Origin of the sequence: Desulfosarcina widdelii (genome assembly GCF_009688965.1) — a bacterium.
GTDB classification, from domain to species: domain Bacteria; phylum Desulfobacterota; class Desulfobacteria; order Desulfobacterales; family Desulfosarcinaceae; genus Desulfosarcina; species Desulfosarcina widdelii.
Window position 1 is genome coordinate 1 of the sequence record NZ_AP021875.1, and the last position, 115,343, is coordinate 115,343.

The following is a 115,343-nucleotide window of genomic DNA, read 5'->3' on the forward strand; positions in this document are numbered from 1 at the left end:
CAGATAATTACTCAAAATTACATATTTCGTGCCAATCGACGTGGTTTTTTTTAAAGGCGTACCAAATAACGTAATGCGCTGAAGGTAATTTATTTTTTAAATGGAACAGATCTGGACGACAGTCAAATCCCTGCTCAAGGAAAAAATTCCCGGTCACAGTTACCGCATGTGGATTGAGCCCATTACACCATGCCAATACGAAGAGGGTGAAATCGTTTTATCCTGTCCGAATTTGTTTTCGAAAAAGCGCGTTGTCGATCATTATGGCAGATTGATCGAGAACGCCGTTTCCCATGCGGCCGGCAAAACCCTTAAGGTTCGCCTGGTGGTTCGTTCCGACCCCAAAGAAGATCGCCGGCCAACCTTTGCCGACCGACAGATGAAACTGCCGGAGATGGATACGGCCTACACCGGCGGACGGTTTTTGAGAAAAGATTTTACCTTCGATCAGTTTGTCGTCGGCAAAAACAGCGATTTTGCATATTCGGCGGCCCTGTCCCTTGCGGCCCGCAATCGGGGCACCCAGAACGCTCTTTACCTGCTTTCGAAAACCGGCCTGGGCAAAAGCCACCTGTCACAAGCCGTTGGGCATCATATTCTCCAGACGTTCCCAGATGAGCGGGTCTGCTATATCACGGCCGAAGACTTTATGAACGAGATGACCGATTCCTATCGAAACAGCAGTCTTCACCGTTTCAAAGAGAAATATCGCAGGAACTGCGACGTACTTTTGCTGGAGGACGTACAATTTTTAAGCGGCAAAAACGGCACCCAGCAGGAGTTGTCCAACACCCTGGAGTCGTTGATGAACGCCAACAAAAAAATCATCTACTCCAGTTCCTACCTGCCGTCGGACATTCCCAAACTCGATGAAAAACTCAGATCGCGGCTTTGCTGCGGATTGATTTCCAAAATTGAATCGCCGGATTACAAGACGCGGGTTCGAATTCTCGAACGCACGGTCCGGTCCGGTGGGTACAGTGTTCCCGATCAGGTTGTCCAATACTTGGCGTCCGAGCTGACCGACGATGTGCGGCAACTGAAAAGCGGGCTGATCGGTGTCACCGCCCAGGCCTCACTGTTGGGGTCTGAAGTGGACCTTGACCTGGCGCGCAGGGTTGTCAAGAACATTGTGGCCTCGCGGGAGGGAATTACCCTTGACTCCATTAAGCGACTGGTATGCAAGTACTACAATGTCACCTTGACGGACTTGGTGTCCCGGTCACGGCGTCAGGCCATTGTCCGACCGCGCCAGGTGGCCATGTATCTCTCCCGGGAATACACTGAGCATTCCCTGCAAACCATCGGAAAAAGCTTCAACCGCTATCACGCAACCACCTTGCACGCCCTGAAAATGGTTGAGAAGGGGATCAAAGAGAACGGTCCCGTTCAAAAACACGTTGCTTTCCTGTCCGAACGACTGGAGAAGGGAAAACATTGACGGATTATATAAATAGCCGTTACGGCAGGTATTCGTAAATCCGAGAAGTTTGAAAAAGGCGGTTGGGCAGGGCGGGCCTCTCGATGGGCAGTGGGCGCGATTTCTCTCTTTATTTTCCTAATTCATTTTTACGACCATTCCGCTGGCCGAAACCAGTTCTTCCAAAATTTCGTAGCGTTCGTTCTGATCCTTTTCAATAGCGCAACGCAGGTTCAGCGCGCATCTTTTTAAGCATATGGGATCGTTGCTCCGGTATCTTCCGAAACAACCCAAGTAGTTGTCCAGCGAGAATTCCATTTCCCGATCCATCGTCATCAGGTCCTATAACTCAAGTAGTTTTAGAAGATCGTCATGAATACGATCATTGGTGCATGCTATTTCATCATCGTCGATGCAATAAGGGGCGCCCGAGAAAACCGTGGTGCGGGCTCCGGCTTCCGAGGCGATGATAAATCCGGCGGCTGTATCCCAGGGCTTCAGGTGTTGCTCCCAGAATCCCTCAAAACGCCCGCAGGCCACATAGCAAAGGTCCAGTGCCGCGGAGCCCAACCGCCTGACTCCCTGAGAGGCGGCCAGGCAGCGGCCAAAACGGGCCATCAAAGTCTCGAACAGGGTCTGATGGTCATAAGGAAAGCCGGTAACAAGCAGACTGTCGGTCAATACAGCCTTATCCGAAACCGTGATCGGTGTCCCGTTCAGTTGTGCGCCTTCGCCTTTCAGACCAACGAACAACTCTCCTGTCAGGGGCGCCAGCACGAATCCGGCCAAAACCTCATCGGCCACCGCAAAAGCGATGGAGACGCAAAACAAGGGCAGATTGTGAACAAAATTGGTGGTGCCGTCCAGCGGGTCGATAATCCAGCGTCTGTCGCTGCCTTCCCGGATTCCGCTTTCTTCGGCAAGAATGGCATGCTCTGGAAATGCTCGGGCGATGGTTTCGATGATGGCCGCCTCGGATCGAAGATCCGCATCGGTAACCAGATCGATGGCCTCTTTTTTGCGGACGGAGCGCAGTTTTCCGAAATGCTCCCTCAGCTCTTTGGCGCCGTTGACGGCGGAGGCGACCCCCACCCGTTTGATCCGTTGCATGTCCATAAGAGATTACATCTATAAGCTTATTGGCGGACATGTCAACCGAATTGTATCCGTACGCGTCCATCGAAATCGATCATCGATGTTTGCCCAATCCCCTAATCCGATACTGTCTCCTTCCAACCGAACCCTTCCACCGTGGCCTGCATGGTTTCCGTTAACGGTTTCAACGTCGAGCGGTCCAAAGCGCTGACCGCAATGCCGCCCAAACGTCGGGTCAACTCCCGACACTGTTCACGATCAACCCGGTCGATTTTGTTGAGCACCCGAATAACGGCTATGCGATTCAGGTCCAACTCAGCGAGGATAGTTTCCACGGAGCGGATCTGATCCGGGTGGCGCGGATTGCTGATGTCGATGACGTGCAGCAGCAGGTCGGCATTTTCAAGTTCTTCCAGGGTGGCTTTAAAGGCGGCCATCAACTCCTTGGGCAGATCACGGATAAACCCCACGGTGTCGGTGACGATCACTTCAATATCCCTGGGAAACCGCAACCGCCGGCTGGAAGGATCCAAGGTGGCGAACAATTTATCTTCCGCCAGAACCCGGCTCTGGGTCAACTGGTTGAGCAGGGTCGATTTGCCCGCATTTGTGTAGCCGATGATGGAGATGATGGGAAGGCCTTTTTTGCTGCGCCGCCTTCTCTGCTGGCTGCGATTTTTCTGGACGGTGGCCACTGCCCGTTCCAGATGCCGTATGCGGTCCCTGGCCCTTCTGCGGTTGATTTCAAGCCGGGTTTCACCCGGACCGCGACCGCCGATGCCGCCGGTGAGTCGAGACATGGCGGTGTCCTTGGTCACCAGTCGGGGCAGAAGGTATTTCAACTGCGCCAGTTCCACCTGCAGTTTGCCTTCACGGCTCCGGGCGCGCTGGGCGAAGATGTCCAGGATCAGCTGGGTCCGGTCGATCACTTTGATTTCCGTCCGGTCGGCAATGGATCGGATCTGGGAAGGATTGAGTTCCTGATCGAAGACGAGCATGGTTGCCCCCCGGTGAAGGGCCATGATGGCAAGCTCTTCCAGTTTCCCGCTACCCATGAGAAAACGGGGATCGGGCTTTTTACGCTGTTGCAAGATGGTGTCCAGGACGGTGATGTTGGCCGTGCGGGTCAGTTCCTTGAGTTCGTCCAGCGAGTGGACAGCAATTTTCCGCGGGCCGGTAAAAACGCTGACCAAAAGGGCACGCTCGGTTCCCGGAAGGTGGGCGGCCTGTTCCTTTTTGCGGGCCAGTTCGTCTTCCAGCGCCTGGATCAGGCCGACGCAGTCCATTTCGGGTTCGAAGGGCAAAACCGGCGGCATGATCCGGTAAGGGGCGGTTTCGCTGGCCCCAGGAAGAATGTGCGCCCAATGGATTCGATCCGGTGTACCGGTGGCTGTCATGGTAATGACGGCCATGAGATCCAGCCGCAAAAGCGCCAGATCCGTCAGGTCGTCTTTGGTGAGTTGCGTGTCGGTCAGGGTGGTGTGAACGCATCGAATACCGCGCAGCCGGTCGGGAGCCAGTCGATATTCTCTCAAATCGGGAATCAGAATACGGTCCACCTCGCCCAAAAGTACGAGAACAACCTTTCCCTGACGGTCGATGAGAAGGCCGATCTGACGGCCGATTTCCATGGAGAGGGTACATATATCCCGGCAGACTTCGTAAGAGAGGATTGACTGAGGGGGGACCCTTCGGCGCCCCAGATTTTCCAGCCGTTTGATTTGACTGGCTTTGAGTCCTAGCCTGCTGCCGTAAACGGATCTCATTCAGTGGCCAGATTTTCGAAGCGGGTATAGGATTTTAAAAACGCCAGGGGGGCCATGCCCGTTGGGCCGTTGCGCTGCTTGGCCAGAATGATTTCCGCCGTGCCGCGGTTGGGGTTGTTCTCATCCCGATTATAGACCTCGTCGCGGTAGATGAAGGCCACCAGGTCGGCGTCCTGTTCCAGGGCGCCGGACTCTCGCAAATCGGAAAGCTGCGGGCGCTTGTCGCTGCGTTCTTCAAGCTTGCGGTTGAGCTGGGACAGGGCGACAACCGGTATGTTCAACTCCTTGGCCAGAATTTTCAGCGAACGGGAAATGTCCGAGATTTCGAGGTCCCGGCGTTCGATATTGGCATTGCCCCGCATCAACTGAAGGTAATCGACGATAATCAACCCCAGGCCCCGGTCCATTTTCATGCGCATGGATTTGGTGCGGATGGAGGTGGTGGAGATGTCCGGCGAATCGTCGATGAAGATGGGAGCCTCGGTGAGCCGGCCGGCGGCGTCGGTAATCCGGTTCCAGTCCTCCTTGTTCAAAAAGCCGCTGCGGATCCGCGACGAGTCGACCCGGGCTTCAGCGCACAGCATACGCATGGAGAGCTGTTCTTTGGACATTTCAAGGGAGAAGATGGCCACCGGTACATTGCCTTCGATGGCGGCATTGCGGGCCATGTTGAGGGCGAAAGCGGTTTTACCCATGGCCGGACGGGCCGCCAGGATGATCAGATCGGAGTTCTGAAATCCGGAGGTCAACGCGTCCAGTTTGGAAAATCCGGTCGTGACCCCGGTGACCAAGGCACGGTTGCCCTGTCTCTCTTCGAGCGCATCGATGTTGGATTCGATGATTTTGCTGATGGGAAAAAAGGCCTGTTTGGTTTTTCCCTCGGAGAGTTCGAAAACGGCACTCTGGGCGAATTCGAGAACGTTGTCCACTTCGCCGCGGTCCTCGAAGCAGCGTTGGGTAATGGTGTTGGACCGTTCGATGAGCAACCGCAGGATCGCTTTGTCGTGAATGATCCGGGCGTAATGGTGCGCATTGACCGCCATGGGCACCGTATCTACCAGCCGGGCCAGGTACGCGGACCCGCCGATTTTTTCCAACTCGTTTTTTTCCTTGAGCCGGTTGCTCAGGGTGACCAGATCGACGGGTTCGCTTTTGGCGTAAAGAGTCTCGATGGCGGAAAAGATGATTTTGTGGGCGGTTTTGTAAAAATCGTCCGCGGATAGAATTTCAAGGATGTCGATAAGGGTGCTGTTGTCGATCAGAATGGCGCTGAGAATCGATTCCTCCGCCTCGATGCTTTGGGGTGGAAGCTTGTTGAGTGCAAGATCCTGCAATGGGGGATGCTGGGGGTCGGGCATGAATCGTTTTTCCGGTACAAGCCGGGAGCCTCAGGCTAAAAAGGCTCCCGGCGATCCGTTTGGAATCAGGCTTCTTCGGGAACCACTTCGACGGTAATTTCAGGTTCGACACCTTGGTAAACACGGACGGGAACCTTGAATGTGCCGATGGTCTTGATGGGTTCGGTGAGCAGCACCATTCGCTTCTCGACCTCGACTTCCTCTTTTTTCAGGGCGTCGATGATGTCCCGAACGGTCACGGAGCCGTACAGTTTGTCCGCTTCATGGACCTTGGAAGCGATGGTCACCGAAACGGCCTCAAGGCGGGCGGCCATCTCTTTTGCAAACTCTTTTTCCTTGGCGATCTGCAGTTCAAACTTGGCCTTCTCCTGCTCGAGAATTTTACGCTGCTGAGGGGTGGCCGGGACCGCTTTTCCCTGGGGAAGCAGGTAGTTGCGGGCATATCCGTCTGCCACGTTGACTTCGCTGCCGATGATGCCCAAAGAACTGATGGTTTCCTTTAAAATGACTTTCATGCGTTCCTCCAAAAAAGGCCCGTCTCGACGATTACGCCGGCGGGTCCGGTTCGTGCTTATGGGTGTCAAGCTTTCTAAAATTGATCCACATGTCAAAAAGGCCGATGCAGATGACGACCAGCAAAAAGAGCTGCTGGAAAGCGATCATGGTATACAAAACGACACGAATCGTTCGTGGCAGCTTCTTTTTCTCAAAGTAGAACGAGACAATGCCAATGCCCTGGATGAAATAGACCGTCAGGAGCACCAGCAAACCGTTGATTCCGATCAACCGGATGTCCATATTCGGGACGAGGGTCATCAGCCCGCAGCCGATAACGCCCCAGACCAGAGGGTCGGGAGCGCGCCAGTGATTGAGCCGGCCGAAATCCGGGTAAAACAGGCCCCGCCGGGTCATGATCGCCCGGGCGGCAATCAGGTTGGTCCAGGCCACGAAAAGGGTCGACGCCGCTGCCAACGACGGCAATATGCGTATCAGCACATATTGAATCCGGTCCAAAGACGCGGTAATGGCGTCGATGGTTTCCTGGGGAATGCCGATCCCTTTATACAACTCCAGGGACAATTTCAGGTTGGTGGCCACATATGTGGAAACCAGCGTGTACAATCCCGTTTGGTTGACCATGCCGAACAGCACGATCCCGACCAGACCGGCGCCCAGAACGATGCCGCACACGGACAGAATGGTCATCTCGACGGAGACTTCTTTTTCAAACATCTCACTCATGACAAATCCAAGGAGCATCAATCCGAAAAAAAAGAAGATGTCCATGGTCAGGCCGCCGAAAACCAGGCTCATTACCGCAATGGACACCAGTGGAACGATCATACCATGGCGTCGGCCCAGTTTTGCCCGGTAGAACAGAACGGGCAGCGGAATGAAAAGGGAGAAGAGGAATCCGACAACCGGCATGAGGACCGCAAGGCTGAAAATAGTCAGGGTCGCCGTGACGCCGGTAGCAATATCTTTCGATAATCCGCTATGAATGGGCCACGGCGTCATCCGTTTCTCCTGGTGTTGCACGTTTGCTTCCGATCATCGTGCCGCCCGGTTATAAATACTAAGGGCTACAGATCGTATGTCCCCACGTAGGGCAGCAGGGCAATGGTCCGTGCCCGTTTGATTGCATGGGTCAGGGCGCGCTGATGTTTGGCACAGGCACCCGAGATCCTTCGCGGTATGATTTTGCCCCGTTCGGTGATGAAGTATTTCAACGTCTTGGGGTCTTTGTAGTCGATGACGAGGCTCTGGTCGGCACAAAAACGGCAGACTTTGCGCCGATGAAAAATTCTTCTCTTCTTTCTTCTGGGACGGGGTTTGGAGATGGCCATGGGTTACTCCTCTTTGTTTTCTTCAGTGGGTTCATCACTCTCGGCGGGTGCTGCATCCTCGGCAGGCGCCTGTGTTTCCGCGGGCGGCTCGGATTGCTCGGCCGATTCAGCGGCGGACTGCTTCTCGGCAGCCTCTTTTTCCGCCAGTTCCGCCTTGATGGCATCCAGATCCGCCTCGTTGTCCAGCAGAACCGTCATGAATTTCATGACCTTGTCGTCGATTCTGAAGAATCGCTCCATCTCCTGGATCAAGGCGCCGTCGCCACAGAAATCGAACCTGACGTAATGTCCCCGGCTTTTCTTTTTGATCTCATAGGCCAGCTTCTTGGTTCCCCAGTCCTCCGTTTCGATCAAGAACCCCTCGTACTGAGGGATCAGATCGTTGACCCGTTCGAAGATCGGCGCTTCGGTCTCCTTCGACAGGTCGGGATCGATAATCACGATCGTTTCGTACCGCCTCATAAAACCTCCTTTTGGCTGTATAGCCCCGGTGCGGTCCGGAGCAAGGATTAAGATGATTCCAATGGAATCGTTAAAAAACTAATTTTAATACCATTAAGATGAAAAAACTGTCAATGGTCAATTACAAGCCGCTTTTTATCGGAGAACCATAAAAAAAGGGGCGGCGCTGCCGTCCCTTGGCAAATTCGTTGGTGGGCCGTGAAGGAATCGAACCTTCAACCTACTGATTAAGAGTCAGGTGCTCTGCCTAGTTGAGCTAACGGCCCCTGTGTGCTGATGAAACAAAAGCGTCTCTTAACAGTCGGTTTGCTGGTTGTCAATGCCTTTTTTAGAGCCCAAAAATACGCGGGACGGTTTCCCCCTGGCATTGTGGGGGTCAGGGTCTGCTTCTTCGTTTGCGTTCCCGCTTCCATTCATTCTTGCGTTTCCGGTCTTTCTTCACGGGCTTGTTTTTCCGTCCCGGCTCGCTGGAAAGATCCATCAGGTAGCTCCCCGGAGTTTTCGGCGCTGCTGGCGGCCTGGAATTTTCCGCAACTTTGGTTTCCGGGGATTTTTTCGGCAGCGGCGGTCCGCTGAAGCTGCCCACCGGCAGTCCGTCCACCAAAAACAAAACGCTGCCGAAAACATTCAGTGTGGCACCCAGACGGGCCAGTTGGTCCGTGTTTACCGTCAGAATGACCGGCGAAGCATCCATTCGGCGGCCCAGTCGCTCGGCCATGGCTCGCTCCCGGGCTAGTAGGATTTTGGGACTTGAACTTGTCGGTTTTACGCCCTTTTCGAGAACGACCGGATAGGCCCGCTCCCGAATGGAATGGTACAACAGTTTGGGGACGCTGTCTGGGAAGCTCGGAACGATTAAGTTGGAGCGGTCCACGGCCCGGATCCGTTTCCCGGACAGTTCGACAGAAGGGTAGGGCAGGGCTGCCGTAACCTCGCAAAGATGGCTCTGGCGGACATACCCCCAGCCCTCCTCCTCGCCGAGCGCCTTGATCAGATCCTTGACTTTTACGTAGCCGTCTTCGTCCGGGCAAAGGCCGAACTCGTCCGGACGCCGCCCGAGCAGGTAGTCGAGAAATTTGGCCAGCTTTTTTACTTTTTGGAGGTGCTTCATGAATATCGGCTATCGAATCCCTGTCGGCTTTGATGTCCGTAAACCGCTGGAGTCTTCTTTCTCGCTGTCTTGACCCGATGGTTGGTGTCTGGTAGTTTTCGCCTCGATTCATTCGGGCCGAAACGGTCATGGAAACGAACCATAACCAAATTTAAAATGAATTCCAAACAGAATGCGTAAATTTCCAACCGCACCGAAAATCGAAGACGAATACGCTTTCCGACAGGAAGAAAGGATGGTTGACGATGAAGAGAGACAGATCCACGGCGCTGTTTAAACGGTCCCAGGAATTGATCCCCGGCGGGGTGAACAGTCCGGTCCGCGCCTGCCGGTCCGTAGGCACCCAGCCGCTGTTTATTGAAAGCGGTGAGGGTTGCCGTCTGTTCGACGCCGACGGCAATGCCTTTATCGACTACATCGGTTCGTGGGGACCGATGATCGTTGGTCACCGCCATCCTTCGGTAACGGCGGCCATTTCCGCTGCCATGGAAAAAGGCACCAGCTTCGGTGCGCCCACTGAACTGGAGATCGAACTGGCGCAGTGCGTCGTGGATGCGATCGACTCCCTGGAGATGGTGCGCATGGTCAACTCAGGAACCGAAGCCACCATGAGCGCCATCCGATTGGCAAGGGGTTTTACCGGCAGGGATACGATCATCAAGTTCGACGGCTGCTATCACGGTCACGCGGACACCCTGCTGGTGGAAGCCGGCTCCGGGGTCGCGACGCTCAATATCCCCGGCAGTCCCGGGGTCCCGGAAGCGTTCGTGTCCCATACCCTTTCTTTGCCCTATAACGATATCGATACGGTCAATAAAGTGATGGCTCAACAGGGGGATCGGATCGCCTGTATCATCGTGGAACCGGTGGCCGGAAACATGGGGCTGGTCCCGCCTCGCGACGGGTTTCTCGAAGCCCTTCGCGAAGCCACCGCAAAAAGTGGCGCCCTTCTCATTTTCGATGAGGTGATGACCGGCTTCCGGGTGGCCTTCGGAGGGGCGCAGCAACGCTACGGGATTACCCCCGACCTTTCCTGTTTCGGCAAGATTATCGGGGGGGGGCTTCCTGTGGGGGCGTACGGCGGGCGCAAAGACATCATGGCTCACATTGCTCCCCAGGGGCCGGTCTACCAGGCCGGCACTCTTTCCGGCAATCCGCTGGCCATGGCCGCCGGAATTGCGACCCTGAAACTGCTGCAGGCTCCCGGTTTTTATGAAAATCTGGAGGCAAAGGCCGAACGTTTGATCGTCGGGCTGCGGGATTTGGCGAAAAAGTACGATATTCCCGTGTGCTGCAATCGCGTAGGCGCCATGATGGGCATGTTCTTCACCGACGGTCCGGTCAACAACTTTGCGGATGCCAAGACATCGAACCTGGAACGGTTTTCCCTTTATTATAAGGGGATGCTGGAAAACGGCATTTTTCTGGCGCCGTCGCAGTTTGAAGCGTTCTTTATTTCCGCGGCCCACGATGACGCCGCTATCGATTCGACCCTTTCGGCAGCCGACCGGGTTTTCGGCCAATTGTAATCCGGTTGCCCAAACAAAAATCCCCTGTCCGTCTTTTATGCGGTCAGGGGAAGGTTTGAGATCTTAAGGGCTGGTCAATAGGAAAAGTCCAGGCGGATCCACGGGGAAAGGGGCATCATGCTATCACAGGTTCTCTCTTCCGGGCTGAACGGGGAGTCGCCCTGTACATAGTCGAGAATGCATTCCACGTCGATGTTGAGGGCCGAGCGTGGAGAAATGAACAGGCGCAGACCAGGTGCGTCTTCGCCACTATGCGGTATGGGGGGGGTGCCGCTGATTAATGAATAACTGCCGCCCCCTGCTCTAAAAAGGCTTCCGGTTGAACCGATGCATCCGGACAGCAGGATCGCCAGTACCGGAACCATCAAGAAAACCGTTTTTTTCATTTTTTTTGCGCCTTCTCTTTTACCACAGCTTGGTGCGGGCCTTCCTGCGTCTTTTTTTGTATCCGTCGATCAACACGCTTGTCTGTTTTTGTGCAACCGGTACCCCGCTATCAATTCAGGAAATAATTCATGGGATTGACGGCGACACCGTTCAAGCGGACCTCGTAGTGCAAATGCGGGCCGGTGCTTCGACCGGTGTTGCCCATGAGTGCGATGGTTTCTCCCCGTTTAACGCGTTCTCCTTTTTTCTTGAGGAATTTCTTGAGATGTCCATATCGGGTCACCATGCCGAACCCGTGATCGATGGCTACCATATTGCCCATCAGTCCTTTTCTGGCGGCATAGGTAACGATGCCGTCGGCCGGAGCGATGATCGGCGTGCCGGCTCGGTTGGCGATGTCAAGACCGCGGTGGAACTCCCGGCGGCCGGTGAACGGCGATTCCCGGCGACCGAAACGCGACGATACCCAACCCGTTACGGGGCGGATGGACGGAGTGGCGGCCAACAGGTTCCGTTTTCCCTCTAACTGGCTGAAAAGAGAAGAGAAAGAGGACTCCTGGGTATGGGAGGCCTGGTCGATCTCATTGATCTCCACGTGCATATCCCTGACCAGTTCCTGATAGTCCTGAGCCATCATTTCCGTTGGGTCCATGTCTTCCGGTTCGGAACCGCCAACGCCGAACAGGCCTGTAGCCCCGTTGTCGGTTTCCAGGTTGGCGATGATCCGAATTTTCTGTTCGAAATTGTGCAGATTGGCCAACTGGGTTTTCATTGAATCGATTTTGTTCGAAAAGGAAACGATCTGATCCTGCTGGTGAGCGATGCGTTCTTCCTGCGCCTGCAGGGCCAATCGGAGGCTCGCGAGATTTTTGGATTCGTTTCTCAAACGAAGGTAGTCCGAAACGCCCAGATAAAAGGCTACAGCCACGGCCAGAAAGGCGAAGGCAGCCATTGGGATCAGCATTCGGGGAACACGGGTCTGTCGGACGGGGGTGCCGGCAGCATCGAATATCAATAGGGTTAGTTTCTTTTTCATCTTCACAATCGTTTGTCTGTCCGAAAAAGGTTTCTTGTTAATGGGTTGCAGTGTCGACCGGAAGCAGATCCACGGTGCAGTGCCCTTCGAAGCGTCCACGATGGGCGTTGTTGATGCTTCCGATTCGTGTTTCAATCTGTGTTTTCGGGCACTGGGTGTCGCTGCTGTAGTAGGTCATGTTCAATACGCTGCCTGCCTTGAGTTTGGGCAAAACGGCGGAATTTTCCTTGACGACGAAGAACATGGAGCGAGATTCGTTGCGCCAGATTTTGAATTGGTACAGCGGATGTGGGTCGTCTATCGCAAATTCGACGCTGTAAAAGCCTCCGGATTGCATGGATTGATTAATTTTCTTGACGGTAGTGGCGTTCATTTCAATGGCAGTCATGTCAATTCCTCCGGCGTTCAATGGTCTGCTCAAAGGCAAATCGTTTTTTTAAATTTATGCAGCAAATATGGTGCCACTTTTTTTCTGCGAATTGTTGGATTAACGGTCCGTCGCCTGCGCCGGTTGGATGGAAAAAATCCAACCGCAATTCTTAGCCGTTTTGCGACAAAACAGATGACTTAAAATTGCACGCCGGCAAAGTGGTCTGCTATCTTATCGGCAATTTTTTGGAAAGTCTTGAATTAATGTGCAAAAAAAGAGTCAGGAACCGTACAGAAAAAGAATCAGGCAAGATCGCGGATTTCGTAGCGGGTGATCAACCGGGAGAGGTAGGTTCTTTGAATATCCATTATTTTAGCGGCCTTGCTGCGATTGCCGCCGGTATGCTTCAAGTTGATCAGGATGAATTCTTTTTTGAACTCGTTGAGGGCTTCGTCGAGGGTGAGCCCCACTTTCAAGCCGGCGAACTTGGGCAGGGACGCTGCGATGGGCAAGTCTTCCGGCATGATCGTTTTCCCGTTGCCCATGACCACGGCGCGTTCGATAGCGTTGCGCAGTTCCCGAATGTTGCCGGGCCAATTATACATGGCCATTTTTTCCATGGCTGCTTCGGATATGGTCAGCCCGGACAGGCCGGTTTCCCTTTTAAATACGTCAAGAAAATGCTCGGCCAAAAAAGAGACGTCTTCCAAGCGTTCGCGCAGCGGCGGGATGCTGAGTTGGACCACGTTTAACCGGTAGTACAGGTCTTCGCGGAACTTTCCCTCTTCGACCTCTTTCTTAAGGTTCTTGTTGGTTGCCGAGAGCACCCGTACATCCACGGTGATGGGGGTGTTGCCTCCGACACGGTAAAAAACCCCTTCCTGCAGCACGCGCAGCAGTTTTGCCTGGATGCCCGGGGCCATTTCGCCAATTTCATCGAGAAAGAGGGTACCCTCGTGGGCGGCTTCGAATTTTCCCATTTTGCGGCCAGTTGCCCCGGTAAAAGCACCCTTTTCATACCCGAAAAGTTCAGATTCAAGCAGGGTCTCGGGCAGGGCGGCGCAGTTGAGCACCACCAGCGGCTTTTCTTTTCGAGGACTTTCCCGATGGATCAACCGGGCCACCAGCTCTTTTCCGGTGCCGCTTTCCCCTTGGATCAGGGCGGTGGTTTTGGAGCGGGAAAGCTTCTGGGCATCTTCGAGCACTTTCTGGAGGGTCATACTTTTGCCGATGATCTGGTGTTTTTCCCCCAATTCTTTTTTCAGGTCCTGATTCTCCTGGCGAACCTGTTCGAGACTTCGGGCGCTGCCAATGGCCAGAGCGGCAAGCCCGGAGAATTCCTCGAGGACATCCATGTCCGCCGGGGTGAATTGGGTGTTGTCTTTTTTGTTGATGACCTGGATGACACCGATGACTTTTTGGTTGATCAAGAGGGGCACGCACGCCATGGAGCGGGTTTCGTAGTCGATGCGATCACTTATTTCCCGCATCCAGCGGCTGTCCTTCTTGGCATCGGCAATCAACAGCGGCTGGCCGGTCTGGGCAACATGGCCGGCGATTCCTTGCCCCACTTTTACGGTGAAGTCCTTAACCTCGTCTCCCTTGGCGCCGGTTGCCACTTTAAAATACAGCGCGTTGATCTTGGGGTCCAGCAAGAGCAGGGACGCGGCTTCCGCCTGGACGACACCCGTGGCCGATTCGATGATCAATTGGAGCAATTTGTCCAAATCCTGCACGCTGGAAACCCAGGAAGAAATGGCTTTCAACTGACCGATAGGGACGTTTTCTTCACAAGTATCCGTTTTCATAGCTTAATATTGGTTTTTAGGTAAAAGTCGGCCTTTGGAGGGGCATGCAGGTCGCTGCCCGGCGGCAAGTTATATTAATTTTAACTATATTAGCTCATGCCGCCATCTGGTGTCAAATCAAATAATCGATATCATTAAAGATTGGACTTTTAATCATCAATGGCGCCAGCCAGTTGGGCCAGGGCTTCGCCGCCGGCACGCTGGATAAAGATGCCGCGCTCCGATTGTTTGGCCACCCGTGCAAAAGGGTTATCGGCCACATTGATGTCGATCATTAGACCGCCGTTGCGGTAAACCAGGTTCACAATGTGGTTGGGCAGCGTTGTAGCACCCGTCGTGCCCACGGTAATCAGCAGCCGGGTGCGCTGGGCGGTTTCCAGGGCGCTGTTGAAGCGGTAATGGGGTTCGTCGTAGGTTTCGTCGAACCAGAGAACATGTGGGCGAAGCCAACCGCCACAGGCCGGGCACACGAGCAGTTCTCTTTCTTTATCGGTGAGCGATCCGCCTTTATTTTTGGAGGACAGGGCGTCCGGAAGCGGGAGGATGGTGTCCCTACAGGACGAAGCGCATCGGGTATAAAAAATGTTGCCGTGGATCTGATAGGTCCGATCGAGGCTGCTGCCCGCCCGGATGTGAAGGTTGTCCACGTTCTGGGTGATCAGGGTAAACCGGTCTCCAAGGCAGCTTTCCATAGAAGCCAAAGCCAGGTGGCCTGCGTTGGGCTGCGCCTGCCGGCACAAGCCCATGCGGTACAGGTACCACACCCAAACGCTTTCCGGATCTTTGCTGAACATGTTGAAGGTTGCCATTTCCTGGGGGTGATACTCCCGGGATCCCACGGTCCAGAATCCCTCTGGTCCCCTGAATGTGGGGATTCCGCTTTCCGCCGATATGCCCGCACCGGTGAGAACGGTTATCCCGCCCTTACCGCGGACCGTTTCGGCCAGTAGTGTTGTCGCTTCTGACATGCTCATGGTTATGCTCCCTTGGGTAACGGCTTGTGATTCGAAGGCAAATCGTCTACAAGCAGTCAGGTCTTAACAGCCGGCCGATTTAACCTTGAAAGTTTCGTAAAAAGTCACCAGACATGTCCTTCCCGCTTCCGCGGGGATAACATCAATGGGCAAAATTCGACTTCTTGCGAAACTATCAATCTTTAACGATTTTTAAAAAGGTAGGTGCCATGATTCATCCGGAACACAACCGTATCCCGCAAACGGTGAAAACGATTCATCTCATCGCGGTTTGTGGAACGGCCATGGGTGCGCTGGCCTGTATGCTCAAGGACCAGGGGTTTGCGATCACCGGTTCGGACGCCAAAGTCTACCCGCCCATGAGTCGGTTTCTGGCGGAAAAGGGCATTTCTGTCATGTCCGGCTTCGATGCCGCGCACCTGTCGCACCGACCGGATTTGGTGGTGATCGGCAACGCCGTTTCGCGGAATAATGCCGAAGTGCAGGCGACCGGTCAGATGGGACTGGCCTACTGCTCCATGCCCCAGGCCGTCAATCGCTTTGCCGCCGCCGGCAAGCGGCAGCTTTTGGTGGCCGGCACCCATGGCAAGACCACGACGTCGTCCCTGCTGGCCTGGCTTCTCTTTTACGCCAAGCGAGATCCATCCTTCATTATCGGCGGCATCGTGTCCAATTTCAGCAGCAACTACCGCACCGGAGACGGAGATTGCATCGTTTTAGAGGCGGACGAGTACGATACCGCCTTTTTCGACAAGGGTCCCAAGTTCTTGCATTATAGCCCGGATGCAGCTGTTTTGACCAGTGTGGAGTTCGATCATGCCGATATTTACCGGGACCTGGACCATGTTCGAAGCGCTTTCGGAAAATTCGTAACCGCTATAGAACCCCGATCGCTTCTGGTCCATATCGACGACGATCCCAATGTCGCAGATATGATCGGATCGGCACGGTGCGCCTGCCGGTCCTACGGGACGCTGCCGGACTCCAACTGGCGGCTGGAAGACATTGTTGTCGATCCACCCGACACCCGGTTTCGGGTCATCCGGGACGGCTGCGATTTCGGTATATTTCGGACCCGCATGATCGGTCGTCACAATCTTAAGAATATCCTTGCAGCCATCGCAATGGCCGATCGTCTGGAAGTGCCGCCGCACGTTATCGCCGAAGCCCTGGAACGCTTTGCCGGTGTGAAGCGCCGCCAGGAGATTCTGGGAGAAAAGAGCGGCATCATTGTTATCGACGATTTCGCCCATCATCCCACCGCTGTCCGGGAGACCCTCGGTGCGATCCGAGAGCATTTCTCAAAAAATCGGCTGATCGCAGTTTTCGAACCGCGAACCCATTCCAGCATGCGCAAGGTCTTTCAGCAGGAATACGCTTTTGTTTTCGATCCGGCGGATCGTATCTGCATCCGCAAGCCGTCGATGCTCGGTAAAGTTCCCGAAGGTGAGCGTCTTTCCAGCCGGCAACTTGTCGAAGACCTGAAGAAAAGGGGAAAGGATGCCGTCCATTTCGAGGATACCGAGGGTATTATATACGACTTGGCGGCTTCATCGACCCGCGGCGATGTGATCCTGATCATGTCCAACGGGGGATTCGACAATATCCATGAAAGGCTGCTGGAAGCGTTGTAACGAAAAAAGGGGCGAAACGGTCGCATCGGATCGTACAACAATGGGGCGGGTTATTTTTTTTAATTATTAGACCAATTTTTAAATTTTATGATTGATTTTTGTATCGTCCAATATTATTAAAATGTTGACTCGGGTCGGCCCCGGGCAGCATTTCGTTGATTTGAAGACCGCCGGTCAAAAAATAAGACAAGGTAAATCGATAAATGAAGGACGATATCAAACCGGTTCAATTTCCCATGAGTGCGGCGGCGTATACGAAGCTGAAGCAAAGGGCCAAGCACATGGGGCTGTCTACTGGAAAATTGGTGGAGAATTTGCTGGCATCACTGGAACTGCGGCTTGAAAGGGCCTACGCGGCTGCCAAGATCGATCCCGACCAGGTTTCCGAGAAGTCCGACAAGCTGATGATCGAGGCCATTTTAATCGGTGATGGCAAAGGGTGGTCCGATAACTGGGAAAATAAGAATATGGCGCAGTACCTTTCGTTTGTGCGCAGGGATATTCTCGACGATGTCACCCATACCCCGACATGGAAACCCGTGATCCGCATCGCTGACGACGATATGGAAAAAGAAGAGTAATTACGCCCACCAACAACAGTCTTGCCCGATGCAATTTGCCTCGGACTTCCTCTGAATAACTAGTTTTTCTGTCGTTAATGTCAGTAATATAGATTAACAGCGTTCACGCATCTTTTGAAGATCCCTTTCTGCCCTTTCTGTCGATGGTGGCCATGGCCATCTTAATCTATTAAAAATATAATTAAAACGAAAGGATTTTTCTGTATAAGACATCCTTTTCCAAATACAAAAGCTATAACGTGACCATCGCTCTCCCATAAAAACCGTTGACAAGACCACGCTGTTCAATTACTTGTCTTGTTTTTTTGAAGCTATAAAAAAATAAGAAAAAACAAGCAATTGAGAAAGAATTAGTAGTATATCCGGGCATTCAGGAAGTCAATTGCCCCTGAATCCTGGCCAACCACGACCCAACGGATCGGATTCGGATCATGCCTTACGCCGCAACAATTACCGGAACCGGTTGCTCTTTTCCTCGCAACCGGGTGACCAATAAAGACATTGTCCAGCGGTTGGAAAAGGACAACATCACCACCAACGATCAGTGGATCCGTGAACGCACCGGGATCCGCGAGCGCCGGTTTTCCGACCTGGAAAACGGCGAGGAGCACAATTCTTCCCTCGGCGTGGCGGCCGCCAGAAAGGCCCTTGACATGGCCGGACGAACCCCTGAACAGATCGATCAGATCCTCTATGCCACCTGTACGCCGGATACGCTGATTCCTTCGACCGCCTGCTGGCTACAGCATAAAATCGGTGCCCCCCAGGCTTGGGCCATGGACGTCAATGCTGCCTGCTCAGGGTTTGTGTACGGCCTTGCAACGGCAGAGAAATTCATCCAAACCGGCCATACAAAAACGGCACTGGTGGTGGGTGCCGAGGTACTCAACCCCTTCATCAACTGGAAGGATCGTGGATCTTGCATCCTTTTCGGTGACGGCGCCGGTGCGGCTGTAGTCGAGCGTACCGAACCCGATGCACCGGCCCGCATCCTTTCCAGCCATCTGCTTTCGGACGGCAACTTGTGGGAACTGCTCTACATCCCCGCCGGAGGATCGCGCATGGAGGTGACTCCGGGACGCTTTTCCAAGAACCTTCACAAGATGCGCATGTACGGCAAAGAGATCTTCAAGGTGGCCGTTCGGACCCTGGCCGAATTCGCCAACCGGGCGCTGGAGAGCAATGGGTTCTGCATCGACGATGTGGATTGGTTCATTCCCCACCAGGCCAACTACCGGATTATCGAGGCGGTCGCCAAGCGTCTTCGGTGCCCCATGGAAAAGGTGGTGGTCAACGTGGATCTGTACGGCAATACCTCGGCGGCCACCATTCCCACTGCCCTGGACCAGGCGGTGCGCGACGGCAGGATCGAAAAAGGCCAATTGATTCTGCTGGACTCTTTCGGGGCTGGGCTTACCTATGGAGCCATACTCATGCGCTGGTAATCGTGTCCGCACCCAAACGGCATCTTTCGGCCCAGGCCGGCGTTCTCACTCGGCCGAAATCCTCAACGTAGCGCTGCTACGCCTGCGGATTCGACCTCGCTGCGGCCTTGCCCTGAGCCGAAATCTACCATTTGGATGCAGACACGATTGGCGCGATGAATGAACAAAAAAAGTGATGGAGAAAAACCATGCTCCTGGATCGATTTTTTGAAAAAGGAAGGCAGTTTCTGGGGTGCGAAACGCCCATTATGTGCGGTGCCATGACCTGGGTGAGCGACCCCAAACTGGTGAGCCACATGGCCCGCTGCGGCGGATTCGGTCTTCTGGCCGGCGGCAATGCGCCCGTCGAAATACTGCGGGAACAGATCGAAGAAACCCGGTCGCTTACCGACAAACCTTTCGGCGTCAATCTGATCACCATTGCGCCGGCTTATCAGGAGCAACTGGATATGGTCTGCGAAATGGGCTGCCGGGTCATTGTTTTTGCAGGGTCCATTCCCCGTGAAAATGAAATCCAGCGCGCCAAGGACAGTGGAGCGAGTGTGATCTGCTTCGCCCCCACCGAACAGTTGGCCCTGAAATTGATCAAAATGGGCACCGATGCCCTGATTTTGGAAGGTTCCGAGGCCGGCGGCCATATCGGTCCGGTCTCCCTGACGGTTCTGATTCAGCAGATTCTGTTTAACGTGGACACGGTGCCCATTTTTGTGGCCGGCGGCATCGCCACCGGTCGGATGATGGCCCACCTGCTGATGATGGGGGCTGCCGGCATCCAGATGGGCACCCGTTTTGTCATGTCCGAAGAGTGCGCCGTGCATCCCAAATTCAAGGAAACCTTCAGAAAGGCCAAGGCCCGCGACGCCGTGGCCACGCCGCAGTTCGACAGCCGTCTTCCCGTGATCCCCGTACGGGCATTGAAAAATGTGGGCACCAGCGAATTCGGCCGGCTGCAGTTGGATCTGCTGCGGAAACTGGACGACAGCGCCATTGATCGCACCGAGGCCCAGTACGAAGTGGAGCGCTTCTGGATGGGCGCCCTGAAAAATGCCGTTGTCGATGGAGACATGAAAAACGGATCCCTCATGGCCGGCCAGAGCGTGGGCTTGGCGGACAAGATTCTGCCGCTGCAGGGGATTTTCGAGGAATTGATCGACGATGCCGAAAAAGAGATGCAGCGGCTGGCTAAACGCTTTACCGATACATGTAATTAATCTGAGTCGTGTCCTGCGCCCAATTTGGCGTTGACATACCGCCCGGAATCTGGTTAACCAAGATCTGTTTAAAAGGTTAACCAGATGAGCCCCAAACAGAAAATTATCCGAATTCTTGATCATGACGGCGGTGTGGTTTCCGGAGAAACCCTGAGCGCCGAACTGGGCGTCAGCCGGGTTTCCATCTGGAAGCACATCAAGGGGCTCGTCCAACAAGGTATTCCCATCCAATCCTCTGCCAGGGGCTATCGCCTGGCCAGTGATCCCGACAGCCTGCACCCTTACCATTTCGCTTCCCGACAGGATCGGATTCATTTTTTCCCGGAAACCGGGTCCACCATGGACGAGGCCATGCGTCTGGCGCGGGACGGCTGCCCAGATTTTACGGTGGCCGTGGCCCTGCGCCAAACCCGGGGTCGGGGCCGCATGCAGCGGGTATGGTCTTCGGACGCAGGCGGCCTCTATTTTACTGTCGTAGTCCGTCCGGGTATCCCGCTGATGTTTTCCGGTCTGGTGAACCTGGCCGCCGCCATCGACGTGGCCGATATCCTGAGTTCCGGATACGCGGTGGCAGCCGGCCTGAAGTGGCCCAACGATATCCTGGTCAACGAAAAGAAGATTTGCGGCATTTTATCCCAGATGGAGGCCGAGGGAGATCAGGTGGATTACCTGAACCTCGGGATGGGGCTCAATGTCAACAACCAGCCGGAATCGGTGGAAGCCGGCGCCGTTTCTTTAAAATCCCTGTTGGGCCGACCCGTTCCCCGCCGGGAAATTCTGGTCGCTTTCCTGGACGCTTTTGAAAAACGGATGAAGAACTTCGATCCTGCTGCCGTGATCCAGCAGTGGAAATCGCACAATGTGACCCTGGGAAAACGGGTTCGCGTTGCCACCGTTAAAGAAACCGTCGAAGGTCTGGCCGTTGATCTGGACGCACATGGGGGCCTGATCCTGCAGTTGGCGGATGGAACGCGGCAAACCGCTGTCCACGGAGATTGTTTTCATGGACCGTGATCGGAGATCGGTGATCCGTGAACAGTGAACGGTGAAAGGCGAATGAACGGGCGACCGGCCGATCGCCCCTGCCTCCGGATAACTCAATAAACTCAACGAACCCAAAGAACCCAACAAACCCGATAAACCCAATGAACCCAACCAACCCCCAACAACTCAAACACATGGTCTACGCGGCGCTGATGGCCGCACTGACCGCTGCCGGCGCCTATATTGCCATTCCCGTGGGGCCGGTGCCCATTGTCCTTCAGAACCTGTTCGTCATGCTGGCCGGCCTGCTTCTGGGCGGCCGCTGGGCCTTGATCAGCATGGGCGTCTACCTGCTGGCCGGCGCCGTGGGACTGCCCGTTTTTGCAGGCGGGGCAGGCGGCATCGGCAAATTCGTGGGGCCCACGGGCGGCTACCTGTTTGGCTTCGCCGCCGCGGCCTTCCTCATCGGGATTATCTCCGAACGCGGACGGGGAAGGGCGGTCGTCGATGTGATGGCGATGATCGCCGGCACACTGGTCGTCTATGCATTCGGTGTCACCTGGCTCAAGGCGATTACGGGAATGAGCTTTACCAAGTCCTTTGCCGTGGGGATGCTGCCGTTTCTGATCGGCGACGCCATAAAGATTGCGGCGGCCGTTCCCATTGCCCGCGCCCTGCGGCCCATGATTGACGGTTCGCTTCGCCCCGCCGGAACTGTCGGCTGATCCCATGGCGATCATTGAAACGAAAAAATTGTGCCATCGGTTTGCCGACGGCACCCTGGCACTGGACGACGTCACCCTTTGTTTCGAAGATGGAGAATTCACGGTGATCGCCGGTGCCAACGGTTCCGGGAAAACCACCCTGCTGCGACATTTCAACGGCTTGCTGCTGCCCGGTTCCGGATCGGTTACCGTAGACGGCCTAGCTGTGCAAAAAGATCTTTCGAAAGCCCGCCAGAAGGTCGGGATGGTGTTTCAGGATGCCGACAGCCAGATCGTGGGCGAGACGGTTTACGACGATGTCGCTTTCGGTCCTGAAAACCTGGGACTGACCAGGCCGCAGATCGACCGCCGAGTGGGGCGCGCCCTTGCCGTTGTGGGTCTTGCCGGGCAGGAGGACAAAAGACCCCACTATCTTTCCGGTGGAGAAAAGCGCCGTCTGGCCATTGCCGGTGTCCTGGCCATGGAACCCGGCGTGCTGCTCATGGACGAGCCGTTTTCCAACCTCGATTATCCGGCAACCTGCCGGGTGCTCGACCAGATTCTCGAGTTGCATCGAAACGGCCATACCGTGATTATCACGACCCACGATCTTGAAAAGGTGGTGGCCCACGCCCAGCGCCTGGTGGTCATGGCCGCCGGTCGGGTGGTCGAAGACGGTGTTCCGCAAAAAGTGATCGCCGGGATCGAGCGCTTCGGCATACGGCCGCCCTGTTCCGTGCAACTGGGCCGCGGAATTCTGCCATGGGCGAGATAGCCGCCATCGGCTTTACGCCCGGCCGATCCCTTCTCCACCGGCTGGACCCGCGTACCAAACAGACCCTGCTGATTGTCTTTGGCGCGATCAGTCCATGGGGTGATTTTTTCTTTCTATCGATACTTAGCACCACGTTGCTTTTTTGCTTTGCCACCGCCCGCATTCCTTTCGGTCGGTTGGTTCGGGAAATTCGCTATTTCCTTTTTTTTCTGGCACTCCTTTTCTGCCTGCGGACCGTATCCTTCGACGGTTGGACGCCTGTCTTCGCCATGGATCCGGCCGCAGAGGCCCTGAAGATCTGCTGGCGCCTGTTGCTGGTGGTGATGATGGGCCTGCTTGTCATGGCCACCACACGTACGGCCCATATTCGCGCCGCCCTGGTATGGTTCTTAAAGCCGGTGCCCCTGATCGACGAAAAGATGGCCGCCACCATGGTGGGACTGGTTGTGCGGTTTCTGCCCCAAATTTTGTTTCAGGCTGCAGAGATATCCGACGCGCAGCGGGCCCGGTGTGCCGATCGGTGCAAGAACCCGATGCTTCGTTTAAAGCGCTTTGGCATCCCGCTGTTCCGGCGGGTATTTACCTGTGCCGACGAGCTTGTCGCCGCCATGCAGGCCCGCTGCTATAGCGAGAACCGGACCCTTCCCGAACTATATTTTACATTAATGGATCTGCTGGCCGTGGTTGCCGCGGTCATCGTCGCTTTGACCGCATTGATTTCCTGACCGGCCCGCCTATTCGTTGAAACCTCCCCACACCCTCACAACCGATGTTCGGCGGCGATGTTTCCGCATTTGACACCCGTTGACGTCAATGGTAGGCATAGCTGCAAAATAGGGTGGGGCAATGGCCGGTTTACTGCTTTACATTTATCCACAAATAACTAATCTGTCTGATTTAAAGACAAATACCACCTTTGATCGTGGAGGAGAACTGCGGTGAAAATCGTTATCATCGGTGCCGGCGAGGTAGGATTTCACATCGCCAGCCGACTGGCGCTGGAGAGCAAGGACGTGGTGGTGGTCGATTGCAGTGCCGAAGCGCTGCAGCGGCTTACGGACAGTGTCGATGTTCAGACGGTCGTCGGTTCGGGAAGCAGCCCCTCCATCCTCGATTCTGCGGGCATTCGTGAGGCGGAGATAATGCTGGCCGTCACCGATTCCGATGAGGTAAACCTTGTTGCCTGCCTGGTGGCAGACACCCTGGCGCCCGCAACCAAGAAACTGGCCCGTCTGCGGGGAGCCGATTTCGAACATTACCATGAGTCGTTCAAAACCAATGCACCGCATATCGACACCGTCATCAACCCAGACATCGAGGTGGTTCGGACCATCGAACGATTGATGAATGTTCCGGGTGCGGTGGACGTGGGAGACTTTGCCGACGGGCGCATCAAATTCGTCGGCATCCATCTGGAAGCCGGCTCGCGACTGGACGGTGTGCGTTTGGCCGACCTGGGAAATGTCCTTCAGGAAGACCGGCCGTTGATCGCCGCCGTGGTGCGCGACGACCAACTGATCGTTCCCACGGGCAGGAACCATTTGCGTGCCGGCGATCTGATTTACTTTATCTGTGAGGAAAGAAACCTGGTCTCTCAGCTTGCGATTTTCGATAAGCAGGTCACACCGGTCAAAAGGGTGTTGATCGTCGGCGGCGGGCGCATCGGCTACCGGCTGGCCCGACGGCTGGAAGAAAAGTCGCTGGCCTGTAAGCTGATCGAAAAACGACCCGAACGATGCGATTTGCTGGCCGAGAGGCTGGACCGAACCGTCGTGCTGCGGGGGGACGGTTCCGACCAGAGCCTGTTGATCGAGGAGAACATTCCGGATATGGATCTGGTCGTGACCTTGACCGGTGACGAGGAAACCAATATTCTCGCATCCCTGCTGGCCAAACGGCTGGGCGCGGCCAAGACCATCACCCAGATCGACAAGTTCAGTTATTTCCCGCTGATGTCCACCATCGGCATCGAACAGGTGGTCAGCCCGCGTCTGTCAGCCATCAATTCCATTCTGCAGCATATCCGCAGGGGCAAAGTGCTTTCAGCCATCTCCATCAAGGGAGAAGCCGGAGAGGTGATGGAGGCCCTGGCCCTGCCCACTTCGGATATCGTTTCCAAGCCGTTGAAAAAGATTTCTTTTCCCAAAGGTGCCATGGTGGCGGGCATTATCCGTGGGGAGACGATTATCATCCCCGATGGCGACAGCGTCATCGAGCCAGACGACCGGATCATCATTTTTGCCACCCGCACGGCTGTTCGCGGCGTGGAGAAGATGCTGGCCGTAAAGCTGGAGTACGTATAGATGCGCTGGCGCTATATTCTCAACACCGTAGGGGTGTTGACTCTTTTTTTTGGCGGCACCATGCTGGTTCCCTTGCTTTTCGATTTTTTTGCCGGGGACGTCAGCCTGCTGCCGATGGTCGAGGCCATGGGCGTTACCCTGTTTTGCGGGGCCGCCTTGGTGCTGCTGTTCCGCTGCGAGAAGACCGAAACCATCAGCCAGCGGGAGGGCATGGCCATCGTCGCGCTGGGATGGACGGCCATCGGTTTGTTCGGTTCTCTCCCGTTTTATTTCTCCGGACCGAACTTTTTGTTTGTGGATGCCTGCTTTGAGTCGATATCCGGGTTTACCACTACCGGTTCGTCGATCCTGACCGACATCGAAGGCCTGAGCCGCGGTCTGCTCGTCTGGCGCAGCTTTATCCAGTGGCTGGGGGGCATGGGGATCATCGTACTGTCCATCGCGATCCTGCCTTTTCTGGGCGTCGGCGGCATGCAGCTTTACAAGGCCGAGGTGCCCAGCCCGGTGCCGGACAAGCTCAAACCCCGCATCCGCGACACGGCCATGATTCTCTGGAAGGTCTACGCTCTGTTCACCGTCATCGAGACACTGCTGCTCGTGGCCGGCGGCATGAGTTTTTTCGATGCCATCAATCATGCCTTCACCACCTTGCCCACCGGCGGGTTTTCGACCAAGAACGCTTCGGTGGCCCATTTCGACAGTGCCTACATCGACGGAGTCATTATTGTTTTCATGCTTCTGGCCGGCATCAACTTCTCCCTTCATTACCAACTGTTGAGAGGAAAGCCGCTGGCCCTGTGGAAAGACTCCGAGTGCCGTTTTTTCCTGGCCATGTGCCTGATCCTGACACTTGTGGTGGGATTCGACATCTACCGCACGGTGACACCGGATGTGGGCCAATCCCTGCGTTTTGCAGCGTTTCAGGTGGTCAGCATCGTGACCACCACCGGCTATGCCACTGCCGACTATGAATTATGGCCGGCCATGTCCCAGATTATACTGCTTTTGTGCATGTTCATGGGGGCCTCGGCCGGTTCCACCGGCGGAGGCATGAAGTGCCTGCGCATTATGCTTTGCTTCAAGTATAGCTATAAAGAACTTTTTTCGATGATCCATCCCCGCGCCGTCACACGCATCAAGATCGGCGGCAAGCCCGTCCCCGAGGAGGTAGTGAGAAGCGTTCTCGGCTTTCTGGCCCTTTATATGGCGCTTTTTTCGATTGCAACGGTGCTGCTGGCCGGCATCGGGGTCGATTTTGTCACCGCGATTGGGGCCGTAGCGGCGACTATCGGCAATATCGGACCAGGCTTCGGGATGGTGGGGCCGGTGGAAAATTTTGCCCAGATCCCCTATTGGGGCAAGTGGCTTTTGTCCTGGTGCATGCTGCTGGGCCGGCTGGAAATTTATACGTTGATCATCCTAGTGGTGCCGGAATTCTGGCGGAAATAAGGGCCGTTTGTTCCTTTCGTTGGCGGTAGGGGCGACCGGCCGGTCGCCCCTACCATTTACCGTTCACCGTTCACGGATCACTGTCACCATTTCAAAGAAATTTTATTCATTTTCCTGTTGACAAAGGCCGAACTGGCGTATACATACGTTGTTTCTTTTCGGGCCGTTAACTCAGTCGGTAGAGTATCTGCCTTTTAAGCAGAGAGTCGTTGGTTCGAGCCCAACACGGCCCACCAAAAATTTGAAAAGTATGCGTCCCCATCGTCTAGCCTGGCCCAGGACACCGGCCTTTCACGCCGGCGACAGGGGTTCGAATCCCCTTGGGGACGCCACTTCACTATATATCTAATTTCCCTGTTTTCGGCCACTTACACAGTCTCCAGCTGTTAAGTGGCTTTTTTGTTTCTGGTCAAATGAGGCGTTGACGGCTTTTCAGACGGCTTTTCGTTTTTTGCCTCCATCCATGCCCACTTTTATGGGAAGGACCTTGCCTCTGTCCTGGGACAGATTCTCAAGAGCGTCTCTAACTCGCTCCAACCCTATGCTTCGCAGATAACGTTCCGTTGTATTCGGGCTCTTATGACGAAGAATCATCTGAATCACTCCGACTTCATAGCCAAGGTTGAACAGGATAGATGCGCTGAGATGCCTGATCGCGTGGAAACCAAAACGTTTTATTTCGCACTTGTCGCAAAGACGGCGCATGAATTGAACCCGGACCTTAAACGGCTGGCCAAAGTATTCCTTGGTGAAGGGACTGTCTTCAAGGCAAAGAAACACATGGGCCTGGTCCTTAATCGGGCGCTCTTCCCACCACCACCGTAGCGATTTCCGCAGTTCCTGGGTCATGGGCAGCCAATCGTATTCGTACGTGCCACCATGACGTTTCCGGGTCCATAACCTGATCCGGCTGTTCCCGAAGTCTACATCGGCCCAGGTCAGGCGGAAAATTTCTCCGCGCCGGGCTGCCAGATGCAAAAACGCCAGCAGCATGACCTTGTCCTGTCCCTCGGCGGCTTCATAAATTTTCCAGAAGTCTTCCTCGGGAGGGACGTAGCGGGGCTGCCTTATCTCTGGCATTCGCTCCACCAAGCAAGGGTTTGGGCCGGGCAGGGGAGGGTCCATGTACTTCATGCCCCAGTTCCAGCCGGCAACCAGGTTCTTGCGGTCCTTGTTTGCGGCATATCCCGACCTTTCCGCCTTCTGCGCCATTATGTAAGCAATTACGGCCGCCGGCTTCAGGTTTTCCACCGGCATGGTCGGATCGACATGTTCCAGGAATCGTTTGAACATCCCATTTTTTTCCTGGTAGGTCTTCGCCGCGAAGCTGGTTTTTGCAAAGTCCAGGTATGACTGCACCCAGTCGTCAATACAGGTTGTGTCGGTCTTCTCGAACCACTCGCTCACGGGTTTTCTTCGCATGTCGGCTTCCCATTGCACCGCTTCCTTCTTGGACAGGAATACGCTTTCGCGTTTCTGGCCCTCTTTGCGCACCTGTGCGTACCACTTGTGATTGCGCTTGTATGGCATTGATCATCTCCTTTTCAAAGAACAAGATACGTGCTCCCACACGTATTCCGCCCAGCTGTTGATAATATTTTCTAACGGTTTTTACGTCAAGACCCGTGTATTCAGCGACCTGTTTGGCGCTCAGGGCTTGACCGAGATGGGATCGAATTTGATCCATGATGTTCTGTTACCCTTCCGGGTCCAGAGTAAAATCTTCAATTTTATCGGTCGGATAAGACCTGTAACTAAGTCAGATGGGGTGGTAACCCATTTGGGTCACACGTAATTGGGTGGGCCGTAACTTAATCCGTAGGTTGGACCGCTTTTCTTTGGTTTGTTGGTCCGGGGGCCGATCACGATATGGATAAGCCCCCGAACCGCATTTCGATTTACAGTTTTACTGAATGGTTGGCGAATAGTCGCGAATGGCTTCGGTTAGATCCCTTCCCAATTCGGATGAGACAATCACTTCAATGTTCATGAATTCCAGAGTCTTACTGAACCTCATGGATAATTCAGCTGCATGATGAGGTTCTATTTCTTCTTCGAAACCAATAGCGACAACGGAAGGATTGACATCTGGAAGAAAGACTACCCAATCGTCGCCAACAAAGATCATGGTTTCGTCATCCTCCATAGTGTCGGGAATAAACCCCATTGTTCTGATGATTTGTTGAACCAGCCGAAAACGTTGGTGCGCTTCGATAAACATGACAAATTCTCCTTTACATTGAAAAATGAAAACGGTTTGGTGAGAAAAAACGAGAACATTCAATCTCCCTCGATATGGGGGTGTTCCTCCTGCTTACCCACCAAACCGCCCAAAAAATGGGTTGCGCGAGGATTGCCCGACACAGCGGAACTCATGCCGCATCAGTGCTTCGATAACAGTCTTTCACTGTGAATGGTCGGCTGGATAAATGCCGTCTTGTTGATAGCGGCGATTATATGGCCGCCGCCGATGAGGTAGGTGCCCACAATTGATATTGATCCAGTGGACGTTTTGATACCAGCGATTCATTGAGTCGCTGTTGATACTTTTTTGATAATCACTGGGCGGGGGGATTGTCAAGGCATAGCAACTAAAATTAAGTCAGTGTGATTCTCGGCGTGTATGCCATTCACTCTGAATAATCGTCGTGAACCAGGATAACGATCCATTTATGAATCATCCTGACGCCTCCTTTCCTCGCGAAATTTTTCCTGGCGTGTGGCGCCTCCACACCTGGTTGAACAATAGACCCGCTCTTTTGCGGTCGGGCTGTAAAAAAAGCCATCACAACGAGGGCATTGCCCGAAGCGCCGTGGACTGAAATCCAGATCACGTATAATCTCGACCAGCCATAAATCCATAACTTTTTTCAACGCATTGATTTCATTGCCGCGCTTGACCTTGCGCAGCTGAAATCTTTCTTGAAACCGGCGGTCGAGCGGGTCCAGCGTAAACGTCAAAGAGCCGCTAATCTGCCAAAGCGGCATTTCCCATAACATTTGTTTATTTTCAATGATGACGTCGAGCCGCAATCGAAGATGTTCTTGTAATGCACCTATTATTATGAGGGCCGACTGGTCATCAACCTTCAAATCCCGACTGACAGGATTCAAGGCTGGGTGCCAACGTAATTGTTCCAGGACACGAGTTTGAAGGTGCCGGCTGGCCTCCATGGCTATGTCAACGTTTGCGAAGTCAATCAGCAGGTCAAGCTCAGCCCGCCTTTTCTCTACCACCACCTCCAATTTTTTGGATTTCCAATAACGTACCATTTTGTGTTGACTTTACTTTTTTTATGCCTATTATGGTAACGCAACCTTAAAAAGGATGCGTTATTTTTTTTGCATGGTAGCCACTCTCGGCTTCAATGTCAACCAGGTTCCTTCGAGAACCGTAAACAACAGGAGGGATTGGTCAGACCGACATACTTACCCAGTTACACTACCCCACCATGTTACTATAGGCAAACGGCCTAAATTAATTACCTTTTTCTGATCGATTTCTCTCCAAAAGGAGAGACACATGGAAAAGGGAAAATCAGTATCTTACCCACCAGGCTTAATCTGGGACAAAATCGAAGAGATCGGATCGGAACTCATACGGGAATTCGATAACGGCGTCCTAACCACATCGGAGCTTGCAGAGGTCGTTCATCGTCAAACCCGGGAGCTGGCACAAGTCTATCATCAGCTGAGCCGCCTTCAATCAGAGAAGGAGGGTGATCGCTAATGGGGAAACTCGTGAACTTTGTTGCCGGGGCCGAGCTGAACAAGCGGCCCGATAAAGCCAACGCGTATCTGATAAACGTACCAGAGCACGGCTCCACCCCTCGCAGAATTGAAAAGGCCGTGTCACTTCACCAAGATGTTCAGCCAGAATATCTGATGGTTGACTCAGGCGGTTACCAGCTCCTAACGGCCGAGAAAAAAGGGTGGAAGATTACCCATGATCCAGACCAGAAGCTGATTTACAAGATCGGCAAAGAGATCAACCTTGCCCCAAAGCACGTTATGGAAGTTGCCTCGAAACTGGGAGCGGACATCGTAATCGGTCTCGACTTCCCCGTAGGCAAGTTCAAAACGACCGCCGAACGAGACAAAGAGTTCTTCAAGAAGCTTCCGTTTAACGTTTGCCGGGCGCATGAATCGGCCACATGGAAAAGGATGCTGTGTCCGGACGCTCTGCTTTTCCTACCATTCCAAGGGTATATCACAAAGCACATTGATGTTTTCTTCTCCCAAATCGCCGGACTTCAGTATGACGGTATGGCCATACCTGTCAGGGAAATAAAGCTTCATGAGCTTGCCCTGTTTTTTACTCGCTTTTATCAGCGCGAGATTAATCGAGTCCATTTGCTTGGCACAATCAGTCTTTTGAAGATCGCCATGGCCGCCTTCATGGCGCGCGGTATGTTCGATTGGGTGTCACTGGACGCTGCAACATGGAATAAGGCGGCTTTTTATTGCGGTTTCATGAGCCCCAAAAACCTTACGCGAGTGGATCTGCGCCGGTCTGTGAAGCTTGATCCCGGCATATTTAATGATTGCCCGTGCCGCTATTGCCAGGGCAGGAGTTTCAGCGAAATTCAAAGCCTGCCAAACAAAGAAAAATTTGAGCTGCTCCGACAGCACAACTGGTGGTCCATCGATAAAATCGTTTCCGATCTTTGGGCAAATAGCACCGATCTGATCCAGCTTGAACGTTTTCTAAAGGATCGGGATGTCAAACCAGCGGATATCGACGACCTAATAAATACCCTCGCCTTGGTCGACTGCCTGAAGAACGACGACATTGAGGTGCTTCAGACCATCCTGACACCCATCCCCAAAATACGGATTCAATCCCGTTGGCCCCGGATGAAATCCAACCCTGGTTCATGGCCCAGGAAACCAACCAGGTCATCCCGGCAGCCAACCGAGCAGTACAGACGGCTGACGCAAGATGCCGATCTGCAACAAAAAAAGGAACAAATTCCTAAATTCAAAAAGGAGAAAAGTAACTATGAGTATTGAAGAAAAAGTATCTTTGACCATCAGCGTACCAAAGAGCTACAGGGATCGCCTGCGCACAATGGCAGCCCAGCAGAATCTGCATGACCCAGATAAACTCACATCGGCCTCGACCATCGCCCGCGAGATCATCTGCGACTACATTGATGAGATCGATAGCCTCGAAGCTGACTTCAGGGCGGCCGGTTCCGTAATTGAGGCGGAGGAAGCAAGTTCGGAGCGGAAGAGGAATGAACCATGTCGTACTACACTGAGCTAAAGGAGAAGAACGATATCATCAATATTGCCAAGACGCTTGGCTATAACGGCACCAAATCCGGTCGTGTCTATCAAGGCGACTGTCCTCTTCATCCCAGCACAGGCGGAAAGTGCCTGGTTATCTGGCGGGGCATTCAGGGTTTCAGGTGTTATCACTGCATGAAAAGCGGAGATGTCATCAAACTGGTCGAGCTATATAAAAGGTGCGACCATACCACTGCCGTAAATTATTTAGCTGATCGATGCGGGATGCCGCACCTATCCGGCAAATCGGATCTGTCACCAGAAGAGCAGGCCCAGTTGGAAGCAGACGCACAGGAAGAAACCCTCGTTTACGAAATGCTGACCGTAGGCGCTGAATGGTTCCACCAACAGTTGGATAATTTTCCGGGCATCGTTGACCATCTGCACAAGCATTATGGGTTTTCCCCGGAGATCGTAACGGAGTTGAAAATCGGTTTTGCACCACCAGGCACCAGCCACCCGAAAATATCATCGGATCTGGCCGAATACCTTGGCGCCATGCCCGAATTCAAGGACAGCCTGGCAAAATCGGGGTTGTTCGGTTTTGCATCCCCGGCCGGGCCAATGTGGGACTGCTTCAAGGGCAGGATCATTTTTCCCTTCTGGAAGAACGGCAAGGTAGTCAACTTGATCGCCAGGGCCACGTCAATTACCCCGGTCGATCAATACGAGTGCTATACCGACAAGGAAGGCAATGTCCAAACCGATGAGGCCGGCCAGGCCATGTATGTCAAATATAAGAAACTCCGCCGGCACATTCCCGATGATGAAAAACGAAAGCATATCTCCAAGTTCATCGGCATGGAAACGTTCATGGGATCGGACTCCATCCGCGGGGCCAAGGAGATCATCATCACAGAAGGTGCCCCCGATTGGGTCAGTGCAGTAGATTATGATTTTGCGGCCATATCGCCTGTGACAACCAACTTCCGTGACAGAGATTTAGATAAGTTGGCCCACGAGACGGCAGGTACCGATGCCGTATACATCATCAATGATGCCGATGCTAACGAGGCGGGACAAAAGGGTGCCCTGAAAACGGGGAAATACCTGACTGGTCGGGGCCGAAAAGTCTTTCTGGTGGAATTGCCCAGGCCCGAAGGTGCATCCAAAATCGATCTGAACGAATACCTGGTAAATCACACGGCCGACGACCTGCGCAAGTTGATGGAATCGGCCAGATCTGTCCTCGACATTTTGATCGATGGTCTACCGGCGGATTTCGTGAAGGCCCAGCCGATCCTTAAGACGGAGATTCTTCCCCTTCTGCTTGGCGTCGATGAGGGGCTTCGCGTTCATTACTTTGAACTTATCCGCAAGGCTGTAAAAACAACGAAGGCGGTGATCACGGCCGAGTTCGATGAGGTCAAAAAGGCACTGGCAAAGCGGGAAAAAGAGGCTGATGTTCCCACCGTTGATCCAGCAATCCAGACGGCTGCCGAGACCCTGGCCAAAAATCCTGCTCTCATTCGCATGCGTATCGATGTTGTTAATCGTTCAGGAGTCGTCGGCGAACGTAATGTCATTGCCATGTATTTTGCAGCGCTCGATTCACGATTGCTTCCGGAGGATGGGGCCAGCCCCAATGCCCTGGCAATTAAAAATGCCGGCCATCACGGATCGGGCAAGTCATTTTCATTGAAAAAATGCCTGGAGCTATATCCGAAAGAGGCCTACCTGCTTATCACTAATGGTTCGGCGAAGAGTTTGTATTATCTTCCCAACGGCCTCAAGCATTGTGCATTGATTGTGGCCGAGGCCTTTCAATTCCAGGCCAACAACGCTGGGGATAGCGAACTCGTATACGTAACTCGCAGTTTGCTAAGCGAAGGTTGTGTCGCCTACCAAGTTCCCCAAAAGGATGAAGACGGAAACTTCGTCACAGTTGAAAAACGATTGGACGGGCCGACCAGCTTCATCACCACGACCACTATCGATAAATTGGAAGCCCAGCTTGAAGATCGTTTGTTCACCATCCACCCGGACGAGTCCATGGATCAGACCCGGTCGATCATGAACATGACGGCAAAAATCAAATCCGGTGAATTCGAGGGAGTCGATAAGGCAACCCAGGCAACGTGGAAGCTTTTCCATTCAATGCTGAGGCCTGTCGATGTCATTATCCCGTATGCCGGCCAGATCGCCAGTCATCTTCAACAAGGGGATAAACTACCCATTGCCACACGGCGGGCCTTTAATCGTGTCTTGGCCATCATCCAGACGGTTGTTTGCGCCTATCAATTCCAACGTTCCAAGGACGACAAGGGACGCCTGATGGCGGAGATGAGTGACTATTGGATGGCCCTGCAAATCGTTCGGGAAGCCTTTCGGGAGACCCTTGGGCATCAGAGCAAGGAGGCCGAACACCGGATCGATTTCATTCGTCAAAATGGCCCTGTGCAATATGGTGCCCTGGCATCCGAGTGGGGCGTATCGAAGAGCGCGTTAACCGGTTGGGTCCGCGGAAAATTGATCGATGGAATTTTGACCTGGTGTGATGAAGACGGCGTTGAGTTCCCAGACGAGCCCGCTTTGAAGAAGGCAAAGCATTCTGGGAAGGCGTATCTCAAGATCAACGACGCCTTCCACATCGACAACATCACCGGCCTACCAACGCCATTCGAGTTGACGGGTGACACGCGATGGGATGAAGGCGGTGAGTTATCCCGCCTGTATGACCTGGCACTTGATCCGAGGCCGATCGTCGAACACAGCGCCTCTGAGAAGGTTTTGGAGGCGGATTTACCCGAGGATGAACCGGATGCCGAGGATCATGAGGAAACGGAAGAGGAATTCAGCTTTGACGATTGGATTCCTGAGGGGTTAGGGAATAATCCAATTTGAAACAGCAAACACAAAGGGGGAGCTGATTTATTCGGCTTCCCCAAGTTCATTTTTTGGAGGAATAGAAACATGGAATGGAGCATAATAGATTTTGGGAAGTACCGTGGCAAATCACTGCCACAGATCATTTTTAAAGACGCGGATTGGTTTTTCCACGCCTATGAAAATGGATATTTTAATGAGGTGGTCACTCAGGAGGCTTCGGAATTGTGCCGACGGGCGCGATCAATCAAGATTCCGGCGAGAAATGGCCAGAAAATGCTGGTGGAGTATCATATTCATCGTGACGGAAAATCTGGCAAAGGAAAATTTGGGATGATGCAACTGCTCCCCGACGGCTCGGCCCTTGGGCGCATGAATGTTGCGTCATCCATCGATTTTTACGTGCCACGTTCCTTGGCCATTTACGACAAGAGCGGGTACAAGAATTTTGTTTCGATGCTCAAGGCGATCTTGTTTGGGGACCCATCACGCAGGATGAACCGGCGGGCCTGTGAAGCATTTTTCAACGATGATGCTAATTTTGATCTGAATTGATTGCGCGTGCGCACAGCGCCGGCAAGATAAAGCGGCCAGCAGGGATGTTGACGGATAGGTGTTTAGGGTGTTCACAGGTGTTGATGTGGCGGCTAAACACCTATCTACCATTGAAAAATAGTGAATTATCTTAATGTTATCGATGATGCCAATAGAGGTGTTAAGGTGTTTACCGATATTCTGAAAATTGGATCAACCTGAATTTTTTAGGGCTTGCCTTGGGTGGCATCGTTTCTTTGATGAAGAAAACCGTCAAGCTTAATTGCCCAACAGGGTAAACACCTTAACACCACAACATCAGCAAACTCTAAATCAATTATTAACAATGGGTTAGGGCTGTAAGAGGTGTTTGCACAGGGAATGAACACCTCTGAACACCCTGATCAGAGAACTGCAACACCGCGAATAATATCAGCATAGATCCCGGATTTTTGCTCAGGAACCCCGCTCTCGCTACAACTGAAATTTTGAATTTGAGAATCGGTTTTGCTTTATTTACCTGGGACTATGATTGCCGTCTGAGTCGAGTAGACCAAAGGAACTTCCCCTTCAGCCCCTCACAGAACCGTACGTGACAGTCTCCCGTCATACGGCTCCTACTGTCCAGCCGACGGCCGGAAGCCAAATCCCCAAAATGATTCGTGAAATGTGCTATAGAATTTCGCATGGAAAAGATAGACGCGAGAAAACTTAGCACACAGGCCCAGCAGCAGCTCCGGAATCAGGCGATCCAGCTTAGAAAAGTCGGAAGAAAATACGGAGAAATCGCCGAGATTACCGGGGTACATGAAACCACCGTTTGCAAATGGTACAAAGCGTATCTTCGAGACGGCAGATCGGCAGTAACCATAAAGAAACGAGGCCGTCCGGAGGGAACCTGCCGCACATTGACGTCAGAGCAGGAAAAAGAACTGTAAAAAGCCATACAGACAGTGCCCGGATCAAATGAAGCTGCCCTTTGCCTTGTGGACACGCATCGCGGTTCAACAACTGATCAAGCAACTGTGGTCCGTAACCATGCCGGTCCGCACAGTTGGCGACTACTTGAAACGATGGGGTTTTACGCCTCAAAAGCCATTGAAAAAAGCTTACAAACAAAATCCAAAAGCAGTGAAAACCTGGCTGGACAACGAGTGTCCGGAAATAGCCAAGCGTGCCAAAAAAGAAATCCGCATCTCTATGAAGATTAAGTTACGATAAAGGACTCTGATATCGGGTCCATATCCCATTGTATTGTGCGCCAGGTGATTTGTCTCGACCTGATCACCTGCTGTACGATCCGCATGAACTTTTTACCTATGTTGGCTGATTTACGACGGTTGAATCGAAAGACATACTCATCCAGATAATTTTGAAGATACTTCGGTTCAAATCGCCCGTGGAAGGTTCCTCGGATGAGACGTTTAATCAAGGTCGTTACCAGATGAACACCATATAACGAATCTCTATTGCCGCTCTGGCTCTGGTTTGTTGCATCGCGTCCATATCGCTCTTTATCAATAATGTTGTAGGCTTGCCATGCATCGGTGGCGATGGTCGCACCAGGCTCGATATTATCCAGGATGAAAGTCTCCAGCGAATACGCAGAACAATCCAGGGCAACGTGCAATCGAATGCGACCCATTCGTTTCTTGATGGGTCACCGTTCCACCGCCACAGCGACAATGGTTTTGCCTGCTGCTCCCCGGCCACGTTGGCCGGGACGCGAAGCGCCGATGAAGAATTCATCCACCTCGACACGTCCGGACAGTTTCTCGCGCTGGTCGCGAATGGTGCAACGTCTGAGCTTCTGGAGCCAGGTCCATGCAGTGCCGTAGCTGCCGAAGCCTAAAAGCTCTTTCAGGTTCACTGCATTGACGCCGGATTTGCGTGTAGTGAACCACCACATGGCTTTGAACCAATATGTGATAGGCTTTTTGGAACTGTCCATGATTGTCCCGGCGATCAATGAATGGTGGCACTCACATTTTGTGCAAATATACAAGTTTCGTGCACTGACCCAGTATCTATCATGGCCGCATCGTTTACAGACGAAGCCAGTGGGCCACTTTTGGTTAAACAAATAATCGTAACAAGCTTTTGGATCTGAAAACCTTTGATCGAACTCAATTTCGCTTTTTGGAAAATCATCCGTGATCATGAAATCTGCCATATCAGCCTCCGTTGTTAAGGGTTCGAGGCTGATAATAACGGCAGCATGTGACAGATCCGGTCACACCGCTACTACTTAATCTTCATAGAGATGCGAAAAAAGAAAAAGCGGAAATCCATTGGGGCGATGAGACCGGGTTGTGCAACGACAGCTACCATGGAAGGAGCTATGCTCCTTGTGGGCAAACACCCGCGATAAAAATTCATCCAAGATGCGAACGTGTCAATTTGATTTCTTCGGTCACAAATCAGGGGAAAGTTCGCTTCATGGTTTATAAAAACAAGATGAACTCTCAGACGATGATCACGTTTATGGAACGGCTGATTAAAGGGGCTGACAAGAAAATCTTTCTGATTGTTGATAATTTGAAAGTTCATCATAGCTACATCGTTAAAGACTGGCTGAAGAAACATCAAAATGAAATCGAGCTCTTCTTTCTTCCTTCCTATTCGCCGGAGTTGAATCCAGACGAATATCTCAACTGCGATCTAAAAGTTGGCGTCCATTCCGGCGTTCCCGCCAGAACAAAAAAAGAACTGAAACGTAAAGCCATTTCACATTTGAGGAAACTGCAAAAGCTGCCCGGACGGGTTATGAAATACTTCAAACATCCAAAGATCGCCTATGCTGCCTAAAGCTTGTCTATTTAATTGCCGGGTTAATAACTGGCGATTAGGACACCCATTGGGTTGTCTGGTATGGACAGCTCAAGTCCAGTTTCTATGATTCTTTGATATCGCTGTACAAATCCATCCAGGAGGGAATCAAATTTATCGTCATTAGATCTTTTTTGGTGACAGCAACTCGACAAGATATGGATAATTAAACATAAAAATTCTCCTTCTCTTTGATAGTTATCTCACTATCTATTTGTATTCTGAATTACTAAAAAACAACATTCGATTAAAAATGGTGGAGTTTCAAAAGATATCCATCTATAGTAAAGATGACGGGGAGACAACCGTGTTCGCCGAATAACGAATGGCGGAACTACGATCACCCGGTGGTAAAGTGGGGCGCAAAGTATTCGAAACCTTCAGAGAGATTACGCATATCGAAGCCGAACAGGGCATGACCGCTATGGATTTGGGAATTCGCGAAAGCAGTATTGACCTCAATATTGAAATCAACAAGGTGGACAATGGCAGGAAAACCATTATCGATTTCCCGTAAGGGTAGACGAATCGGGATTGGCACAAAACTGAATTTATCCCACAGAACCGCTAATACCGGTGATTTCGTCGGCAAAGGTGTTGATCCTGCTGATTATATCCTGAACATCCTGTTCATCAATTTCAAGTCCCTGCAGTGTGTCAAGCAAATGCCCGACATACAAGGCGAAATGGTGCTTGATAATGCCTCTTCCATGATAGATATAATTTAGCGGTTTGCCGGTGTAAGTAATGGGTCCATCTATAGCTGCGCTAAAAAACTCACGCTGCATGCGACGCAATTTGTCCATGGACGTATCCTTGAAGAAGGGTTTTAATTCCGGATCAGCAATCACGTGGTCGTAGAATTGATGGATCAATTTGGCAATGACCTGTTCCCCACCGATGCGTTCAAAGAGTATTGTTTTTTTGTAGACACTTTCTCCCTCCCGAGTTCTTGTAGCTTATTGAAATATCCGGGATATCAGTACGTAACGATGGAGAGTCACTCAAAGGAGCTTGTTTTTTAAACAAAGCAACAGATCTCTATCAAATCTAAAGCAGAGCTTTAGCCGTTTACCCCACACTCAATCGCGGCAACCTACATTTGAAGCACAATCTAATAAATCCTTTTTATGAAGGTATGGCTTTCATGCTGTAAGTCAACACGACCATCATCACACTTGCCGGTCTCCAAGTATACATTTTGATGCACCAGACCAATGGTTTTCGCCCCAAATGCATGCCACAACAACTTACCGTGGCCACTTGGCGGTTTGACCGATTCATAAATCTGAGTTAGCCATTTGTAGTCCTTTTCGTATGGTCCAAGGCAAGAATCGGGTGAAAGCGCTTCCCACAACCTGCAAAGGACTGAGAATTCAGCTGCGAATTTATCACGCGTCTAGTTATTTGGCAGACAATCCTGAGCAGCAATCAATCCCTCGTAGCCACCGACTGTGCGATCAATACCAGGGAAAATGGCAAGACATTTCGCCACCATTTGAGGTAGTTCCTTTTTGAGTTCATCCAAATTGGTGATGACCTTCAGCATTGCCTTTTCATCGAAATCAAGTGCTTTGGCTACGTCGTCGAAAATGCCCAGGTAATCAACAATTAGTCCATGCGTTTTACCCGGATAAACACGGTTGGTACGGCAGATCGCTTGAAGCAAGTTGTGGTCCTTCACGGGTTTGTCCAGATACATGGTTTGCAATATGGGAGCATCGAAACCGGTTAACAGCTTGGCGGTTACGATCAACAGTTTCAGTGGATCAACGGGATCACGAAACCGATCTAAAAGCTTTTCCTCCTCGTCTTTATCAATTTTCCATTCGGAGAACTCATCGTTTTTTCCGCCAGGCGTGGACATTACAATGGCACTTGCTTCCGGCCCAACCAGATCGTCCAAGACCTTTTTATACAGGACGCAGCACTCGCGGTCGAAGGTGACCACCTGGGCCTTGAAGCCGTTAGGCTCGACCTTTTCCTGGAAATGTTTGACGATGTGCTGGCATATGGCGCTCACCCGTGCCGGAGCCTTAATTAACACAGCCATCTTGGCCGCCCGCTTGGCCAGATCGTCACGATCTTCCTCGCTTAGCTCATCGGTCATCTGGGCATAAGCTTCATCTATGGCTCCTTGTTGATATGAAACTTTACATCCACTGCCTCGAAATGAAGTGGCAACGTCGCCTTGTCCCGAATGGAATCCTGAAACGAGTAACGACTCATATAACCCTGCTCATCCTCATCCGCTCCAAAAGCCCAGAAGGTATTGCGATCCCGTTTATTGATCGGTGTGCCTGTATGACCGAAAAGAAAGGCATTGGGCAGTGCATTGCGCATCTTGCGTCCCAGATCACCTTCCTGGGTGCGGTGCGCTTCGTCAACCATAACGATGATGTTCGGACGCTTGTTCAGACAACCGTCCGCCTCGCCGAATTTGTGGATGGTGGTGATGATGATCTTGCGGGTATCGGATGCCAGGAGTTTTGGAGTTCTTGCCGGGTGGAAGCACTGATCATGTTCGGGATATCGGCAGCATTGAAGGTGGCGGTGATCTGGGTATCCAAGCCTACGCACGATTATAAGGATAATATGACTTAAACTGATACATAATCCGGTACGTTTACAGATAATTGAAAACTTTTTTACAAAAAACAAAAATTTTCTTGACAAAATTATTGTTAGTCAATATTGTATAACAATAAATCGTACCCAATGCATTTCCTGATTTGATTTTGAAGATTTTAGGGTATTGATTTGAACAGGACGACTATTTTGTTGATAGCCTTTTGAATTTAAAATGAAATAATACGATTTCGAAAATGAAAGAGGTAGCAGATGAGAATGCTTGAATATGAGACCTATGAGGAAGCGCATAAAAACTTCACGTGGGATCAGACCTGGGAAATCTTTGACGGAAGCCCAGAAAATTTCAACATGGCTCATGAATGCATTGACCGTCACGTCGGAAAGGGGATTGCCCTGAGAATTAAATTCGACGACGGTCACAGAGAAGAATATTCATTCGACCAAGTTTCAAAGATGAGTTCCCAGTTTGCTCATGCGCTTGAGGTCATGGGAGTCAAATATCAAGACAAGGTTGCAATTATGCTTGACCCCTGCCTCGAATATTATGTGAGCCTTTTTGGGACCATGAAAAGAGGATCAATTGCTGTCCCCTGTTACAGCCAGTTTGGTCCGGATGCACTTGAATACCGCCTGAAAGACTCCGGGGCAAAGGTTTTAGTGACAACGGAAGAGGTTAAAAAGATGCCGATAGACTGGTCTAAGACCTCAGTCATAACCGTTGGGCAGTCTTTTCAGAGATTTACAGACGGTAATCCTGACCGATACGAGACAAAAACCAATGCAAAGGATATCGCGGTTTACCAGTACACGAGCGGAACGACCAAAAAATACCCTGACGCTGTAAAGCATTACCATCGAAGCATTGTAACGCTCATGCCTGCGGCCATCTTCGGTCGCGGTTTCCGTTTGGGTGATCGGTACTTTTGCCCGTCAAATCCAGCATGGGGCCACGGGCTTTGGCATGGTACCTTGTCACCTCTTGCGCTTGGCGTTGCGGCAGGAGCCTATTCTGGGAAGTTTGATATAGATGTTCTTTTAAAAGGACTGGAAGAATTTGAGATAGATAACATGGGAGCCGCACCGACGGTCTATCGTCTGATTAAAAATTCTGGTCTCATTGGTAGACATAGACTCCTAATAAAGAAGATGCACTATACCGGCGAACCTATGGACACGGATACGTTCCAGTTTTTTAAAGACGTATTTGGCGTGCCGCCACATAGCGGCTACGGGTCGACGGAAGCAGGGGCTCTCATTTATCAATACGCCGGATTCAAAGATTGGAATGTTAAATCCGGATCTCTGGGAAAACCCATGCCGGGCATGGAGGTCACCCTCCTTGACGAAGAAGGAAACGAGGTGCCCAGAGGAACCATCGGTGAAATCGCTTTGAAACGAAGAGGAGAGTGGTTTCGAGTCAAGGACGCTGCTGTTGTGGATGAAGACGGCTATTATTGGCATAAGGGGCGTGTCGATGACGTGATCATCTCTGCTGGGTGGACCATAAGCCCAACTGAAGTGGAGGATGCCCTGCTGAAACACCCTGCTGTCTTGGAGTCTGTGGTCGTCGGTGTTCCCCATGCAGATAGAGGGCTTATCGTCAAGGCCTTTATTGTGGCGAGTCAAGAACCCTGCGAGGAGCTAAAAAAAGAGATTCAGAATTTTGTCAAAGAGAAGCTGAGTAAGCATGAATATCCAAGGGAGATTCAGTTCATGCATAGCTTTCCAAAGACAGAGAGTGGAAAGATTAAAAAAGCAGAACTAAAGAAGATTCTGTCGAATAACTGAAATATTAAATGAGAAAACGAGGATGGAATGCTGCTCTACGAATTTGAGGGGAAAAAGATATTTTCAAGGGCCGGAATGCATACGCCTGATTCCATCTTGATATCGTCTAAAGACGAGATTGAGAAAGGAGTGGAAAGAATCGGCGGCTTTCCTGTCATGATAAAAGCCCAGGTCTTAACCGGGGGTAGAGGAAAGGCTGGGCTCGTGCAGGCAGCCTCGGACCCTTCGGAGGCCAGAAAAAAGGCGGCGGACATCTTTCAGTTATTGAGCTCGATACAAACGGATAATCCTATAAAGTCCGTTATGATCGAGCGGAAAATGAAGGTAACCCAAGAAATCTATTTGGGAATTACCATTGACCGTATCGCCAAGAAGCCTTTGATCATTGGCTGCACCGAAGGCGGCATAGAAATTGAACAGGTCGCAAAAGATTCGCCGGAAAAAATTTCATCCATTCATGTCGCGCCATTGCGTGGTCTGAGGTTCTATGAAGCCATCAGGCTTGCTCAACAAATGGGGCTAAAAGGGAAAGCCCTTTCTAACGTCAGTAACGTCATTTTCAAGCTTTACAAGGTTTTTGAAGATAATGATGCGGAACTGGCAGAGATCAATCCCTTAATACTCACCCCAGATAATCAAGCATATGCCCTCGATTCTAAAATAATTTTGAACGACGATGCGCTCTTCAGACATCCCGATATATCCGAGATACATAGAGATTTGGCACCAATTGAAAAGGAAGCGAAAAAACTGGGATTAACCTATGTTGATCTTCAACCGGGGAATGTGGCTGTTATTAGTTCCGGAGCAGGGTATACCCTAATGGTTCTTGACCTGATTCGGTCATTCGGGGGCGAACCCGCAAATTTTATGGATTCAATAGTTGATTCACGGGAAAAGATGCAGAGTGCGATAGAATTTATAGTGAACAGAGCAAAAGAAGACTCCAATATTCAGTCCATTTTGATGCTAAAAACGATGTCTTTTACGCCTTTAGACAGGATCATGGGGGCCATTGAAGACGCTTTGAAAGATATAAAAGTCCCTGTACCAATTATATCCTGCCTGAGAGCCACTGGCAATGCTGTTCGAAACATGACGATGAAAGAGGCTGAGCGCAAGTTGGCAGACTTGGGGGTTGATCAGTATTCATCTCTTCGTGAAGCGGTTAAGGCTGCAGTTGATGTTGCTAAAGGGAAGGTGAGGTGATGAGCATTCTTGTCGGGAAAGATACGAGGCTTGTCGTGCAGGGAATCACCGGAAATTGGGGACGGAGGCAGGCACTAAATATGCTTGAGAATGGCACAAGCATTGTTGCTGGAGTATCTCCGGGCCGAGGAGGAACTGAGGTGCAAGGCATACCGGTTTATGACAGCATGTCAGAGGCGGTGATGAAGCATCAGCCCAACACTTCTGTTCTGTACATTCCGGCTGCTATGGTGAAGGAGGCGGCCTTTGAGGCTATCGAAAATGGAATAAAGACCATTGTTATTATCACCGAGACGGTCCCTGTGAATGACACGATGAAAATTATAGATCTTGCTGAACAATATGAAGCGTGGGTGATAGGACCCAATACACCAGGGATTGTGAGTCCTGAGAAGGCGTTGGTCGGATTTTTGCCTGCCGCTACAGTTCAGGCTGGAGAGGTAGGGATTATTTCAAGAAGTGGCACACTAGCAATAGAGTCTCTTCGTTTTCTTTCTGAGAGTGGGATCGGCATTTCAACCTGTTGCGGAATTGGTGGAGACTTGGTCAGTGGGAAAAGTCAAGTGGATTATCTAAGGCTTTTGGAAAAAGACGATCAAACACGATTCATTGTCCTCCTCGGCGAGATCGGAGGAAGCATGGAAGAGATTGCAGCAGAAACAATTTCAACTATGACCAAACCTGTCGTGACGATGATCGCTGGCAGGACGGCGCCACCAGGAAAGCGGATGGGGCATGCGGGAGCGATCATATCCCAGGGACAAGGGTCGGCAGTTTATAAAATCGAAGCCCTTAAGAAAGCAGGAGCAATGGTTGCTGATGACTTTTGGAGTTTGGTGGAACTTATAAAAAAAATACAATAAATGGAGAGAATGATGCCAGAGGTGAGTATTGCTGAAAAAAAAGCACAGTTGACTGAAGGAAAAATCACAGAAGAAGGTCTGGATGAGTTACGAAGTCGTGTTGGTAAAAAATTAAGGATAAGGCCCTTCAATACCGTCGCATCGATCGACGCCATCCGAAAATTTGTTGATGGAGTCGGGGATGTCAACCCGTTGTACGGAGATGAAGCATACGCCAAAAAGACAAGCTATGGGCGGTTGATCGCTCCTCCCTCTTGGCCATACAGTGTATTCCCCACTTGGATTCCACAAGGCCTCAAAGGCGTCCATGCCTTTCATTCAGGAAATGATTGGACTTTTTACAGACCTATCTATGAGGGAGACATTATTACACCGGAGATGACTTTCACTCATTTTGATGAAAAAAAGAGTAAATTTGCCGAAAAAATTATTATCGTTCATTATGACGACAATTATTTTAACCAGCGAGGGGAACTGGTAGCCAATGCTAAGGCATGGAGCGTAAGAGCGGAGAGAAAAGCGGCTAGGGATAAGCAGAAATACTTTGAGTTAAAACTTCCCCATCCCTGGACCGAGGAGGAACTTGAGAAGATTGAAAACCAAGTTTTGGCGGAAGAAATTCGGGGAAAAGAGATTCGCTATTGGGAGGATGTGGAAGAGGGGGAGGAGCTGCAACCCTTGGTTAAAGGTCCTCTTGGAATAACCGACATGATCGCTTATTGCATTGGGTCATGTCCGATTCGTCTGAAGGCTCTCGGAGCAGCTCTCAGGGATTACATGAGGCACCCAGGTTGGGCTTTCCGGGACCCAAATACAGGTGCATATGAACCTACATACGCCGTCCATTATCACTTGGATGCAGCCAAAAGTGCCGGGGTTCCCTATATGTATGATGTCGGGACGCAGCGGCAGGAGTGGCTCATTCAACATTTGACCAACTGGATGGGGGATGAAGGGTGGTTGAAAACTAACTTTGCAGAATATCGGAGGTTTGTCTATTTGTCCGATGTAATTTGGCTAAAGGGAAAGGTTACTAAAAAATATTTGGATGAGCAAGAGGAGTTCTGCGTGGATGTTGAGACATGGGCTGAAAACCAGCGGGGTGAAAATGTGATGCCAGGGCACTCCACGGTCATCCTTCCTTCGAAGGAAAAGGGAACTTGGCCCGTAAAAAAAAGATTAAGATGATCTTTGATCAAGGCGATCCAATCCGTAAGAGATAATTTCGGAAAAATTCCAGATGGAAAAACTATGCGAAAAATTGAGGGAAGATATTACCTTCGGGAAATATAAGCCGGGGGAACATCTTTCCGAAAAACAGCTGACGGAAACCTACGGCGTCAGCAGGGTTACCATACGTAAGGCAATCGAACAGATTGCTACTCAGGGATATTTAACGGTCGAAAAAAACCGTGGAGCAACGGTTACCAAGCTATCGTTAAAAGATGTTGAAGTAATCTACAATATTCTGATGCGTTGCGAATCCTATGCGGCAAAATTGTTCGCTGCCCGGAAGCTTACTAATGTCAATCAAAAACTAAAACTTCTGCATGAAAAAATGCACACAAAAGAGAATAATTTCAGTTCTCATGATTGGCTCAAGCTAAACGACGAATTCCATATGCTAATTTTTTCAAATTGCGGCAGTAACATTCTTTCAGAACTTGTCTATCACACACGGCAGCGAATTTATCGTTATCGAATGTTCCAAACAGAAGCCTATGCTAGAAACCATTATAGCAAAGACCATAAAAAAATTCTGGCGGCTATTTTCAAAGGCGATGAAAAGCTCACGGAGAAGTTGATGGTGGCCCACTTAGATGTAGCAAGAAAACATCGACTTCAGCTACTCAAAGGATTTGAAAATCTACTCTAAATCTTGGAGGCTCAAAAAGGACTTATCGAAAAATGGGTAAAAGAATGGAGATAAAGAAAATTTTTGTTGTAGGCGCTGGCACAATGGGAAGTGGAATCGCTCAGGTGTGTGCCCAAGCCGGTTTAGAGGTAGTTTTGAACGACGTCTCGCAGGATGTGCTTGATCAAGGCTTTAGGGGTATTGCATGGTCGGTGGGGAAACTTGCAGAAAAAGGTAAACTGGCCGACACCAAAGAAACGGTTTTGAGGCGCATCGAGATTTCTACGGATTTTCATGCAACTGATGTAGATTTAGCCATCGAGGCGGTGTTCGAGGACCTTGATCTTAAAAGGGAGGTATTTAAGCGACTGGATACGATTTGCCCCACCTCCGCCTACATTGCAACCAATACCTCAACCATACCGATCACGAAACTTGCACAGGTTACAGGCAGGCCTGAAAAGGTAATTGGAATCCATTTCTTTAATCCAGTGCCCATGATGGATGCCGTTGAAGTGATCAGTGGACTAAACACATCCGAAGAGACTATGCGTGTAGGGCTGGATTTCGTTGCACAGATTGGTAAGGAGGCTATTCGGGTAGAAACGGACATCCCCGGTTTTCTGCTCAACAGGATCAATTTGATAGGCTATGTCGAGGCGATCCGACTGCTCGAGCAGGGTATCGGCACCGTTGAGGACATAGACAAAGGGTTTAGGCTGGCCTTCGGCAGAAGAATGGGACCTTTTGAGACGGGTGACTTGGTGGGTTTGGACGTCAGCTACAAGGGACTCATGGCGATCTACCAAGAAAGCAAAGACATCAGATACTTCCCTCCTATGCTGCTGCGGCGCAAAGTCGATGCAGGTCAACTCGGACGAAAGACCAGCAGGGGATGGTATCAATACGAACCGAAAGGCTAACTTCGAGGGGTGTTGAACAAACAGTGAAGTCGAACCATTAGCGTAATAACTCGAGATAGGAGAGCGATATTGAAAGAAGCAGTAATTGTTAGTGCTGTCCGAACTCCCATCGGAAGATATTTAGGAGGCCTCAAAGAGGTTGCGGCCTGCGATCTGGCAGGCTTGGTTTTGAAAGAGGCGGTAAAGAGGGCCGGGACAGAGCCCTCGCAAGTTGACGAGATAATCCTAGGGCAATCCTATCAGAACGGTGAGTCGGTCAACGTGGCTCGCATGGCGGCTCTGGTGGCCGGCTGGCCGGTGGAGGTTACCGGGATCACGTTGGATCGCCGCTGCTGCTCGGGCCTGGATGCCGTTTGCTTCGCACAGATGATGATCGCTAGTGGCAACGCCGAGATCGTGGTGGCTGGAGGCGTGGACTCCATGAGCCGGGCCGAGTTTTACATACCCGGTGACCGGATCAAGTGGGGCCTGGAGGGGGGAAAAGACGAAAAGTGGGGTTTCATGCCAAAGGGGCACGGTGCCTTATCTATGTGGGGGATGCCGTTTTACGATCGCATCCAACGTGCTCGGGTGATGAGCCAGCCCATAGAGCGATTTGGAGAGCTCAACTCGATGATGTCTTGGGCCGAGGCAGCGGCCCGTGATGAAAGCATCACCCGCGAGGCTGCCGACTCCTGGGCCGCAGGTAGCCATCTCAAGGCGTGTGCAGCCATCTCGGGGGGCAAGTTTGCCGATGAGATCGTTCCGGTTCCGGTGCCGGGGCGCAAGGGAGAGACGACGATGTTCGACCGCGACGAGCCGCCGAGGCCGGACACTAACGTAGAGAAACTGTCGAGGCTGAAAGCCGTTTATGCGGATGGAATCTGCACCGCGGGCAATTCATCCACGGAAAACGACGGAGCAGCAGCCTTGGTGCTTATGAACGCTGCCAAGGCCCATAAAATGGGGCTAAAGCCCCTGGCCCGGGTAGTTTCCCACGCAGTGGCGGCTGCCGATCCCACCTTGACCTATCCGGCGGTGCCGGCTGCGGTTTTTAAATGCCTCGAAAAGGCCGGGCTGACCATTGGCGATATGGATTTGATTGAAATCCAGGAAGCCTTTGCGGCTCAGACTTTGGCCGACGCCAAATTGATAGGCTTGTCGGAAGAGGATTGCCGGCAGCGAGTCAACGTCAACGGATCGGGAATTTCCTTGGGACATCCAATCGGAGCCACGGGAGCTATGCGCCTGGTGACTCTTATCCACGAGATGGCCCGCCGCAAGGCTCGATATGGCCTGGAGACTATATGCGGCGGCGGAGGGCAGGGAATTGCGGCTGTCTTTGAGCAGGAAAATTGGAGTTAGAACTCAGAGAGTGGTTTACATGGCTCGAATACTGAAATAATTCATTACTTAAAAAGGAGGGCACAGGTTATGGATTTCAAATATCTATTTACTCCCTTACAGATTGGTAATGTGACGGTGCGGAATCGAATCTTTATATCAGCGCATTCAAAACAGTATGCGGTGAACAACATGATGGGCCGCCGCCATGCACATTACTATGCTGAACGGGCGAAAGGCGGTACCGGCTTGATTGTGTGCGATATGCTCCATGTTCATCCTACAAGCAGCAGCAATTTCACAAAAGCATGTTTTGTTTATGATCCAGAGGCGATACCGGGCTTAAAGATTGTGACTGATGCAGTTCATGAGCATGGAGCAAAAATTTTTGCACAATTAGTCCATTCTGGATGCCACGGAGACGGTGGGGTTTATGACGATAAATGGCGACCTGTTTGGGGCGTTTCGGGTATACCTGACTTCGGTATCAGGGAACCCTGCAAAGAAATGGAGATTGAAGATATACAGGAACTAATTGAATCGTTTGCCAAAGCGGCATACCATTCGAAGGAGGGCGGGTTTGATGGTGTAGAACTTCATGGAGCCCACGGTTATCTGATTAACCAATTCTTTTCTCCTCTGTTTAATATGCGGACGGACAAATACGGCGGAAGCCCTGAGAAGAGGATGACGTTCGCAATAGAAGTGTTAGATGCCGTCCGCAAGGCAGTGGGACCAGACTTTGTCGTGGGCATTCGGATAAGCGCTGACGAACTCGTATCCGGAGGCAACACGATTAATGACTATAAAGTCATTGCAAAAAAATTAGTAGAAACCGGTAATGTCGACTATATCAATGTGAGCAGCGGGACTTACTATACTTCCTATATATTTACCCCACCCATGCTTTTACCTCACGGTTTCAGAACTTATTTGGCAGCGGAAATTAAGAGGGTGGTAGACATTCCTGTATTTACAGTGGGACGAATTAAAGATCCATTGTTGGCTGAAAAAGTTCTCACGGATGGCCAGGCCGACATGATTGGTATGACGAGAGCACAAATCGCTGATCCTGAGCTTGCCAACAAGGCAAGAGAAGGCCGCCTTGAGGATATCAGACCATGCATAGGCTGCAATCAAGGATGCATTTCTCGTCTATATTTGCAAAGAGGCGTTACTTGTCTTGGAAACCCTGCAGCAGGTAGAGAAGAGCGGTTGGGGGTTGGCACCATAAAACCTGCCGATGAGAGTAAAAATGTGGTTGTCATAGGAGGCGGACCTGCCGGAATGGAGGCTGCCAGGGTCGCAGCAATCCGCAAACACAATGTCTCCCTTATTGAACAGAAAGACCATCTTGGCGGGCAGGTTAATCTTCTGACAAAAGTTCCCATTCGGGCGGAGTTTGGTGACTTGACGCGTTGGCAAGAGAACCAAATTAGAAAGTTAGGCGTAAAAATTCAACTGAATACCAAGATGGATGCTGAAAGCCTGAAGGAGATGAAGCCTGATGTTGTGATTGTGGCTACCGGTTCTACTCCCCAACGGACGGGATTTACAGAGGCTTTACCTCTGAGAAATGAGATGCCCGGTGTAAATCAGGACAATGTGTTTACAGTGTGGGATGTATTAGAGAGCAAAGTGGATTTTCAAGGGAAAAATGTTCTTCTTATCGACAATGATGCGTTTCACGAAGCATATGCTACCGCCGATTATATCGCAGAAGGGGGAGGTAAAGTACAGATCGTTAGCTGGCTCTATCACGCTGGGGTGGATTTGAGTCCTACACACGATATCGACCTGCTATACCGAAGGCTCATTGAAAAAGGAGTTACTTTCACCCCGATTCACATCGTTAAGGAGATCAGAGGCAATCAGGCTGTTGTTTACAACGAATACACTCCGAAAAAGGAAGAAATCATTGACAACATAGATATATTTGTTTTGGCCATGAACAAAAGCCCCAATGATAGTCTTTACAAGGAATTAAAGGGAAATATCCCAGAGCTGCATCGAATCGGAGATGCTGTGGCTCCCCGGCGGGTTCAATATGCGATATGGGACGGTCATGAAATCGGAAGAAAAGTCTAAAGACGTGGAACCGAACGAATCGGTAGGATCGATATGGGTTCTTGTGGACCAGAGCAAGGGTTACCTCACGTTTGCGAGCAAGGAGATGCTTCAGGATGCGAGTGAGGCTGGTCGGCATCAAGGAATAAAGGTCCATGCGGTCTTAATCGGTGGAGAAGTAGAGAACGAGACTTGGGCTGAGCAGGTGGGCTCTTACGGAGCGGACTTACTGATTCGAGTCGATTTGGCTGGAATTAACCACCTGACAGCCGAAGCCTCTGCCTACGTACTTGACAAACTGAGCATAAAATACCCGAAGCCTTATCTTATGCTCATTGGCGGGACCATCGAGGGGCAGGAGATTGCCGCTCGTCTTGCGATAAGATGGAAGACTGCCTATGCGCATGATTGCGTAAGCTTTTCCATCAAAAGTAATGGCATCGTTGAGGCGATAAGGAGTACACACGGCGAGAAGCTCGAAACAATTGTCTCTCTAACCCAAAGGCCCGCGATTGTTTCTTTTAAGCCGAACTCTGCTGGCGTCGGACCGAAAAACGAAGATTGTAAAGCCGGGGAAACAACCTTCACTATAGATCTTACCGGAAGCCGTTTCGATCAGAATGTTTTGAGAACCATTCCAGCCGATCCAGCCTTAGTAGATATCGGTGAGACAGACTTCATCTTGGCTTGTGGTCATGGAGTAGTAGATAAAGAAGGTTTCGAAATACTTCAGGAACTTGCCGTGAGACTAGGAGCCTCTGTAGCGGGTACACGCAGGGCCAACGATGAAGGGTGGATCGGGATAGAGCGCCGGGTAGGTCTGACCGGAAAGACAGTTGCGCCCCAGATATATATGGCCGTTGGAATCTCCGGAGCTAGGGAACATGTGGTTGGCATGGATGACTCTAAGATTATCATTGCAATCAACAAGGAACCGAAAGCAGAGATTTTTCGCCTCGCCCACAAGGGATTTATCGGGGATTCAAAGGAAATCATGTCCTCTCTTTTAAAGAAACTTAAGGTCGCTGATGCATCGTGATCATCACCCGCAAATAGGGAGGCCGAAAGTGGAAAGGCTTGGACTGTTTTTATGAGAGTTTTTGTGTGCATGAAGCAGGTCGGCGATGGAGAAGGCCCGCCAACACTCGCTGAGACTTCAGCAAGAGCGTATCTGCCTTGTGTTTCTCTTTATGACCTCTATGCACTGGAGGAGGCCCTTGACCTAAGGGAGAAACAGCCGGGGATTGAGATCACGGCTCTGACGATCGGTCCTGAGGATTGCGATCAGGTCGTTCGGTACGCCATGGCTCGAGGGGCTGATCATGCCGTCAGAATTTGGCACGATTCCATAAACCCCGACGATCCGTTTGCTATAGGGATGATAGTAGCCTTGTTTGCAAGGTTCTTGGGGTGCTCACTGATATTTTGCGGAATAATGAGCGAGGATTTGCGTTCAGCTATAATGCCATCCTTTGCTGCAGAAAGGCTCGGTTGGAATTGGTTGAACATGGTGATTGATATAGAGCCTGCAGAAAACGGTAGCGGAGTAAGAGTGATCCAAAAGCGAGAAAAGGGTAAGCGGGTGGAGACTTTTTGCGGTTTCCCTGCAGTTTTGGCCTGTTGTCACAAGAGTGATGGATTTGATTACGTTTCTTTGCATCGGCGCCTTCGAATGCAGAACAAGCCTGTGCGCCTTTACGGCATAGATGATCTTGAGATGGAAACTCTGGATTTAACGGATCCTCCCATGAAAATTCTAAAATCTCGCAATCCGAAACCCCGGACAAAGCGAACCCCCATTGCCTTGGAGGCATTATCAGGAGAGGACTTGATGTGGGGTATGATTACGGGGAGCGGCGGAACAAAGGATGACGACCAGATCAGCAGGGGCAGCCCGAACGAACTCGCCGGCAAGATACTGGATCTTCTCATAGAAGAAGGCGCGGTTGACAAATCGCAGCTTGCCTTCGACAACACGGGCGGCAGAGAGGATCTGTAATGAATGGAAATGGAACGACAAAGGGAATTCGGCTTTTTATGAAAGCATCAAGGTTAAGGAGTCGTAAATGAGACTAGAAAAGCTGTTGGAGCCTTTTTCCATTGGTACCATGAAGCTAAGAAATCGAATTGTCATGTGTCCTATGGCGACCGGCTACTGCTCGGAATTGGGCGAGGTTACTGATAAATTAAGAGACTTTATCGAAGAACGAGCGCGGGGAGGAGTTGGTCTTATTATCACCGAAATGGCTCCCGTTCATGGTTTCGGGAGTACGAAATACACCTCGCTGATGGTCGAGCATGACGACAGGATTCCCGGCCTGAGATCTCTTGCGGAAGTCGCCCACAGGCACGGAGCTAAAATCGCCGTCCAGATTTGCCATGGAGGAAGATTTGCCTCGCCACGTGCAAGTCATGGGATGGCTCAGTCCGCATCAGGTTTTTCTGGTAAAACCCAATGGGATTCATCATCCGGTGGAGAGGGCCTTGTTCGGGAGATCAGCACGGAGGAAATCGAACAAATCGTAGAAACGTTTGGTGAGGCAGCAAGGCGGGTAAAAGAAGCGGGCTTCGATTCAGTCGAGATTCATGGAGCCCATGGATTGCTTGTCCACGAATTTTTGTCTCCATTGGTTAATAACCGCAAGGATCGCTATGGGGGGGACTTTGCTGGCCGAACGAGGTTTGCTGTAGATATTCTCAGGGCGATGCGGAAAAGAGTTGGAAAAGAATTTCCTATCATATTTAGGATAAGCGCCGAAGAAGGCGTCGAAAAAGGTCAAGGCATAAAGGATTCAGTGGAGATCTGCCGCCTTCTGGAGAAAGAAGGTCTTGACGCAATAGACGTCTCTTCCGGTACGGCGGTGACGGATCCGCTGCCTGACTTCCCGCCTTTTCCACCCATGTGCTTTCCGAGAGGGGTATTTCTTAACTCTGCCCAGGCGATCAAGGAAGCAGTGAAAATACCCGTGATAGCTGTTGGTAGAATAAACGATCCTGTTTTTGCAAATGAAATTCTGCTGCAGGGAAAAGCCGATCTTATAGGAATGGCAAGAGGGCTAGTCGCAGATCCCGAACTTCCGAACAAAATCGCTTCCGAAAAGCTGAAGGAGATTCGGCCCTGTGTCGGATGTATGATCTGTCTACACACCTTATTCACTCGGCGTCCCATCGAATGCCTGGGGAATGCGGCGGTGGGAAGGGAGAGGCAATTCGCTTTAAAGAAGGCTTCCCACGCAAAGAAGGTCGTTGTCGTCGGGGGCGGTCCTGCAGGCATGGAGGTTGCAAGAATCGCAGCGCAAAGGGGGCACAGAGTGCTCCTATATGAGAAAGATGATCGGCTGGGAGGCCAGCTGAATCTTGCTAGTATGCCGCCTTACAAGTTGGAAATAAGAGGGCTTACGGAATTTTTGATTTCAGAGGTACAACGACTCGGTATCGAAATTCATTGCGGTGTTGAGGTTACAGGCGATTTGATCGAGACTGAGAGACCTGACGAACTGATCCTTGCGACCGGAGCGACCCCTCGCATTCTGGAGATTCCCGGAATCGACTCCGATATGGTGTGCACGGCGTGGGACGTCCTCAACGGAAGCGTTGAAGTAAGAAACAAGGTGATCGTCGCAGGAGGTGGAACCGTAGGGTGCGAGGTTGCGGAGCATTTGGCGGAGAAAGGGCATGTTGTCACAATCGCCTCTCAGTCCGCTGCCATCGGAAAGGATATCGAACAAAACACCAGGAGATATCTCCTCAAACGACTCGGGGATTTGGGGGTGACGGTTCTGACAAATACGAAGACCATGAAAATCGAAAACGGTAACGTTATTCTGGGAACATACGGAAGCCAGTGGTCCGCGCAATGCGATCAGCTGGTGATGGCCAAGGGAGCTTTACCCGATAGGAAATTGGTTGGAAGCCTTAAGCGATCCTTTCCTGGCTTTTTCATCATAGGAGATGCCCTGGAGCCCCGGAGCGCACATGAAGCCATTTATGAGGGAGCTCGTATTGGCAGGGTAATTTAAAACAGATAGCTCTAATATTAGGAGAGACTAAAAATGGCTAAAGATATTGCCAGGGCGCTCGCTGAATTTGCAGTAGCTATGAAATTGCCCGATATTCCCCCAGAGACGATCGAATTCACAAAAGGCCTTGCGCTAAAAACGGTTGCCGGGATGCTTGTAGGCTCATCCATGCCGGTTGGCCGCCGTGTAATTCGCGGCACCATCGAAAGAGGACATGCATCGGAGGTAGGGGCAATTGGTTGCGGGATCACGACTTCTCTTTGGAATGCTGTCTTAAACAATGGGATTTTCGCCCATGCAGCGGAGCTTGAAGACGACAGCTTCCTCAGGGGAACGGCATGGGATATCACGAGCTTCCCTGTTTATTTCCCTCTTGCAGAGAAACTGAAACTCTCGGGCAGGGAATTGCTTGAGATTTGTATCATAGGCCTGGAGGTTCACAGCCGGACAACGCTCTTCTATCCACAGGGGCATCTCGGGCTCACTGTGATTCCCGGCGCGCTGGGTCCCTCGGTAGGGGTAGCCAGGGCATTCAAGCTTAGCATGGATGAAACGATGGCCGCCATGGGGCTCGCTCTCTCCGGGGTTCCGGTAGCGTATGTGAGTTTTGGCACCGACGCCCATTACTTCGAGACCGCACTTCACAGCCTTCAGGCTCTTATCGCTGCTGAGCTCGCAAAGTGCGGTCTGGCCGGAAACCCCGATATTGTCACCTACATGTCCAATTTGGTCGGGAAAGAGAGGGTTATACCTGAAAAGATTATTCAGGATCTGGGAACGCAGTGGCGCGTCCATGATATCTGGGTGAAAAAATATCCCTGCTGCTTCCACATGCACCGCCACCTCGATGGACTGAAGGATATCATTACCGCCGAGAACATCTCCCTATCTCAGGTGGATCGTGTACGGGTGCACATTTCGCACTTAGAGGAAATCTGCAACCGGCCGGAGCCAGCTTCTATCGGAGATTTACAGTTCAGTTTCCAGAACTCGATTGCATCCATGCTCCTCGATAGAGACGTGAACTATGACCACATAAATGAGAAAAAGCTCACAGATCCTGTGTTTAAGGAGGCACGTTCAAAGGTACAGATCGTCAATCACGAAGAGTGGCACCCCGAATACGCAATGGAGACTCCGGCTCGCATCGAGTTGATACTAAAGGACGGGAGGGAGTTTTCCAGAGAGAGACAGTTCGCTGTCGGTGCCCCTCAAGAGCCCATTTCGATCGAGCAGTTCAGGTCCCTCTTTATCAAATTCGTGAATGGCATACTGCAGGAGTCCAGAAGATCCTGGACGGCCGATGCAATAATGAATCTCGAGAATCTGGATGTTCGAGACCTGAAAGAATTGAACCGGATACTGGTATACGAAACGGTAGAAGGTCCCGGGCAGTAAAACACAGGGGATTTTCTATCGTAAGGCGCTCTCTCTATTTAAATTTGTTCACTAATCAGTTTCAGCAGCAGCGTTTGAGAGTATATAGGGTAAAAAGGGTGGAATCGATGTAATAAATTCTAACACGCTGCGGGAAAGGAGGTGGTTATAAATACCGCTAAAGCAGTTATCGAAGAAACTGAAAATTGCAACGTTAAGATTTAAATTCTGCGACCATAGGGAGGGGGAGAGAATGAAAAGAACAGCTCCGGATGACAAACTGAGTCGAAGGAATTTTATCAAAGGTACAACCGCAGTGATCGGTGCCGCGGCGCTGACAGGTGTTACGACAGGTAACGCAAAAGCCGAATCGAAACCAATCCGGTGGCGAATGCAGGGCATGTATGCGGAAACGAACATGGCCGGTAAGTTCGCTTTCAGATGGGCAAAGAGTGTTACCGATGTAACCAATGGACGGCTGAAAGTTCAGTGCGGGGAACCTGGTTCAATTGTTCCTGCTAAAGAGCTTTTTCAGGCCGTATCAAGCGGGATGTTGGATGCCGCAGGCTCTTTCGGCCCGTTTTACAGGGGAATCATGCCCGAGGTTGATGTGGAAGCTGGGCTGCCGTTTGCCTGGGAAACACCGCAGGAGTGCCATGATGGCTTCTATAACTACGGATTGCTGGAAGAGTTCAGAAAGATATACGCCGAGCACGGGATTTTTTACGCCGCTCCTGCTTATTGCAATATTATCTATGGATATCCAACGACGAAGCCGGTTCGTAAGCCTTCTGATTTCAAAGGCATGAAGATGAGGGATCTAGGGCTTTCGGCAGATTGGTTGGCCCACTTCGGGGCAGCGCCTACCGCCCTTCCTGCCGGAGAAATGTATATGGCCCTCAAGATGGGTACGATTGATGGCGTCCATTATGGGACGGCCTGTCTGGAGGATTTCAAGCTCGGCGAAGTTTGCAAGTATTACCTCCTAGAGCCGAATACCGGGACCACGGTACTGAACATTCTTATTAACATGGAATCATATGAAAAGCTTCCTGCTGATCTTAAGGAGCTTTTGAAAAATTACAGCCAGACCTTTACCTTGGCTGTAACCGCGGAATGGGATGAGAACAGAAGCTGGATCGAGTCCTCCAAAAAATACAACATCGAAGGCATTCGATGGTCGGCTGAAGACTCCAAGATGGCCAAGGAATATATGATCAAAACGCTTTGGAAAAAGGTAAGCGGCAAGAGCCCCCGATGCAAGAAGCTAGTGGATATCGTCTATGAGCAAGCGGCTCATCTGGGAAAGATATAGCGCGTCAGGACTTCGTGTCTATATGGATTATTGTGTGCCCACGACATATATAGCTCTTTTCTTAAGTTGAAAGGAAGTAGCATAGAGAGGGTTCTGCGCCCTCTCTATCTACCTCCGAAGGAGATGAAGAAGTGAACATCCTCAACCTCTTTGCCGATAAAGTAGACGCACTGAACGATTGGATCGGGAGGATGGTCGCCTACCTGATCATTCCACTAACTTTAGTGGTCGTTCTGGAGGTCATTCTGCGTTATTTTTTTTCTTCTCCGACAATATGGGCGTGGGATGTCAATATGTACCTTGGAGGACTAATGGTCATATTTGGTGGAGGGTATGCGCTCCATTACGATATGCATGTGTCAGTTGAGATTCTTCTTGATAGCTGGAATCCTAAAAACAGAGCGCTTCTCAATATGATTCTTTCTCCTTTCATCATCGTGCCTCTTGGCATTTTGGTCTGGTTTGGGGCGGAGGCCGCCTGGCATTCTGTAAAAATAGGTGAAAGATACACCTCCCTTTGGGAGCCTATTATTTACCCATTAAGGATCTGTATTCCGCTTGGCGCTGCCTTGTTCTTTTTCCAGGCGATATCTAAATTGATCAAGAATGTGAACGCATATCTTGTTTGCAGGAAGGATTAGAGGTGCGCACGGCCGAGTAGGCCGTAGCTTGTGTTCCTCTATCGCAGAAGGGACGAATTCACAAGTGATCGTCTATCCACCCGTTTTCTCAGAATGAAATCTTTTGCAGACTTTTCGATTATGGAGGTAAGCACGAGTTTGAGACTGTTTTCAACAGAATGCTCAATTCATTGTTTCAAGAGCCTTAATCCGGATTTAACTGGTTTGCACCACCTCTGAAAAAGGCAAAAAAGGAGAATTGAAAGAATGGACCTCGGACTAATTTCACTTTTGATGATTTTGTTTGTCCTGTTTTTGCTTTTTTTAGGCTTGCCGATTGCATTTGGCCTTATATCGGTCTCTTTGGTGTTTACAGCTGTTTTCTGGGGGCCTTCGAAACTATCGATACTCGTGAGCTCTACTTACGGAACGATGATCAATCCAACATACCTTGCCGTTCCGCTTTTTATTTTTATGGCACAAATCTTGCAATTTTCGGGCATAACGGAAAGCCTTTTTGATGCTATCTGGAAGTGGTTATGCGGAATTCGAGGGGGGCTATCCATCGCAAGCATTTTTGCCATCACTATCCTGAGCGCCATGACAGGTGTAGGAGCGACGGGAATATTTACCGTCGGGGCTACCGCTTACCCGGAGATGATGAAACGGGGATATAGCTCTTCGCTTTCCATCGGACCTATACCTCCCGCTAGCGCATTGGGTCCCCTGATCCCTCCCAGTAATATCATGATCATTCTGGGCGGCCTTGCTTCCATTTCCATCGGTGGACTCTTTATGGGGGGAGTCATCCCTGGATTAATGATGAGTTTTCTTTTCGTTACTTGGATTCTTGTTCAAACTTATATCATCAATCCTGATATGGCTCCCGTGGTGCCGGTGGATGAACGTCCGAAGCTCAAAGAAAAGCTAACTGCAACCATGGGTGTGGGGCTTCCGATCCTGCTCATTTCATTTGTACTTGGAGGAATATGGACAGGGATAACAACCCCTATTGAAGGTGCCGGAGTGGGAGCTTTTGGCTCCATCGTATGTGCGATACTCAAACGCAGGCTAACTCTGAAAAGTCTCAAAAATGCAGTGGCCGGGACTCTCAAAGCCAACGCTATGATAATGTGGCTTCTGATCGGAGGAAGCTGTTATTCGGCATTCATGACCGCCTCCGGTATGGCAAGCTATTTAAGCGAGTTAGTGCTTGGTCTTGATTTGCCACCGATGGCTATCGTGGGGGTCCTACTTTTTATCCTGTTCGTATTGGGAATGGTTATGGATTCGGTTGCAATCATGATGATTACGGTCCCGATTTTCTTCCCAATTGTGCGAGCATTAAATTTTGACCTAATTTGGTTTGGTGTTATTTATACGATTGCGATCATTATTGGATATATCACACCGCCCTTCGGATACAACCTTTTCTATATGAGAGGGGTGCTTCCTTCCAATGTGAGCACTAGGGTCATATTCCGATCGGTGCTGCCGTATATACCATTTATGGTTCTCGTCCTTATCCTCTGCATGTTCATACCGGAGATTATTTCTTTTATCCCCGACTTGCTGATCAAATAGAATAGAAGGCGAACCTTTCAATGTGATCCACTAGAGATTCATTCGCCTTAACCAAGGAGAAATAGACTATGGCCGAGGATGTCTTGCTCAAGGAAGTCGATGGAAAAATTGCGGTGCTGACCCTCAATCGTCCCGCAGTGATGAACTGTTTCAATTTCGCGCTGCTTCATGCCATATCAAAAGAAATTGAAGCTATTAACGTCGATCCGGCGATTCGGGCGGTGATCATCACCGGTGCCGGCGAAAAGGCGTTCGCTGCAGGGGCCGACCTTAAGGAGCGCCGGAGCTACACGCCCGAGCGGGTTAAAGAGTTCATCACGATGATTCGGAACCTGTTTACGCAGATCGAATTTCTGAAAAAACCGGTCATCGCAGCAGTCAACGGAGTCGCCCTAGGTGGGGGAACCGAATTGGCTCTGGCCTGCGACATACGGATTGCATCACAGAAGGCCACCATGGGCCAGACCGAAACACGGCTAGCGATTATCCCGGGAGCTGGGGGCACACAGCGGCTTCCGAGGCTTGTAGGAAAGGGACTGGCCAAAGAGCTCATCTTCACCGGCCGGCGGATCGATGCTGACGAGGCCCTGCGCATCGGTTTGGTCAACAAGGTCGTTTTGCCGGAGCTTCTTCTTTCCGAAGCGAAAAGCATGGCGGCTATGATCTGCGAAGCCGGCCCGATCGCCCTGGAGCAAGCCAAGTACGCCATCAACTACGGGATGGAAACTGATCTGCATACCGGCCTGGCCATCGAGTCCAACGCTTACTTGGTTTGCATTCCCACCGAAGACCGCCTCGAAGGGTTGGCTGCGTTTCAGGAGAAGCGAAAGCCGGTCTACAAGGGAAGATAGTTGGCTGCATCGTTGAAAGGTCAGAACAGAAAGTCAGTTTCGAACGGCAGAATAAAACCCTCAGATCAGATAGAAACAAAAGAAAGAAGAAATTATGGATACGAACCGTGCCCGGAAGCTGTTCGACCCAATTCGAATTGGAACGCTTAAACTGAAAAATCGGGTCATTATGGGGGCTATGGTTACAAATTTCGCCACAAAAGACGGATTCGTAACCGACCGGTTGATCGATTACCATGTCAATATCGCAAAGGGCGGTTGCGCCCTTAACGTTACAGAAAACGCGTATGTCTCCCTTGATGGGAAACGAATAATGAACGGACTTGGTGCCTACGATGACAAGCTCGTTGCTGGTCTAAAGCGTCTTGCTCAGGGGGTGCATGCCGTTGACGGGAAGATTTCCTTGCAAATCATGCATGGAGGACGGGAGTGTTCCTCCAATATCACAGGATTACAGCCGATAGGGCCTACCGATCTGGTCTCGCGATACAGCGCCATCAGCAAGGAAAGCGACCTCCCCCGACAGATGACAATCGAGGATATCGGGGAGTTGGTGGAAAGGTTCGGAAAGGCCGGAAGGCGAGCACGTGAAGCGGGGTTCGATTCTGTCGAGATTCATGCCGCGCATGGGTACCTCATATCACAGTTCTTATCTCCCTATTCCAATAAAAGAACGGATCGTTATGGAGGTGATGAGGGTGCAAGAGCCACCTTCCTGCTTGAGATCATAGGGAATATCAAAAAGAAGGCCGGCGCTGATTTCCCCGTCTTCGTTAAGCTTAATATGAACGACTACGTAAAGGGGGGAACCATTCCGGACCAGGCTGAGGTTACCATACGACTTGCTGTCGAGGAGGGGGCAGATGCTATTATTACATCGGTAGGCCTCCATGAATCGCGGCCTTACATGATTATTCCTCCTATGTCGGTAAAGAACTTCGTCAATGTCCCCTATTCAGAGCGCGCAAAAAAAATTGCTAAAGTACCCGTAGGTGTTGTGGGCCGAATCACCGATCCGATCAGGGCGGCGAGGGTGATTGAGGAGGAAAAGGCGGACTTTGTGGTGCTGGCAAGGAGCTTGTTATGCGACCCGGAATGGCCCAATAAGGCGCGGGAGGGCAAGTTCAAGGATATACGACAGTGCGTTGGGTGCAATCAAGGGTGTATCGATATGATCCACAAGATGAAACCATTCTGCTGTCTTCAGAACCCTGCTATTGGGCGGGAGAAGGAGTTCGAGGTCAAGAAGGCGAAAAACCCAAAAAGGATCGCCGTCATCGGGGGCGGTCCTGGAGGGTTGGAGGCGGCCAGGGTTGCGGCTCTGCGCGGCCATAAGGTCACCCTGTATGAAAAGGAAAATAAGCTCGGCGGGCAGATCAATATCGGCAGTATACCACCCCACCGGAAAGAGCTGCAAAAAGTGACGGACCACCTCGTGCGTCAGGTGGAGAAGCTCGGGGTAGAAATCAAGTTGGGCCAGGAGATGACCCTTGGTTCGATAGAAGCTTTGGATATGGACCTGGCAATATTAGCGACAGGAGCCGTAACCCATAAACCCAATATCAAGGGGTGCGATCTTGAGCACGTCGTATTCGCCTTCGATGTTCTGGATGGAAAGGTCAAAGTCAGCGATAAAGCAGTGATAATAGGAGGTGGACTCGTGGGTGTAGAGACCGCCGATTTTCTATGTGAAAAGGGCAACGACGTTATCATCATTGAGATGTTGGATACTCTAGCGCCGGATTCGGGGAGTGCAAATCGTGTCTATTTCGAGGACAGATTTGTTCAGAAAAAAGTAGAGCTTTTGCTTGAGGCGAAGGTGCTCGAAATTGATCAGGATGGCATAACCTATCTACAGAAGGGATGGACTCGAAAGATACTAGGCGTTGACACGGTCATCATAGCCGTCGGTGCGTTGCCGAACACTGAAATTTGGGACTGTTTTGCGGGCAAGAGGGAGGGCAGGATATTCCGTATAGGAGACTGCATAAAACCCAGAAATGCGATGGAGGCCATCTACGAGGGGGCTAAGCTCGCCAGAGAGATATAGCAGGCAGTTGAAAAGCAAATATCAGGTTACTGGACAAGGGTGTGGGATTATTTAAATACTCAGATTTTGGGGATATATGAGTATTTTCGGAGAGCATACAATCCAGGCAGGGCAGAATATGAGGAACTGGGACGCCGCATTTCAGCAGATTGTCAGCTCTTGAGCAGAACTGAAACGCGCTAACCTGAAAGCTTGATAATAACTAAGGTACATCTTTTGCTTGAAACAGGGAGTTTTTCCAATATGGCTCCGATAGATTCCGTGACAGGGATTCACTTCGGCATGACGGGATATGTACTTAACTGGCTAATCGTGATTTCCGGGAGCGCCGCCTTCTGTTATATCGTCTATAAAAGATATATTCTGCTTCGCTCGAGCATGCCGGATAACCGATTTAATTCCATAATAGAAAGAATCAAGGGAGTTTTTGTTTTAGGGATTTTGCAAAAAAGACAGTTTCGATACCCTATGAGCGGTGTGATTCACTTGATGATTTTCTGGGGATTTATCGTCCTGGGACTACGGTCTGTCGAACTCATTATGTTGGGGATAGGCTTTTCAATTCCGGCATTTCTTTCACCAGGCGGATTCCGCCAATTCTACGATTTTACAAAAGATTTTTTTGAGCTTATTGTCCTTGGTGCCTGCGCCTGGGCTGCATTCAGGCGGGCGATCGTGAAACCTGCGAGGTATCAGGGGAGACGACAACTCGAAGCCTATCTGATATTGACGCTCATCGCACTGCTCATGGTCACAGACATGATCTTCGAGGGGAGCTTTATCCTTTACTCGGGTTTTGGAGAAAATCAGCTTCCGGCTGCCCGCCTTGTGTCCTATTTATTACCATTGGACCCGGGCGGTGCTAGAGTCCTCCATCAGATGAGCTACTTGCTGCATCTTGTTATTTTTTTTCTGTTTCTGAACCTTCTTCCTTTATCGAAGCATTTCCACGTTATTACTGCCTTGCCAATTCTGTTTTTCAGAAAACTACAAAAGGGGGTCATCAAGCCTGCACGATGGGATATTTCGCGTATCGAAGAAATAGAGAAGCTGGGGGTGGGGAAAATTGAGGATTTGACATGGAAGCAAATCCTTGACCTTGCGACATGCACGGAATGCGGCCGCTGTACCGAAAATTGTCCCGCCAATGCCGTGGGAAGACCCCTGTCACCAATGATGATAGGACTAAAGTTGAGGAAGGTCGCTTACGGGAGCGTTCCACTTTGGGCAGCGCCGGATTATAAGGCACGGTCGACGACCCTACCGGGAGGTGCAATCGGTACGGAGGAGCTATGGTCGTGCACCACCTGTGGGGCGTGTGAAGAAGAATGTCCGTTGCAGTTAGAGCATATCGACAGGATTGTCGATATGAGGCGCCGCCTTATCGAGACATCTCTAGCTCCGCAGGTGTTTAGTAATGCCTTGATTCGCCTCGAGAAAACCGGAAATCCCTTCGGCAAACCGGCAGAAAACAGGATTGATTGGGTCAGATCCGTGCAAGGCGCCGCCGTACGGATTCTGAAGCCGGGAGACGAGGTTGACGTCCTTTTTTTTGTTGACAGCTATGCCTCCTACGATCCCAGAGCCCAGAGAATCGCTGTTGCCATTGCTTCGGCTCTAAGCGCGGCGAGAGTCGATTTCGGCATCATAGGTCCCCTGGAGAAGGACTCAGGCCATCAGGCACGGCGTATTGGGGAAGAGGGCCTCTTTCAGGCTATGCTGAAGGACAATATGGAGGTTTTAAATACAATTCGCTTTAATCGTATCGTAACCGCAGATCCGCACGCCTTCAACACCCTCCGAAACGAGTATCCCGGCTCTTTCAGTGTATGCCACTACTCAGAAATCTTACTTGAGTTGATAGAGGGCGGCCGACTGAATCTGGTAAGACGTCTTCCGGATGGGGACGTCTATACCTACCATGACCCCTGTTATTTGGGACGGCACAACGGAATATACGAAGCACCCAGGAAAATTATGTGCCACCTTCCAGGTTTAGTCTTGGCCGAGATGCACCGTTCTCGGGACAGAAGCTTCTGTTGTGGTGGGGGTGATGTCGCCCTCTGGTATGAAGTCCAACAGGAGGAGATGAGAATGGCGGAGAAAAGAATACACATGGTTGAAGAGATCGGAGCAACCGTCCTCGTAACCACTTGTCCTTTCTGTCTTCTTCATCTGGAAGACGCTGTAAAGACGGCTGATCTGGAAGAGCGAATCAAGGTGGTGGACCTGATGGAGTTAACAGTCTCACTCCTCAGAGATACCGAGGGCGAAGGCCAGAAAACCGCGGAGAGATAGCTTACGATATAAAAATAATGATTAGAAAAGGAGAAATGTGCGGACACGCCCCGAAAAGGGGGAATTGTAGATTTTTATGCACATATTTAAGGAGGACAAATGATTCCGAGTTTTAAAAAAATACTCTTTTCGACCGACCTATCTGAAAACTCCCGCCATGCTTTCTTCTTTGCCGCAAGTGCGGCAACGTGTTATGGTGCAAGCCTTACAATCCTTCATGTAATGGAAAAAGCAACATCGAGCATTGAAGCCGACCTCGAAGCATTTCTAGGAAAGCAAAAACGAAAGGAATTGGCGAAGTTTAGTGAGAATACGGCAAGGATCGCATTGATAGGCAAAAAACGGGACCATGAGATGATTCGCAATGCCTTAGAGTTTTTATGCACTTCTAAAGAAGCGGATAACGAACGTCACTCATACAACCTTCATGACGCTATCATAAAGTCTGGGAAGGTTGTGGAAGAGATTCTTATGACGGCTAAGGAGATAGGCTCTGATTTGATTGTCATTGGAGCTCATAAAGGACTAATTAGTGCCAATGTCGTAGGGACTACCGCAAGAGGCGTTTTAAAGCGGACGAGAGTCCCCGTTCTCGTTGTGCCGCCACCAAATGAGAACGAGTGACAGAGGGAAATCTTTTTCGGCTTGGTGACCAAGGGCGTTGATAGTTTCAAAATCCACCCGAGCGTTGCCAACATAGTGCGGGGTCCGTGTTTAGCAGGCCGTTGAAAAACGGCTCTTCATTCTGAACATTTTCTTGCTCTTTGAAATTTTTGCCGAAACAAAGCAGCAGTTATCTGCTTTTCTGGGATATTTATTTTTGTTCAGGCCCCACGAATATTTATTTCGGGGCATTCTCTTACATCCATGTGCTATGGACAGGCGTCTGCCTGCAGATTTCGGATCCTGATCAGGTTGTTGGCCGCCGCAGCAAGTGTAAATATCCCTTGGATTCTTTTTTGGCCCCGATGATGCAGCTTGCCAAGGCAAGCGATGGTTTTCATCCAGCCAAAGATTTCTTCAACCGGTTTTCGTACTTTCAAGCTGACATTGTAGCCTTCATGGCGGGTTATGCGACCATCGATTGCAGAGTCCCTTCCGTTTTGGGAAAGTGAGGAGTGGCATTCAAAAAGCGCATTCGTTCAACAAAATCAGTGATGTCGTATCCCTTGTCAGCACCCAAGGTGATTCGATGCTTACCGGGGACCTTTTCAACCATTTCAATGGCTTCTTTGCGCTCGGCAGTGCCGTTGGCCAAAGTGACACGGATGTCGACCACCAGCCCGTTGCGATTTTCCATCAGCGCATGGCCTAGGTAACATAGCTTAGCCTGCTGATCTCTTGGTTTTTTGTAGAGCTTGGCTTCTGGATCGGTGACGGATTGATGTGTATCGTTTTTGCGCTTCTGGCCTCGAAAATTAACCGTTGGATTTTTACCCGAGCCGCCGCCGGAAGGATCGTTTTTAACAGAATCCTTTGGCTGATAGCTTTTCATTGAGGCCCAGGCTTCCAGCAACGCGCCGTCAACGGTAAAATGCTCATCTGACATCAGCTTCTTTTGGGCAGCCTGATCTCGGATAGCGGCAAAAAACACGGCAGCGATCTCAGTGTTGAGAAGCCTGTCCCGATTTTTGGAAAAAACCGAATGGTTCCAAACCGAATCATCCATTTTGAGACCGACAAACCACCGAAAAAACAGGTTGTAAACGAGCTGTTCCAGCAAAAGCCGCTCACTGCGGATCGAGTAGAAAATCTGAAGCAACGCTGCCCGGAGCAAAGACTCCGGTGCAATCGATGGCCTGCCGGTGTGCGAATACAACTCGGAGAACTTGTCCGACAGCTGTTCAAACGCCTTGTCGACCATCTTACGGATTGGACGCAGCGGATAGTCTTTGGGGATACGCTTTTCAAGTGGCACATAGCTGAACAGAGAATCTTGCTACTTTTGCGAGCCTCTCATCAAAAACCTCCAAGCCAGTCAAGGTTTTGTGAAGAGGCTAGTAAAGATACTATAACCAGTCAAAAAAATGTGTGTTTTTCAACAGCCTTGTATAATGAAAATGATTTATAATGAGGTATCCTGAGGGTCATGGAATACCGATACAGCCCAGGGTGAAAAAACCCGATTAACAGCGAGGGTCGCCGTGACCCAACCTCAACCCCGAACAGTTGAATGGGCAATGAAAAGCCCGAATCGCAAGGCCGGGAGAAAAGGGGGACACTCATGAACCGGGAAAACCTCATTATCGGCGTTGATATCAGCAAAGCCCACCTTGACATCGCATTCAGTGAAGATGGTTCTATGCGTCGTGTCGAACACAGTGAACCGAACATATTGGTGCGCCACGAGGGCGCAAGTTGCCAGCGGGTGCAAGTCCCGTCCGGGAAATTGTCGGTACATCCCGGTAGCTACCCAGACAGCGGGTTGGAGAGATCCGCCTGCTGGAGCTCTGGGGACAGATGTAAGCCGCAAGGGGCTGCAGCAACCTGGCAGGCCGTAACGCGAGTGAACCCTGAGCAGGCCCCGAAAGGACAGTCGTGGACGCCGACCCGCCCAATATTCGGGAAAGGCCGCAGTGGAGCAGGGCCGTAACCGACCCACCTGTTCCGGTCCACCGGGGTAATGGGGACAGCATGCCAGGAAGGTATCTTGGGTAACGTGGGAGACCCGTCCCAGACGCGGGGTCGCGACCCGTAACGGCGCATTTGGCGTCGGTCTGGGCGGGAGTCGGAGAGGGGCGTAGTACCGTTGATGTCGAGTAATGTCGGCGGAGGAAAGGCCCCTTACTTCTGGTATGCTTTTGACCGAGACGAGATAGGGTGATTGGACATGGTCCTGAAAACACCTGACAAGATACGGAATCTCCAGAGAAAGCTTTACCTCAAGGCGAAGTCGGAACCGGACTTTCGCTTCTATTTGCTGTACGACAAGATCTATCGAGAGGATATTCTCATTTATGCCTATCGGCTGGCCAAGGCCAATAGTGGGTCAGCAGGCACGGACGGGGTAACGTTCGATCAGATCGAGTCTGAAGGCGCAACGAAGTGGCTGGCCGGAATCAGAGAACAACTGCGGGAAAAGACCTATCGACCGCAACCGGTGAGACGGGTAATGATCCCGAAGCCGGGGGGTGGGGAGCGCCCATTGGGCATTCCCACCATACGTGATCGGGTGGTACAAACAGCCACCAAACTGGTCATCGCGCCAATTTTCGAGGCAGACCTGGAACCCAATGTCCACGGTTATCGACCCAAGCGCAGTGCGTTAGACGCGATCCGCAAGGTTTATCAGCTGCTGAAGCAGGGGTACACAGACGTCGTGGATGCGGACTTATCCAAGTATTTTGATACGATTCCGCATCAGGCGTTGATGCAATGTGTCTCGCGGCGGATTGTGGACCGCAATGTCCTGCTACTGATCAAGCTTTGGTTGAAGACGCCGGTCGTGCACGATGGTGACAAAGGCAGTGGGGGAAGGGTTACAGGCGGACGCAAGAGCACCTGTGGCACGCCCCAGGGGGGCGTGATCAGTCCGCTTTTGGCCAACTTATACATGAACCGCTTTCTGAAATACTGGCGAATGCAAGGGTGTGATGAAGTGTTTCGAGCGCGGGTGGGCTACGAAGTCGACCGTGTCAAATACCGGATTGCCACCAACCGCTATGATTTATCGTCGGAGCAGATCGCACAGGCATATAAATTACGCTGGAACATTGAGAACTTTTTTGCTTTGTGGAAAAGACACTTAAAGGTCTACCATCTGATTGCCCGCAGTTCCTATGGCCTCATGGTCCAGATCCTTTCAGGCCTGATCACTTATCTGTTGTTGGCCATATACTGTCACAACCATTTTAAGGAAAAGGTATCCATCCGGCGGGTTAGGCAGTTGCGTACTCAGATCGAAAATGAACTGCGATGCTGGCCTGTGGATGCCGATCATCAGCGATATGAAAAAGAGCCAAAATTACAAAACGTTAGTGCAATAACTTAACCGGAAGTTACTGATATGAATTGACCTTTTAATATTGTAATTAAGGGGCTTAAAGGGGGGCTAAAGAATGAAAACGTATAAAATCATAGCATTACCTTTATCATCTATGGAAATTGACAAAGCAGTTTTAATGTATCGTTTTCATTACGGGCAAAAGATTCGCATTCCCAATGTCGTTTGGTACATCGAAGGAGCAGATATGAATATTCTTGTGGATACAGCTGCAGATGCAAAGCTTGCGATGGAATTCAGGGGACTGCCGGCAAAGGAGATTATGTCTTTTGAAGACTCTCTGGAAAGTGTGGGACTAAAGCCTGAAGATATCGATATCGTAGTGCAAACCCATCTCCAGTGGGATCATTGCGCAAATACACAAAAGTGCAGAAATGCAAAAATACTCGTTCAAGAGGAAGAATTGCGCTTTGCATACTCTCCTCATCCCATACTTGCGCCAACATACAAGAAGAGTTTGTTTACCGGGCTTAATTTTGTTTTGGTAAAAGGGGCACAGGAAATTTTACCTGGAATTGATCTTGTCCCAACACCAGGGCATACGCCGGGGAATATGTCTGTTGCCGTAAACACGGAGGAAGGAAAGGCGATCATAACTGGGTTTTGTTGTCTCAAAGAAAACTTTGGACCTCCCGTGGGAGCATCTGAAGAAATTATTGAATCCACACCAGTTGTAGCCCCAGGTATCCATTTAAATGCGGTCGACGGTTACGAAAGTGTCCTCCTAGTGAAGGGGATGGCGGACATTGTTTTAGCATGCCACGACCCGGCCTTTGAAAAACCTCAGGTGATAGGTTAGAAGAAAAAAGGTTTTTTTATGGAACTAAGAAAAACTTGGAAGATTTCATTTCACTAATTAATTGAGGGGTCGTGGAGTTTTTCTGGACAACCAAAACTCTCTAACCCGCTGATATTCAAAAGTATTTTTGACTAGACATAAGCTATTAAAATTGTTATGAATAATCTCAATGATTTCAACAACAAAGGAGATTATTCATGCCCAGAAAGGCAAACAAAATCTCGACCCGTTGGATTCGTGAAACCCGGGAGGCGTTCAGAGATTTTCTCGATGAAACCAACTTCCCTGATCCGGAGCGATTGGGAGAACGCGGACCCAAGTTCAAGTATCCAGAGTGGCTGATCATGTTCATTGCGATTCTGTCGGTGAAGTTGAAGGTCAAAAGTTACGTGCAAATTCACAAGATGACGGTCAAATACTGGGATATCATTGCCCAGGGCATGGATCTTTCGCCCATCAGTGAAAAACAGCTCAGGGACCGGTTAAAAAAAATCCGTCATTTCCCTGGAGACCCAGCAGCGTTTATTTTTCAGCTATTTCCTGAGCTTGAGTAAAGACCGGGTTATCAGCGCCGACAAGATGATGAACAGGGCCAAGGGTCCGGTCTGGCACAAGAAACAGAAGGATCAGGGCATTATTCCCAAGGGATTGCGCGGCATCGACAAAGAAGCCACCTGGTGCAAGTCCCAGGCTGCTGGCTGGGTATACGGCCATGGATCGTTTTCCCTGACCTCCCACAAGCATCCGGTGCTGGGCTGCTTTGTATGGATGAAAAACAGCGCCAACGAAGCCAAACGCATGTGGCTGGAAACGTTTCATGTCAAAAAGCAAGTGGACTTTATTGCCATGGACTCGAAAGCCGGTGATGCGGATCTTTTCCGGGAGCTCAAAAGACAACGAAAGATGAACCTGATCACCAGTTGTCGTGCAACCATGGATAAGACAGCGACTCGCAAGAAGATGATTGCATTCATGAGTAAACCGAAACACAAAAAGATCTACCGGGAACGCGCTTACAAGGTTGAGCCGATGCAAGGTCTGGTGAAAGACATCTTCGAGTTGGACCGTTGCTGGATGCGCGGCGACGCAAACAACCGCTGGTTGTTTGCCGCCATGGGCTTGACCATTCAAATGCATCAACTTCAAGCGTTCAAGCAGGGTCGATCAACTTGGAATATCAAAGAACAGGTCTTGGGATAAACTCCCCGGTAATATGAAAAACGGACGACCTTGGTGTATAAGATTAACAGCCAAACAAAAACCAAATACACCAATGGGAGGTCGTCCGATGCAAAAAATAGCATACCTAGCTTTGGATGTACATGCACGTAGTTGCACTTTGGGAAACATGGATCATAACGGCAACTTCAGAGGAAATGTAGAATTCGCTACCTCTGAAAAAAACATCATCCATGCGCTTACATCAATAAAGGCCAAAACCAAATTGTTGACCATTGAAGAGGGCACCTTGACGCATTGGGCTGCCCAGGCCGCTTCTTCACATGTCACTGAGGTTATCGTTTGCGATCCGAGAGAAAATGTGTTGATCTATAAAAGTTCCAATAAAAAGGATTCAGAAGATACCCGCAATCTATGCCGCCTGCTCAGAATGGGTGAACTCAAACAAATTTACCATCCAGAAAATGATGATCGTGCCATCTTCAAAGCGGCTGCCCAGCATTACCTTGATCTTCGTAATCAGTTGACGCGTTTAAAACATAAAATCAAAGCCAGTTATCGGCGTTGGGGCGTCATCGATATTTTCACCAGTTGCGTCTACAGCCCTGGGCGACGCGGCAAGTACATAAAACAGATCAAACATCCACCCATTCAAAAACAGCTTGGCCAGCTCTATCATCTTATGGATCAAACCGAAGCGATGAGAAGATCAGCACTTGAGAGCATGAAGCAACTGGGACGTAACTACCCTGAAATATGCGAGTTCAAAAAAATCCCCGGTATTGCTGATGTCAACACCCATATCTTTGATGCCTTTGTTCAAACTCCGCATTGATTTACGAAAAAAAGTAAACTGTGGAAATACTGCCGGCAATCCATTTGCGACCGTAGCAGCGACGGAAAACCGCTGGGTTATAAACGACTTGTGACTCATCCGGTGTCGGCGAGCTTAAAGCCTTGAGTTATAGAGCTTACGTAGCTGCAATGAAGGGCGACAATGAGGTTAAGGACTTTTTCCAAAACTCATTGAAACGTACCTACAACCGTCAACATGCCAGACTCAATACCCAGCGTAAAATATTAACGGTGATGTACAGCATCTGGAAGAAAGGAGACGCCTATCAACCGGAAATGTTCTCTGGGTCCGCTTAAATAGGATTCAGGCTTACCGATATACCACCCTATTGCTGACACTGAAGTGCGCAGTGCAGTCCGGCGGATCCGGGTTGCCAGGGAAGGCTCAATCATTTGGGGTCTATCCACCGTAGCTTGAAAAGGTAGGCTCACTCCCCGGATAGCCCCCTGGCCTTTATACCCAATATGACATTAATCTTTGTTTGTCTTAAACAAATGATTCAGATATGCGCATGGAAAGAACAAAACCCGCACTGTCTTGTTGATCCGGGCACCCGACTGAAACTGTAAACTTTAAATGGTCACGAAAAAGGAATTAATCAAAGGGTTAGCCGAATCAGGGTCGTCCTGCGAAATCAAAAAATCGATTTTGCAGTATTGGATAATTATGTCTTGACTTCACTTTTCATATGCGACCCCTGAATTAATTTGAAACGATATACAGAAAAGAACGAATTGTTTCTGGATATGATTGTGTCTTATATCAAATTCAATAATCTAAAAGGAGGTATGATCCAATGTCGGAGGATTCAATAATTGTAGAAGAGGGCCTAGAGAAAGAATTATGTGTTCAATTTGAAAAAGTCATTCCAAAGCTTGTTAATGGAGATTCTCATTTTGTCTGGAGGGGAAGAAATCTTTCCGCTGATTGTCTTGTGCAAATTGGAAATGTTTCGTTCCTTCTGAGTTTTGAGCAAGGTAGTATCAAAAATTGCCAGAAGGGCCTTCCTTTGATGTGCTCATGGGACTTCGCTGTTCGTGGTTCGGTCCATGCCTGGAATGCCTTTTGGCAGGATCCCCCCGAACCGGGCTGGCATGATCTTTTTGCATTGACCAAACGCGGTGAGATGACGATGGAGGGGAATCTTTATCCTTTTGTGGCGAATCTTCAATATTTCAAAGATGTCGTGACATTACCAAGATATGGAGGTTCCAAATGAAAACAAGCGCCGTAGAACCCATCGTCGGCCGTTACACCACGTTTCCCATTCTTGGGGAAGACTGTCGCATTTATTTCGAGGAAGCTGGAAATGGAATTCCGTTGCTTTGCCTTCATACTGCAGGTGCAGACACGAGACAGTTCAGGCATTTGATGTGCGATAAAGATGTAACGAATAAATTCCGTGTGATTACATTTGATATGCCGTGGCATGGAAAGTCATACCCTCCGTTAGGTTGGGAAAAACGCGAGTATCAACTAACCACTGAACTCTATGTAGCAATAATTCGGTCCTTCTCTGCCGCTATGGGCATTGATCGTCCCGTTGTCATGGGATGTTCTATCGGGGGGCGAATCACTCTTGAGTTGGCAAATTCCCATGGTAAGGAATTCCGTGCTTTGATCGGTCTGGAGGCGGCAGATTATCAGCAGCCTTGGTACGACACGACGTGGCTTCATCGAAGCGATGTGCATGGTGGGGAAGTTTGTGCGGCCCTTGTTTCAGGCCTGGTTGCTCCTCAAAGTCCCGACATATACCGTCACGAAACCCTGTGGCAATACATGCAGAGCGGTCCTGGAATATTTCGCGGCGATCTCTATTTTTATCGCGTCGATTGTGATCTGCGCGGGAAACTGGGAAACATCGATACAAAAATCTGTCCTCTCTATCTGCTTACAGGCGAATATGATTTTTCATGTAGGCCCGAAGACACATTGCGTACTGCCAAGACGATCCCGGGAGTTAACGTGGAGGTCATGAAGGAAGTCGGGCATTTCCCGATGAGCGAAAATCCAACACAGTTCAAAAAATATATAATGCCGATATTGAACGAAATATCGAAACGAGAAGAGTCGTCATCGTAAATATTAACTCCCAAAACTGAGTACTTAATAATATGGAGAAGGTAACCCGGACGCTGGCGGAATTTTCTGCAAAATTGTCATACCCCGACCTCAGTCCAGATCTCGTGGTTCGTTTGAAAAAGTATCATCTGGATGCCATTGGTTGCGGGATTAACGGGGCTTGTTTGGACTGGTCTCAAATAGTCAATCGGTGGGTAGTTGGACAGGGAGGCAAAAAGGAGGCTACGCTTTGGGGGCAAAACTTCAGTGGGCCCAGCGCCGACGTGAGCCTGGGACTTGGTGTAATGATTTATGGTGTTGATTTTGATGATTACCATAACGCTAAAATCCATCCGGGGGCCGCGGTGATCCCAGCAGTGATAACTGTCGGAGAACTTATGGAATCTTCCGGCGAGGAGGTTTTGGCGGCCATGGCGGCCGGCTATGAAACCATGATTCGCATCAGTCTTGCTACCGGTCCCAACGTGTCACGGATGAAAGGGTGGCACTTGACCGGTACCATGGGGACATTTGGTGCTGCCGTCGCTGCTGGTCGGCTTTTGGGCCTTTCCCCTGATGAGATGGCAAGCGCTCTGGGAATGGCAGGGACGCAATCCGCCGGCCTCTGGGCCTTTCTGGCAGATGGGGCCATGAGCAAAAGGTTTCATTCATGCAGGCCGGGCCAGTCAAAGTGGTATCATAGCCGCTTTTTTGGCCCGGGACGGGTTTCATGGACCGACCCAGATTCTGGAGGCACAAGATGGCGGATTCTGTCAGGCTATGTCGGATCAGTTCGACCTGTCCGTTGCCACTGCCGCACTTGGTGAGGCGTATCATAGCTGTGAGGTCAATATAAAACCGTATGCCTGCTGCGCCAGTTCTCATTCAGCGGTGGATGCCGTGCTGGAGTTAAAAAAGCTGGGAGGCTTTTCTCCAGCAGAGGTCGATACCGTTATCGTCAAAACCGCTAAAGGGGTTCAGGTGCAATGCGGTTTCCCATACAGGGCAGAGGGTGTGGTGCAAGCCCAAATGAGCCTTCAATATATTGTGGCCGTTATCCTGCTGGATGGTATGGCACTCTTGGAACAGTTTTCAGATATTCGGATTGTTGATCCACAGGTCCTAAACCTGGCCAAGCGCGTTCAGATTGTCCTGGATCCGGACATCGACAAAGTCTATCCCCAACGTTACGCCAACCGGGTGGAGGTGGTACTGAAGGATGGACGGCGGTTTGAAACCCGCGTGGATTTTGCCAAAGGTTCGACCGAACATTCGTTGAGCTTTGCGGAAGTGGCCCTCAAATTCAAAAGCATGACGGCCCAGGTCCTTTCTGCGGAAGCTGCGGAATGCATAATCAATGAGGTCGAATCATTGGAAACCAAAGAGGATATTCGTAGTCTAACGAAGCTTCTGATGTAAATCGCTCAAATCGCCCAAAGTGGGGCGGCTCAATCGATGCTGTGCTCCTTAATTTTTCGCCAAAGGGTGGTTCGGCTTATCCCTAAAAGTTTCGCAGCTTTGCTCTTGCTGTATCGTGCTTGGGATAAAGCTTTTATGATTATGGCTTTTTCACTCTTTAGCGTGGTCTCCTTAATACGATTTTTCAATTCGAAAGACGGCTTAGGCTTCGCTAAACTAGATTGGGTGAGTATGGTTTTCTGAATTAGTTCCCGGTAGAGTACATTCAACATATCATGCCTGCGGTGCAGGCTGCAATTTATGACAAGACGTTCAGCAAAATTTCTGAGTTGTCGGACATTTCCAGGCCAGTCATACTGCTTGAGCTTGTATACGTATTCTTCTGGAATCATAATAGGTTTAAAATTCTGGCGGTTTGAAAAGAGTTTTATGAAGTAGTCAAGAAGTACTGGAATGTCTTCCTGCCTGCGTCTCAAAGGAGGAATTTGGAGGCAAAGCACATTGATGCGATAGAAAAGATCTGCCCTGAACTTTCCTTCCAGAACCGCGTGGTGGAGGTCGCGGCTCGCTGCGGCAATGATTCGCACATCTACAGGTATTTTACGGTCACCGCCAACCCGCAAAATCTCACGTTCTTGGAGAACACGCAGAAGGCGAATCTGCATGGCTTTCGGTGTGGAATCAATCTCGTCTAGAAAAATGGTGCCTTTATGGGCGATTTCGAATTGCCCTGGTTTCCCGCCTTTTTTAGAACCGGTGAACGAACCTTCCTCATAACCGAATAGCTCGCTCTCCAGAAGTTGCTCGGGCAGTGCGGTGCAGTTAATGGAAACGAATGGATGCCGGGATCTCCTGCTGAGGTTGTGGATGCCATGTGCAAAAATTTCCTTGCCAGTACCCGTTTCACCGACGAGCAGGATCGTGGATTCAGTCTTTGCGTATTCCCGGCTGACGTTCAGAAGGTCCTCCATCTCTAGGCTGTCGTAAACCAGTTCGTCGAAATTGTATTTGGCGACAAGCCCTTTAGAGAGGGAACTGCGGACCACGTTTTCTGTCCGCATGATTTTGCCGATGTCTCGGAAGGTGGACACCGCTCCGATGGCCTCGTCATCCAAGAGAACGGGCAAGTGGCTGAAAACGTACTGGTCGTTATGGATCTGTCCTAATAGGTCCTGGACGGGTTTTTTTGTTGCCAAAACATGCTGGACCGGGCAGTTGGGAATCAGGTCGGTGATTGAATGGTTCATGACCTCGTCCTTTCCAATGTGAAGGATTTGTCGAGCTTTTGAGTTAATGGTAATGATGCGCCCCTTATCGTTAACAGCGATAATTCCATCGGAAGCGGCATCGATGATAGATCGGTAGCGACGGGCGGTGGCCCTTTCCTCCCTCCCTGATATGGCGACAGATTTTGCATTTTCGATAGTGGCTGCCATGTCTTCATCGGAGGTTCGGATTCCCACGAATCGGATGCCGAGGGTTTCTGAAATCTGCTCGCTAACACTGCCGCCGACAACTACCTCACATCCCTTGCGTTTAGATTGGGAGATGACCCGCTCCAAGCCTTGCCGATCATTGTAGATTTTCTGCACAATCTCAATGTCCAGCAACTCTTCCAATATCAACATGCCGTCCATTTTCTGTCTGAACGTGGGCAGAAGTATCCTCCGGCTTATGCTGGCGGCTGCTTTCAAGCTAACAAGAATATCCAGGGATCGGTGGGGAAATGATAGAACCGGAATACGAAGGTTTTCGCGCAACAAATGCGCTGTTCCCCGGCGGCTGATGATTACTTCGATGCCATTTCGCTGCATCTCTATAGCCTCGGGAATGGCATCATCCAGCCCTTGCGTATTGATGTGGATTTGGTCCTGCTGGTGGGCGGTGATTGCCTTAATGCGTTTGATTACGGGTTGACTGGAGGCGAAGATGCCTACTGTGACATTATTTGTCTGCATTGCTTCCTGTTTCATATTTATGAATTATACTGCGAAAGGTCATAGCATGCGATTTTATAAACAGTTTAACATTTATTTTGGAATGGCAGAAACTCCATAAAACCATTGCATTGATCTTGAGGTCCATTAACAATTTTCGCATTAAGTGGCCGTTCGCAGTATATTATTGGAACAATTTGTTTCATTGTAACAATCTATTGTCAATTTTTTTTTAACGTTTGTTGCTTACGGGGTTATTCTCCGTTGTCAAATTAGAGCATGTAATCCTTGGGCGTATGATGTAACCTGAAATACTTTTAAGTTTGGAAATCACTATGGATCCATTGGCTGTAGTCCGAACCAAGCGGAGGATAGCGAAAGTCCCCTAATCAAAAGAGATCAAGAAAAACCTACAGCTTTTGTGATTCTTGCTCCCATTTGATTTTCACACCAAAATTGTTGTGTGGGTTAGCGAAATTCCTGGAGGCTGATCTAAATTTTTTCTCGATTATTTTTTTGGCACGGTTTTTGTTATAACTGATCGTCGGGGGCGATGGAAGAGACCGTTAATAGACTCAAACTGTGTTTATTTCCAGTAAATCATAAGAACTGGCAACGACAACCTGAGCAGGTTTTGAAAAACACAGAACATTATGGTTTTGGCTAATCCCTTAAAATTTAATATCCAAATTCCCATCAACTTAAATCAACTTCAAAAATAAAAAACAGGTGGTCTCAACATGAAGGGAAAAGCAACGAAAATTACGGTCAATGCGAACGGACAACTAACGGTTCCCGACCATCCCATTATTCCTTACATCGAAGGCGACGGCATCGGTCCCGACATCTGGAGCGCCACGCGCACCGTCCTGGACGCCGCCGTGGAAAAAGCCTATCGCGGCGGCAAAGCCATCGCCTGGAAAGAGGTGCTGGCCGGCGAAAAGGCCTACAACACAACCGGCGAATGGCTGCCCCAGGACACCGTCGATTCCACCAAGGATTATCATGTGGCCATCAAGGGGCCGCTGACCACTCCGGTGGGGGGCGGCATCCGCAGCGTCAACGTGCAGCTGCGGCAGGTGCTGGATCTGTATGCCTGCGTCCGGCCGGTGCGCCATATCGAAGGCATTCCCAGCCCGGTGACCAAGCCGGAGGACGTAGACATGGTGGTGTTCCGCGAGAATACCGAAGACGTCTAAAGTGGTTTGGAATGGGAGGCCGATTCGGAGACTGCCAAAAAGCTGATTCGCTTGGTCGAAGATGAGACGGGACGTACCATCCGGGACGGTTCGGGCATCGGCATCAAGCCCATCAGCCGGTTCGGCACCCGACGTCTGGTGCGCATGGCCATCCAATACGCCATCGACCAGAAAAAAGCCAGCGTGACCTTCGTCCATAAAGGCAATATCATGAAATTCACCGAAGGCGCCTTCAATCGTTGGGGCTATGAAATGGCCTGCGAAGCCTTCGTCGACCACATTGTTACCGAAGACGAGTTGTGGGACAAATACGACGGACAGGCGCCGGAGGGGCGCGTGGTGGTCAAGGACCGCATAGCCGACGCCATGTTCCAGCAGATTCTGCTACGTCCGGCAGAATACGACGTGCTGGCCATGCCCAACCTCAACGGCGACTACATGTCCGATGCCCTGGCGGCCATGGCCGGCGGTCTGGGGATGGCGCCGGGGTCCAATATTGGAGACGGAAGGCCATTTCGTCTTCACGAGGCATATTAACTGTTGGATTTACCAGTATAGGTAAAAGGTACTCAATGTCGCACCCTGCCTTCCTCGCGCTAGTGGCCAACTCCAGATAAAGAGCCTGTGCTCCAAGGTAGTATATTTTTGCCAACGTTTTTATGGTTGTTGCTTTACCGGCTTCGCCGGGCATCAACTTAATCTTCATTCCGTACTTGCTCATAACAAGCTTGAATTGTTCCGCACCATCCCCTGAAACACACATAAGAACCTTATGTTTTTGCTTTGATGGGGGGCCGAAAATCGCGATATCGATAAAATCTGCTCCTTTGGCAGTAATCGCTTCAGCTCCTTTGTATTTCGATGTCGGGGTTGAATTAATTAGATCTGCGTACATCCTATCCGGCTTGATAAACTGTGCCGCTTCTTTGGCAACTTTTAGAGCAAGGTTACCCCAAACGGATGAAAATATTAATTCTGACTGAACCATCAATTCTTCAAGGCTCTGAACTAATTGAACATTTGCATCTAACGCCCGTTTATGGATGATTTCGCTATATTCTGGATCTGACTCCGCTTGGTCATAAGCAAAGATCTGTTTAATACCTGATGCCTTCAATCCAAGGGAAAAAAATAGGCTACTTCGCCGAAACCAATAAAACCAATCTTTGGATTTTCAGATTTCACTTTCTTCTCCTTATATTCGAACACAATAACAAAATTCAGTTTCTGTTTGAGCAATCGCGCCATCAGAGCTTTTGTATCCTCAAAAAGTCGATGAGCCCAGAATGTGCCTCCTAATAGAACGATCACCAAAAAGTTGAGAAGATCATGATTGCCTACATTACAATTGCTTTTAATACGATCTCTTTGTTACTGTTCGCCTTTTGCCAATCAAATTCATTAAGCGGCAAGGTAATCCGAGTGTTTGCAATCAATTTCGAAAAAGGCTTCTTCCAAATTATTTGTGAACCAGACCACGCCTCGAGTGCACCTTTTTTGAGTGTGTGCTCTAATTGGACAGAAGGGCCTGGGGAAAAAAAAGAAGCTCTGTATGATTTAATTTCCTTTTGAGTTATTTTTTGGGGCACTACATATCGTATTGGGCTTTCGGCCTTAATCGAAATGTACTCACTCACTCTTTCTCTATTCGGCTTCAAATATTTTATAATGTTCTTTGCAGCTCGTTTCCCTTCAAGTGCGCACAAGTCGTGCATTTCAGCACCCCGCAAAACATTTCCTGCAGCAAATATACCGGGGGCCGATGTCATCAGATTCATATCAACAGCAGGTCCAAAGGTCGCTGGATCATACCCGATTACCGTGTTATCAATAAGAGGAGAATAAGATCGAAATTTTCCTGTAAGAATTATAGTATCGCATTTCACTTCCTTAATTTCACCGGTCGTATTTTCGATCAATTTTACTCCGTCGACACGCTTAACCCCCGAAATAGAATGCAAGGTTGTATTTTTAAAAATTGGAAAACCAATTAATTTACTCATTGAATTAGCCAATTGGGGATATGTCTGAAGCTCATCATCCTCTTCAACCATTCCAGCAATTGACATACCAGCGCGTCGGAGGGTAATCGCACACGATAATGAAACAATCTCGCTACCAATAATTAGGGCACTCTTTCCTGGTTTTAGATGGAAGGAATTCACCAAATCTTGTAGAGTTCCCGTCGTAAAAATTCCAGCTGGACGCGGACCAGAAATCATTCGTGCATTTAGAGGGCTCTCATAACAACCGGTTGCAAGAAGAATAATCCGGGCATCGAAGGTCCTGAAACCTTCCGGGGATGCCACCTGTATTTCATGCAGGTCGCCTGAATGTCCCGGAACAATCTGCAGGACCGTTGTATCCAGGTGAATATCTGCGGCAGTTTTCCAGGCGAGGTTATTCATTCTTTTTGCGTATCCTGGTCCTGTATAGATTCTTTTTCGATCGCGCATACCAAAGAAAAAGTGACATGTACGAGGCATGCCACCCAATTCTTGTTCGCTTTCGAACAGAGCGACGCGGAGTTCTGAGGCATTTGATAGTTCAACACACGCCGCAATCCCTGACGGCCCTCCTCCAATAATCGCCACATCCAATGGGTTTGATTTCCGACCAGTCATAATGCATTCCTTTCGGGAAAAAACATAGCGGTATCACCTTTATTGTTCCAATCCCGCAAACTTCGAAGAAGTTCCTTTCTTTGTGATATCCTCAATAGGTTGTTTAAGCTCTTTTGCCAGGATTGATGCTATCTTGGCACCGCAGAAATTTCCCTGACATCGCCCCATAGACGCCCTGGTACGAAATTTCACTCCATCCAAGGTCTGCGCACCTCGGGAAACGGAGTCCATAATCTCACCTTCTGACACCGATTCACACCTACATACGATGCGCCCATACTCTGGACGCACTGCCAAATATTTACTTCGTTCTTCAATATTAGCCTCTCTGATGCATGGAATACGCTTCCGGCGTGGATTAAATTGATCGTTTTCCTTTAATTCGAGCCCTGCTTTTTCTAACATTGCCGTCACGTAACGAGCCATGGGTAATGCACCAATAATTCCCGGCAACCGAATGATTACATTTAATAACAGCGCATTGTCAGGGAGGAATTCAACAAGGTGATCAGCAGGGTACCTGGTGTTGAAGACACGCACGCCGGTAAAAGCAGAAATCACATCTTTTTCCGATATATCTGGGAGCAGTGTCTTCGCTATTTTCAAGCCACTTAATATACCTTCCCGTGAGTTGCCCGTATTGCCAGGATCATCTGTAGGATCGTAAGTACCGCATTCGACCAAGATATTGTCGGATCTTCGTTGAACGAGATGGATCTGACCGGGTCGATTCGGCCACCGAACTGTTCCATTGAGCAGTCCATTAAGCCTTCTATCCAGAATTATTATCTGCGTCTTGTTATACTTAAGTCCCCAGTTTCTGGTGCCTCCCATGTCGGAAACCCTGTCTGCCCACCCTCCTGCTGCATTTATAACGAATCTTGTTTTGATTGATCCGTTGTTCGTTTTCACGGTCTGTGAATTTTTCTGTTTGGTTATTCCCACAACCTCGGTATTCAATAGAATTTTGCAGCCGTTCATAACTGCGTTTTCAGCAATAGCCAAGACGAGATCGGGAGGGAAAATATCGACAATATGTTTCTCCGCGTAGAGAGCCGTTTTAATATCCTTGTTCAGGTTAGGCTCATATTTAAAGATTTCTTCTCTGTCGAGCTGTTTAAAATCTCCATAGATGCCACCTGCACTTTCACCAAGCATTACATATTTTTTAAGATCTTCAATTTGATCATCATCTTTCGCGACCACTAACAGAGGGGAATACTTAAATTTTATGTCTAGATCATCCCATGTCTGACGCCAATCATAAAATCCTTCTTCGGTCCACTGAGATAATAGAGCTTTGGAATCGTGCAATGCCTCAACCGTTAATGGCGTTCCTGGGGGTAAAACAACGCTCTTTAAAATCATGGAGCCAACCATATTTAAGCCGGTGTAGATGTGTCCCAAGGTTGCCTTGCTCGCGCCTGCACACAATTCTCCGCCGCGCTCCACAAGAACAACACCAAGCTTATATTTAGACAACTCTCGGGCGATCGTCACTCCCGTTATCCCGCCACCGATGATTGCAACATCGGCTTCCAAAACATTACCTTCCATTTTTTGCCTCCATGGCATCAGTCGTTGAATAAAACCTTGGATAAATCTTGAATTTTAATTAAATCGACGGACACACAACACTCAAATTATAGTTTATTCCCACGGAGTATCTTTAAATTGATATTAATTCTCGCATACCAAATCAGACAAACCGAGCCTTTCGATCATTTCTTTTCCCGGGATCCCAGTGTCTCGATTCCAACCACGATCCGCATAATAATCTTGGAGCATGCTTTCAAGAGGGACGGTATTTCCCTTTGCCAGTCCGTCCGGCAAAGGCTCGTTTAGGCACCGCCATGGCAAATTATCATCTGCCTTGGAAAACCCTTCCCTTATGTTGAAAAGTTTTTCCAGCGTAAATATTCTATCCGCTATTAAAATCGCCTCCTCATCGGAAAAGTTCCAACCGGTCACGGCATTAACAAACCTGAGTCGATGGGAATCATTCATCCCGAATCTGGAAAAACTACACATCACCATCGAGTCCTGAAGACAGTATCTGTTTTGTTCCCGACGTACTATTTTTCCTTTTTTTACATTTGTCAGTGTGTCCTTTAGTTCCATTTTCTCAGCTGTAAGGGTGGGGCCAAAAGAATGGTTGGCGCCTGGCGTCGCCGTTGCATACAACAACCCCATACCAACTAAAGCCCTCGGTTCGTAAGCTGCAAAGTCCTGGCCTTTGCTGTGCATGGCGAATTTGTCGGAACCTTGCCCGATCATTTTCGATGCTCGTTTAGTCCCCTCTGCGAGTACATTGCCAAAGCCATCCCTTCGGGATATTTTCTCTATCAGGGATATCAAGGTTTCTGTGTCGCCGAACTTTAATTCCAGTCCATCGGTGTCTTTCTTTGTTATGATCCCCTTTTGATAACACTCGATGGCAAAGGCGATAACGCTACCCGTACTAATTGTGTCCAGTCCATATTCGTTGCACAAGTAATTAGCCTGTGCGACCGTTTGGATATCTCCAATACCGCAGTTGCTTCCTAATAGCCCAATGGTTTCATATTCTGGACCGGGTAGCACCATTCCTTTAAAAGGCCCTTTCTTGATTAGGGCCAGCTTCCCGCACGGAAGTGGACAACCGAAACATGACTCGTTGTGAACATACAGCATGTCTCTTACGTTTTCTGGCATCAACCCTTCAATCCCATCGAAAGTCGACCGCGAGAAATTCATTGTCGGCAGAATGCCGGAACTGTATGTACTCGCAAGGGTTCCTGGCGTTCCAAATTCTATTCGTTTTGAAACGTCTGGATTTTCCTTAATTGCGGTATAGGTTTCACCAAGTAATTTTTTAAATTGTTTAATATCTGCTACATGAACGCTTTTATTTCCCCTAACCACGATGGCTTTTAAATTTTTCGAACCCATTACTGCGCCTGCCCCACCCCGTCCCGCGGCTCTTGATCCGACAATGACCCCGGAAAACCGAACACGTTTTTCGCCGGCGGGACCTATTGGAACAATACTCACAGTTGGATCATTCAACTCTGTTTTAATCGCTTCCTGTGTATCGCTAGACGTCATACCCCAATACTTTTGGGCATCCTTAATTGATACTTTCCCGTTATCAATTAGCAGATAAACTGGTGTTTTTGCTTTTCCTTTTACGACGACCGCATCATATCCGGCATATTTCAACTCTGCGCCAAATGTGCTTCCACCACATACTGATCGCGACAACGATCCTGATAGAGGCGATTTGTTTAAAATGATGAACTTAGGCGTGAAAGGTGTCAGGGTGCCTTGGAGTGGACCTGTTATGAAATATATAGAAATATTTGGAGAGAAAGCGTCTTCATGCGGAGGAATTTCCTTATAGGCCAGATAGGCTCCTAACCCTCTTCCACCTATATACTGTTTCATGACCGACGATTTCAAACTTTCATCCTCAATTGTTTCATCGGTCAAATTAACTCTTAATATTTTTCCCATGAACCCATTTTTTAGCATGCAGCCTTCTCCCTATTCATAAACCAAGGCGCCGACTGGACAATAAAGGACGCATCTCGGTTCTCCTCCACATAAATCGCATTTCAACGCTTTTGCTTCTTCATTTTCCCTGCATAAAGTCATCACATCGTATGGACACTCATTGATGCATTGTTCACAACCAATACAATTTTCTTGATCCACAATACTGATATGCAACTGTTCATTCATATCGAACGCATCTACAGGGCAAATTTCTATACATGGAGCAGGGTCGCACTGTATGCAGATGTGAGGTCGATCTATATTTTTAATCGATTTATTGAGACCAAAGTCACGATTGCTTTCAACTCGAATCAGCCCATTTCTATAATTAAAAGCACCATTAAAATGGGACATAGAACATGCCAACTCGCAAATTCGACATCCGACACATCGTTCTGTAATCACCTTCAATTTTTTTTTTGACATCGACAGACAGTTCCTCCCGAATTGCTCTCCGCAACAAAAAGGCTGATCAGCGGCATTAAAATCAACATTATTTCCGTAATGCACGCTACCAATCGAACATGGGCCGCGGACAGTCATTCATGCTATCCATCTCGCTTACCGCTCTGCCTCTGTTCAATCGCGTATCGAACCAGTGCCCCATACCGGAAAATCCCGTGAAGGAATTTTCCGTAAGGCATCGTAACAAAGAATGCTATTACGAAGCCGAGATGAATGGATAGCAAGCTTCCCATAAGCGTCGTGGCCCTCAGGCATAAAAGCAGCGTCCCCGACAAGGCCGTCAAGAAAAGCAGCACTATAAATGCAACGTCCATCCCTAAATTTTTAGAAGCCGCTGGCATCCGGTCCATCCGCAACTTGAGATACATCAACCCTCCCGTACCGACCAAAAGCGCTATTCCTCCTATAGTCCCTAGAAGGACCGGCCAACTCCAAAATGGGTATGGTGCAGGACGATTGAGAAAATGATCATAGAAGAAGGCGACTGTAGTCGAAATCAGGCAAAGCAGAAACCCATAAAAAACTGCATGATGGAAATAGCGCCGAATCATTCTGAATTTATAATCGGGATAGTTGCATCCTTCCCCTCCCCCATCCAAATATTTTAACCGCAGCACATCACATACGGCCAGGATATGGGCTCGCCAATCGGCAAGCTCCTCAGGAGTCCCCCCGATCTCCCGCCATTGATTGCAGAACCCCTTCCACAGACTGACCAGCGTGAAGACTGCCAAGGCCATAAAGGGTAAAACCATAGCGGTATAGGGGATTACCTTGTAAAATGCATTTTCACCAGTATGGATTCCGAAAAATACCTCCTGACTTTGGAACAAGAGGGTCAGCAACAACACCGCGCAAACACTGAGCACCGTCACAAAGGACACCAGCAGTCCATTGTTCCGAAAAAAACCTTTCACCGCCCGAGGCCAGGTGGAGCTTAGGTATGTCTCTTGTCTTAGTTCCGCCATGGTCTTGGGCACATTGACCGCAAAGGGGTGATTCGGCGCATACTGACATGCATAATAGCACGCGCGGCAGTTATGACAGAGGTTCGCCAGGTACTTCAAATCCCCTTCGGAGAAGGTCCTCCTAAGTCCCATAGCCGGGTACACTGCGCAAAACCCTTCACAATAGCGGCAGGCGTTGCAGATTGTCATCACCCGTTCAGCTTCTTTTAAGATCGTCGATGACATAGCGCACCGCCTCCTTACCAGCAATTCTTCCGAATACAGTTCCGATGGTCATGCCAAAACCTGCCATATAGCCATGTCCCAGGATGTTGCCCGCCATGATCTCACCCGCTGCAAAAATGTTGGGAGATGGAGAATCGTCCTTTAAGATCACCTGGGCGTGTTCGTTGACGGTCACCCCGAGATAAGTGAAGGTAATCCCAGGCCTTAGAGGATATCCATAGTAGGGGGGTGTATCAAGTAAGCGGGCCCAGTGGCTCTTTGGGATCGCCAGCCCTTCTGTACCACAGCTGTCCAACTCAGTCGGATCGAAGGAACCCGGCCGAATGGCATCATTAAAGACGGCAACGGTTTTCTCTAGAGCGTCCGGATCAAGTGATATTTTTTCAGCCATCTCCCGTATAGACATGGCTTCGACGGGCGGGAAAACCGATGGCATGAAGAGATCGATTGACTTGGCGTCAATAATCGAATAGGCAATCTGATCAGGCTGTTGGGCAACTAGCCGTCCCCAGATAGCGTAGCGTTTTGGCCAAAAATCTTCTCCCTCGTCATAAAACCGCTTGGCATTCTTGTTTACGACGATGCCGAACGAAACACAGTCCAATCTCGTAACGATGCCGCCATCAAATTTAGGAGCCCGGGCGTCGATGGCCACTGCGTGGCACTGTTGGGGGTCGCCAACAGGTTTGGCACCCTTGTCGAGTAATTCACGCAACATTTTACCTTTGTCATAAGGGGTACCCCTTATGATGAAGTTGTCGGCGACATCACCCCAGGCTTCTTTAAGCATCTCTATATTGGCTTGGAATCCGCCAGCAGCCACTACTACCGCCCTGGCCGAGACAGCCTGCCAGGAACCCCTGGATTCGAATGTGGCCGAAGTAAAGCAGCCTTCATCAATTGCCAGATCGACGACTTCGGCATCGTAAAGGATCACCACCCCAAGTTTCTCGGCGGTGGCATAGTAAGCGTTCATGAGAGCCTTGCCGCCGCCCATGAAGAATGCATTGGTTCTGGACAAGTGCAAGGTACCACGCATGGATGGCTGGAATTTGCAGCCGTGTCGCTCCATCCAGGCACCTAAATTGTTCGAATCACGGATCGTGAAGCGAGCCAGCTTTTCGTTGGTCTTGCCACCAGTCACGCGAATCAGGTCTTCCCAGAATTCCTTTTCACGGTAAGGACCGGTCAGAAACGAGTTGCTCTCATTGTGGAGATACCGCAAATTTCGCGTGTGGCGGCTGTTTCCCCCCCTGAATTCAAAGGGTGCGCTCTCGAGCAGCAAAACGCTCGCACCAGCTTCGCGGGCTGTCATGGCCGCGCACAAGGCGGCGTTACCACCTCCCACAACCAGGACGTCGAAGGTTTCGGCCAGATTAATGGTCGTTAGGCCGGTTAAGTTCCTGTTGGTCACGACGTTTCCTTCTATTCATATGATTGTTCAAGGGAAATTGTAGCTCCGGATATGATAATCAGAGCTACTTCCCAGTTCATTTCAAATTGCGTACCACCCATGTCAATTCCGAACTGCGGTTAGAAAGATTAGTAAAGTTGATGGCTCCTTAAAAAGTCGAAATTTCAATTTTATAGTGCTTTAACCAACTGTTATTATTGATAGGAAAGATGCAAAAACAGCATTTTGGGAACTTTTTACGGGATAATCAAAATTAGGAAAGCTTTCAAAGGTTATTAGGTGCATGTCACAAAATGGGAAACAAAATGTTTTATTCTCTTAACGTTTTGTCTTAACAAATTGTTCCTGAAACGACTTCTATCGTTTTAATCACAGGTGTGGCTGGGGAAGGGGAAGGGGGTGTTAGATTGATCTATTCGACTGTGGAAAATTTTATCATGGTTTGAAATTGTCTGATATCCAAAAATCATCCTTTTACAATAGAAAATGACGAACTCAATCATCTGGATATCAAACGCTTACCTTGGGTGTGGTCCGGCATTGTAATTATTTCCCGGAATGGAGAGTTACGATTAATGCATTGATAGACCAAGGATGCTTATAATCATATTGCCCCTTTTAAATATCTACGAATAGCCTTTTACTTGCTGTGACTCATGAAAAAATCATAGATCACATCCGTTGCATTTAGAGATTTGGACGGCTCATCGCCTCGTTTGGAGCCTTTCTCACCCCCAGGCCAAGCATGGCCGCCATCGTTCGCAACATAGCGAACAACTTCGCGTCCGGCGGGACAGTTATACTGCACAACCGTAACCGCACCGTTTGCGGATTGAGAAACTTCCGGTTTGCGCTGGCAGTCGTTAACGTTAGACCAGAATTTTCCTTGATAAGCAGCAGGTTTAAGTGGCGTGCCGTCCCAAGCCTGCGGGAAACGCCCACCGCCGGGTCCTCCTTCAAGTGGTATAGATTCATCAAGTTTTCCGTTGATGATGATCGCAGGAACAGGGGGAAGAGGGGCCGGGTTAATCCCCGAACATCCCGCCTACGACCGGCGCAATCGCTGCTATTTTTCGTGACAACTTGGCTCCCAGTTGATTCGTCAGTAACGCGCCATTGGAGATGCCGGTGGCATAAATGCGCTTTTGATCGGCACTATCATGGGCGACAAGCCCGTCAATCAACACGCTTATGAAACCGACATCGTCAATGTCTTGTTCCATGGCATAACCGCAGCAATGTTCAGCGTTCCATGTTTTTATCTTTTTCATTCTCTGGAACTTGCTGGTGCCGGATGGATAGACGGCGATAACGCCGCAGGGCACGGCTTTTTCTGTAAAGCCTGACATGCGTTTGCCGTTTTCACCATTGCCGCCACCGCCGTGCAGCATGATAATAACAGGCAGCTTAGAGCCATTGGCTGCCATCTTCGGTTTATCAATAATATAGCTTCTTTTTAATCCATCGTGCATCAGGGTCCTTTTTTCAGCCTGTGCAAGAGATGGTATGTTCAGTGTAGCGGCTATGATGAGAAGTAACAACACGGATATTTTTTGCTTCATGACGTCTTGCTTTCGATTTATTTAGAATTCTCAGGTGTTAAAAAACTTCACCTGTCTCCTGCATTTCAGCCAAATCCAGGAATCCAGATAACTCTTTTGGAAAGATAGGTTGGCTTGTTCCTATTAATTTAGTCAGATGTGATGCTGCATTGTCTTGGCTTTTCAGCGACGCCGAAGTGTGAATCCACAATGTTAAGGCCGAGCGATGCTTTGTAATTTTGGTATCGATCTGTATATGAGTAAACCACGAACTCCATGAATTAATGGATAACAAATCACATGCGGTGGCCAGGGGATCAAGCGACGTCCAACAAAAATCATTTCTGTGCGTATGCTTTTTTTCTCCGCGAGTAATTCAGCTATGCAAAGCCCATTATAGGGTGCCATAGATACGCCATGGCCCATCAAGCCGAACGAATAAACCGGATGAACATTGATGTTCCGTAGGGCCGGTTGGTGGTTTAGAGGAGAAAATAATGAAGAAAACTGATTTTTACGATGTTGTGGTCGTGGGTGCCGGACCGGCAGGCCTTCAGGCCGCCATCCATGCATCCCGAAAAAAGGTTTCGGTGCTGGTGCTGGGAAAGGAGCACAAGAGCAGCCTATTTCGGGCACATGTGGAGAACATGGTGAGTTTGTTCAATGCCACTGGCAAGGCGATGCTATAAACTGGCCGACGCCAGGCGAAAAACTTCGGCAGCGAGTTTATGGATGAAGATATCCTTAAGATCACTGCAGATGACGGTCGGTTCGAGCTCGAAACCGAAGGCGGTAATCATCTCGCATGCAAGACACTGATTTTAGCCACTGGAACGGCACGCAACAAGCTTCGGGTCAAAGGCGAAAAAGAGCTTGTCGGCAAAGGCGTCAGCTACTGTGTCGACTGTGACGGTAATTTTTTACCGCGGCGAGGAGGTAACAGTGGTGGGCAGTGAAAGTGCCGCTGCAGACGGCGCACTGACCTTGGCCGAGATTGCTGGGAAAGTGCATCTGATTTGCGATGATTTAAAGGTCTCAGAGGCGTTGCTGATAAAACTCGATAATAGCCAAGTGGTGGTGCACCGAGGTGCTAAGGTTAAGAAAATTTCCGGTAAGGAAGAGGTCAATGCGATCGTTCTCGATGACGGCACCATCCTTTCCACATCAGGTGTTTTTATCGAATTGGGCGCAAAAGGGCTCATGGAACTGGCCACATCACTGGGTGTGGTATTGGACGATACGATGCGATTCATCCAAGCCGACAAGGCCCAGCGCACAAATGTTTCCGGCATTTTCGCCGCAGGTGACATTTGTGGCCCACCCTGGCAGGTGGCCAAAGCTGTTGGCGAAGGATGTGTCGCTGGTATCAATGCGGCTGACTATGCAAAAAAGTTATAGCCGACTCTGCAATTGCCCCTGAAACTTAATCAAAATGAGTAACGATTCCATGAGGCCTGAGTCACCATTCAACATTTTGGAACTAGATGGCCAGATTTGATGTAATCTGCAATTTTTCAAGGGGCAAAATTGTTTGGATATTTTGCCATAGATCCAACACAAAGAAATCATTGAAAATATTAGGATAGATTTTGATAATCTGAATGGATTTTCGTTTGGTGAGCCAATTGATGGTTTTTGATATCAGCGATCCACCCGCTCTTTCAACTCCTTCCCCGCCTTAAAAAACGGTAGCTTTTTCGGTTTGATCTTGACCCTCCCTCGTTTGGCAGGCTTTTCGGCCTTTCCATTAGAAAAGAAATCAACAACTGCGTTTTTTGGCCATTACAAAAATCGTGATCTCACCACCAGGTTTTCCGTGTTTTAATCATGCAGCTTTTTGATCAGAAAACCAACCAACTGCAAAACGGCAAAGACACCGGCGGTCAGCATTAGCACCCATATCAAGCGCACCAACCAGACAATATACTCCTCATCGCTGAGGCTACGCGCGTATTTCGGCACCGGCAAAATAACAGCCGCAACGGAAGCCAGGATGAATGCTTTGACCGCCAACTCAAGTATGCGCCCCAGCTTGTTGTTGGTATCTTTCATTATCCAACGGCCTTTTATCACATGCCAGGATAATCATTTATCTTTTTAATGGTCTATCCTCAAGGAATTCGCTGCCCTCTTTGAGACGATCGTGTATTCTGATGGCTTATTCACGGCATGCGCCGACTCACTATTCGGACTTTAACGATCCACCCTTTCTTTCAACTCCTTCCCCGGCTTAAAAAAGGGTAGCATTTTTGGAGCGATCTTGACCTGCTCACCCGTTTTGGGATTACGGCCTGTGTATGCTTTGTATTCCTTAACAAAAAAGGAAAACAATCCACGGATCTCTACCCGGTCACCGTTTGCCAGAGCGTTGGTCATTTCATTGAAAAAGATATCAACAACGGCGGTAGCTTCGGATTTGGACAGATTGGCGGCGTCCTTCAGGGCTTGGATCAATTCGAGCTTGTTCATACTGTCGGCGCTCTTGATTTACGAGTTACAAGGGAAATAATGAATAGAAGTTTTTGGAGGATAAACCTGATTCTGGAGACATGTCAATAAATTGTTTGATTTCAGAATGATAAGGTTATCGTCACTATTGACAGACCAACCATTGGACTATCGGCAGCAGTGCTTCGATGTATGTGTTTAGGGTGTTCACAGCCGTTCATCTGGTGGCCAAACACCTGCTTTGCGATGGAACTCCTTGAATTATTATGATTTTCCGATTGGAGTGTCGGCGGTGTTAAGGTGTTTGCCTACATATTGAAAAGTCACCTGTCGGTTTTTTTATCGATCCCGCCCAGTCGACATCCAAGCCTTGATGATGCCGGTGTATCGTTCAATAACCAAAACAGCATAAACACCTGAACACCTCGGGTGAGACGGCTCTAAACCCCTTATTGACAAGGGTTTTAAGTAGGGTTTCCTGAATTAAAGATAAACACTTGAAATACTATACATTTTATGGTATTGAGGATCGAGCTAAATGCAAATATAACCACGCTTTACCCCTCAAAACCCTTGCACTTTTCTCGGTCCTATCATGTATCGACATAATCAAAAGCAGCTGGAATTCGAAACTTTCGAATTGCCTTTCGGCGGAAAACTGCGAAGCGACAATCGCTGGGTGAAATTAGCCAAGTTTATTCCATGGGGTCAGTTCGAACCGGCCTACAGTAAATCGTTGACCAACTCCGGTTTGGGCCCTCCGGCCAAATCGGTAAGAGTCGCCTTGGGCGCCCTGATTATCAAGGAGCGCTTGGGAACCAGCGATGAAGAGACGGTAGAACAGATCCGGGAAAATCCGTATCTCCAATACTTTTTAGGCTACAAGGCCTATGAGGACGAAAAGCCCTTTGATCCGTCCCTGTTCGTATACTTCCGCAAGCGGTTTGGCAAAAAGATGCTGGCCAAGATCAATGAGTCGATTGCCCGCAAGGCACTTGAACAAGAAAAACAATCGAAAGACCGTTCCCAAACCAAAAATGACGATGATTCCACGCCTACAGGTGGAGGTAGTGAAAACCAGGGCAAATTACTTCTGGATGCCACATGTACCCCCGCGGATATTACTTTCCCAACCGACCTCAAGTTGTTGAATACCGCCCGGGAGAAGAGTGAAGGGATCATTGATATCCTACACAGTCCATTCAAGGGGAAATATCCCAAACCGCGTACCTACCGTAAGTTAGCCCGCAAAGCGTTTCTATCTGCAGCCAAAAGCAAAAGATTGTCAAAGAGCAAGAGGCGTAAGGCCATTCGGAAACAGTTGGGATATCTCAAGCGCAACTTGAAAAGCATAACCAAGCTATCCCAACGAACGCCGCTAACGAAGCTCAGTCCCCGTCAGTACAAAGAGCTGCTGGTCATTCACGAAGTCTATCGCCAGCAGCAATGGATGTATGACCAGCATGAAAATCGTATCGATGATCGCATCGTCAGCATCAGCCAACCCCATGTGCGTCCGATCAAACGGGGTAAGGCCGGTGCGGCTACCGAATTTGGTGCCAAGATATCGGTCAGTCTCATCAATGGCATTTCATTCGTGGACCGCATCAGTTGGGATGCCTTCAATGAATCCGGGGATCTGATCGATCAGATCAAGGCATTTCGAAAACGATTTGGGCACTATCCGGCATCGGTTCATGTGGATCGGATTTACCGTAACCAAGATAATCGCCGGTTCTGCAAGAAACATGGAATCCGCCTTTCGGGTCCCCCGCTGGGCCGGCCACCGGCCGCTGTCGAGATACAGAAAGAGATCAAAAAGCAGGTCCGTCAGGATGAGCTCGATCGGATCCCGATCGAGGGAAAGTTCGGCCAGGGCAAGCGGCGCTTCAGTCTATCCAGAATCATGTGTAAGCTGGCAGTGACATCCGAGACGGCGATCGCGGTATCCTTCATCGTCATGAACTTGGAGAAATGGCTGAAAGGCCTTTCTTCTCTCTTTTTTACTTCCTCGTTGCTGTTCATGGTCCATATCAGAGTGCTTCAGAGACGATTTAACGGGCTTTTGGGTCGATTAGTCGGTAAATATTTTCAGGCTAAAATGCACCTGTCACTGTTGAGAGGGTGAATTTACCCATGCTAATGCGGCATCTTTACTAATTCAGGAAGCCCTAAGTATCCGGCGGTGTTAACCCTGGATGTGAACACCTCTGAACACCCACGTAAGTTCTGCAACTTTCGAAATTATATGAACAGGATCTTCAATTTCTCATTCAAATCTGCGATCAGGACAGATCTCATTTTTTCATTCTGAAAAGCATCCCTGTTTCCCAACCACCCAGCACACACCTCATCCCATCAAAAAATCCATTATAAACTACCGGATCTAAACATATTAATTAATGAAAAGGAACTGTTGTCACCATACACAAACCACTTCATCAAAAGGAGGTACGCTTATTGAAAACATTCTGCATCACACTCTTCAAGGTAACGGCATTGGCAATCATCGTGACATCATCTTTTCTCGCATTAACCAACCGATACGGTGAAAACCAATGGGACCCAATCAAAGAAATCCATCAATTGAAAAACCAGAACCGCCGGGATGATGCCATCGACCTGGTCAACTTTCTCAAAGAAAACCAAACTCACGATTCATACGATCTGCGCAAGATCGAAAAGGAGGTCGCATACAGTCCATTGGAGCGGGCAAAGGCATTTGTCTGGGATGGAGCCGTTAAAGGGAACGTCAATGATACCTATTCCGGCATTGGTGCCCTGGCTGCTGATTTCTGTGTTTACGGCGATATCCGTGACATCACCAAGCAAACCTGGAACTTGATATTCGACCAGGACAATTTCGATGGTGTGGTCGGTGTTTTGTCCGGTGCCGGAATCGCGTTATCCACAATGCCTCTGTTTGACGGACTATATGCCATGAACAAAAGCACCGCCAAATATGTCAGCAAACTACCCACCTGCATGAACAAGGGAATGCTCCGATCCTTCCTGACTGGTCACACATCCCCGGAACAATCCAGTGCCATTTACAATCTGTTAAAAAAAACGGATGGTCGATTCCCCGAACCACATCTATCCTGAGCAGCATCCACAATCCCGCCAACCTCAAGCATGCGGCCGACCTGATATCCCAGCATAAACGTACCGGCAACGTTTTCATCAATACCACTGGCGATGCCGGCCTTTCCCTTTATACCGCAATCCCCAAATCACTGAAGCAACAATTAATCGATGCCTTCAAACGTCATCCCAAGGCAGTCGTCGGTATCACCAGGTCCCATTTGATTATTCATTCCGTCAAGGCCCTGGACAAATACGACTTGATCTCCCTGCTGATCCCTGTGGCTGGATTGTCCGTCCTCTTATCCATGCTGCACCCTTATTTGCTTTGGGGGATATTCTTCGGCTCCATCGTATGGCTGGCATCGAGCGTAGGAAATTTACTGAAACCAAATCGAATAGAAAGGAAAACTTGCTCATGATCAATCAACTCGTATTGACCGGCAACCTGGGAAACGATCCAGAAATCTTCTTTGGTTCAGAGGGCGATCCGGTGACTTCATTTTCCCTGGCGTTTAAGTCTGGCCGAGACAAAACCAGCTGGATCAAATGTGTTGCGTTCAATAAGACGGCTGAAATCTGTGAAAAGTATTTGCACAGTGGAGCCCGAATCGCTGTTGTCGGTTATCTGCAGCAGTCCAAATGGAAAACCAATGAAGGGGAACCACGCAGCAGTTTCGAGATGATCGTCAATTCAATCGAGTTCATCAAGACTGATGGTCGGGGGGTTGATGATCGGAAAGAGCAAACACCATTTTAAGAAAAGGAGACATGAGAACTATGACAGCTAAAGAGTTACAGCAACGGAATGAAAAAGCAGACCACCTGCGCGTACTGCAAACGGATGATGGACAATTTTTCGTGGAATCCGGTGAAGGTAAGATTCTGTACAACGTCACTGTCAGCGATAACGGCGATACCTGTACTTGCGGAGATTTCGCTAAGAACATCAAACGGGATGCGGATTTCCGCTGCAAGCACATCCTGGCAGTATTCAATGCGGTACCCAAGCAAGATGTCGATGGTGCCGTATTCCTACAAAAGCATACGCCCAAGCTGGATGAACGCTGGATTACCAAGATTGAAGGTAAGGAATTCGTGAAGTATCCGGGCCTCCTCGACCTCGCTCACCAACATGGTCTTTCCAGCATCGAGGTCGATATCGTCCAAATGCCCGACAAGGAGAATGGGAATTTCGCCGTGTGCCGAGCAACGGTCATGTCGAAGATCGGGGAAACCTTCATCGATGTGGGCGATGCCAATCCAGGCAACTGTTCCAGCAAGGTATCGAAGCATCTATTACGGATGGCCAGTACACGTGCCATTGCAAGGGCGCTTCGATCCTATACCAATGTGGGCATGACTGCACTCGAAGAACTGGCCGATTTCAATGATGCCATTCCTGAATCCGCCCAACCTACAAGGTCAAAGAGCAAACCTAAAGCTGCGAAGAAACCACCGGCAAAGGCACCTAAAAAGGCACCCGCCAAGTCGAGCAAAGCCGCTGAATCCAGCACTACAGGGAACCAGACGCCTAATACGGAATCCACCGAAAAGTCTGAATCGAAAACCCAACCTAAGATGTCGGAGGCCCAGAAACGTGCCATTTACAATCTTTCCCGCCGTCGGGGCATATCCGTGGAGCAATTAGAACAGATGGTTTCGGATGCCTATGGATGTGACCTTGAGAGCCTAACGAGCAGCGATGCAGCAGGGTTCATCCGGCAATTGCAGCAAGCAGCCTAACCTAAAGAAATCAAGAATTTAACGTAAACCTAAAGATAGGCGATAGGCAGATCCTGACTCGACCGAGAGGGATACCTATCGCCTTCTTTATTCCATTGAGGAGGTACTGAAAATGGTTTTAAGTGAGCTTAGGCAACAACCGCACCTATCCGCATCAAGTATTGGGGAGTATGTCGAATGTTCCCTCCTATACAAATTCGGCAGGATCGATAGGCTGCCTATGGAATTTAAGGCAGAGGCACTGGAATTTGGAACTTGCATTCATCGTGTCCTTGAACAGTTCTATAGTGCCCGCATGATAGGTGAGAAAATGTTGCTGAAATATGTCCATGAAATTTTCGAAACTGTCTGGACGGGCATTGCAAAGGAAAACGACGATATTCGTTACAATGGTGACAACGATTTCAAATCCCTGTTGATGTATGGGAAGGATCTGCTGACCGCCTGGTACAACAAACTGCCCGACGATGGGTTTACCATCCTGGCAATAGAAGAGGCATTCAGTTTCACCCTGCCTGGCATACCCATCCCAATAATTGGAGCCATGGATCTGGTTGAAGAAGACAACGCCGGAACCATCATCATTACCGACTTCAAGACATCTGGCCGGGCTTATTCCAAAGATGAGGTCGACCAAAACCAACAGCTGGCCATGTATCAGATTGCCGCTAAGCACAATGGATACGCAGATCGTGAAATTCTGCTGCGATTCGACACCCTCATTAAGACCAAGACGCCGAAATTCGAACAATACTGGACCACACGCTCTGAACTGGACGAACGGCGCCTGATAAAAAAGGCCGGCCAAGTCTGGGACGGTATCACCAAAGGTGTCTTCATTGCCAACGATACCAGCTGGAAATGCAAGGGATGCGCTTACAAACAGGCGTGCGATGAGTATTTGGAAGGAGAACAAAACTATGACGAAAAGTTCGATAAATGATGTGCAGTCGTTTCTGACATTCATGGAAACGAACGGAAATCGGGTCTATCAGATCGTCAATGTGGAGCTGTTGCTTCGACGTCATCCACCCGAGGCGGTCGTGTCATTCCTCCAAGAGCTTCACAAGGACTACAGCAAAGAGCTGTCCAATCTGATCCAGGAGGATAAAACAAATTCAATGATCAATGAACTGGTGGCCAAACGATTTCGCCTCAAAATGGCCATCAATACCATTCGCAACTATGGAAAGGAGGAAGCGGCATGAGCGAATTGAATCCCAAACAACGGGAGGCCGCCCAATTCAAAGACGGCATTGCAGCTGTGATCGCAGTGCCAGGTAGTGGAAAGACTCGGACAATGATGGAACGGATCGGCATTCTGGTCAATGAATACGGTATCCCGCCAGAGCATATCCTTGGTTTGACGTTTACCAGGAACGCAGCTGAAGAAATGCGATCACGCCTGGTGCCGGTATTGGGCAATCTGTCATCAAGGGTCCGGTTGTCGACCATCCATTCGTTCTGTTTACATCTGTTAAAAAGTGAGGGTCGGGTATTTGAAATCCTGTCCGGAAAAGAGCAGTTGATTTTCATTAAAAATGTCATGAAACGCTTGCGGATAAAGGATTTGACCTTGGGCACCATACTGCGTGAAATTTCCCTGGCAAAGAACAATATTATCGATCCGACGGAGTTCAAAGACCTTTTCTATGGTGACAAAACCATGATGCAGGTTGCCAACATCTATGAATCGTATGAGGAAGCAAAATCCAATAAGCTACTGCTCGACTTCGATGATCTGCTGTTGGAGGCATATTACCTGCTGCGCGACAACGATGCCGGGCCAATTTCCAGTCACGCTATGTCGAAGAAGCATTCATGCAGGCCAAAATCCCATTCCATGTTCAAAACGGTCAGACTTTTTATGACCGTCGGGAGGTACGCTGCCTGCTTGATTATCTGCGTGTGATTAATGCCCATGACTCCGATGAGGGCGATGAAGCGCTGTTGAATATCCTGAACGTGCCGGTCCGATACATAAGTAATGCCATAAGAGACCAGTTGAAAGAGTATAGCAGGCATCGTGGTATCCGTCTTTATCGTGGTCTGCAATCCATGATCATCATGGTGCCCTATGTCAGGAAACTCATTAAGGAGATGCTGGCGTTCATGGACCCGTTAATTGAAAGCGCCGAATACCTGGAACCGGTGCAAGTGATACAGTCGATTCGCACCGCATTCGATTATGACCGTTTTATAGTTGACGAGGACATACCTTCACCCGACGACGTGAAGATAAATAACATTAACCAGCTTCAGTTAGCAGCCGCCAGGTATTCCACCATCGGCACCTTTCTCGAATACACGGACAGTTTCCAGGACGAAGCCGTGGCCGATGACAAGGAAGGCGTGAGTTTAATGACCGTTCACAAGGCAAAGGGATTGGAGTTTCCGGTGGTATTCCTCATTGGCCTGGTCGAGGGATTGATGCCCAGCGGTAAGGGCAACCTGGAAGAAGAGCGCCGGATCTGCTTCGTGGCAATCAGTCGGGCCATGCATCTACTGTTTCTATCGTACCCGCTCAACTATCTCGGTCAGCCCTCAAAGAAATCCATTTTCCTTGATGAGGCGCTTAGCAATCGTCATCCTTCCATTGATAAATCCGCCGCTTAAACCTTCCCACAGCGTCCACAGAGACAGTTCGGCGATTATCCATAACTGATTATTCACACCGATCTACCTTTCATTAAAGGAGGCACAACCATGTTCGAAATCCTGAATTTCAGGGGATCAGACGAAATTCTCAAAGAAAAACGCCTGTTGAAAGATGTCCAGGCAACCATGCAATACATTGATGATGTTTTGACCGGCGCCCTTTACAAACGTGAACTGCTCCGTATGGCCTTGGATGAAATGGACTGGAGCGTTGACAGTGATGCCATGCGAATCATCGAGGGCAGGCGCTATATGTATAAAGGCGTAAAGCGTGGAGTCGCCATCGACGGCAATATTTCTGCCTATGAGTACATCCTTGAAGGGCTGGTCCGGCTGCAAATCGGGTACGACAAACAGCGTATCGATGCCGGCGTCCTTCTGGTGAACGCCAAACGTAGCGAAAAAAGCCCTTTCGGTACCACCGCTGACCTGATCAAGGCAGAGATCGAAACCTTGTATCCAACCATCCATCTGCCGGTAGCGGTCTGCATGATCGATCCGGGTGATCCCATTATCTTTGACGAGGAGGGCATTTTTGATGGCAGCGTATCCGTTCCGAAAGACGACAACTGGGAAACTGAGACAATTTCTGAAGGATGAACGGGAACGAAACCGGCATTTGACCGAAGAACCTGATTGCCCAGACATCGACCTGCCAGCACATCCAGCAATAAGAATCCGACCCATCCCGTCACAACAATCCAAGATTTCAACCGAGTCCTGTTAAGCAAAACCACCAAAACACCACTTTTAACCAGAATCATTCCGGGAGCCGCCCGTCCGCTTGTATGGATACGCACCCTGTTAGAGTCGTCAGGGGAAATGTAATGCGCCAGGTGGTGAAAGGCGCATCTCCCGGATTCAATCAAAATGGAGAATACTATGAAAAAGCAGAAACTAACGACCCTTGGCAAAGTTTTCGACCGCGTCGATGAAATGTCGGCAGCCTGCTATGACCAGAATATTGATGTCCCCGATGTGTCCTTTGACAACCTCGATGTGCTGCGGATTTCTGGTGAACCGCATGATATTCGGCCCGTGGCAGCCCGATCTATTTCAAATCGCCTTGGCGTTCCTTATCCGTATCTGCGACGGTGTCCACCCGATGTACAGGCGTTGAACCTGAATCACTGGATCACGAAGGAGAAGAATGACCAGCTGCTGTTCCGGTTTGATGGTCAGGATGTGCGGGCCGTTTTTACGACAAAGTATATTCCGGTGGACAATTTCGAAGTTTGTGAGCGCCTGGATTCGTTGGGTTATGGGCCGGACACCGAAGTGCAGTGCCATTTGGACCCGGAGTTCATGTCGTTGAGCATTCCGGATGGCAAGCATTCCTTCGATATCAACGGGGACAGATTTACAGGCGGACTAAGTTTTTCGAATAGTGAAGTTGGTTTAGCTTCACTTTCAATCAGCTGCTACTATCTCAGACTTGTTTGTAGTAACGGACTAATTGCCAAATCTGACGTTTCAGCTTCTTATCGCCACGTGAGCACAAAGATCCTTAGCGAGTTCCCCCAAGTGATTGATAAGGTGTCATACGAATTGGGCGCCCAGCGATCACAATTCAAGCTGTCCATGGAATCGCCGGTGGATGATCCTGAATCGACCCTGGACAGCTTCAATCGTCAGTTCGGTCTGAATGCATCCGAGAAGGAAGCAGTGGAGTGGGCGTGGCCACATGAAATGGGTGATACGATGTTTGCCGTGGTCAATACATACACCAGGGCGGCACAGTGGAATGAACTGTCCGCGGAATCCAGTTTCAGGTTGTCTCGGGTTGGCGGGAATATTTTGGGGATGTTGAATTGAAAGCCCGGGCTTTGGACAGTGGGAACTTGGGAACCCTCCTGGTCAGATGATTGGGAGGGCTCCTTTTTCTGGCATCGCTGCTAAACGAAGAATCTAAGCTCCCGAATTTGACTATGATCAAATAATGAATTGTTGACAATATCCCGAAACACCATTTAAGTTTAGTTGTCCTATCTGCAAGTTACTTATCGCCAAAAGCCAAACCCATTGCGAAATCGGGACGGAAAACCACGGGTCTCTACAATCTCGTTGCGTCGATATTTCTGAATTTGGGTTAATCTGAGACAGCCGGGCTGCCGAGGGTGACATCGTCAAAGTCACTTACGGAGCAGTTCGGCTTTTTTGTTTTAACTGAAAGAATGCGATGCCTTTCAATTAAATGTATAAATTATTGTAAATGCTAACTAAAAAAAGGAACAAGGCAAATGTTAGCCAATTGGTTGGTAAAATCAGCTATCCGGTTCCAGGTTCGTAAAGCTTATGCAGGTGGCTTTAATCTTGATGGGTGGCGTGCATTCATGAGAGGCCTCGGTATGTTTGCGCGTATTCCCAAAGGGATTACTGTAGAGTCCGTTGATTTCGGAAGTATCAGGGCCATGCACTTCTATCCTATCGATCCGATTCAAAACTGTGCGGCTGTTTATTTCCATGGGGGGCTGTATGTCGGGGGCCGGCCGCACGACTACCGCGAAATGGTAGCAAGGCTATCATGCGAGTGTAATTGTTCTATCTATGCAGTTGATTATCGACTGGCACCGGAAAATCCTTTCCCGGCAGCAGTTGAAGATGCGCGAGCTGCTTTGGCATATATCAATAGCATCTACGACCGAACAGCCGTTTTAGGGGATTCTGCGGGCGCAGGTCTGGCAATGGCAGTCATGAGGGCAGACTCAGTATCTGCTCTGCCAGTAGCTGGGGTTTTGTTGTCCCCTATGGTTGATTTGACCTTGAGTGGCAGAAGTATAGAGGAGAGGGCGGGGCGTGATCCATTATTTCGTCGACAGGCCCTGGAATCAGCGGTGTACATGTATCTTGGTGACCATTCGGCAGAAGACCCGGATGTATCACCCCTTTTCGCTGATTTATCGGGCTATCCACCTTTGCAGATTCATATTGGGACAGAGGAAATGTTGTTCGACGACGCAAAACGTTTGGCCGAAAACGCTCAGCGTGCTGGTATAGAGGCAGAGTTGTGCGAATGGGACGGCATGATCCATGATTTTCAACTTGCAGCTCGAATGCTCAAGGAGGGTCGTGAATCCATCAGTCTCATTGGTAAGTTTTTACGTAGCCGCATGTCGGCATCAGATTAACGGGCAGAAGATACGCAATCACAATCGACCAATTGCCTGGCGGAAGTAGCAACTTGAGTATTAATTGACCTAATTGAAAAGTCCATGATTTGGACAAATGTAACACGCGAGCCCTCCCTTCCAACGTACCGGGAGGGCTTCTATTAATTTGCGTTAGTGCTATTTATTGGGCATTTCTGTTTCACCCTCAATGATCAATTCGGATATTCCAGGTGCCAAAGATTTGGATTCCCATGTTCCATTGCCTTCTGTACCTTCATATTTACCAGTACCCCGGATGATAGTGAAGGTTCCCTTACTGTGACCTTTCCCTACTGGTTTTCCTTCAGTACTTGAAATCACTTTATCGCCGTTCGAATAGGTTCGTACAACGTAGCCGTTCACCGTACCTTTGCCGGTTTTAAAATTCATGTCTAAAAGCCCACTACTTATCCCAGTGGATTTCTCCCCTGTCTTTTCATTAACGTATACATTCTTGTTTTCAAATACCGCGATTGTGTGTCCTCCTTCGTCACCAACCTCGATGGAATGCCATTTGGTCCGTACACTCGTCGCCCTGGATTTTACCTTCTCGCCTGCTGCGGCATAATCGATCGCAGCAATTGCAAAAAAAACTACTACCACCATCATTCCTGATAACGATTTGGATTTAATCATGACATCTCTCCCTTCCTTTTTTTTCATCCGACCATGGATGGGCACACAAACTCCAAGAAAAATTTAATTTGACTCACAATGTCAAGGTGTTAGGATGTTTGTACCCACCGCAAAAGATGATACGTTTTTAACATGTAAGGGCCGCGTATAACGGTTATAACGGTTCAGTTTTTTAGAATTAACGTCGGATTGATGTGACGGGTCGATATGAAAAAGCTTGAATCTATCCAATTTGACCTATCGGACTTCAAAATCAAAATTCAATTTCATGGCAGAAAGGAACCGCTTGTCGTCCATTTTGATACGCCATCCAGACGATTTCATTTCTCGGTTATTGCCCTGATCGTCCATGAGATGAAAAAGAAAGGGCAATCGGATTACATTCACATCCAGAGGCATAAGGATGTGTTGCAGAGGCTTGACCAGGGATTCTCAGGCAAACATGCCTCCAAGAATGTGGAAAGCATGTGGGCGAAAATTAACATGGCCTGGCGACACCGGCTGCCAGATTTAGAGACGGCCGCTTGTTTTAAGATTCTGGATCGGGATCAGATTCCGCCTTTTGAAAAGGGTGGAAAATATAGATACGAATGCTCGGATATAGAGTGTGATATCTGGGCGAACCTATTCAGCCACGACGAAAACAACAAATGGCGTCTCAAATTTTTAAGTGATCCGGCAGTGGTTGACTTGAATGCGATTACGCTTTCCAATGGACATTTGAAGGGTGACGCTGCCTGGGAGGCGTTTTTGGATCGTCTGACCATTTCGTCGGGAAAAGAAAGCGCTCCAAAAAAGAGAGTGACAACAAGGAGGCCAAAATGGACACTTGCTTTGGTCGGTGTCCTGGTTGTGTTTATTGCCACCTTCGCAAGCTGGTATGCTTTCCTTCGGCAAATACCCCAGAAAGGGGGACTTGAACTTCCAGACAGGCCTTCGATTGCGGTATTGCCTTTTACCAATCTAAGCGACGATCAACAGCAAGATTATTTCACCGACGGTATGGTGGACGGCATCATTACGGCATTGAGCCGCGTGCCCAAACTTTTCGTGATCGCCAGCAACTCGACATTCAGTTACAAGGGCAAAGCGGTTAAGATCCAGGAAGTGAGCGAGGAACTGGGCGTTCGATATGTCTTAGAAGGCAGCGTCGCCAAGGCAGGTAATACAGTTCGCATTAACGCCCAATTGATCGATGCGCTCACCGGCCACCACCTGTGGGCCCAATACTATGACAGGAATTTGAGCGATATATTTGCTGTTCAAAACGAAATCATTAAAAAAATCATTACGGCCATGCAGGTGGAGCTAACAGATGGAGAACAAATACAGGCGTCTGCCAAAGGCACGGATAGTCTTGAAGCCTACCTAAAGCACCTACAGGCCTTATATAAAATCGGTAAATTCGATATCGAAAATAATGCTTCAGCAAAGAAGCTGGCTGAAGAGGCGATCGCCCTGGATACCAATTATGCGATGGCATACAGGGATTTAGCTCTCACTCACCGAATGGATGTCTGGCTGGGCACAAGCAAATCACCCAAGCAGTCCATGGTAAAATGTCTGGAGTTGCTGGAAAAAGCTACACAATTAGATCCAACTTATGCCGATGCTTACAGTTCGATTGCGTTCTCGCTCAGCATGGATGGTAAGCATGAAAAAGCAGTTGCTACAGCGGAGTATGCGGTTGAATTGAATCCTAATTCAGCCAATGCACATGCCATCCTCGGAAATACAATCAGATTTTCTGGAAGGTCAGCGGACGCTATTCCAGAATACAAAAAGGCAATACGCCTCAATCCCATCCCACCAGCCTATTATCTGTTTGGGTTAGGCCATGCCTATTGTCTGACAGGCCAATATGAAAAAGCGATCAAGTGGTGCAAAAAAGCAATACTGGTCGCCCCCGATTCTTACCTACCACATTTAACGATGACCGTAGTGTATAGTATGGCAGGCAAAGATAAAGAGGCCCGTGCTGCGGCCGCAGAAGTCTTACGGACAAATCCCAAATATTCGGTTTTCCAACATGAAAAAAGAGCCACGATCGTTGGTAAGGAAGAATATTTTAAAGCTTTGCGTAAAGCAGGGTTAACATGACTGAATTCGAATTGCATGTACGTTATAGCTAAATAAATATAAAAACATTCAAACAGCCGCGACTGTCGATTGTTCCGTCTAACTCATTCGCACTGAATTCATAACGTTGAGTTTCCATCTATTTTTGAAGCACCAACATGACCGACCAAATCACCACAGCCCATACCGCCCTGAAAAAATCCAAGTTCCGATCCCGCTTCAATTTGTCGGATAAGGACCGCCGCTACATTCAGACAAGGGTATCGACACCATCCGATTGCACGCCATTGATTTCATCACAGCCAGGTTATCACCGGCGCACCCCAAAAATGATGGAAAGCAGACGCCGATGAAAGGCCATCCGGTATTCATTGCCCAGCGTGCGACCGCCACATGATGCCGAGGATGTCTGTGGAAATGGCAACGGATTCAAAAAAGACGGCCGCTCACGGATGATGAAATTGCGTTTGTGGTGGAGTTGATGATAGGGTGGATCGGAAGCCAGATTCAATAGACTTGGGGTAGGGGACTTGACGGCTTTTTTGACGGCTTTTTGTTCCCTTTAATGGATTTTAACGGATGAAAAAGGTAATAAAATCAGGCGGAATACGCGCTCGCTCGGCCTTTCACGCCGGCGACAGGGGTTCGAATCCCCTTGGGGACGCCAACCTTATCATCGTTAAGGCTCGTACATGGCTTTCAATGTGTACGGGCCTTAACCATTTGTGCTTGGCTTTAGGGTCATCCTTGGGATCCAAGGTGATCTTGTAAATGAAGTCCCTGACCAGATTGCGCATACCCACCACGTTATCATCATTCAGCATATCCTCAAAATTTTCCAAATGATGTTTGATGGCTTCTGTGGAATATTCATCAACTCTGATATCTAACACGTCATTGATCTGCGTGATATCAACAATTCTGGATGCAAGCATTTCTTTTTTTTCCTGGAGCGGCGCAATTTGTCTTTCAATCAGTTCGGCGCTAATCTTGCCCCTTGCATATAGCGCCATGAGATTAGAAATTTGGCTGTCGAGATCGTTTATACGCTGGATATGCTTTTTCTGGTCTTTTAAAGATTGGAGTTTATATTTTTCGTATTCCGATTTGATTGTTGCTACAAATTCTTCATAAAATTCTTTCGTTATCAATTGCTCCTTTAATAATGCTAAAATATGCCTGTTGAGGTAGTCGGATTTTATATTTCCATTAAGGCAAGATTTCCTGTTACGGAGTTTATTTTGGCATGAATAGTATCCAGAATTACCAACCATTCTGGTGCCGCATTCCCCACAAAACAAAATGTCAGTTAGTAGATATTTCTTTGGTCCAGGGTTGTTCTTTAACTCTTTATTTTTGTCTAATTGCATCTGGATTTTAGTAGCAGTATCATCATCAATACATCTGGTATGCGTATTCTCTTTGATAACCCACTCACTATGATCTTTCCATTTCTTGCGGTTTATATATTTTTTTTTACCAATTCGCCGATTATGCCTATTATAGACTGTGTGCCCTTGATATACGAGGACGTTTTCTTCAATGGATTTGCCAGATGAAGAAGTCCAATAATCCTTTCCGGAAGGACTTTTTATACACCTATCTTCAAAATCATTAAAGATAGAACGTCTGCTCTCATGACATGATCGTCTAACGAGGTATTCTTTCGCAACCGGAAATGTATCAGGGTTTGGTTCGAGGGTTGATTTGCTAACCTCGCTTACGCCAAAAGAGTGCTTTTTTAATTGAAAACCGTATGGTGGTCTTCCACCAGCTCTAAATCCATTGCGAATGTTTTGCCTCTGTCCTCTGATAGATCCTGCTCTACTGTTATCAGAATGAAGTTGATCAATGGATTCAAATATACCCTCGAATAAATTATCAAATGCTTCTTCACCAGATTTTTGAAATCTTAAATACGCAAGTTCAACTCCATATTTTTTAAAGTGAACTTTTAAAAATTGAGCATTATATCTTTTTCTGGATAATCTGGAAGTGTCGTGTAACCAGATTTTGTCGAATCTTCTATTATTGGATTTTGCTTCGTTGAAAATTTCTAAAAAGTCTGGATCATCAAAAAATTCTTCATGAGCTATTTTTGAAAAAGAATATTCCTTAACAATAAGCTCACCCCTTTTTAACACTTCTTGCCTGATTTCATGAAGTTGAGATTCGCAGCTTACTTCATGACGATCTGCGCTTGATCTTGCGATAATTATTGAACGAATCATATTGTTTTTATTCCTATGATATCTTTTTGTTCTCTAATCGCTTGATCGATCTTGGATTTATAAGTTACAAGATAAATCAAAGCAAGTCGGTTTGATAGATGTTCGATAGTTTTATGTTCATCCTCAAAAATATCGTTTGAATTATTTTTAAAATAACTTTCTTTCTTTTTCAAGGCGCATCCTAATATATCTTCTAAAACAAACATACCGAGATGCTCATTGTGATTACGGTATGCTCTTAGGTTGCACCCCATTATCGGGCCTTAAAGTTCCATTTTGTGATATTCCTTTATCAGAAAGTAAGAGGGTAGAGGATGCCCACATTTTGACCGTGGGCATCCCATATATTTCAATGATTAGATTATATAGTTTCTAAAGTTAGTATCATCCTAAGCTGTAAAGGATGTCCTCTACTTGATCTTCGATGGATTCAAAAGTATCATATCCGCTATTAATAAGTCGCTCGTATTCACTCTCATATTCACTAATTATATCTTCCATATATTCTTTTATAGCTGCACGAAGAACATCATCATCCATATTTTTAAATCCTGTAATCTCAAAACGTTTTAAGCCAATGAAATGAATTAATTCATCACGGTTCATGGTTTCGATATTTTTTAAGCAACCATCTTCCTTCTCGAGGTTTTTTATTTCATTTATATCGTCACGAACACCTTCTGCGACGTCTCTGGTTGTCTCAACATAACCATAAACGTCACGAAATCCTTTACAGATATCTATTTTCATTTTCAAGAATTCAACTTTGGTTATTACGTCCATTCTTCTGTCCTTTCCGTTAGTAGTGGGTGCTCACACAACAATGGCAATGAGCACCCATTATTTTTGCTTACATTAGGCTCAATCGCAGCCAACTATAATTCAGCTTTGATTTCTAACCATGCTTGTAGAAATCCCTTTATCCAACCATCTGACCAAACATCCCAGATCTCTTCGTCAAGAAGAAAATCGTCATCTTCTATTATTTCATTCAGATAGTCTCGGTAGGTATCGTCACTGTTAGAACAGGAATTGTATCGTCCATCGACCCCATTGGGTACAACAACATTCTTAATAAAAAGCAGTGTCTCGTAGTCAAAATAGTCTACAATTCCTTGACCGGCTCTAAAACCTTTTTCACGATATTCTGTGTGCAGTTCCTCCTTTTGCTCCATAAGACGTTTAGCAATCTCTTTTTTCTTTTCTTGTTCCATTTTTACCTCCGATTTTTAGTAATTAGATAATGTTGGTAATAACCACTACAGAGTAGGGTTATTCCTTATATATAACTGTTATCCTTTGTAATTGCCTGGCATTCTCCTTCCTCTATCGAAGATGTCAGTGCTTTTCTGATTTTTGCACCTCTCTTTCCCCTGACCGACAAAATTTTTGTTTGGAGCATGTCGATAAAGACGTTTCAATTCCCCGGTGCTAATATTCTCTGGAAAGTCCACACCCATTTTTTTCAACATCTTGACCAAGTTCTTTCTTTGCCAACCCATCGTTCATCCTTCATTGCAAGAAACCATAATAACGTAATAGGTGATCATAAAATTAAAATTTTTTTAGCCCTCCTCAAAGTATTCAAAAATACGTTCAATATTGATTTCAAGTACACTGTCATATTTCTTTGGTTCAATGCGTGGCCTCCTTCCTTCAATGAACACATCTAAAATTTCATCTTCATGCCTGTAAATATACAATCTGGCACTCAAGTTAGACTCTCTCCAACCCCATTCCCCATATGGATCTAATCTGTTCCTTTGCTTTTTTTCGGTTAATAGGTCGAAAATCTCTTTAATCTCTTTCAGGGGCACTCTATTGTCAGTAAGTTTTTTTGCCACCATTAACTCAGCCAAATTCTTGTTTGAATATTTTCGAGTAGTCCCTCTACCAGTTGGATTGGCAACCTCTGGGAATATGAGATCGATATTTGTGTATAGATCTACCGTCCTGGGGGTTAACCCTGAATGCTCGGACATCTCTTTCTTCGTATAGAATTTGTTTTTCATTTTTCACCGAAAATACACTAATACGTAATAGGTAATTCTGTAACCTAAAAATGTCAAGCCAAAATTTAAATTTTTAGCTAACTGGCGGTTGACTCCAAAATTGTTTGTAAAATAAATCTAAATAGTTTAATAAGTTAGCAGTGGTTCTTTATCTGCCTATTTCCCCGTTAATCCAGGTAAAACATAGAATGTGCTGACTGTACACACGGCAAAGGTGGTGCTGCATGAACAAAAAACAAATGTCGGAGCAGGACATACGTTCCAAGTTCATCACGCCATCAATCGTTTCCTGTGGTTGGGATATTCAGTCCCAGATCCGTGAGGAAGTTTCCTTCACCGCTGGTAAGGTTATCGTCAGGGGGAAGCTCCACACCCGTGGCAAATCAAAGCGGGCAGACTACATCCTTTATTATAAGCCGAACATTCCCATTGCCGTGGTTGAGGCCAAGGACAACAAACACCCGGTTGGTGGGGGCATGCAGCAAGCTCTTGATTATGGAGCCATGCTGGATGTGCCCTTTGTGTACAGTTCCAACGGCGACGCCTTCCTTGAACACGACCGCATTCAATCCATCGAAACAGAATTGCCGCTAAACGGATTCCCATCCCCGGCCATCCTTTGGCAGCGGTATCGCCAATTCAAAGGTATTGATGATTCAGCGGACCGAGTCATTCAACAGGAATACCATGATGACGGCAGCGGCCGCACGCCCCGGTATTACCAGCTCAATGCAATCAACCGCACTATTGAAGCCATTTCCAAAGGTGAAGACCGTATTCTATTGGTTATGGCCACCGGCACGGGTAAGACCTTCACGGCATTTCAGATCATATGGCGATTGTGGAAAGCACGAATCAAAAAACGGATTCTGTTTCTGGCAGACAGGAATATTCTTGTCGATCAGGCCCGCATCAACGATTTCAAGCCGTTTGGTTCGGCCATGACCAAGATATCCAATCGCCAAGTGGATAAATCCTACGAAGTATACCTATCCCTCTATCAGGCAGTCACCGGCACAGAGGAAGAGAAAAATATATACAAACAGTTCTCACCGGATTTTTTTGACCTTGTCGTCATCGATGAATGCCATAGGGGCAGTGCCGATGCTGAATCAGCATGGCGGGATATCCTGACCTATTTTTCATCGGCCACCCATATCGGCATGACGGCCACACCGAAGGAAACCAGACACGTTTCCAATATCCATTATTTCGGGGAACCCATTTACACGTATTCACTGAAACAGGGTATCGAGGATGGTTTCCTTGCGCCTTACAAGGTTGTCCGTATTGACTTTGACAAGGATCTGACTGGATGGCGACCTGAGCAAGGCAAGGTTGATAAATACGGGAATGAGATTGAGGACCGTGTATACAACCAGAAGGATTTTGATAAAAACCTGGTGCTGGACAAACGCACTATTATGGTGGCTCAGAAAATCACGGCATTCCTGAAAGCCACGGATCGATATGATAAGACCATCGTCTTTTGTGAGGATATTGAACACGCTGAACGTATGCGGCAGGCACTGGTAAATGAAAATCCAGACTTATTCAGAAGGGACAAGCGGTACGTCATGCGTATCACAGGTGACAGTACCGAAGGAAAAAACGAGCTCTACAACTTTACCGATCCTGAAAGCCGCTATCCCGTTATTTCTACTACGTCAAAGCTCATGACCACTGGGGTGGACACGCAGACTACCAAGTTGATTGTGCTTGACCAGAACATTCAGTCCATGACGGAGTTCAAGCAGATCATTGGCCGTGGCACTCGCATTCAGGAAGATTATGGAAAGTTCTATTTCACCATCATGGATTTTAAAAAGGCTACTGAGCTTTTCGCCGATAAAGATTTTGATGGTGATCCAGTTCAAGTATATGTCCCAGGGCCGGATGAACCTCCTGTGCCACCGGATGATGTTGACATAGATGATGGCGATGATGACGGCACCATCATCGATATCGATCCACCCGATGTTACTATCCCTCCGGGCGATGGCCCACCGCCAAAGAAATATTATGTAGATGATGTGCCGGTCTTTGTCGTTGCCGAGCGGGTTCAGTACTATGGCAAGGATGGCAAACTCATTACGGAATCCCTGAAGGACTATACCCGTAAGGCTGTAACACAGTCTTTTGCATCGCTGGATGATTTCCTGAAACGGTGGAATGACGCCGAAAAGAAAAAGGCGGTAATCGAAGAGCTTGAAGAGCAGGGCGTTTTGTTTGAGCCATTGGCTGATGAGGTCGGTAAGGATTTTGGGCCGTTTGATCTCATATGCCATGTGGCATATGGCCAGCCGCCGTTAACCCGCAGAGAGCGGGCTGAGAACGTTAAAAAGCGGAATTATTTTGCCAAGTATGAAGAAAAGGCCAGGTTGGTCCTTGAAGGCTTGCTGGACAAATACGCTGATGAGGGAATTGAGCACGTTGAGAATATTGAGGTTTTGAAGTTGCAGCCCATCAATCAATACGGCAGGCCGATGGAAATTATAAAAAATTTCGGTGGCAAAGAAAAATATTTGGAAGCATTGAAGGAGTTGGAAAGCCAGCTTTACATTGTTGCCTCATAACCATGTGAATCATGAATCTGTTGAAGTGGAGAACTAATGGCAATCAGTACAGTTGTTAAATCAATCCAAGATATCATGCGTAAGGATGTTGGCGTTGACGGCGATGCCCAGCGTATCGGTCAACTTGTGTGGATGATCTTTCTGAAAATATTCGATGACAAAGAGCAAGAGGCCGAGCTTTTATCAGACAATTACAAGTCACCTCTCCCCGAAAAGCTGCGATGGTGCAACTGGGCAGCTGACCCGGAAGGCATTACCGGCGATGAATTGCTTGAGTTCGTCAATAATGATCTTTTCCCTAAACTGAAGAATCTCAACATAGGCACCAATGGTAATAAGCGGGCTTTCATTGTCCGATCGGTGTTTGAAGACGGCTACAACTACATGAAGTCCGGCACGCTCATGCGTCAGGTCATCAACAAGATCAATGAGATTGATTTCAACAGCTCCGATGATCGCCATATGTTCGGGGATATTTATGAAAAAATCCTGAAAGACCTTCAAAGTGCTGGCAATGCCGGTGAATACTATACACCAAGGGCTGTGACTCAATTCATGGCTGACATGGTTGATCCAAAGTTGGGTGAAAAAGTGCTAGACCCAGCTTGTGGCACTGGTGGATTTTTAACCTGCGCTACTTTAAATATGCGTAACCAATATGTAAAAACACCGGAAGACGAGAAGCTTCTCCAGAATTGCATTTATGGTGTGGAGAAAAAACAGCTCCCTCATTCGCTGTGCATGACCAATATGCTCCTTCATGATGTGGATGTGCCTGCCAATATTCTTCATGACAATACGCTGGCCCGGCCACTGAAAAGCTATGGTCCGAAAGATCGTGTTGATGTTGTTTTGACCAACCCACCGTTTGGTGGACAGGAAGAGGATGGGATCGAATCCAATTTTCCCACAGGATTGAAAACAAAAGAAACAGCTGATCTATTTTTAGTTTTCATCATGCACATTCTAAAGGATGGCGGGCGCTGTGGCATGGTTCTGCCTGATGGCACCCTGTTTGGTGAAGGCGTCAAAACCCGTATTAAAGAAAAACTTCTGAAGGAATGCAATCTTCACACAATTGTCAGACTGCCCAATGGTGTCTTTAACCCTTATACTAATATCAAGACTAATCTTTTATTCTTCACCAAAGGCGAAAAAACCAAAGATGTATGGTTTTACGAACATCCATATCCTCCTGGTTATAAATCATACAATAAAACTAATCCTATGCGAGTTGAGGAATTTGATCCAGAGAAGGCATGGTGGAATAATCGTGATAAAAATGAGTTCGCTTGGAAAACTACATTTGAGGAGATAGAATCCGGCGGATATAATCTTGATATAAAAAACCCCTATAATCCTGATGATGATCTTGGTGATCCCGATGACCTGCTTGCTTATTACAAGTGCCTGTTAAAAGATGTGGCCGAAGTACAAGATAGGCTAAAGGCTGAGCTAATGAAAGCGTTAGGAGGCAATGCCTGATGGAGCATAAGACCTTCTACGACAATTTTGAGCTTCTTACTGACGCCCCTAATGGCATTCAAAAGCTCAGGGAAATGATTCTTCAGCTGGCTGTTAGAGGCAAGCTTGTTCCTCAAGATTCAAATGATGAATCTGTATCTTTGTACGTGTTCACGGGGTAGGCGCGATACAGATCAGATCCAGGATAGATCCGGTGTTGAATTCCGGAAATACGAATTGATGCAGTCAACGAGAATTGGGAACGTCGCCTTGCCTTTTAGCCGACAGGTTTCTTTGAATGACAGGATACGTTCAACCCAGCGTTTCCCTTTCTCACTTTGGGTTCCGAGACTGCGTTTTCGCCATAGTACCCCGTAGCGCAATGCTCTTTCAGCACGGTTATTCGTCGGCTCGATGCCTTGATGGTCGAGAAACAGCCACAGGTTGTCGATTTCCCGGATGATCTGCCGGGCGAGTCTGCCGGCATCGGTTTTATCCGGCTCCCACAGCGACATCGTGAGTAGAAAGAACTTATAAAACTCGGACCATTGAACAGGGTCCGGAGGCTCTTTGGCAAAATGGACCAGTTGCCGCAGCCAGCCGGCAACCACCGCACCGAAACGACGCTGGTCAGATTTTTTGCTTTCCGTCAGGGCGTCGGCCTTGCGGATTAAATGTGCAAGGCAGGTCTGGCGGTTGACCCATTTACGGTATAGGCCATATCCGTCGCTGATCAGGATGCCGTCCCAGTCGTCGACCAGTCTGTTGAAAGCCTCCTTGGAACGATGCCGGTCGATCCGGTAAAAAGCGACACTGTCGTTGACCATGGCCCACAGCCAGTGAAGGTCGTTCTGATTGAACCAGGATGTCTCGTCAATATGGTTGCACCAGTATCGGCGGGCAATCCTTCCGATCCTGGAATACACCGGCAGCAGTGCCTCGGACGCCCGGTCGATGATTTTCTGGATGGTGCCCGTGGCGATCGATATTCCAAAACATGATGCGATCAACTGCTGGACATCCTTTCTGCTCATGCCTTTATTGCCGCTGAGTTCGCTTACCAATGCGCTGAAGCGCGGCCCATAGCCAGCAACCACACTGCCGGGAAGCGTGGCCTTGACCGTTTTACCGCAACCCGGACAATCGCACTGGTGGAGGATGAAGTGCCGAACCTGCATTCTGATCCTTGGCAGTTCGATACGCTGATGGACATAAACCGGCTGCATCCTGTCCGGATCGAACTCGGTGTTGCCGCAACCGCAGCGTTTCGGCATCAGCAAATGACGATAATCGGGGTCGAGCATCTGCTGTTGATGGGGTTCATGCCCTTCCTGTCCACCCTTTTTGCGAGGGCTCTTTTTCTGCTTTCGCTTTTTTTTCGAAAAGGGTGGATCAGATGAAGGCGGTTTGCTGGAATTGCGTGAGTTCTTCCTGGACTGGAGCTCCAGTTTTTCGATCCGCTTTTCATGGGCTTCAACACGATGCCCCATGTCATGGACGGCCTGTTCCAACGCCAGGATGTACTGCCTGACCGCCTCCGGTGTCTGGAACCATTCAAGCTGAGAGAAAGGTCTTTGGAGTGTCATGAAAGAGACTTTATCATAGCCAAAATGAAAAATCTAGATTTTTTACAATTATTTCAATGATTTATAGATATATCTATATTAACAATAATTTCTATATGTTAAGCGGCGTAGCCGTCCGGGAAAATGCCCCGTGAACGGTTACGTATCTTTGATGCTCGAAAAAATTGCAGATGAAAAAAATCAGTATGTACGTGAAGGAATTATCAAGGACAACAAACCACTAACTCCTGTTGATATATCTGAAGTCCCATATAAATTGCCAAAATCATGGGCATGGGTAAGGATACGGACCATATGTCATGATCTTGGCCAAAAAAAGCCAGATAAAATATTTACCTATATCGATGTAACATCAATAAATAAAGAGAAAGGTATAATAGAAAATAAAAATAATGTTTTAAGTCCAGATGATGCCCCTTCACGAGCCAGAAAAATTGCAAAAAATGGTACGGTTCTTTATTCTACGGTGCGTCCTTATCTTCTAAATATAGCAATTATAGATGAGAACCTTGATCCTGAACCTATTGTTAGTACGGCATTCTCGGTACTGCATCCTCATTCAGGTATATGTAACCGTTATATTTTTTATTATTTGAGGAGTAAGCCTTTTATTGAATATGTAGAAAATGCAATGACTGGAATGGCATATCCTGCTATAAACGATGCTAAAATGAACCTCGGATATGTTCCTCTTCCACCTACCAACGAGCAAAAGCGTATCGTTACTAAAATAGATGAGTTATTGGCTCTTTGCGATGATCTGGAAACAAGAAAAAAGCAAGCCAATCATACCTGCATAAAGGTCAACAATGCATCCATTAACAAGCTGATATCAGCATCGACCCCAGATAAAATACAAAAACAGTGGAACCGTATCCACACGAATTTCAACTTGCTGTACAGCAAACCTGAAAATATCGATAAACTACGACAGGCTATTTTGAAATTAGCGGTGCAAGGAAAACTGGTGCCCAAAGATCCCA

The 115,343-nt window shown here is 49.0% G+C and carries 101 protein-coding genes, 3 tRNA genes, 11 pseudogenes and 1 riboswitch (1 of these 116 running past the window's edge); of the genes and pseudogenes, 73 read left to right on the forward strand and 42 right to left on the reverse strand.

Translation table 11 applies throughout. The features are described from left to right. The first annotated feature begins 100 nt into the window (after positions 1–100). Positions 101–1,441: a chromosomal replication initiator protein DnaA gene (dnaA, locus tag GN111_RS00005; RefSeq protein WP_155301785.1), complete on the forward strand. Its 1,341-nt coding sequence runs from the start codon at positions 101–103 to the stop codon at positions 1,439–1,441. Positions 1,442–1,558: 117 nt separating this feature from the next. Here dnaA and GN111_RS00010 read toward each other — a convergent pair whose 3' ends face one another. From GN111_RS00010 to GN111_RS00055, 10 genes are all read right to left on the reverse strand, one after another. Beyond that, positions 1,559–1,750, reverse strand: a complete 192-nt coding sequence (locus GN111_RS00010; protein WP_155301786.1) for a hypothetical protein — start codon at positions 1,748–1,750, stop codon at positions 1,559–1,561. Positions 1,751–1,762: 12 nt separating this feature from the next. Continuing rightward, positions 1,763–2,536: an inositol monophosphatase family protein gene (locus tag GN111_RS00015; RefSeq protein ID WP_155301787.1), complete on the reverse strand. Its 774-nt coding sequence runs from the start codon at positions 2,534–2,536 to the stop codon at positions 1,763–1,765. Between the two features lie 95 nt (positions 2,537–2,631). Further along, positions 2,632–4,281: a GTPase HflX gene (gene hflX / locus GN111_RS00020; RefSeq protein WP_155301788.1), complete on the reverse strand. Its 1,650-nt coding sequence runs from the start codon at positions 4,279–4,281 to the stop codon at positions 2,632–2,634. Then, complete coding sequence (gene dnaB / locus GN111_RS00025) at positions 4,278–5,639, reverse strand: replicative DNA helicase (protein WP_155301789.1); 1,362 nt, start codon at positions 5,637–5,639, stop codon at positions 4,278–4,280. Before dnaB ends, hflX begins: the two co-directional genes overlap by 4 nt. 65 nt (positions 5,640–5,704) lie before the next feature. Continuing rightward, positions 5,705–6,154 carry a 50S ribosomal protein L9 gene (rplI, locus tag GN111_RS00030; protein ID WP_155301790.1) on the reverse strand — a complete coding sequence of 150 codons (450 nt, stop codon included), beginning with the start codon at positions 6,152–6,154 and terminating at the stop codon, positions 5,705–5,707. A 31-nt stretch (positions 6,155–6,185) separates the two neighbouring features. Further along, positions 6,186–7,157 (reverse strand): YybS family protein, encoded by a 972-nt coding sequence (locus GN111_RS00035; RefSeq protein WP_155301791.1) that lies wholly within the window; start codon positions 7,155–7,157, stop codon positions 6,186–6,188. 65 nt (positions 7,158–7,222) lie between these two features. Next, a complete protein-coding gene (gene rpsR / locus GN111_RS00040; protein WP_155301792.1) occupies positions 7,223–7,486 on the reverse strand; it encodes a 30S ribosomal protein S18 in 264 nt (87 codons plus the stop codon). 3 nt (positions 7,487–7,489) lie between these two features. After that, positions 7,490–7,948 carry a 30S ribosomal protein S6 gene (rpsF, locus tag GN111_RS00045; RefSeq protein WP_155301793.1) on the reverse strand — a complete coding sequence of 153 codons (459 nt, stop codon included), beginning with the start codon at positions 7,946–7,948 and terminating at the stop codon, positions 7,490–7,492. A 189-nt stretch (positions 7,949–8,137) separates the two neighbouring features. Next, positions 8,138–8,214 (reverse strand) — tRNA-Lys (locus tag GN111_RS00050). A gap of 110 nt (positions 8,215–8,324) precedes the next feature. Continuing rightward, positions 8,325–9,059, reverse strand: a complete 735-nt coding sequence (locus tag GN111_RS00055) for an RNA 2'-phosphotransferase (RefSeq protein ID WP_155301794.1) — start codon at positions 9,057–9,059, stop codon at positions 8,325–8,327. Positions 9,060–9,304: 245 nt separating this feature from the next. On the opposite strand from GN111_RS00055, the gene hemL reads away from it, so the two are divergent. Further along, positions 9,305–10,588 (forward strand): glutamate-1-semialdehyde 2,1-aminomutase, encoded by a 1,284-nt coding sequence (gene hemL / locus GN111_RS00060; protein ID WP_155301795.1) that lies wholly within the window; start codon positions 9,305–9,307, stop codon positions 10,586–10,588. Between the two features lie 74 nt (positions 10,589–10,662). On the opposite strand, the gene GN111_RS00065 is transcribed toward hemL, so the two are convergent. From GN111_RS00065 to GN111_RS00085, 5 genes are all read right to left on the reverse strand, one after another. Beyond that, complete coding sequence (locus GN111_RS00065; RefSeq protein ID WP_155301796.1) at positions 10,663–10,974, reverse strand: hypothetical protein; 312 nt, start codon at positions 10,972–10,974, stop codon at positions 10,663–10,665. Positions 10,975–11,084: 110 nt separating this feature from the next. Beyond that, positions 11,085–12,011 (reverse strand): M23 family metallopeptidase, encoded by a 927-nt coding sequence (locus GN111_RS00070; RefSeq protein ID WP_197740472.1) that lies wholly within the window; start codon positions 12,009–12,011, stop codon positions 11,085–11,087. Positions 12,012–12,048: 37 nt separating this feature from the next. Continuing rightward, positions 12,049–12,399 (reverse strand): hypothetical protein, encoded by a 351-nt coding sequence (locus GN111_RS00075; RefSeq protein WP_155301797.1) that lies wholly within the window; start codon positions 12,397–12,399, stop codon positions 12,049–12,051. Between the two features lie 284 nt (positions 12,400–12,683). Then, the gene (locus tag GN111_RS00080) at positions 12,684–14,189 is read right to left on the reverse strand and encodes a sigma-54 interaction domain-containing protein (protein WP_155301798.1); all 1,506 of its coding nucleotides are present in this window, start codon (positions 14,187–14,189) and stop codon (positions 12,684–12,686) included. A gap of 149 nt (positions 14,190–14,338) precedes the next feature. After that, positions 14,339–15,163, reverse strand: a complete 825-nt coding sequence (locus tag GN111_RS00085; protein WP_155301799.1) for an SIR2 family NAD-dependent protein deacylase — start codon at positions 15,161–15,163, stop codon at positions 14,339–14,341. A gap of 209 nt (positions 15,164–15,372) precedes the next feature. On the opposite strand from GN111_RS00085, the gene GN111_RS00090 reads away from it, so the two are divergent. From GN111_RS00090 to GN111_RS00145, 12 genes are all read left to right on the forward strand, one after another. Further along, on the forward strand, positions 15,373–16,797 hold the full coding sequence (locus GN111_RS00090; RefSeq protein WP_155301800.1) for a UDP-N-acetylmuramate--L-alanine ligase: 1,425 nt from the start codon (positions 15,373–15,375) through the stop codon (positions 16,795–16,797). A 203-nt stretch (positions 16,798–17,000) separates the two neighbouring features. Beyond that, positions 17,001–17,378 (forward strand): hypothetical protein, encoded by a 378-nt coding sequence (locus tag GN111_RS00095; protein WP_155301801.1) that lies wholly within the window; start codon positions 17,001–17,003, stop codon positions 17,376–17,378. Positions 17,379–17,809: 431 nt separating this feature from the next. After that, positions 17,810–18,823: a beta-ketoacyl-ACP synthase III gene (locus GN111_RS00100; protein ID WP_155301802.1), complete on the forward strand. Its 1,014-nt coding sequence runs from the start codon at positions 17,810–17,812 to the stop codon at positions 18,821–18,823. A gap of 188 nt (positions 18,824–19,011) precedes the next feature. After that, positions 19,012–20,034, forward strand: a complete 1,023-nt coding sequence (locus GN111_RS00105; protein ID WP_155301803.1) for an NAD(P)H-dependent flavin oxidoreductase — start codon at positions 19,012–19,014, stop codon at positions 20,032–20,034. Between the two features lie 84 nt (positions 20,035–20,118). Then, the gene (locus GN111_RS00110; protein WP_155301804.1) at positions 20,119–21,048 is read left to right on the forward strand and encodes a biotin--[acetyl-CoA-carboxylase] ligase; all 930 of its coding nucleotides are present in this window, start codon (positions 20,119–20,121) and stop codon (positions 21,046–21,048) included. Between the two features lie 131 nt (positions 21,049–21,179). Beyond that, positions 21,180–21,743, forward strand: coding sequence for a biotin transporter BioY (locus tag GN111_RS00115; RefSeq protein ID WP_155301805.1), 564 nt, complete (start codon positions 21,180–21,182; stop codon positions 21,741–21,743). A 4-nt stretch (positions 21,744–21,747) separates the two neighbouring features. Further along, positions 21,748–22,497, forward strand: coding sequence for an energy-coupling factor ABC transporter ATP-binding protein (locus GN111_RS00120; protein ID WP_155301806.1), 750 nt, complete (start codon positions 21,748–21,750; stop codon positions 22,495–22,497). Then, complete coding sequence (locus tag GN111_RS00125) at positions 22,485–23,222, forward strand: energy-coupling factor transporter transmembrane component T family protein (protein WP_155301807.1); 738 nt, start codon at positions 22,485–22,487, stop codon at positions 23,220–23,222. Before GN111_RS00120 ends, GN111_RS00125 begins: the two co-directional genes overlap by 13 nt. 213 nt (positions 23,223–23,435) lie before the next feature. Continuing rightward, positions 23,436–24,800 (forward strand): Trk system potassium transporter TrkA, encoded by a 1,365-nt coding sequence (gene trkA / locus GN111_RS00130; RefSeq protein ID WP_155301808.1) that lies wholly within the window; start codon positions 23,436–23,438, stop codon positions 24,798–24,800. Further along, entirely contained in the window at positions 24,801–26,249 is a 1,449-nt protein-coding gene (locus GN111_RS00135; RefSeq protein WP_155301809.1) for a TrkH family potassium uptake protein, read from the forward strand. A 160-nt stretch (positions 26,250–26,409) separates the two neighbouring features. Then, a tRNA-Lys gene (locus GN111_RS00140) sits at positions 26,410–26,485 on the forward strand. Between the two features lie 18 nt (positions 26,486–26,503). After that, positions 26,504–26,581 (forward strand) — tRNA-Glu (locus tag GN111_RS00145). 100 nt (positions 26,582–26,681) lie between these two features. Here GN111_RS00145 and GN111_RS00150 read toward each other — a convergent pair. The 3 genes from GN111_RS00150 to GN111_RS00160 all read right to left on the reverse strand — a co-directional run bounded on the left by GN111_RS00150 (position 26,682) and on the right by GN111_RS00160 (position 29,522). Continuing rightward, positions 26,682–27,779 carry a tyrosine-type recombinase/integrase gene (locus GN111_RS00150; RefSeq protein WP_155301810.1) on the reverse strand — a complete coding sequence of 366 codons (1,098 nt, stop codon included), beginning with the start codon at positions 27,777–27,779 and terminating at the stop codon, positions 26,682–26,684. A gap of 376 nt (positions 27,780–28,155) precedes the next feature. Beyond that, positions 28,156–28,470, reverse strand: a complete 315-nt coding sequence (locus GN111_RS00155) for a hypothetical protein (protein ID WP_155301811.1) — start codon at positions 28,468–28,470, stop codon at positions 28,156–28,158. A 449-nt stretch (positions 28,471–28,919) separates the two neighbouring features. Beyond that, positions 28,920–29,522, reverse strand: coding sequence for a hypothetical protein (locus GN111_RS00160; RefSeq protein ID WP_155301812.1), 603 nt, complete (start codon positions 29,520–29,522; stop codon positions 28,920–28,922). 250 nt (positions 29,523–29,772) lie between these two features. Here GN111_RS00160 and GN111_RS00165 point away from each other — a divergent pair, with 250 nt between their 5' ends. The 4 genes and pseudogenes from GN111_RS00165 to GN111_RS34300 form a co-directional block, all read left to right on the forward strand. After that, positions 29,773–29,979, forward strand: coding sequence for a hypothetical protein (locus GN111_RS00165; protein ID WP_155301813.1), 207 nt, complete (start codon positions 29,773–29,775; stop codon positions 29,977–29,979). After that, positions 29,979–31,262 carry a tRNA guanosine transglycosylase family protein gene (locus GN111_RS00170; RefSeq protein ID WP_155301814.1) on the forward strand — a complete coding sequence of 428 codons (1,284 nt, stop codon included), beginning with the start codon at positions 29,979–29,981 and terminating at the stop codon, positions 31,260–31,262. The genes GN111_RS00165 and GN111_RS00170 overlap by 1 nt, the downstream gene beginning before the upstream one ends. Then, a complete protein-coding gene (locus GN111_RS00175; RefSeq protein WP_155301815.1) occupies positions 31,252–31,518 on the forward strand; it encodes a hypothetical protein in 267 nt (88 codons plus the stop codon). Before GN111_RS00170 ends, GN111_RS00175 begins: the two co-directional genes overlap by 11 nt. After that, positions 31,497–31,709, forward strand: a pseudogene (locus GN111_RS34300) (CHC2 zinc finger domain-containing protein); the annotation flags it as partial. The gene GN111_RS00175 and the pseudogene GN111_RS34300, both read left to right, overlap by 22 nt. A gap of 87 nt (positions 31,710–31,796) precedes the next feature. Here the strand turns inward: GN111_RS34300 and GN111_RS33750 are convergent. Continuing rightward, a complete protein-coding gene (locus GN111_RS33750) occupies positions 31,797–31,934 on the reverse strand; it encodes a hypothetical protein (protein ID WP_231715835.1) in 138 nt (45 codons plus the stop codon). A 30-nt stretch (positions 31,935–31,964) separates the two neighbouring features. On the opposite strand from GN111_RS33750, the gene GN111_RS00180 reads away from it, so the two are divergent. The 4 genes and pseudogenes from GN111_RS00180 to GN111_RS00195 form a co-directional block, all read left to right on the forward strand. After that, positions 31,965–34,385 carry an MTBMA_p00010-related P-loop-containing protein gene (locus tag GN111_RS00180; protein ID WP_331457700.1) on the forward strand — a complete coding sequence of 807 codons (2,421 nt, stop codon included), beginning with the start codon at positions 31,965–31,967 and terminating at the stop codon, positions 34,383–34,385. Positions 34,386–34,454: 69 nt separating this feature from the next. Then, positions 34,455–34,922, forward strand: a complete 468-nt coding sequence (locus tag GN111_RS00185) for a hypothetical protein (RefSeq protein WP_155301817.1) — start codon at positions 34,455–34,457, stop codon at positions 34,920–34,922. A 665-nt stretch (positions 34,923–35,587) separates the two neighbouring features. Then, entirely contained in the window at positions 35,588–35,839 is a 252-nt protein-coding gene (locus tag GN111_RS00190) for a helix-turn-helix domain-containing protein (RefSeq protein ID WP_155301818.1), read from the forward strand. 19 nt (positions 35,840–35,858) lie between these two features. Continuing rightward, a pseudogene (locus tag GN111_RS00195) lies at positions 35,859–36,089 on the forward strand (helix-turn-helix domain-containing protein); the annotation flags it as partial. Between the two features lie 19 nt (positions 36,090–36,108). Here GN111_RS00195 and GN111_RS33755 read toward each other — a convergent pair. Continuing rightward, positions 36,109–37,074: pseudogene (locus GN111_RS33755) on the reverse strand (IS1595 family transposase). A gap of 47 nt (positions 37,075–37,121) precedes the next feature. Here GN111_RS33755 and GN111_RS00210 point away from each other — a divergent pair. Next, positions 37,122–37,709, forward strand: coding sequence for an IS630 family transposase (locus tag GN111_RS00210; RefSeq protein ID WP_231715631.1), 588 nt, complete (start codon positions 37,122–37,124; stop codon positions 37,707–37,709). A 346-nt stretch (positions 37,710–38,055) separates the two neighbouring features. Continuing rightward, positions 38,056–38,247 (forward strand): hypothetical protein, encoded by a 192-nt coding sequence (locus GN111_RS00215; RefSeq protein ID WP_155301822.1) that lies wholly within the window; start codon positions 38,056–38,058, stop codon positions 38,245–38,247. Positions 38,248–38,281: 34 nt separating this feature from the next. Here GN111_RS00215 and GN111_RS00220 read toward each other — a convergent pair whose 3' ends face one another. The 3 genes from GN111_RS00220 to GN111_RS33590 form a co-directional block, all read right to left on the reverse strand. Continuing rightward, complete coding sequence (locus GN111_RS00220) at positions 38,282–38,647, reverse strand: group I truncated hemoglobin (RefSeq protein WP_155301823.1); 366 nt, start codon at positions 38,645–38,647, stop codon at positions 38,282–38,284. Positions 38,648–39,129: 482 nt separating this feature from the next. Beyond that, positions 39,130–39,840, reverse strand: a complete 711-nt coding sequence (locus tag GN111_RS33585) for a type I restriction enzyme subunit R domain-containing protein (protein ID WP_197740473.1) — start codon at positions 39,838–39,840, stop codon at positions 39,130–39,132. Positions 39,841–39,857: 17 nt separating this feature from the next. Continuing rightward, complete coding sequence (locus tag GN111_RS33590; RefSeq protein WP_231715831.1) at positions 39,858–40,310, reverse strand: DEAD/DEAH box helicase family protein; 453 nt, start codon at positions 40,308–40,310, stop codon at positions 39,858–39,860. Between the two features lie 261 nt (positions 40,311–40,571). On the opposite strand from GN111_RS33590, the gene GN111_RS00230 reads away from it, so the two are divergent. The 19 genes from GN111_RS00230 (at position 40,572) to GN111_RS00320 (ending at position 65,088) form a co-directional block, all read left to right on the forward strand. Continuing rightward, the gene (locus tag GN111_RS00230) at positions 40,572–42,110 is read left to right on the forward strand and encodes an acetate--CoA ligase (RefSeq protein ID WP_155301824.1); all 1,539 of its coding nucleotides are present in this window, start codon (positions 40,572–40,574) and stop codon (positions 42,108–42,110) included. 27 nt (positions 42,111–42,137) lie between these two features. After that, a complete protein-coding gene (locus GN111_RS00235; protein WP_155301825.1) occupies positions 42,138–43,319 on the forward strand; it encodes an ATP-grasp domain-containing protein in 1,182 nt (393 codons plus the stop codon). Continuing rightward, on the forward strand, positions 43,319–44,182 hold the full coding sequence (gene sucD, locus GN111_RS00240) for a succinate--CoA ligase subunit alpha (RefSeq protein WP_155301826.1): 864 nt from the start codon (positions 43,319–43,321) through the stop codon (positions 44,180–44,182). The genes GN111_RS00235 and sucD overlap by 1 nt, the downstream gene beginning before the upstream one ends. Before the next feature lie 9 nt (positions 44,183–44,191). Beyond that, complete coding sequence (locus GN111_RS00245) at positions 44,192–45,370, forward strand: FAS1-like dehydratase domain-containing protein (protein ID WP_170302056.1); 1,179 nt, start codon at positions 44,192–44,194, stop codon at positions 45,368–45,370. A gap of 52 nt (positions 45,371–45,422) precedes the next feature. Continuing rightward, positions 45,423–46,058 (forward strand): GntR family transcriptional regulator, encoded by a 636-nt coding sequence (locus GN111_RS00250; protein WP_155301828.1) that lies wholly within the window; start codon positions 45,423–45,425, stop codon positions 46,056–46,058. A 32-nt stretch (positions 46,059–46,090) separates the two neighbouring features. Then, the gene (locus GN111_RS00255) at positions 46,091–46,960 is read left to right on the forward strand and encodes a 3-hydroxyacyl-CoA dehydrogenase family protein (protein ID WP_231715632.1); all 870 of its coding nucleotides are present in this window, start codon (positions 46,091–46,093) and stop codon (positions 46,958–46,960) included. A gap of 69 nt (positions 46,961–47,029) precedes the next feature. Beyond that, a complete protein-coding gene (locus GN111_RS00260; protein ID WP_155301829.1) occupies positions 47,030–48,304 on the forward strand; it encodes a thiolase family protein in 1,275 nt (424 codons plus the stop codon). 69 nt (positions 48,305–48,373) lie between these two features. Further along, entirely contained in the window at positions 48,374–50,371 is a 1,998-nt protein-coding gene (locus GN111_RS00265; RefSeq protein WP_155301830.1) for an oxidoreductase, read from the forward strand. Continuing rightward, positions 50,349–51,389 (forward strand): electron transfer flavoprotein subunit alpha/FixB family protein, encoded by a 1,041-nt coding sequence (locus tag GN111_RS00270; RefSeq protein ID WP_170302057.1) that lies wholly within the window; start codon positions 50,349–50,351, stop codon positions 51,387–51,389. The genes GN111_RS00265 and GN111_RS00270 overlap by 23 nt, the downstream gene beginning before the upstream one ends. A 69-nt stretch (positions 51,390–51,458) precedes the next feature. Continuing rightward, a complete protein-coding gene (locus GN111_RS00275; RefSeq protein WP_170302058.1) occupies positions 51,459–52,349 on the forward strand; it encodes an electron transfer flavoprotein subunit beta/FixA family protein in 891 nt (296 codons plus the stop codon). A 67-nt stretch (positions 52,350–52,416) separates the two neighbouring features. Continuing rightward, positions 52,417–54,369 (forward strand): oxidoreductase, encoded by a 1,953-nt coding sequence (locus tag GN111_RS00280; protein WP_155301833.1) that lies wholly within the window; start codon positions 52,417–52,419, stop codon positions 54,367–54,369. A 33-nt stretch (positions 54,370–54,402) separates the two neighbouring features. After that, a complete protein-coding gene (locus GN111_RS00285) occupies positions 54,403–55,767 on the forward strand; it encodes an MmgE/PrpD family protein (RefSeq protein ID WP_155301834.1) in 1,365 nt (454 codons plus the stop codon). Positions 55,768–55,999: 232 nt separating this feature from the next. After that, positions 56,000–57,061 carry a TRAP transporter substrate-binding protein DctP gene (dctP, locus tag GN111_RS00290; RefSeq protein ID WP_155307867.1) on the forward strand — a complete coding sequence of 354 codons (1,062 nt, stop codon included), beginning with the start codon at positions 56,000–56,002 and terminating at the stop codon, positions 57,059–57,061. A gap of 131 nt (positions 57,062–57,192) precedes the next feature. Then, positions 57,193–57,702, forward strand: a complete 510-nt coding sequence (locus GN111_RS00295) for a TRAP transporter small permease subunit (protein WP_155301835.1) — start codon at positions 57,193–57,195, stop codon at positions 57,700–57,702. Positions 57,703–57,948: 246 nt separating this feature from the next. After that, positions 57,949–59,265 (forward strand): TRAP transporter large permease, encoded by a 1,317-nt coding sequence (locus tag GN111_RS00300; RefSeq protein WP_155301836.1) that lies wholly within the window; start codon positions 57,949–57,951, stop codon positions 59,263–59,265. Between the two features lie 68 nt (positions 59,266–59,333). Next, a complete protein-coding gene (locus tag GN111_RS00305; RefSeq protein ID WP_155301837.1) occupies positions 59,334–60,116 on the forward strand; it encodes an enoyl-CoA hydratase-related protein in 783 nt (260 codons plus the stop codon). A 94-nt stretch (positions 60,117–60,210) separates the two neighbouring features. Continuing rightward, a complete protein-coding gene (locus GN111_RS00310; RefSeq protein WP_155301838.1) occupies positions 60,211–62,166 on the forward strand; it encodes an oxidoreductase in 1,956 nt (651 codons plus the stop codon). A 243-nt stretch (positions 62,167–62,409) separates the two neighbouring features. Beyond that, positions 62,410–64,464 (forward strand): (Fe-S)-binding protein, encoded by a 2,055-nt coding sequence (locus GN111_RS00315; protein ID WP_155301839.1) that lies wholly within the window; start codon positions 62,410–62,412, stop codon positions 64,462–64,464. A 99-nt stretch (positions 64,465–64,563) separates the two neighbouring features. After that, the gene (locus GN111_RS00320; protein ID WP_155301840.1) at positions 64,564–65,088 is read left to right on the forward strand and encodes a universal stress protein; all 525 of its coding nucleotides are present in this window, start codon (positions 64,564–64,566) and stop codon (positions 65,086–65,088) included. 248 nt (positions 65,089–65,336) lie between these two features. Here GN111_RS00320 and GN111_RS00325 read toward each other — a convergent pair. Continuing rightward, a pseudogene (locus GN111_RS00325) lies at positions 65,337–66,394 on the reverse strand (IS5 family transposase). 1,182 nt (positions 66,395–67,576) lie between these two features. Here GN111_RS00325 and GN111_RS33760 point away from each other — a divergent pair. The 10 genes and pseudogenes from GN111_RS33760 to GN111_RS00370 form a co-directional block, all read left to right on the forward strand. Next, positions 67,577–68,035, forward strand: a pseudogene (locus tag GN111_RS33760) (reverse transcriptase domain-containing protein); the annotation flags it as partial. Positions 68,036–68,077: 42 nt separating this feature from the next. Further along, positions 68,078–68,374: pseudogene (locus tag GN111_RS33495) on the forward strand (transposase); the annotation flags it as partial. A 148-nt stretch (positions 68,375–68,522) separates the two neighbouring features. Continuing rightward, entirely contained in the window at positions 68,523–69,266 is a 744-nt protein-coding gene (locus GN111_RS00335) for an N-acyl homoserine lactonase family protein (RefSeq protein WP_155301841.1), read from the forward strand. A gap of 197 nt (positions 69,267–69,463) precedes the next feature. Continuing rightward, the gene (locus GN111_RS00340) at positions 69,464–69,820 is read left to right on the forward strand and encodes a hypothetical protein (RefSeq protein WP_155301842.1); all 357 of its coding nucleotides are present in this window, start codon (positions 69,464–69,466) and stop codon (positions 69,818–69,820) included. Further along, the gene (locus GN111_RS00345) at positions 69,813–70,466 is read left to right on the forward strand and encodes a hypothetical protein (RefSeq protein WP_155301843.1); all 654 of its coding nucleotides are present in this window, start codon (positions 69,813–69,815) and stop codon (positions 70,464–70,466) included. Before GN111_RS00340 ends, GN111_RS00345 begins: the two co-directional genes overlap by 8 nt. Before the next feature lie 88 nt (positions 70,467–70,554). Then, positions 70,555–71,280, forward strand: coding sequence for an IS110 family transposase (locus GN111_RS00350; protein ID WP_170302059.1), 726 nt, complete (start codon positions 70,555–70,557; stop codon positions 71,278–71,280). Positions 71,281–72,097: 817 nt separating this feature from the next. Continuing rightward, positions 72,098–72,520 carry a hypothetical protein gene (locus tag GN111_RS00355; RefSeq protein ID WP_155301845.1) on the forward strand — a complete coding sequence of 141 codons (423 nt, stop codon included), beginning with the start codon at positions 72,098–72,100 and terminating at the stop codon, positions 72,518–72,520. Beyond that, entirely contained in the window at positions 72,517–73,383 is an 867-nt protein-coding gene (locus tag GN111_RS00360) for an alpha/beta fold hydrolase (protein WP_155301846.1), read from the forward strand. Before GN111_RS00355 ends, GN111_RS00360 begins: the two co-directional genes overlap by 4 nt. 32 nt (positions 73,384–73,415) lie before the next feature. Beyond that, positions 73,416–74,012, forward strand: a pseudogene (locus GN111_RS34305) (MmgE/PrpD family protein); the annotation flags it as partial. A gap of 16 nt (positions 74,013–74,028) precedes the next feature. Further along, the gene (locus tag GN111_RS00370) at positions 74,029–74,781 is read left to right on the forward strand and encodes an MmgE/PrpD family protein (RefSeq protein WP_269433868.1); all 753 of its coding nucleotides are present in this window, start codon (positions 74,029–74,031) and stop codon (positions 74,779–74,781) included. Positions 74,782–74,810: 29 nt separating this feature from the next. On the opposite strand, the gene GN111_RS00375 is transcribed toward GN111_RS00370, so the two are convergent. Beyond that, positions 74,811–76,739, reverse strand: a complete 1,929-nt coding sequence (locus GN111_RS00375; protein ID WP_170302060.1) for a sigma 54-interacting transcriptional regulator — start codon at positions 76,737–76,739, stop codon at positions 74,811–74,813. A 719-nt stretch (positions 76,740–77,458) separates the two neighbouring features. Between GN111_RS00375 and GN111_RS00380 the strand changes: the two are divergent. Then, positions 77,459–78,454, forward strand: a pseudogene (locus GN111_RS00380) (NADP-dependent isocitrate dehydrogenase). On the opposite strand, the gene GN111_RS34310 reads toward GN111_RS00380, so the two are convergent. The 8 genes from GN111_RS34310 to GN111_RS00420 form a co-directional block, all read right to left on the reverse strand. Further along, complete coding sequence (locus tag GN111_RS34310; RefSeq protein ID WP_155301850.1) at positions 78,342–79,034, reverse strand: NAD(P)-binding domain-containing protein; 693 nt, start codon at positions 79,032–79,034, stop codon at positions 78,342–78,344. The pseudogene GN111_RS00380 and the gene GN111_RS34310 overlap by 113 nt on opposite strands. 220 nt (positions 79,035–79,254) lie before the next feature. After that, a complete protein-coding gene (locus tag GN111_RS00390; protein WP_155301851.1) occupies positions 79,255–80,541 on the reverse strand; it encodes an NAD(P)/FAD-dependent oxidoreductase in 1,287 nt (428 codons plus the stop codon). 39 nt (positions 80,542–80,580) lie between these two features. Next, the gene (locus GN111_RS00395) at positions 80,581–82,098 is read right to left on the reverse strand and encodes an NAD(P)/FAD-dependent oxidoreductase (RefSeq protein ID WP_170302061.1); all 1,518 of its coding nucleotides are present in this window, start codon (positions 82,096–82,098) and stop codon (positions 80,581–80,583) included. 123 nt (positions 82,099–82,221) lie between these two features. Beyond that, positions 82,222–84,054 carry an aldehyde ferredoxin oxidoreductase family protein gene (locus GN111_RS00400; protein ID WP_155301853.1) on the reverse strand — a complete coding sequence of 611 codons (1,833 nt, stop codon included), beginning with the start codon at positions 84,052–84,054 and terminating at the stop codon, positions 82,222–82,224. A 12-nt stretch (positions 84,055–84,066) separates the two neighbouring features. Beyond that, positions 84,067–84,621, reverse strand: a complete 555-nt coding sequence (locus tag GN111_RS00405; protein WP_155301854.1) for a 4Fe-4S dicluster domain-containing protein — start codon at positions 84,619–84,621, stop codon at positions 84,067–84,069. A 5-nt stretch (positions 84,622–84,626) separates the two neighbouring features. After that, entirely contained in the window at positions 84,627–85,736 is a 1,110-nt protein-coding gene (tcuB, locus tag GN111_RS00410; RefSeq protein WP_155301855.1) for a tricarballylate utilization 4Fe-4S protein TcuB, read from the reverse strand. Continuing rightward, positions 85,708–87,150 (reverse strand): FAD-dependent tricarballylate dehydrogenase TcuA, encoded by a 1,443-nt coding sequence (tcuA, locus tag GN111_RS00415; RefSeq protein ID WP_269433807.1) that lies wholly within the window; start codon positions 87,148–87,150, stop codon positions 85,708–85,710. Before tcuA ends, tcuB begins: the two co-directional genes overlap by 29 nt. A 1,025-nt stretch (positions 87,151–88,175) precedes the next feature. Further along, complete coding sequence (locus GN111_RS00420; protein WP_155301856.1) at positions 88,176–88,712, reverse strand: CE1 family esterase; 537 nt, start codon at positions 88,710–88,712, stop codon at positions 88,176–88,178. 476 nt (positions 88,713–89,188) lie between these two features. Here GN111_RS00420 and GN111_RS34105 point away from each other — a divergent pair. Together GN111_RS34105 and GN111_RS34110 are read left to right on the forward strand one after the other, a co-directional pair. Beyond that, positions 89,189–89,647: pseudogene (locus tag GN111_RS34105) on the forward strand (NAD(P)/FAD-dependent oxidoreductase). Then, positions 89,637–90,089, forward strand: a complete 453-nt coding sequence (locus GN111_RS34110) for an NAD(P)/FAD-dependent oxidoreductase (RefSeq protein WP_269433808.1) — start codon at positions 89,637–89,639, stop codon at positions 90,087–90,089. The pseudogene GN111_RS34105 and the gene GN111_RS34110 overlap by 11 nt, the downstream one beginning before the upstream one ends. Positions 90,090–90,512: 423 nt before the next feature. Here the strand turns inward: GN111_RS34110 and GN111_RS00430 are convergent, their stop codons facing one another. Next, positions 90,513–90,743 carry a hypothetical protein gene (locus GN111_RS00430; protein WP_155301857.1) on the reverse strand — a complete coding sequence of 77 codons (231 nt, stop codon included), beginning with the start codon at positions 90,741–90,743 and terminating at the stop codon, positions 90,513–90,515. Positions 90,744–90,884: 141 nt separating this feature from the next. Further along, the gene (locus tag GN111_RS00435) at positions 90,885–91,160 is read right to left on the reverse strand and encodes an HU family DNA-binding protein (protein ID WP_155301858.1); all 276 of its coding nucleotides are present in this window, start codon (positions 91,158–91,160) and stop codon (positions 90,885–90,887) included. A gap of 574 nt (positions 91,161–91,734) precedes the next feature. On the opposite strand from GN111_RS00435, the pseudogene GN111_RS00440 reads away from it, so the two are divergent. From GN111_RS00440 to GN111_RS00485, 11 genes and pseudogenes are all read left to right on the forward strand, one after another. After that, positions 91,735–93,159: pseudogene (locus tag GN111_RS00440) on the forward strand (IS5 family transposase); the annotation flags it as partial. A gap of 440 nt (positions 93,160–93,599) precedes the next feature. Next, positions 93,600–94,244, forward strand: coding sequence for a hypothetical protein (locus tag GN111_RS00445; protein WP_155301860.1), 645 nt, complete (start codon positions 93,600–93,602; stop codon positions 94,242–94,244). A gap of 397 nt (positions 94,245–94,641) precedes the next feature. After that, on the forward strand, positions 94,642–94,983 hold the full coding sequence (locus tag GN111_RS00450) for a single-stranded DNA-binding protein (RefSeq protein ID WP_170302062.1): 342 nt from the start codon (positions 94,642–94,644) through the stop codon (positions 94,981–94,983). A 20-nt stretch (positions 94,984–95,003) separates the two neighbouring features. Next, complete coding sequence (locus tag GN111_RS00455) at positions 95,004–95,969, forward strand: SWIM zinc finger family protein (RefSeq protein WP_170302063.1); 966 nt, start codon at positions 95,004–95,006, stop codon at positions 95,967–95,969. A 112-nt stretch (positions 95,970–96,081) separates the two neighbouring features. Further along, a complete protein-coding gene (locus GN111_RS00460) occupies positions 96,082–96,912 on the forward strand; it encodes a RecB family exonuclease (protein ID WP_155301863.1) in 831 nt (276 codons plus the stop codon). Then, the gene (locus GN111_RS00465) at positions 96,890–97,177 is read left to right on the forward strand and encodes a hypothetical protein (protein WP_155301864.1); all 288 of its coding nucleotides are present in this window, start codon (positions 96,890–96,892) and stop codon (positions 97,175–97,177) included. The genes GN111_RS00460 and GN111_RS00465 overlap by 23 nt, the downstream gene beginning before the upstream one ends. Then, positions 97,174–97,881: a UvrD-helicase domain-containing protein gene (locus GN111_RS33765; RefSeq protein ID WP_231715634.1), complete on the forward strand. Its 708-nt coding sequence runs from the start codon at positions 97,174–97,176 to the stop codon at positions 97,879–97,881. Before GN111_RS00465 ends, GN111_RS33765 begins: the two co-directional genes overlap by 4 nt. Continuing rightward, entirely contained in the window at positions 97,791–98,585 is a 795-nt protein-coding gene (locus GN111_RS33770; RefSeq protein WP_231715635.1) for a 3'-5' exonuclease, read from the forward strand. Before GN111_RS33765 ends, GN111_RS33770 begins: the two co-directional genes overlap by 91 nt. Before the next feature lie 90 nt (positions 98,586–98,675). After that, positions 98,676–99,227 (forward strand): hypothetical protein, encoded by a 552-nt coding sequence (locus GN111_RS00475; RefSeq protein WP_155301865.1) that lies wholly within the window; start codon positions 98,676–98,678, stop codon positions 99,225–99,227. Positions 99,228–99,509: 282 nt separating this feature from the next. Continuing rightward, a complete protein-coding gene (locus GN111_RS00480) occupies positions 99,510–100,442 on the forward strand; it encodes a DUF932 domain-containing protein (RefSeq protein WP_155301866.1) in 933 nt (310 codons plus the stop codon). 187 nt (positions 100,443–100,629) lie between these two features. Continuing rightward, positions 100,630–100,743: riboswitch (cyclic di-GMP riboswitch) on the forward strand. 124 nt (positions 100,744–100,867) lie between these two features. After that, a complete protein-coding gene (locus GN111_RS00485) occupies positions 100,868–101,755 on the forward strand; it encodes an alpha/beta hydrolase (RefSeq protein ID WP_155301867.1) in 888 nt (295 codons plus the stop codon). 159 nt (positions 101,756–101,914) lie between these two features. Here GN111_RS00485 and GN111_RS00490 read toward each other — a convergent pair whose 3' ends face one another. Further along, positions 101,915–102,412, reverse strand: coding sequence for a hypothetical protein (locus GN111_RS00490; protein WP_155301868.1), 498 nt, complete (start codon positions 102,410–102,412; stop codon positions 101,915–101,917). A 207-nt stretch (positions 102,413–102,619) separates the two neighbouring features. On the opposite strand from GN111_RS00490, the gene GN111_RS00495 reads away from it, so the two are divergent. Continuing rightward, on the forward strand, positions 102,620–104,512 hold the full coding sequence (locus GN111_RS00495) for a tetratricopeptide repeat protein (RefSeq protein ID WP_155301869.1): 1,893 nt from the start codon (positions 102,620–102,622) through the stop codon (positions 104,510–104,512). A gap of 241 nt (positions 104,513–104,753) precedes the next feature. After that, positions 104,754–105,005 (forward strand): annotated as a pseudogene (locus GN111_RS34315) (DUF4186 family protein). A 112-nt stretch (positions 105,006–105,117) separates the two neighbouring features. On the opposite strand, the gene GN111_RS00510 reads toward GN111_RS34315, so the two are convergent. The 5 genes from GN111_RS00510 to GN111_RS00530 all read right to left on the reverse strand — a co-directional run bounded on the left by GN111_RS00510 (position 105,118) and on the right by GN111_RS00530 (position 108,734). After that, positions 105,118–106,722 carry a recombinase zinc beta ribbon domain-containing protein gene (locus tag GN111_RS00510; protein WP_155301870.1) on the reverse strand — a complete coding sequence of 535 codons (1,605 nt, stop codon included), beginning with the start codon at positions 106,720–106,722 and terminating at the stop codon, positions 105,118–105,120. After that, positions 106,719–106,895, reverse strand: a complete 177-nt coding sequence (locus GN111_RS00515; protein WP_155301871.1) for a hypothetical protein — start codon at positions 106,893–106,895, stop codon at positions 106,719–106,721. The genes GN111_RS00510 and GN111_RS00515 overlap by 4 nt, the downstream gene beginning before the upstream one ends. Positions 106,896–107,106: 211 nt before the next feature. Further along, positions 107,107–107,505 carry a hypothetical protein gene (locus GN111_RS00520; protein ID WP_155301872.1) on the reverse strand — a complete coding sequence of 133 codons (399 nt, stop codon included), beginning with the start codon at positions 107,503–107,505 and terminating at the stop codon, positions 107,107–107,109. A gap of 92 nt (positions 107,506–107,597) precedes the next feature. After that, a complete protein-coding gene (locus GN111_RS00525; protein ID WP_155301873.1) occupies positions 107,598–107,936 on the reverse strand; it encodes a hypothetical protein in 339 nt (112 codons plus the stop codon). A 351-nt stretch (positions 107,937–108,287) separates the two neighbouring features. Then, on the reverse strand, positions 108,288–108,734 hold the full coding sequence (locus GN111_RS00530; RefSeq protein WP_155301874.1) for a MerR family transcriptional regulator: 447 nt from the start codon (positions 108,732–108,734) through the stop codon (positions 108,288–108,290). Between the two features lie 224 nt (positions 108,735–108,958). Between GN111_RS00530 and hsdR the strand changes: the two genes are divergently transcribed. Genes hsdR through GN111_RS33775 form a run of 3 tightly spaced genes read left to right on the forward strand, consistent with a single transcriptional unit; the run spans position 108,959 to position 112,956 of the window. Beyond that, the gene (gene hsdR, locus GN111_RS00535) at positions 108,959–111,310 is read left to right on the forward strand and encodes an EcoAI/FtnUII family type I restriction enzme subunit R (RefSeq protein ID WP_155301875.1); all 2,352 of its coding nucleotides are present in this window, start codon (positions 108,959–108,961) and stop codon (positions 111,308–111,310) included. A gap of 36 nt (positions 111,311–111,346) precedes the next feature. Next, positions 111,347–112,795 carry a type I restriction-modification system subunit M gene (locus GN111_RS00540; RefSeq protein ID WP_155301876.1) on the forward strand — a complete coding sequence of 483 codons (1,449 nt, stop codon included), beginning with the start codon at positions 111,347–111,349 and terminating at the stop codon, positions 112,793–112,795. Further along, complete coding sequence (locus tag GN111_RS33775) at positions 112,795–112,956, forward strand: hypothetical protein (RefSeq protein ID WP_155301877.1); 162 nt, start codon at positions 112,795–112,797, stop codon at positions 112,954–112,956. Before GN111_RS00540 ends, GN111_RS33775 begins: the two co-directional genes overlap by 1 nt. 12 nt (positions 112,957–112,968) lie before the next feature. Here the strand turns inward: GN111_RS33775 and tnpC are convergent, their stop codons facing one another. Beyond that, positions 112,969–114,360 (reverse strand): IS66 family transposase, encoded by a 1,392-nt coding sequence (tnpC, locus tag GN111_RS00550; RefSeq protein ID WP_155301878.1) that lies wholly within the window; start codon positions 114,358–114,360, stop codon positions 112,969–112,971. A gap of 130 nt (positions 114,361–114,490) precedes the next feature. Here tnpC and GN111_RS00555 point away from each other — a divergent pair, with 130 nt between their 5' ends. After that, positions 114,491–115,343, forward strand: the 5' portion of a protein-coding gene (locus GN111_RS00555) for a restriction endonuclease subunit S (protein WP_155301879.1). It continues 737 nt past the right edge of the window; the window shows 853 of its 1,590 coding nt (coding positions 1–853); it begins with the start codon at positions 114,491–114,493; its stop codon lies beyond the right edge, outside the window.

Coding starts and splice junctions, on each gene's coding strand:
- dnaA (WP_155301785.1), top strand. CDS start 101: ATGGAACAGATCTGGACGACAGTCAAATCCCTGCTCAAGGAAAAAATT.
- GN111_RS00010 (WP_155301786.1), bottom strand. CDS start 1,750: ATGGATCGGGAAATGGAATTCTCGCTGGACAACTACTTGGGTTGTTTC.
- GN111_RS00015 (WP_155301787.1), bottom strand. CDS start 2,536: ATGGACATGCAACGGATCAAACGGGTGGGGGTCGCCTCCGCCGTCAAC.
- hflX (WP_155301788.1), bottom strand. CDS start 4,281: ATGAGATCCGTTTACGGCAGCAGGCTAGGACTCAAAGCCAGTCAAATC.
- dnaB (WP_155301789.1), bottom strand. CDS start 5,639: ATGCCCGACCCCCAGCATCCCCCATTGCAGGATCTTGCACTCAACAAG.
- rplI (WP_155301790.1), bottom strand. CDS start 6,154: ATGAAAGTCATTTTAAAGGAAACCATCAGTTCTTTGGGCATCATCGGC.
- GN111_RS00035 (WP_155301791.1), bottom strand. CDS start 7,157: ATGACGCCGTGGCCCATTCATAGCGGATTATCGAAAGATATTGCTACC.
- rpsR (WP_155301792.1), bottom strand. CDS start 7,486: ATGGCCATCTCCAAACCCCGTCCCAGAAGAAAGAAGAGAAGAATTTTT.
- rpsF (WP_155301793.1), bottom strand. CDS start 7,948: ATGAGGCGGTACGAAACGATCGTGATTATCGATCCCGACCTGTCGAAG.
- GN111_RS00055 (WP_155301794.1), bottom strand. CDS start 9,059: ATGAAGCACCTCCAAAAAGTAAAAAAGCTGGCCAAATTTCTCGACTAC.
- hemL (WP_155301795.1), top strand. CDS start 9,305: ATGAAGAGAGACAGATCCACGGCGCTGTTTAAACGGTCCCAGGAATTG.
- GN111_RS00065 (WP_155301796.1), bottom strand. CDS start 10,974: ATGAAAAAAACGGTTTTCTTGATGGTTCCGGTACTGGCGATCCTGCTG.
- GN111_RS00070 (WP_197740472.1), bottom strand. CDS start 12,011: ATGAAAAAGAAACTAACCCTATTGATATTCGATGCTGCCGGCACCCCC.
- GN111_RS00075 (WP_155301797.1), bottom strand. CDS start 12,399: ATGACTGCCATTGAAATGAACGCCACTACCGTCAAGAAAATTAATCAA.
- GN111_RS00080 (WP_155301798.1), bottom strand. CDS start 14,189: ATGAAAACGGATACTTGTGAAGAAAACGTCCCTATCGGTCAGTTGAAA.
- GN111_RS00085 (WP_155301799.1), bottom strand. CDS start 15,163: ATGAGCATGTCAGAAGCGACAACACTACTGGCCGAAACGGTCCGCGGT.
- GN111_RS00090 (WP_155301800.1), top strand. CDS start 15,373: ATGATTCATCCGGAACACAACCGTATCCCGCAAACGGTGAAAACGATT.
- GN111_RS00095 (WP_155301801.1), top strand. CDS start 17,001: ATGAAGGACGATATCAAACCGGTTCAATTTCCCATGAGTGCGGCGGCG.
- GN111_RS00100 (WP_155301802.1), top strand. CDS start 17,810: ATGCCTTACGCCGCAACAATTACCGGAACCGGTTGCTCTTTTCCTCGC.
- GN111_RS00105 (WP_155301803.1), top strand. CDS start 19,012: ATGCTCCTGGATCGATTTTTTGAAAAAGGAAGGCAGTTTCTGGGGTGC.
- GN111_RS00110 (WP_155301804.1), top strand. CDS start 20,119: ATGAGCCCCAAACAGAAAATTATCCGAATTCTTGATCATGACGGCGGT.
- GN111_RS00115 (WP_155301805.1), top strand. CDS start 21,180: ATGAACCCAACCAACCCCCAACAACTCAAACACATGGTCTACGCGGCG.
- GN111_RS00120 (WP_155301806.1), top strand. CDS start 21,748: ATGGCGATCATTGAAACGAAAAAATTGTGCCATCGGTTTGCCGACGGC.
- GN111_RS00125 (WP_155301807.1), top strand. CDS start 22,485: ATGGGCGAGATAGCCGCCATCGGCTTTACGCCCGGCCGATCCCTTCTC.
- GN111_RS00135 (WP_155301809.1), top strand. CDS start 24,801: ATGCGCTGGCGCTATATTCTCAACACCGTAGGGGTGTTGACTCTTTTT.
- GN111_RS00150 (WP_155301810.1), bottom strand. CDS start 27,779: ATGCCATACAAGCGCAATCACAAGTGGTACGCACAGGTGCGCAAAGAG.
- GN111_RS00155 (WP_155301811.1), bottom strand. CDS start 28,470: ATGTTTATCGAAGCGCACCAACGTTTTCGGCTGGTTCAACAAATCATC.
- GN111_RS00160 (WP_155301812.1), bottom strand. CDS start 29,522: ATGGTACGTTATTGGAAATCCAAAAAATTGGAGGTGGTGGTAGAGAAA.
- GN111_RS00165 (WP_155301813.1), top strand. CDS start 29,773: ATGGAAAAGGGAAAATCAGTATCTTACCCACCAGGCTTAATCTGGGAC.
- GN111_RS00170 (WP_155301814.1), top strand. CDS start 29,979: ATGGGGAAACTCGTGAACTTTGTTGCCGGGGCCGAGCTGAACAAGCGG.
- GN111_RS00175 (WP_155301815.1), top strand. CDS start 31,252: ATGAGTATTGAAGAAAAAGTATCTTTGACCATCAGCGTACCAAAGAGC.
- GN111_RS33750 (WP_231715835.1), bottom strand. CDS start 31,934: ATGCTTGTGCAGATGGTCAACGATGCCCGGAAAATTATCCAACTGTTG.
- GN111_RS00185 (WP_155301817.1), top strand. CDS start 34,455: ATGGAATGGAGCATAATAGATTTTGGGAAGTACCGTGGCAAATCACTG.
- GN111_RS00190 (WP_155301818.1), top strand. CDS start 35,588: ATGGAAAAGATAGACGCGAGAAAACTTAGCACACAGGCCCAGCAGCAG.
- GN111_RS00215 (WP_155301822.1), top strand. CDS start 38,056: ATGGCGGAACTACGATCACCCGGTGGTAAAGTGGGGCGCAAAGTATTC.
- GN111_RS33585 (WP_197740473.1), bottom strand. CDS start 39,840: ATGACCGATGAGCTAAGCGAGGAAGATCGTGACGATCTGGCCAAGCGG.
- GN111_RS00230 (WP_155301824.1), top strand. CDS start 40,572: ATGAGAATGCTTGAATATGAGACCTATGAGGAAGCGCATAAAAACTTC.
- GN111_RS00235 (WP_155301825.1), top strand. CDS start 42,138: ATGCTGCTCTACGAATTTGAGGGGAAAAAGATATTTTCAAGGGCCGGA.
- sucD (WP_155301826.1), top strand. CDS start 43,319: ATGAGCATTCTTGTCGGGAAAGATACGAGGCTTGTCGTGCAGGGAATC.
- GN111_RS00245 (WP_170302056.1), top strand. CDS start 44,192: ATGATGCCAGAGGTGAGTATTGCTGAAAAAAAAGCACAGTTGACTGAA.
- GN111_RS00250 (WP_155301828.1), top strand. CDS start 45,423: ATGGAAAAACTATGCGAAAAATTGAGGGAAGATATTACCTTCGGGAAA.
- GN111_RS00255 (WP_231715632.1), top strand. CDS start 46,091: ATGGGTAAAAGAATGGAGATAAAGAAAATTTTTGTTGTAGGCGCTGGC.
- GN111_RS00265 (WP_155301830.1), top strand. CDS start 48,374: ATGGATTTCAAATATCTATTTACTCCCTTACAGATTGGTAATGTGACG.
- GN111_RS00270 (WP_170302057.1), top strand. CDS start 50,349: ATGAAATCGGAAGAAAAGTCTAAAGACGTGGAACCGAACGAATCGGTA.
- GN111_RS00275 (WP_170302058.1), top strand. CDS start 51,459: ATGAAGCAGGTCGGCGATGGAGAAGGCCCGCCAACACTCGCTGAGACT.
- GN111_RS00280 (WP_155301833.1), top strand. CDS start 52,417: ATGAGACTAGAAAAGCTGTTGGAGCCTTTTTCCATTGGTACCATGAAG.
- GN111_RS00285 (WP_155301834.1), top strand. CDS start 54,403: ATGGCTAAAGATATTGCCAGGGCGCTCGCTGAATTTGCAGTAGCTATG.
- dctP (WP_155307867.1), top strand. CDS start 56,000: ATGAAAAGAACAGCTCCGGATGACAAACTGAGTCGAAGGAATTTTATC.
- GN111_RS00300 (WP_155301836.1), top strand. CDS start 57,949: ATGGACCTCGGACTAATTTCACTTTTGATGATTTTGTTTGTCCTGTTT.
- GN111_RS00305 (WP_155301837.1), top strand. CDS start 59,334: ATGGCCGAGGATGTCTTGCTCAAGGAAGTCGATGGAAAAATTGCGGTG.
- GN111_RS00310 (WP_155301838.1), top strand. CDS start 60,211: ATGGATACGAACCGTGCCCGGAAGCTGTTCGACCCAATTCGAATTGGA.
- GN111_RS00315 (WP_155301839.1), top strand. CDS start 62,410: ATGGCTCCGATAGATTCCGTGACAGGGATTCACTTCGGCATGACGGGA.
- GN111_RS00320 (WP_155301840.1), top strand. CDS start 64,564: ATGATTCCGAGTTTTAAAAAAATACTCTTTTCGACCGACCTATCTGAA.
- GN111_RS00335 (WP_155301841.1), top strand. CDS start 68,523: ATGAAAACGTATAAAATCATAGCATTACCTTTATCATCTATGGAAATT.
- GN111_RS00340 (WP_155301842.1), top strand. CDS start 69,464: ATGCCCAGAAAGGCAAACAAAATCTCGACCCGTTGGATTCGTGAAACC.
- GN111_RS00350 (WP_170302059.1), top strand. CDS start 70,555: ATGCAAAAAATAGCATACCTAGCTTTGGATGTACATGCACGTAGTTGC.
- GN111_RS00355 (WP_155301845.1), top strand. CDS start 72,098: ATGTCGGAGGATTCAATAATTGTAGAAGAGGGCCTAGAGAAAGAATTA.
- GN111_RS00360 (WP_155301846.1), top strand. CDS start 72,517: ATGAAAACAAGCGCCGTAGAACCCATCGTCGGCCGTTACACCACGTTT.
- GN111_RS00375 (WP_170302060.1), bottom strand. CDS start 76,739: ATGCAGACAAATAATGTCACAGTAGGCATCTTCGCCTCCAGTCAACCC.
- GN111_RS00390 (WP_155301851.1), bottom strand. CDS start 80,541: ATGACTGGTCGGAAATCAAACCCATTGGATGTGGCGATTATTGGAGGA.
- GN111_RS00395 (WP_170302061.1), bottom strand. CDS start 82,098: ATGGAAGGTAATGTTTTGGAAGCCGATGTTGCAATCATCGGTGGCGGG.
- GN111_RS00400 (WP_155301853.1), bottom strand. CDS start 84,054: ATGCTAAAAAATGGGTTCATGGGAAAAATATTAAGAGTTAATTTGACC.
- GN111_RS00405 (WP_155301854.1), bottom strand. CDS start 84,621: ATGACTGTCCGCGGCCCATGTTCGATTGGTAGCGTGCATTACGGAAAT.
- tcuB (WP_155301855.1), bottom strand. CDS start 85,736: ATGTCATCGACGATCTTAAAAGAAGCTGAACGGGTGATGACAATCTGC.
- GN111_RS00420 (WP_155301856.1), bottom strand. CDS start 88,712: ATGAAGCAAAAAATATCCGTGTTGTTACTTCTCATCATAGCCGCTACA.
- GN111_RS00430 (WP_155301857.1), bottom strand. CDS start 90,743: ATGAAAGATACCAACAACAAGCTGGGGCGCATACTTGAGTTGGCGGTC.
- GN111_RS00435 (WP_155301858.1), bottom strand. CDS start 91,160: ATGAACAAGCTCGAATTGATCCAAGCCCTGAAGGACGCCGCCAATCTG.
- GN111_RS00450 (WP_170302062.1), top strand. CDS start 94,642: ATGATCAATCAACTCGTATTGACCGGCAACCTGGGAAACGATCCAGAA.
- GN111_RS00455 (WP_170302063.1), top strand. CDS start 95,004: ATGACAGCTAAAGAGTTACAGCAACGGAATGAAAAAGCAGACCACCTG.
- GN111_RS00460 (WP_155301863.1), top strand. CDS start 96,082: ATGGTTTTAAGTGAGCTTAGGCAACAACCGCACCTATCCGCATCAAGT.
- GN111_RS00465 (WP_155301864.1), top strand. CDS start 96,890: ATGACGAAAAGTTCGATAAATGATGTGCAGTCGTTTCTGACATTCATG.
- GN111_RS33765 (WP_231715634.1), top strand. CDS start 97,174: ATGAGCGAATTGAATCCCAAACAACGGGAGGCCGCCCAATTCAAAGAC.
- GN111_RS33770 (WP_231715635.1), top strand. CDS start 97,791: ATGCAGGCCAAAATCCCATTCCATGTTCAAAACGGTCAGACTTTTTAT.
- GN111_RS00475 (WP_155301865.1), top strand. CDS start 98,676: ATGTTCGAAATCCTGAATTTCAGGGGATCAGACGAAATTCTCAAAGAA.
- GN111_RS00480 (WP_155301866.1), top strand. CDS start 99,510: ATGAAAAAGCAGAAACTAACGACCCTTGGCAAAGTTTTCGACCGCGTC.
- GN111_RS00485 (WP_155301867.1), top strand. CDS start 100,868: ATGTTAGCCAATTGGTTGGTAAAATCAGCTATCCGGTTCCAGGTTCGT.
- GN111_RS00490 (WP_155301868.1), bottom strand. CDS start 102,412: ATGATTAAATCCAAATCGTTATCAGGAATGATGGTGGTAGTAGTTTTT.
- GN111_RS00495 (WP_155301869.1), top strand. CDS start 102,620: ATGAAAAAGCTTGAATCTATCCAATTTGACCTATCGGACTTCAAAATC.
- GN111_RS00510 (WP_155301870.1), bottom strand. CDS start 106,722: ATGATTCGTTCAATAATTATCGCAAGATCAAGCGCAGATCGTCATGAA.
- GN111_RS00520 (WP_155301872.1), bottom strand. CDS start 107,505: ATGGACGTAATAACCAAAGTTGAATTCTTGAAAATGAAAATAGATATC.
- GN111_RS00525 (WP_155301873.1), bottom strand. CDS start 107,936: ATGGAACAAGAAAAGAAAAAAGAGATTGCTAAACGTCTTATGGAGCAA.
- GN111_RS00530 (WP_155301874.1), bottom strand. CDS start 108,734: ATGAAAAACAAATTCTATACGAAGAAAGAGATGTCCGAGCATTCAGGG.
- hsdR (WP_155301875.1), top strand. CDS start 108,959: ATGAACAAAAAACAAATGTCGGAGCAGGACATACGTTCCAAGTTCATC.
- GN111_RS00540 (WP_155301876.1), top strand. CDS start 111,347: ATGGCAATCAGTACAGTTGTTAAATCAATCCAAGATATCATGCGTAAG.
- GN111_RS33775 (WP_155301877.1), top strand. CDS start 112,795: ATGGAGCATAAGACCTTCTACGACAATTTTGAGCTTCTTACTGACGCC.
- tnpC (WP_155301878.1), bottom strand. CDS start 114,360: ATGACACTCCAAAGACCTTTCTCTCAGCTTGAATGGTTCCAGACACCG.